At 73.1% G+C, this 115,343-nt stretch carries 65 protein-coding genes (2 of these 65 cut by a window edge); 28 read left to right on the top strand and 37 right to left on the bottom strand.

Annotated elements, in window-relative coordinates:
* The 7 genes from FHS38_RS05865 to FHS38_RS35985 all read right to left on the bottom strand — a co-directional run.
* Positions 1-304 carry the 5' end (the start) of a nucleotide sugar dehydrogenase gene (locus tag FHS38_RS05865; protein ID WP_184731476.1) on the bottom strand. It extends 1,001 nt beyond the left edge of the window, so only the first 304 of its 1,305 coding nucleotides appear in the window; its start codon is at positions 302-304; its stop codon lies beyond the left edge, outside the window.
* A 48-nt stretch (positions 305-352) separates the two neighbouring features.
* Complete coding sequence (locus FHS38_RS05860; protein WP_184731474.1) at positions 353-1,486, bottom strand: hypothetical protein; 1,134 nt, start codon at positions 1,484-1,486, stop codon at positions 353-355.
* Positions 1,487-1,538: 52 nt separating this feature from the next.
* The gene (locus tag FHS38_RS05855; RefSeq protein ID WP_229822521.1) at positions 1,539-2,327 is read right to left on the bottom strand and encodes a creatininase family protein; all 789 of its coding nucleotides are present in this window, start codon (positions 2,325-2,327) and stop codon (positions 1,539-1,541) included.
* Positions 2,324-3,238: a beta/alpha barrel domain-containing protein gene (locus FHS38_RS05850; RefSeq protein ID WP_184731472.1), complete on the bottom strand. Its 915-nt coding sequence runs from the start codon at positions 3,236-3,238 to the stop codon at positions 2,324-2,326. Before FHS38_RS05850 ends, FHS38_RS05855 begins: the two co-directional genes overlap by 4 nt.
* Complete coding sequence (locus FHS38_RS05845) at positions 3,235-3,780, bottom strand: nucleoside 2-deoxyribosyltransferase (protein WP_184731470.1); 546 nt, start codon at positions 3,778-3,780, stop codon at positions 3,235-3,237. Before FHS38_RS05845 ends, FHS38_RS05850 begins: the two co-directional genes overlap by 4 nt.
* Before the next feature lie 343 nt (positions 3,781-4,123).
* Positions 4,124-5,521, bottom strand: a complete 1,398-nt coding sequence (locus FHS38_RS05840; RefSeq protein ID WP_184731468.1) for a condensation domain-containing protein — start codon at positions 5,519-5,521, stop codon at positions 4,124-4,126.
* 374 nt (positions 5,522-5,895) lie between these two features.
* Entirely contained in the window at positions 5,896-6,570 is a 675-nt protein-coding gene (locus FHS38_RS35985) for a response regulator transcription factor (RefSeq protein ID WP_184731466.1), read from the bottom strand.
* Positions 6,571-7,143: 573 nt separating this feature from the next.
* Between FHS38_RS35985 and FHS38_RS05830 the strand changes: the two genes are divergently transcribed.
* From FHS38_RS05830 to FHS38_RS05820, 3 genes are read left to right on the top strand one after another with little or no spacing between them, the layout of a single operon-like run.
* Entirely contained in the window at positions 7,144-9,000 is a 1,857-nt protein-coding gene (locus FHS38_RS05830; RefSeq protein WP_184731464.1) for an ABC transporter ATP-binding protein, read from the top strand.
* 2 nt (positions 9,001-9,002) lie between these two features.
* Entirely contained in the window at positions 9,003-10,910 is a 1,908-nt protein-coding gene (locus FHS38_RS05825; protein ID WP_184731462.1) for an ABC transporter ATP-binding protein, read from the top strand.
* On the top strand, positions 10,894-12,492 hold the full coding sequence (locus FHS38_RS05820) for a class I adenylate-forming enzyme family protein (protein WP_184731461.1): 1,599 nt from the start codon (positions 10,894-10,896) through the stop codon (positions 12,490-12,492). The genes FHS38_RS05825 and FHS38_RS05820 overlap by 17 nt, the downstream gene beginning before the upstream one ends.
* A gap of 111 nt (positions 12,493-12,603) precedes the next feature.
* Here the strand turns inward: FHS38_RS05820 and FHS38_RS05815 are convergent, their stop codons facing one another.
* From FHS38_RS05815 to FHS38_RS05795, 5 genes are all read right to left on the bottom strand, one after another.
* A complete protein-coding gene (locus tag FHS38_RS05815; protein WP_184731459.1) occupies positions 12,604-17,049 on the bottom strand; it encodes an SDR family NAD(P)-dependent oxidoreductase in 4,446 nt (1,481 codons plus the stop codon).
* The gene (locus FHS38_RS05810; protein ID WP_184731457.1) at positions 17,046-36,416 is read right to left on the bottom strand and encodes an L-histidine N(alpha)-methyltransferase; all 19,371 of its coding nucleotides are present in this window, start codon (positions 36,414-36,416) and stop codon (positions 17,046-17,048) included. The genes FHS38_RS05815 and FHS38_RS05810 overlap by 4 nt, the downstream gene beginning before the upstream one ends.
* Positions 36,416-41,065, bottom strand: coding sequence for a non-ribosomal peptide synthetase (locus tag FHS38_RS05805; protein ID WP_184731456.1), 4,650 nt, complete (start codon positions 41,063-41,065; stop codon positions 36,416-36,418). The genes FHS38_RS05810 and FHS38_RS05805 overlap by 1 nt, the downstream gene beginning before the upstream one ends.
* On the bottom strand, positions 41,062-54,090 hold the full coding sequence (locus tag FHS38_RS05800) for an SDR family NAD(P)-dependent oxidoreductase (RefSeq protein ID WP_184731454.1): 13,029 nt from the start codon (positions 54,088-54,090) through the stop codon (positions 41,062-41,064). The genes FHS38_RS05805 and FHS38_RS05800 overlap by 4 nt, the downstream gene beginning before the upstream one ends.
* Before the next feature lie 81 nt (positions 54,091-54,171).
* The gene (locus FHS38_RS05795; protein WP_221494668.1) at positions 54,172-60,162 is read right to left on the bottom strand and encodes a beta-ketoacyl synthase N-terminal-like domain-containing protein; all 5,991 of its coding nucleotides are present in this window, start codon (positions 60,160-60,162) and stop codon (positions 54,172-54,174) included.
* Positions 60,163-60,676: 514 nt separating this feature from the next.
* On the opposite strand from FHS38_RS05795, the gene FHS38_RS05790 reads away from it, so the two are divergent.
* Complete coding sequence (locus FHS38_RS05790; RefSeq protein WP_311775266.1) at positions 60,677-61,282, top strand: 4'-phosphopantetheinyl transferase family protein; 606 nt, start codon at positions 60,677-60,679, stop codon at positions 61,280-61,282.
* Between the two features lie 78 nt (positions 61,283-61,360).
* Here the strand turns inward: FHS38_RS05790 and FHS38_RS05785 are convergent, their stop codons facing one another.
* From FHS38_RS05785 to FHS38_RS05770, 4 genes are all read right to left on the bottom strand, one after another.
* Complete coding sequence (locus FHS38_RS05785) at positions 61,361-62,698, bottom strand: acyltransferase domain-containing protein (RefSeq protein WP_184731448.1); 1,338 nt, start codon at positions 62,696-62,698, stop codon at positions 61,361-61,363.
* Positions 62,699-62,741: 43 nt separating this feature from the next.
* Positions 62,742-63,050: a hypothetical protein gene (locus tag FHS38_RS05780; protein ID WP_184731446.1), complete on the bottom strand. Its 309-nt coding sequence runs from the start codon at positions 63,048-63,050 to the stop codon at positions 62,742-62,744.
* Between the two features lie 184 nt (positions 63,051-63,234).
* A complete protein-coding gene (gene fabD / locus FHS38_RS05775) occupies positions 63,235-66,522 on the bottom strand; it encodes an ACP S-malonyltransferase (RefSeq protein WP_184731444.1) in 3,288 nt (1,095 codons plus the stop codon).
* Complete coding sequence (locus tag FHS38_RS05770) at positions 66,522-66,725, bottom strand: hypothetical protein (protein WP_184731442.1); 204 nt, start codon at positions 66,723-66,725, stop codon at positions 66,522-66,524. The genes fabD and FHS38_RS05770 overlap by 1 nt, the downstream gene beginning before the upstream one ends.
* 544 nt (positions 66,726-67,269) lie before the next feature.
* Here FHS38_RS05770 and FHS38_RS05765 point away from each other — a divergent pair.
* From FHS38_RS05765 to FHS38_RS05750, 4 genes are all read left to right on the top strand, one after another.
* Positions 67,270-68,076, top strand: coding sequence for a serine/threonine protein kinase (locus tag FHS38_RS05765; protein WP_184731440.1), 807 nt, complete (start codon positions 67,270-67,272; stop codon positions 68,074-68,076).
* Between the two features lie 72 nt (positions 68,077-68,148).
* A complete protein-coding gene (locus tag FHS38_RS05760) occupies positions 68,149-69,645 on the top strand; it encodes a serine/threonine-protein kinase (protein ID WP_229822518.1) in 1,497 nt (498 codons plus the stop codon).
* Between the two features lie 199 nt (positions 69,646-69,844).
* Positions 69,845-70,339: an RICIN domain-containing protein gene (locus FHS38_RS05755; RefSeq protein ID WP_184731437.1), complete on the top strand. Its 495-nt coding sequence runs from the start codon at positions 69,845-69,847 to the stop codon at positions 70,337-70,339.
* 133 nt (positions 70,340-70,472) lie between these two features.
* A complete protein-coding gene (locus FHS38_RS05750; protein ID WP_184731435.1) occupies positions 70,473-71,453 on the top strand; it encodes an alpha/beta hydrolase in 981 nt (326 codons plus the stop codon).
* A gap of 66 nt (positions 71,454-71,519) precedes the next feature.
* Here the strand turns inward: FHS38_RS05750 and FHS38_RS05745 are convergent, their stop codons facing one another.
* A complete protein-coding gene (locus FHS38_RS05745; protein ID WP_184731433.1) occupies positions 71,520-72,707 on the bottom strand; it encodes a Cmx/CmrA family chloramphenicol efflux MFS transporter in 1,188 nt (395 codons plus the stop codon).
* Between the two features lie 518 nt (positions 72,708-73,225).
* Between FHS38_RS05745 and FHS38_RS05740 the strand changes: the two genes are divergently transcribed.
* The 3 genes from FHS38_RS05740 (at position 73,226) to FHS38_RS05730 (ending at position 75,178) form a co-directional block, all read left to right on the top strand.
* Positions 73,226-73,648 (top strand): nuclear transport factor 2 family protein, encoded by a 423-nt coding sequence (locus FHS38_RS05740; RefSeq protein ID WP_184731431.1) that lies wholly within the window; start codon positions 73,226-73,228, stop codon positions 73,646-73,648.
* Complete coding sequence (locus FHS38_RS05735; protein ID WP_184731429.1) at positions 73,648-74,487, top strand: NmrA family NAD(P)-binding protein; 840 nt, start codon at positions 73,648-73,650, stop codon at positions 74,485-74,487. Before FHS38_RS05740 ends, FHS38_RS05735 begins: the two co-directional genes overlap by 1 nt.
* 115 nt (positions 74,488-74,602) lie before the next feature.
* A complete protein-coding gene (locus FHS38_RS05730; protein ID WP_184731427.1) occupies positions 74,603-75,178 on the top strand; it encodes a TetR/AcrR family transcriptional regulator in 576 nt (191 codons plus the stop codon).
* Positions 75,179-75,269: 91 nt separating this feature from the next.
* On the opposite strand, the gene FHS38_RS05725 is transcribed toward FHS38_RS05730, so the two are convergent.
* Positions 75,270-75,776, bottom strand: coding sequence for a DinB family protein (locus tag FHS38_RS05725; protein ID WP_184731426.1), 507 nt, complete (start codon positions 75,774-75,776; stop codon positions 75,270-75,272).
* 798 nt (positions 75,777-76,574) lie between these two features.
* Between FHS38_RS05725 and dhaK the strand changes: the two genes are divergently transcribed.
* A complete protein-coding gene (dhaK, locus tag FHS38_RS05720; protein ID WP_184731424.1) occupies positions 76,575-77,567 on the top strand; it encodes a dihydroxyacetone kinase subunit DhaK in 993 nt (330 codons plus the stop codon).
* Positions 77,568-77,672: 105 nt separating this feature from the next.
* Here dhaK and FHS38_RS05715 read toward each other — a convergent pair whose 3' ends face one another.
* Together FHS38_RS05715 and FHS38_RS05710 are read right to left on the bottom strand one after the other, a co-directional pair.
* Positions 77,673-79,406 carry an ABC-ATPase domain-containing protein gene (locus tag FHS38_RS05715; protein ID WP_184731422.1) on the bottom strand — a complete coding sequence of 578 codons (1,734 nt, stop codon included), beginning with the start codon at positions 79,404-79,406 and terminating at the stop codon, positions 77,673-77,675.
* A 102-nt stretch (positions 79,407-79,508) separates the two neighbouring features.
* Positions 79,509-80,924: an NADP-dependent succinic semialdehyde dehydrogenase gene (locus tag FHS38_RS05710; protein WP_184731420.1), complete on the bottom strand. Its 1,416-nt coding sequence runs from the start codon at positions 80,922-80,924 to the stop codon at positions 79,509-79,511.
* Positions 80,925-81,314: 390 nt separating this feature from the next.
* Here FHS38_RS05710 and FHS38_RS05705 point away from each other — a divergent pair, with 390 nt between their 5' ends.
* The 4 genes from FHS38_RS05705 (at position 81,315) to thpD (ending at position 84,980) form a co-directional block, all read left to right on the top strand.
* Positions 81,315-82,250: a glutamate ABC transporter substrate-binding protein gene (locus tag FHS38_RS05705; RefSeq protein ID WP_229822516.1), complete on the top strand. Its 936-nt coding sequence runs from the start codon at positions 81,315-81,317 to the stop codon at positions 82,248-82,250.
* A 52-nt stretch (positions 82,251-82,302) separates the two neighbouring features.
* Complete coding sequence (locus tag FHS38_RS05700) at positions 82,303-82,950, top strand: amino acid ABC transporter permease (protein WP_184731418.1); 648 nt, start codon at positions 82,303-82,305, stop codon at positions 82,948-82,950.
* Positions 82,947-83,891, top strand: a complete 945-nt coding sequence (locus tag FHS38_RS05695) for an amino acid ABC transporter permease (protein WP_184731416.1) — start codon at positions 82,947-82,949, stop codon at positions 83,889-83,891. Before FHS38_RS05700 ends, FHS38_RS05695 begins: the two co-directional genes overlap by 4 nt.
* 123 nt (positions 83,892-84,014) lie before the next feature.
* Positions 84,015-84,980, top strand: a complete 966-nt coding sequence (thpD, locus tag FHS38_RS05690; protein ID WP_184731414.1) for an ectoine hydroxylase — start codon at positions 84,015-84,017, stop codon at positions 84,978-84,980.
* Here the strand turns inward: thpD and FHS38_RS05685 are convergent.
* From FHS38_RS05685 to FHS38_RS05650, 8 genes are all read right to left on the bottom strand, one after another.
* The gene (locus FHS38_RS05685) at positions 84,940-86,052 is read right to left on the bottom strand and encodes a hypothetical protein (protein ID WP_184731412.1); all 1,113 of its coding nucleotides are present in this window, start codon (positions 86,050-86,052) and stop codon (positions 84,940-84,942) included. The two genes, thpD and FHS38_RS05685, sit on opposite strands and share 41 nt — an antisense overlap.
* 83 nt (positions 86,053-86,135) lie before the next feature.
* Positions 86,136-87,056: a methyltransferase domain-containing protein gene (locus FHS38_RS05680; protein WP_184731411.1), complete on the bottom strand. Its 921-nt coding sequence runs from the start codon at positions 87,054-87,056 to the stop codon at positions 86,136-86,138.
* 52 nt (positions 87,057-87,108) lie between these two features.
* Complete coding sequence (locus FHS38_RS05675; protein WP_184731409.1) at positions 87,109-88,068, bottom strand: ornithine carbamoyltransferase; 960 nt, start codon at positions 88,066-88,068, stop codon at positions 87,109-87,111.
* A 136-nt stretch (positions 88,069-88,204) separates the two neighbouring features.
* Entirely contained in the window at positions 88,205-89,242 is a 1,038-nt protein-coding gene (locus FHS38_RS05670) for an ornithine cyclodeaminase (protein ID WP_184731407.1), read from the bottom strand.
* 142 nt (positions 89,243-89,384) lie between these two features.
* Entirely contained in the window at positions 89,385-90,320 is a 936-nt protein-coding gene (locus FHS38_RS05665) for a diiron oxygenase (RefSeq protein ID WP_184731405.1), read from the bottom strand.
* Complete coding sequence (locus FHS38_RS05660) at positions 90,317-91,420, bottom strand: pyridoxal-phosphate dependent enzyme (protein ID WP_268246193.1); 1,104 nt, start codon at positions 91,418-91,420, stop codon at positions 90,317-90,319. The genes FHS38_RS05665 and FHS38_RS05660 overlap by 4 nt, the downstream gene beginning before the upstream one ends.
* Before the next feature lie 280 nt (positions 91,421-91,700).
* Positions 91,701-93,083, bottom strand: coding sequence for an MFS transporter (locus tag FHS38_RS05655; RefSeq protein WP_184731401.1), 1,383 nt, complete (start codon positions 93,081-93,083; stop codon positions 91,701-91,703).
* Positions 93,084-93,497: 414 nt separating this feature from the next.
* Positions 93,498-94,424, bottom strand: coding sequence for a polysaccharide deacetylase family protein (locus FHS38_RS05650; protein WP_184731399.1), 927 nt, complete (start codon positions 94,422-94,424; stop codon positions 93,498-93,500).
* Between the two features lie 667 nt (positions 94,425-95,091).
* Here FHS38_RS05650 and FHS38_RS05645 point away from each other — a divergent pair.
* A complete protein-coding gene (locus FHS38_RS05645) occupies positions 95,092-97,002 on the top strand; it encodes an NHL repeat-containing protein (protein ID WP_184731397.1) in 1,911 nt (636 codons plus the stop codon).
* A gap of 198 nt (positions 97,003-97,200) precedes the next feature.
* The gene (locus FHS38_RS05640) at positions 97,201-98,196 is read left to right on the top strand and encodes a hypothetical protein (protein WP_184731395.1); all 996 of its coding nucleotides are present in this window, start codon (positions 97,201-97,203) and stop codon (positions 98,194-98,196) included.
* Positions 98,197-98,249: 53 nt separating this feature from the next.
* On the opposite strand, the gene FHS38_RS05635 is transcribed toward FHS38_RS05640, so the two are convergent.
* From FHS38_RS05635 to FHS38_RS05625, 3 genes are all read right to left on the bottom strand, one after another.
* A complete protein-coding gene (locus FHS38_RS05635) occupies positions 98,250-99,563 on the bottom strand; it encodes a hypothetical protein (RefSeq protein WP_184731393.1) in 1,314 nt (437 codons plus the stop codon).
* Between the two features lie 238 nt (positions 99,564-99,801).
* Positions 99,802-100,746, bottom strand: a complete 945-nt coding sequence (locus FHS38_RS05630; RefSeq protein WP_184731392.1) for a hypothetical protein — start codon at positions 100,744-100,746, stop codon at positions 99,802-99,804.
* Positions 100,747-100,851: 105 nt separating this feature from the next.
* Positions 100,852-101,184 carry a hypothetical protein gene (locus tag FHS38_RS05625; RefSeq protein ID WP_184731390.1) on the bottom strand — a complete coding sequence of 111 codons (333 nt, stop codon included), beginning with the start codon at positions 101,182-101,184 and terminating at the stop codon, positions 100,852-100,854.
* Positions 101,185-101,496: 312 nt separating this feature from the next.
* On the opposite strand from FHS38_RS05625, the gene FHS38_RS05620 reads away from it, so the two are divergent.
* Both FHS38_RS05620 and FHS38_RS05615 read left to right on the top strand, forming a co-directional pair.
* On the top strand, positions 101,497-101,727 hold the full coding sequence (locus FHS38_RS05620) for a hypothetical protein (RefSeq protein ID WP_184731388.1): 231 nt from the start codon (positions 101,497-101,499) through the stop codon (positions 101,725-101,727).
* A 170-nt stretch (positions 101,728-101,897) separates the two neighbouring features.
* Positions 101,898-104,330 carry a SpoIIE family protein phosphatase gene (locus FHS38_RS05615; protein WP_184732191.1) on the top strand — a complete coding sequence of 811 codons (2,433 nt, stop codon included), beginning with the start codon at positions 101,898-101,900 and terminating at the stop codon, positions 104,328-104,330.
* An 18-nt stretch (positions 104,331-104,348) separates the two neighbouring features.
* Here FHS38_RS05615 and FHS38_RS35980 read toward each other — a convergent pair whose 3' ends face one another.
* Both FHS38_RS35980 and FHS38_RS05605 read right to left on the bottom strand, forming a co-directional pair.
* Entirely contained in the window at positions 104,349-104,993 is a 645-nt protein-coding gene (locus FHS38_RS35980; RefSeq protein ID WP_184731386.1) for a 3-oxoacyl-[acyl-carrier-protein] synthase III C-terminal domain-containing protein, read from the bottom strand.
* A 19-nt stretch (positions 104,994-105,012) separates the two neighbouring features.
* Positions 105,013-105,897, bottom strand: a complete 885-nt coding sequence (locus tag FHS38_RS05605) for a sigma-70 family RNA polymerase sigma factor (RefSeq protein ID WP_184731384.1) — start codon at positions 105,895-105,897, stop codon at positions 105,013-105,015.
* A 104-nt stretch (positions 105,898-106,001) separates the two neighbouring features.
* Between FHS38_RS05605 and FHS38_RS05600 the strand changes: the two genes are divergently transcribed.
* From FHS38_RS05600 to FHS38_RS05590, 3 genes are all read left to right on the top strand, one after another.
* Positions 106,002-106,763 (top strand): SDR family oxidoreductase, encoded by a 762-nt coding sequence (locus FHS38_RS05600; protein WP_184731382.1) that lies wholly within the window; start codon positions 106,002-106,004, stop codon positions 106,761-106,763.
* Positions 106,764-106,850: 87 nt separating this feature from the next.
* Positions 106,851-107,144 carry a hypothetical protein gene (locus FHS38_RS05595; protein WP_184731380.1) on the top strand — a complete coding sequence of 98 codons (294 nt, stop codon included), beginning with the start codon at positions 106,851-106,853 and terminating at the stop codon, positions 107,142-107,144.
* A gap of 338 nt (positions 107,145-107,482) precedes the next feature.
* Positions 107,483-107,872 carry an SH3 domain-containing protein gene (locus tag FHS38_RS05590; protein WP_221494667.1) on the top strand — a complete coding sequence of 130 codons (390 nt, stop codon included), beginning with the start codon at positions 107,483-107,485 and terminating at the stop codon, positions 107,870-107,872.
* Positions 107,873-107,961: 89 nt separating this feature from the next.
* Here the strand turns inward: FHS38_RS05590 and FHS38_RS05585 are convergent, their stop codons facing one another.
* From FHS38_RS05585 to FHS38_RS05575, 3 genes are all read right to left on the bottom strand, one after another.
* Positions 107,962-108,441 (bottom strand): NUDIX hydrolase, encoded by a 480-nt coding sequence (locus FHS38_RS05585; RefSeq protein WP_184731378.1) that lies wholly within the window; start codon positions 108,439-108,441, stop codon positions 107,962-107,964.
* 56 nt (positions 108,442-108,497) lie between these two features.
* Positions 108,498-109,124 (bottom strand): hypothetical protein, encoded by a 627-nt coding sequence (locus tag FHS38_RS05580; protein ID WP_221494666.1) that lies wholly within the window; start codon positions 109,122-109,124, stop codon positions 108,498-108,500.
* A 68-nt stretch (positions 109,125-109,192) separates the two neighbouring features.
* Positions 109,193-109,990 (bottom strand): glutamate racemase, encoded by a 798-nt coding sequence (locus FHS38_RS05575; RefSeq protein WP_184731376.1) that lies wholly within the window; start codon positions 109,988-109,990, stop codon positions 109,193-109,195.
* Positions 109,991-110,139: 149 nt separating this feature from the next.
* On the opposite strand from FHS38_RS05575, the gene FHS38_RS05570 reads away from it, so the two are divergent.
* Complete coding sequence (locus tag FHS38_RS05570; RefSeq protein WP_184731374.1) at positions 110,140-111,309, top strand: glycosyltransferase; 1,170 nt, start codon at positions 110,140-110,142, stop codon at positions 111,307-111,309.
* A 12-nt stretch (positions 111,310-111,321) separates the two neighbouring features.
* On the opposite strand, the gene FHS38_RS05565 is transcribed toward FHS38_RS05570, so the two are convergent.
* On the bottom strand, positions 111,322-112,599 hold the full coding sequence (locus tag FHS38_RS05565) for a TerD family protein (RefSeq protein WP_184731372.1): 1,278 nt from the start codon (positions 112,597-112,599) through the stop codon (positions 111,322-111,324).
* Positions 112,600-112,862: 263 nt separating this feature from the next.
* Between FHS38_RS05565 and FHS38_RS05560 the strand changes: the two genes are divergently transcribed.
* From FHS38_RS05560 to FHS38_RS05545, 4 genes are all read left to right on the top strand, one after another.
* Positions 112,863-113,351: a DUF6643 family protein gene (locus FHS38_RS05560; protein ID WP_184731370.1), complete on the top strand. Its 489-nt coding sequence runs from the start codon at positions 112,863-112,865 to the stop codon at positions 113,349-113,351.
* Between the two features lie 72 nt (positions 113,352-113,423).
* Positions 113,424-114,257: an MOSC domain-containing protein gene (locus tag FHS38_RS05555; RefSeq protein ID WP_184731368.1), complete on the top strand. Its 834-nt coding sequence runs from the start codon at positions 113,424-113,426 to the stop codon at positions 114,255-114,257.
* Positions 114,258-114,461: 204 nt separating this feature from the next.
* The gene (locus FHS38_RS05550) at positions 114,462-115,070 is read left to right on the top strand and encodes an Rv1733c family protein (protein ID WP_184731366.1); all 609 of its coding nucleotides are present in this window, start codon (positions 114,462-114,464) and stop codon (positions 115,068-115,070) included.
* A 135-nt stretch (positions 115,071-115,205) separates the two neighbouring features.
* On the top strand, positions 115,206-115,343 hold the 5' end (the start) of the coding sequence (locus FHS38_RS05545; protein WP_184731363.1) for a right-handed parallel beta-helix repeat-containing protein. 2,286 nt of this gene lie beyond the right edge of the window; the window shows 138 of its 2,424 coding nt (coding positions 1-138); its start codon is at positions 115,206-115,208; its stop codon lies beyond the right edge, outside the window.

Here is a 115,343-nt window from a genome sequence, read left to right as displayed (position 1 = left end):
TGGTCCCGCCGGCCTCGATCGGTGTTCCGACACAGATGATGACGACGGGCGGCAGTCGCAGCCCGCCGATGTCCGATGTGACCGCGAACGACCCGCTCGCGGAGCCGTCCTTGATCTGCTGCTCGACTCCGGGCTCCGACAGTTGCAGCCGACCGCGGGCGAGGTCGCCCGCCACGGCCGGGTTGGCCTCGTAGCCCAGTACCTGCTTGCCGGTGGACAGGAGTGCCGCGGTCAGCGTGACCCCGACGTATCCCAGCCCGACGACGCAGACGTCGAAGTCCTCGTACGACGTGCGCGATTCCATTGACGTACCCCCTGGATGCGACTTGGGAAGGTGCGGATCGCCGACGGGTCAGCCGACGACCCAGTGGGTCTTTTCGGGCCTGCCGCCCAACTGCCGCTTCTGGTCGTCGAGTCCCTTCACTTCGGAACCGCCCGCGTCGACTTCACGGATGCCTTGGTCCCACATTTTTTTGAAGACGTTCAGCCAGACGTACTGGGGGATCGCGGTGAATCCCGTCGGGTCCTTGAATATCCCGATCAGCCGCTCCGGGAAGCGCATGGACATGGTGCAGTAGAGCGATGCCCGGTGCGGCCCGGTGCGTTCTCCGGCGAAGAACATCACGGGTACCTCTTCGCCGTCCTCGATGGACAGGCTGCCGAGGTAGGCGAAGTAGTCACGTCCGTTCTCGCCGCCGGGACGCTGGGTGATGAGCGCCCGGTAGTCCTCGGGGGTGGAGCCGACCACCGTGCCCTGTTCGCTGCGGGCCTCGAAGTACCCTTCGACGATGCCCCGGGCCTTCCCCTGCTCCGTCTCGGTGTGGCCGTACGGAAGGATGCGGAAGTCCAGGTGGTCGTTGCGTCGCAGAAAGTTCTCGAACCTGCGGAACGCCAACCGGTTCTTGCTCTTGTACTTCCGGTTCTCCGCACCCACGAGGTTCTTCACCTGGAGGCCGCCGTCGGCCCCTTCCGCGAAGAGTTCGTCGAGGTGGTAGACCCGGTTGGGGTACGTCTCGTCCTCTTCGGGGGCCACCGGGTGCCAGGGGTCCTTCGTCACCGGGGCGAACCCCGCCCCGAGGAAGGCGGCGTGGTCCGCCGGGGACAGATGACGCACATAGATCGAGGTCCGGGTGAGACCGGCTTCGCGGACCGCGGCGATGAAGGACTTCACCACGGCGATCCTGTCGGGTCCCTTCGGCGCGACGATGTGGAGGTGCTTCGCGGGGTGCGCCTCCTTGCTGAAGTATCCGACTCCGAAGAGGTTTTCCCCGTCGTGGAAGACCAGACCGTTCGGATGCTGGGTGCTGGTGCCCCGGATGTTGTATCCGTTCGTGTAGAGCATCAATCCGAGATGCCCCATCGCGAACGACCCGTCCTTGAAGGTCTGGATGGTGTCGAAGGATTCCTCTACGGGGCGGAGCTTGTCTCCGAAGAGACTCTGCAGGCGCGCTTCGAACTCGTCGCGCTCGGTTGCCGGCAGGCGCATGGATTCACCTCTGCTTGGAAGATTTCACGCGACTCGACCACGCTCGGCGGCGTCAGGCCGGCGCCGGGTGGGCGGGACCGGCGGAAAGGGTCCGGGTGATGCCGTCCAGCACGTGCCAGAAGAGCTTTTCGCCCAGCTCGGCGCCGGCACCCGTGGTGGAGGAGAGCACCCCCTGGTTGGACATCACGTCCACGTCGACGGGGTGGCGGTACACCCCCGGTGGCGGCGGGGTGGCGTGGGTGGGCCTGGCCGCGCGGACCACCTCCGGGCGCAGGTACATCATCAGGCTCGTCTCCGTCAGCCCGGCGTGCTCGGCGTGCCATCCGGGGAATTCCGGCACGTGCTTGCCGAGCCATTCGTCCTCCACCAGGCTCCACCAGCTGAAGGCCACGATCTCGGTGTGCGGGAAGGTCGTGGCCGGCTCGCATCCGTCGATCGCCTCGAAGAGCAGGCCCTCGTTCTCGTAGTGGCCGTTGATGATGACCAGCCGGGCGGGCTCGAGCCGGGCGAGGGCCCTCAGGCAGTGCGTGAGGTAGTCGACGAAGGTGCCGCCGCCGATGTGGACGGTGCCCGGGAAGTGCAGTCCGCCGCCGCTCTGGGGCAGTGACCTGGCGGAGAACGGCTGGCCGGGGAGCAGCAGGCCGCCGACGTCCGCGACCACCTGCCGGGCCAGCGCGTCGGGGATGTCGAAGTCCACCGACAGCGGCAGGTGCGGGCCGTGCTGTTCCAGTCCTCCCACCGGCCAGACCAGGGTGGCGCCGTCCAGTGCGCCCGGCACCTCCGGGCTGGTCAGGTCGCCGTACGCGGTCACGTTCGTGGTGCGCTGCCGCATGTCCGTCATCCCCTCACCTCTTTGATGCTCCGCCCCACCAGGTCCGTCACCGTGCCGCCGTGGGCGCGCAGCCAGTCGTCGAAGCCCTCGCGGATGCCCGTCAGCGTGTCGAGCATGTTCGTGTGCAGGGCCGTGTAGACCTGCACGACGTCGGCGCCCACGCTCAGGTACTCCGCCACGTCGGTGGCGTCCCGGACCCCGCCGCCGCCCATCACGGGTACGTCGGCCCCGCGTCGGCGCAGCGCGAAGATCTCGGCGAGGACCAGGGGTTTGATGCCGGGCCCCGAGTAGCCGAAGGCGCCGCCGAGCTGTACCTCGCCGGTGTCGGGGTCGACGGCGAGCCCGGCGACGGTGTCGCTCAGGGTGATCGCGTCCGCGCCGGACGCCACGGCCGCGTCGAGGCGCTCGCGCAGCCCCTCCCCCGCCGCCAGCTTGACGCTGAACGGCACGGGGGTGACACGCCGTACGGCGGTCGTATACGCCGCCACCCGCTCCGGGGTGTCCTCCAGGCCGCCTTCTTCGTTGAGGCAGGAGATGCCCAGTTCGAGCGCCGGGCTGCCGGCGGCGGTCACGCGCTCGGCGAGCGCGGCGAGTTCGTCCGGTGAGTCCGCGTGCACGGAGGCGATCACCGGCAGTCGGTCGGCGGCGAAGCGGCGCAGCATCGCGCACCACTCCCCGACGTCGCGGCGGGAGTACGTGGTGCTGTTGAGCATGCCGGTGGGGAGCCGCAGCAGCCGTTCGTCCCCCGAGGGGGCGGGGTTCGGGTGGATGGTCTTGGTGACGACGGCGCCGGCTCCGGTGGCGAGCAGTCTGCGGATGTTGCGTTCCTGGTCGGTGAGCAGGCCCGAGCCGACGACGACGGGTGAGGCCAGGGGCAGGCCGAGGATCTCGGTGGCCGCCGGGTGCGTGCGGCCCGTCACTCCGACATCACGACCTCGCGGCCGACCTTGGACAGCAGCAACAGCAGCCCGGCGGGGTCCTCGTGCGCTTCGGCCAGGTCGAAGACGCTCACGTCGGCCACCGAGGGCAGTCCGCGCAGCAGGTGGCTGGCGTTGGCCGCCATGGGGGTGGGGGTCACGACGACGATGGGTTTGCCCAGTGCGGAGGCCCAGCCGAGTTCGATGTGGGTGCCGTCGGTGCGCATCAGATCGCCGTCGGCGTCGACGGGCAGGACGGGGACGAAGACGTCGCAGCGGCGCATCCAGCCGAAGTCCCGCGCGCTGACCTGGTCCGGTGAGAACAGTGGGGTGTCCACCCCGAACTTCTCGGCGACGTGGGCGGAGAACACCGTGCCGTTCACGTCCGTCACCGTCTCGATGACGTCGTGTATCGCATGCCGCAACGGCTCGTGGAAGCCGTCCTGTTGGATCGCGTGCTGGATGGGTCCGCCGACGAAGACGCTGACTCCCGACAGGTCGACAAGCCCCGTGCCGTCGACGCCGTTGGCAGTGGTGTCACTCATGACTTCTCCTGATCTCCTTCGCGGAGCGCGAGGTGGGAGGGGTGATCCGGGGGGCGTGAGGGCACCCGACGGTCGTGCTCGGTCCCGGTCGCGAACGGTCGGTGGCGACGGTGGGCGGGCAAAGGCTCGAGGACCCCGAGGACGACGTCACGGAAGGAGGTGGCCACGCGAAGGCGGCGGCTGCTCCAGGACACCGGCAGTCCGACGCAGTCCCCCGTCCGGTGACACGGTGCCGTGCCACCCGATCTGTTTTCGGTCCCGTTACGTGCTGGATATGACGTGGGAACAGTCTCCCCGTGCGGTGGGGGGACGGGCACCCCCACTTTGGGGTATGGCCATCCGGCTACCCCGAACGCCCGGCCATGCGCGTCTGCTGAGGTGCGTCCTCGACGAGTTCCACGAGCAGCCGCTCGACGTCGTGGAGGAAGGTGTGGACCTCGGGCGGCGGGAACGCCCTGGTGTCGGCGTTGAGCACGAGCCGTAGCCAGCCGGGCTCTTCGTCGTCGACGACCAGGAAGAAGTCCTCGCCCTCCGCGAAGGCGTGGCGGGCGACGACGGTGTCGGCCATGGCGGCGCGCACGGCGTGGGCCGCCTCCGGCCCCCCGTCGCCGCGTGTTTCGTGTGTGGCCCGGATGTCGTTGAAGCAACAGGACAGGCTGATGCCGGTGCCCCGGTCGCGCTCCGCGGCGCGGAGGAGTTCCTCGGCGTGGTCGGGGTCGTAGAGGCCGTTCGCGTAGGCGGTCGTGCAGGCGGCGAAGGCGCGCCGGGCGATGCCGGGCACGCTCCCGCCCGTCAGGTCGATCGTCACCGGGACCTCTTGGTGCAAGTTGGCCACGGCGCCCCGGAGTTCGGGGGTGAAGCGGTTGGCGGCCAGCAGTCGGAGGGTGCACACGGTCAGTCCGGCGCGGCGGCCGAGCAGCAGCGCGACGACGGCGAGCAGCGCCGCGGAGGTGCTCACGCGCCATCGGCCGGCCAGTACCGGCAGGGCGAGGGAAGCGGCTCGGGAGTCCATCACGGCGCTGTAGCGCTCCGGTGCGGCATCCCCGGTGGCACCGGGGGTGAGGGAGGGGAACATCGTGGCGGGTGCGGCCGCCAGTTGGTCCCGCCAGTACGCTCGGGAGCGGGCCAGCAGGGCCTGCCCCCGTGGGGACCGCTCGTACCACGCCTGCTCGACCGGTTGGCGGAAGGCCGCGGGGGGCGGCGCGGGCCGGCCGGCGGTCCGGGCCGCCAGCAGCCGGGTGAGTTCGGCGGCCAGGTGGCGCAGGGACATCAGGTCGGCGGCGAGGTGCGACACGCGGTAGGCGGCGAGTACCGGTGTCCCGTCGGCGACGACGACCACGGCCCTGAAGAGCGGGGCCGTGGTGAGGTCGAACGCGGTGTGCCGCATCCTCCGCCGCCATGCGCGCAGCACGTCCCGGGGGTCCTCGCCGGGTCCGGTCGTGGCGATCTCGGTCTCGAAGGATCCGGAGCACAGCACCCGCTGCGTCAGGGTTCCGTCGGGGCCGGGACCGAAGGCAGTGCGCAACGACTCGTAGCAGCCCACGAGTTCACTCAGAACGGTGAGCACGTCGCCCACGGCGGTGTGGGGCGGCAGGTCCACCCCATGGCTCACGTCGTAGAAGGCGGCGTCGGGTAATTGACGCTGGATCAGGTTCCACATGTGCCGTTGCGCACACGTCGCGGGGGCGGTGGCGGAACGCTGTCCGTTGAAGGGAGTTCGGCGCCGGACGATTTCTGCCACGGCTCGCTGCCTTTCCTTGCCCGATGGGATGAGGCGCGGCGATGCGCTGCGGGCAGGGAAATCCGGTGCGGCGGTCGTCGACGGGCCTCGGACGGATTCAACGTAGCGAAGGGGTTCTCGGATCGTCACCCGCACCTGTGGACCTAGCCCTTCGGCTAGCCCAACAGGGCGCCCACTGGAGGCTTTCCGGTCGGGTGGCGGGCACTCAGCATGGGGTTCCGGGCATCTTCAGCCGGGCTCGGCGAGGGTGCGGCGCGGGCCGTGGGTGTACGGTCCCGACCCGCGCCGACGTGAGAACGCGGAGGGGACCCGTGCGGGTCCCCTCGGGTGGTCCTCGTTCCGGAGGCCGTCCGGCACGCGACATCGATGACGGCCTAGTACGTGATCAGGCCCAGCTGGATGGCCGTGACCACGGCGGCCGTCCGGTTGGGCGCCCCGAGCTTGAGCAACAGGCTGGCCACGATCCGCTTGGCACCGTGACTGGATATCTTCAGGCGCCGGGCGATCTGCTTGTTGCTCAGGCCTTCGGCGAGCAGGAGCAGCACCTCGTTCTCCCGGCCGGTGAGGGCCGCGTCCCGCCGCCGGCGGATCCGGCCCGGTCCGCTCGCCCGCTCCAGGAGCACGCGGGCGAGCGAGGCGGGCATGGGCACCTCACCGCCGGCCATCCGCTGGAGGGCGTCCTCCACGGCGGTCGCGGTCAGCTCGCCCTGCACAAGAAAACCGTCCGGCGGGAAGGGACCGGCCAGAATGTTTTCGTCGATACCGGTATCGCTCAGCAGCAGCAGAACCTTCGGTCGCAGGCCACGGACGTCGTCGGGCACGCCGCAGTCGGAGCTGTAGTCGGACTCGTGCAGAAAAATAATGTCGACGGGACTGGAACGTAAGGCGACTTCGACCTCGTCCCAGTTTTCGCAGTGCGTCACTTCGCTGACGACGGACGCCGTCGCCAGAACCGCCCGCAGCCCGAGCTGGAGGACACCGTCACGAACGAGGGTCGTGACGACCAGCTGTCCTCCCAGGGCGGGGGTACCACACGCTATACGGTTCACAGCACTCCTCCGAGCTGTCAGCACATGCCATCGGCATGGCGGTAGTCGCGGTGCTCGCTGAACTTGCATCGGGGGCCGATCGGCCCAATTGGATCGTTACCCCCACTTCTTTCACTGCAACCCATGCGCAACAGCACACTCTCATCAGTGGGGTCCGGACATCGAGCATCGCCGCGTACCGCCCATGACACCCCTCATCGGACCTTGACCACCAATCGTGACGAACCGGTCATTTCTTCGATTTGTTTTTCACCCGCCGGTCCGCATTTCACCCGCCGACCTGCGGGCTTTCGTTTTCCCGGGAAAACCAGTAACTTCCGTGCCACGGCGCGCCCTACCGTGAATTCCAACCCCCGTGGACGGCTCGATGACGAAAAATAAAACAGCGACCACCGACGCCCCTGGCCTGCGTCCGGCACCGGCCGGAAAAAACTCCGGGAAATTACCCCGCTTATGCGTGGTGGGTGGCATCGCTCGACGCCGCACCGGCACGCCGGAAATTCTCGGAACGGGGCCTGTGTGCAGCGGGACGAAATTCCGGGCGCGGCCGGACATCATGAGTGAGGAGAGCCGATGACCACCGACACCGTCCCGGGCACGAAAGGCACGGCCGATCCGGCAGCGGCACCGCCCGCCGGTCCCACCGGTGCCACTCACGACAGCGTCGGTCGCTGGCTCCTGTCACAGATGCGGCGCTTCCGCTGGTACATCGCTGTCCACCTGCTCGGCAGTGTCATCTGGCAATCGCTGACGGCGGCCGTCCCGCTCGTCATCGGGCTGGCCTTCGACGCGATCCTCAAGGAGAACGGGGCCCCGGCCGACTTCGGCACCTTCCACGCCGTCGTCGCGGGCCTGCTGGCGCTGGTGCTGGTGCGCGGGATCTGCGGCATCGCGGCCACCTACTCCCTGGAGGCCTTCGCCAGCGGCCTGGAGCGCGACGCGCGCGCCGGGGTCTTCGCAAGTCTGCTGCGCAAGAGCCAGCGCTTCTTCAACCGGCACCGCACCGGAGACCTCTCCGCGCGGGCCACCGGCGACGCCGAATCACTGAACCTCATGGTGTCGCCCGGCTTCGACATGGCCGTCGACCTGGCGCTGAACATCGCGATCCCGGTCGTCTTCATCGGCCTGGTCGACCCACGGCTGCTGCTGTCCCCCGTCGTCTTCGTCCTGCTGTTCGCCCTGGCCATGGCCGAGCACGGACGGCGGCTCGAGCCGGTCTCCGACCTCACCCGCGAGCACTTCGGGTCGATGACGGCCCAGGCCACCGAGAGCATCGCCGGCATCGAAGTGGTCCAGTCGACCAGCGGCACCGGTCAGGAGCGCGAGCGCTTCGACCGCCTGGCCGCCGCCTACCGCGACGCGGCCGTGCGCCAGGCCCACACCCAGGCCCTCTCCTTCCCGCCGCTGCTGCTCGTCCTGGCCACAGCGGGTGCCCTGCTGCACTCCGTGTACCTGCTGCGCGCCGGTTCCCTCAGCATCGGCGAACTCGTCGCCGTGCTCGGGCTGATGGGGACCCTGCGCGCCCCCACCCAGCTGGCCTCGTTCAGCATCGGGCTCATCTACTTCGGCCTGTCCGGCGCGCAGCGCATCCTGGAGATCATCAACGACCGGGACGGCGACGTCGAGCGGGGCGGCGGACACGCGGCGCCCATCGCCGGGGAAGTCGTGATGGAGAACGTCGGCTTCGGATACGACAGCGACAAACCCGTACTGCGTGAGATCTCCTTCCGGGTCGCACCGGGGGCGACGGTGGCGCTGGTCGGGCCCACCGGCAGCGGCAAGTCCACCCTCCTGCACCTGCTCAACCACACCTACGCACCCGATCAGGGGCGGGTCCTCATCGACGGTGTGGACGCCGCCGAGTGGGACCAGGCCTCGCTGCGCTCGCAGATCGCGGTGATCGAGCAGGACGTGGTGCTCTTCTCCCGGACCATCGCCGAGAACCTGAGCTTCGGCGCGGGCCCGGACGTCGACCGCGCCAAGCTGGAGGAGGCGGCCCGCACGGCCCAGGCACACGACTTCATCATGGCGAGCGAGCACGGCTACGACACCGTCGTCGGCGAGCGGGGCGTCACCCTGTCCGGCGGGCAGCGCCAGCGGCTGGCCATCGGCCGTGCGCTGGTGACCGATCCGCGCATCCTCGCCGTCGACGACGCGACCAGCGCCGTCGACAGCGCCACCGAGCACGAACTGCAGCTGGCGATGCGGCGCGCCTCGGCGGGGCGCACCACCTTCCTGATCACGCCCAGGCTGTCCCGCATCCGCGCCGCCGACCACATCCTCGTGCTCGACAAGGGCCGGATCGTCAGCCAGGGCAGTCACGAACAACTCCTGCGCGACTGCGAGTTCTACCGCAGGATCTTCGCCCCGTACACGAGCGGACCGACGGCAACCGGCGACGCCGGGGCGCGGACAGAGGAGGGATCTTGACTATGGCGCACTTGCTGGATGGCATCGACCCGGACGGCTACGACCGCGCCTACGGCGACCGTGAGCTGACGCGCCGCATCGTCCCGTACTTCCGCGGGTGGGGCCGTGTCGTGGCGTTCGTGACCGCGGCGGTGATCGTGGCGGCGGTCGCGGGCAGTGCCGCTCCCGTTCTGGTGGCCCGTACCGTGGACTCGGCCGCGGGCGACGACGGCACGGGGACGGTGGCGCTGCTGGTGGCGGTCATCGTCCTCACCGGTTCCGTCGCCTGGCTGTTCACCTTCCTCCAACAGCGCCTCACCGGAACACTGGTCGGTGACGTGGTGCTGAAGCTGCGCGAGCACGCCTTCCACGCCGCCACGCGGCAGGACATGGCGTTCTACGACAGCCACCCCACCGGCGCACTCGTCAGCCGGGTCACCAACGACACCCAGTCGTTCGCCACCCTCATCACCATGGTCCTCGGCCTGCTCGGCCAGGTGCTGATGATCCTGCTGCTGATGGTGGCCCTGTTCGTGATCAACGTGCCGCTGGGTCTGCTGACCGCTGCCGTGGCCGGGGTCATCGTCGCCGTCAGCCTCGGCTTCCGGCGCGTGGCACGCAGTGCCTCACAACAACAACAGCGAGCCCTGGCCGAGGTCCACGGCTATGTGCAGGAGACCCTGCGGGGCATCGCCGTGGCGCGGAACTACCGGGGCGAGGAGGCCGCCGCGGCGGGACTGCGGGAGGTCAACGGACGGTGGTTCAGGGCGAGTGTGCGGTTGAACCGGCTCTTCAGCGGCGTCTTCCCCCTGCTGATCTCCCTGACCGGGCTGGGTACCGTCGCGGTGGTCCTGGTGGGCGGGCACGCCGTGGAGGCGGGCGGCGTCTCGGCCGGTGAATGGGTGCTGTTCCTGGAGGCGTTGGCTCTCTTCTGGTCCCCGCTGACCAGCATCGCCTCCTTCTGGAACCAGTTGCAGCAGGGCCTCGCGGCGGGAGAGCGCATCTTCGCGCTGATCGACCGCGACCCGGCGGTGCGGCAGCTCCAGCAGCTGCCCGTGCCCCGGCTGCGGGGCGACCTGGAACTGCGCGACGTCACCTTCGGCTACAGCGCGGACCGGCCCGTGCTGAAGGAAGTCAGCCTGAAGATCGCCGCGGGTGAGACCGTCGCCCTGGTCGGGCACACCGGCGCGGGCAAGTCCAGCGTCGTACGCCTGCTCATGCGCGCCTACGAATTCCAAGGGGGACGTGTGCTGGCCGACGGCCAGGACGTGCGGACCCTCGACCTCGCGCAGTACCGGCGGTGTCTCGGGGTCGTCACCCAGACACCGTTCCTCTTCTCCGGCACCGTCGCGGACAACATCGGCCTCGGCCGGCCGGGCGCGGACCGCGCGGAGATCGAAGCCGCGGCGCACGCGGTGGCGGGCGGCGACTGGCTGGAGCAACTGCCCGCGGGGCTGGACACCCCCACCGACGAAGGCGGCCGCAACCTCTCCACGGGACAGCGGCAGATCATCGCGCTGGCCCGGGTCTTCCTGCAGAACGCCTCGGTGCTCATCCTCGACGAGGCCACCGCCAGCATCGACCCGCTGACCGAGGCACAGATCCAGGAGGGTCTGGACGTGCTCGCCGCCGACCGCACCACCATCGTCGTCGCACACCGGCTGCCGACCGTCCGCAAGGCCGACCGGATCGTCGTCGTCGACGACGGGCGGGTGATCGAACAGGGCGACCACACCACCCTGCTGCGGCGGAACGGCGCCTACAGCCGCCTGTACGACCGGTACTTCCGCTACCAGCAACCGGACGTCGACCCGGCCGACACCCCGGTCGGCGGCAACCTGGATCCGGCGGAGGCGAAGGAGTCCCGGGCGGGGACGACACGGACGGCCGACGACGAAGAGACGGGTGCGGTCGATGCGTATCACCACTGAAGTCCCCGGCACCCTGGCCGACTTGGTGCGCGCCGCCGCCGATGCCCGCCCCGACGCCACGGCCCTGCGGTCCGGCGAGGAGGCGGTCACCTTCGGCGGACTGCGGGAGAGGGTCCAGGCCACCGCGCGGCGACTGCACCACCACGCCCCGCCCGCGGACGGCACGGCGGCACTGCTCTTCGAGAACACCCCGGAGTGCGCCGTGGCCTTCCTGGCCGCCGCCTGCACCGGGATGCGCCTGGTGCCGCTCGAACCCGACACGGGCGAGGCCCGCCTGCGGGCCCTGCGGCGGGAGCTGGGCCCGCTGACCGTCATCGGCCACCGGGCGAAGCTGCGCGCGTTGCGCCTGCCCGGCGCCGCGTCCGCCGACGGCCGGCAGGGGGACGGCCTCGTCCCCGTCGAGGAACCACCGGGCGGCACACCGGCGCGGCCCGACGACGCGCCACTGCCCGCGGCCGGGCCCGATGCGCCCTTCCTGTACCAGTACACCTCCGGTTCGACCGGTGAGCCCAAGGCGGCCGTGCACTCCCAGCGCGACCTGGTGCACGGCGGGGAGATCTACGCCCACACCTACGGCATCACCGCGGCCGACCGCATCCTCGCCGCCGTCCCCCTGCTGCACTCCTTCGGCATGGTCGCGGGCCTGGTCACCGCGCTGCGTACGGGGGCACAACTGGTGCTGCCCGGCCGCTTCGTGCCCGCCAAGCTGCTGCGGACCGTGCGCGAGCACGCCTGCACGGTGCTGGTGACGACCCCGCTCGCCTGCGATTTGCTGGCCCGCTCGGCCGCCGCCGACCGTGGACAGCCGCCGTTGCCGGGCTCGTTGCGGCTCTGCCTCTCCTCGGGTGCCGCGCTGCCCGCCCCGGTGGCCGCCCGTTTCAGGGAACACTGCGGGCTGGGCGTCCAGCAGGTCTACGGCAGCACCGAGGCCGGCATCATCGCCGCGCAGCGCCCTGAGGACGAGGGCGTGGACCGCGGGGTGGGGCGGCCGGTGCGCGGCGTGCGGATCCGGCTCGTCGACGAGCGGGGCCGGGCCCTGCCGCCGGGCGCCACGGGCAGCCTGCTGGTGCGCACCCCCGCGATGTTCACGCACTACCTCGACCGTCCCGGTCCCACCCGGCAGGCATTCCGCGACGGCTGGTACGCGACGGGGGACCTGGCCCGCACGGACCGCGAGGGGCGCCTGCACCTGGTCGGCCGCAAGGACTCGTTCATCAACGTGGGCGGCAAGAAGGTCAATCCCACCGAGGTCGAGGAGGTCCTCCTGGCCCACCCGGCCGTCGCCGAGGCGGTGGTGTGGGGGGACCGAGGAGAGCAGGGGGAACAGGGAGGGATCACCGACGGCGTGAGCGAGCGGGTACGGGCCACCGTGGTGGCCCGGGCGCCGTTGAGCGCGGCCGACCTCGCGGCCCACTGCCGCGGCCGGCTGCTGCCGCACCAGGTGCCGGGCGGGGTGGAGTTCGTCGCCTCCCTGCCGAAGAGCCCGCTGGGCAAGGTCCGGCGGGCCGCGGTGGTGGACGCCGCGGCCCGAAGGGAGGCGGCGTCCCGAAGGGAGGCGGCGGGCGAGAGCGCCGACGGCTGAAGGCGACGGCTCGCGCCGCGTGCACGGCCGCTTGTTGCTCCAGGGCAACCTGGGCTGACCTGGAGCAACAAGCGGCCCGCGTCTTCCGGGGCGTGACCCGGTGACGGCTCGCTACACCGGCGGCAACTCCGCCGGCGTCGCCCTCGGCTCGGAGTCCTGACTGCCCGGGCCCTCCCGGTCGGGTCCGGCCGGTGCGGGCAGGCTTCCCCGAGGGGCCGGGGCGGGCTCGATCCAGTGCCGGTCACGGGCGAAGGGGTAGCCGGGCAGGGAGAGCCGGCGCGGGCGGGCGGGTGACGGGACGGTGATGTCCGCTCCCTCGACCCAGGCCCGCGCCAGGGCCCGCAGGTCGTCCCCGGCGGCCGGTGCGGCGGAGCGCCGCCGCCGGCCGCGGTGGCAGCCCGTCCCGGTGCGCAGGGCCTCGGCGAACTCGGCCGTGGTGGTGGCGACGACGGCGAGCCGCTCGTCGAGGTGGTCGCGTCCGGCCCAGAGGGTGAAGGCGAGGGCCGCCGGGTCCACGGGCGGGGCCGCCGCGGCGAGCCCGGCCGCCAGAGCGGCGGGGGTGGTGCCCCCGTCGACGGGCAACCGGACGCCGAACACCTCCTCGACGCGATGGGCGAGCTCCGCCAGCCGCGGGTAGTCCAGGCCGAGTTCGGCCAGCGGTTCGCGGGGGTCGGCCGGGAAGCCCACGACCTCGGTCAGGATCTCCTCCAGGGCGACGGGAACGCCGGCGCCCTCGGCCCGCTCCAGGTGGGCGAGCAGGGCCGCGACCGTCTCGTCCAGCCGGGTGGCGTCCTTGGCCGAGAGCACGAACAGCCGGGGCCGTGCCGTCTCCGGTGCGGCGTCCGGGGCGGGTTGCTCGGTCAGCACCACGTGCGCGTTGGCGCCGCCGGCGCCGAAGGAGCTGATCGCCGCGGTCCGCGGCGCGCCGTCACGCGGTGTCCAGTGTTCGGTGACGCGCTGCACGCGGAATCGCGAACCGGCCCAGTACACACCGGGGTTGAGCGGCTCGGCGTGCAGGGACGGCACCAGTTCCCCGTGGCGCATCTGGAGTACGACCTTGGTGAGGGCGGCGATGCCCGCCGCCGATTCCAGGTGGCCGATGTTCGACTTGACGGAGCCGATGGGCCACGGGCCCCGGCCGGCCCCGGCACCGTCGAAGGCCCGCTCCAGGGCCGCGATCTCGATCGGGTCGCCCAGGCTGGTGCCGGTGCCGTGTGCCTCGAGGTAGCCGAGGTCGGCCGGGTCGACGCCCGCCCTCGCCAGCGATTTCCCGACGAGTGCGGCCTGCGACGCGGGGTCGGGCACGGAGAAGCCACCGGTGTGGCCGCCGTGGTTGAGCACCGTGCCACGGATGACGGCGTGTACGTGGTCGCCGTCGCGCAGCGCGTCGGCAAGCGGCCGCAGCAGCACCACGCCGACGCCCTCCCCGGGCACGTAGCCGTCCCCGCCCTCGCCGAAGGCCCGGCAGCGGCCGTCGGTGGACAGGAAGGACGACTGGCTGAGCAGCAGGTACTTGTTGGGGTGGACGTGCAGGTTGACGCCGCCCGCCAGCGCCGCCTCGCACTCTCCACGCCGGATCGCCTCGACGGCGAGGTGCAGCGCCGTCAGCGACGACGAGCACATGGTGTCGAGCGCGATGCTCGGCCCCTTCAGGTCGAGGAAGAACGACACGCGGTTGGCTGTCGACGCGCTGAACGACGAGGGCACGAAGCCGGGTTCCGCACGGACGCCGTGCAGTTGGTACTGGTTGTACATCACGCCCACGAACACCCCGACGGCGCGTCCGCGCCAGGCGGAGGGAGCATGCCCCGCCTCCTCGAACGCGTGCCACGCCTCCTGGAGGAACAGCCGCTCCTGGGGGTCCAGCACCGCGGCCTCGTTGGGCGAGATGTGGAAGAACGCGGCGTCGAACTCGTCGATGCCGTCCACGAATCCGCCCCACCGGCCGTACGAACGTCCGGGCACGCCCTTGGCGTCGGTGTGGATCGCGTCGTGGTCCCAGCGGTCGGCGGGCACCTCGGTGATGCAGTCGCGGCCGTCCCGCAGGTTCGCCCAGAACTCGTCGACGCTGCGGGCCATGGGGTAGCGCCCGCTGATCCCCACGATGGCGATCGCGTCGTCGGCGGAGTCCTCGACCACCGGGGCCATCGGGGCCGCGACGGAAACCGCTGCGGTATCGGGTTCGGCGGCCTCGACGGCGTCAGCGGCCACCGGGGCGAACCGGGCGGTGATCGTGGCCGCCGAGCCCACGAGGGCCACCAGGTGCGGCCGCCCGCTGCCCGCGGCCCGCAGCAGGATGTCGACCGCCGTCGAGGTTTCCATGGCCTTCAGGCCCGTCGTGCGCAGGGCGGCGCCGTCGAGCGGCATGCCGCCGTCCGCCCACCCGGGCCACCCGACCGACACGACCCCCGGCTTCCCCTCCGCGAAGCCGTCGAGGAAGGCGTTGGCACAGGCGTAGTCGGCCTGGCCCGGGTTGCCCCAGGCGGCGGCCGTGGACGAGCAGAGGACGAGGAAGTCCAGCCCGAGATGCCGGGTGGCCTCGTACAGGTGACGGGCACCGGCGACCTTGGGCGCCAGCACCGCGCGCACGTCCTCCGCGCTCTTGCCCGCGATCAGCCCGTCGCGCAGCACACCGGCGGCGTGCACCACCGCGTGCAGCGCGCCGAACGTGGACAGCGCGTGGCCGACGGCGCGGCGGACGTCCTCGGCGCGGGTGACGTCCGTCGCGACGACGGTGACCTCGGCCCCGAGGGCGGTCAGTTCGGAGGTCACCGACGACGGGGCGGCCGTCCGCCCGCAGAGCACCAGCCGGGCCCGTACGGTCCGCGCCAGGTGCCGGGCCAGGGCGAGGCCCACCCCGCCGAGCCCACCCGTGATCAGGTACACGCCGCGCTCACGCAGACGCGCCGGGGTGTCCGGGGCGGGCGTCGGCCGGACGTCGCGCACCCGGCGCTCCCCCGCCTCGTACCGGACGTCCACGTCGGGTGTGCCCGCCGCGAGCTCAGCCAGGGCGTCGGCGGCGTGCGGCGAGCACACCACGGTGGCCCGCACGCCCGGCTGTTCCCTGCGGAGCGTGCGGAAGAGGCCCACGACCGCCGCGGCCAGCGCGTCGGCCGGAAGGTGGTAGGCGATCCGGACCGGGCTCCTGCGGGTGCGCAGCAGGGCCGCCGCGAACCCGGTCAGGGCGACCGCCTCCCTCTCGACATCCTGCGGGTCGGCCGGGGTCCAGAGCACGTCCGAGGCGTCCGTCGCCGCGAGCAGGGCCGGCCAGTCGCGCGGGGTCGACGCGTCGACGGTCAGCACGGAGGCCGGTGCCGGTGCCGGGGGCAGCGGCACGGCCCGCCAGTGGGGCTCGAACCAGACGACCTCGGCGGGCAGTTCCTCCTGCGCGCCGCGCCCGGCCGGGGCCGCGGCCTCACCGGGCGGGGCCCCGGTCACGGCCTGCGCGGCGGCCCCCCGCCGCCCGTCGGCGGGCAGCCTGTACTCCCGGAGGTGTGCGACCAGGGACGCGAAGGTGTTGTGCTCGAACAGCAGCGTGGGCGAGAAGTCGGTGCCGTACGCCCGCTCCAGGTCGGCCGCGATGCCGAGCAGCCCCGTGGAGTCGAGGCCCAGCTCGTAGAACCCGGCCTCCTCGTCGAACTCCGGCTTCTCCAGGCGCTCGGCGAGCAGCGCGCGCACCACGATCTCCGCCGATTCCCGCGCGCACGGCGCACCGTCCAGCCGGGTGATGGCGCCCTCGTCCCGTACCCGCTTCGACGTGAGCCCCCGGAACCACAGCAGGACGCCGCCGTCGGTGCCGAGGAACCGGAGGTCACACGTGGTCAGGTCGCCGTCGGGGCCGGTCGGCCGGGGCGGGACGGCGTGCACCAGGGTGCGCGCCCCGATCGGCTGCCGGGCCCGGAACGACTCGATGAGCATCGGGATGTACGGTCGTGCGGCCGTGCCGACCCCGGCCGGGGCGAACTGCGTCGGCAACAGCGTCGAGGAGTCCAGCGCGGCCGGATGCAGAGGGAAGTAGTCGGCGTACGCCGCGGCCTGCGGGCCGAGCGAGAGGTCCGCCAGCAGTTCCCCGTCACCGACGTGCAAGGTGCCGCGGGCCCGCATGAAGTCCCCGTGCTCGATGCCGGTCCGCCGCACGAGCGCGTACAGGTCCGCCATGTCCGCGGTGTGCGGCGTCCGGCCGCGCAGGGCGGCCAGGTCGACGGACTCCGTGGGGAAGGGCACGTCCAGGAGCAGTCGGCAGTCCAGCACCGGCTCGGTCCCGCCCGACGGGCGGCGGGTGCCCGTGACGGACACCCGGTAGCCGTCGCCGTCCGCGGTGAAACCCACCCGCAACTCGGTGTCGAAGTCCGGTCCGGCCGCCACCGGGTTGCGGAACAGCACACGGCGCAACTCCACCCGGGAGGTGTCGACACCGCGGGCCCGCAGGATCCGGTAGATCATGTCGAGGAACGACACGCCGGGCAGGATGCGTGTGCCGTGCACCCTGTGGTCGCGCAGCACCGGGTCGGTCCCGCGCACCACCACGGTGCAGGTCAGGCCATCCAACGCGGTCATTTCTTTCCTTCCGGCACAGTCGGGAACTCGAGCTCGAAGAACGGCTCGGGCGGGTCCGCCACGGTGGAGCGTCCGGCTTCCGCGGACGTCGGTGCGGGTACGGACGTCGGCGTGGGCGCCGGTGTGTCGAACCAGAACCGCCGCCGCCGGTAGCGGGGCGCCTCCAGCGGCTCGCGGGACGGCACGTGGTCGTCGGGTGCCTGGCGCACCACCATGTGCGCGTTGGTGCCGCCGAACCCGAACGAGCTGACGGCGCCCCGGCGCGTGCCGTCGCGGCCGGTGAACGGCTGCGGCTCCCGCACGGGGAACAGCGGCGACTCCTCGAACCGGAAGCGCCGGTTGAGGGTCGCGCAGTGCAGTGTGGGCGGCAGTTGCGCGTGGTGGACCGACAGCACGACCTTGATCAGTCCGGCCATGCCGGCCGCGCTGAGGGTGTGCCCGATGTTGGTCTTCACGCTGCCGACGCCGCAGAACCCGATCTCGTCGGTGGAGCCGCGGAACGCGTCCGTGAGCGCCTTCAGCTCCATCGGGTCACCGATCATGGTGCCGGTGCCGTGCGCCTCCACGTAGCCGATCTGCGCCGGGGTGACTCCGGCGTCCGCCCAGGCGGCCTCGATCACCTGCCGCTGCGCGCTCGGCTTCGGCGTCGTGATGCCCATGGTGCGGCCGTCGTTGTTCACGGCGCTGCCCTCGATGACCGCGTAGACCCGGTCACCGTCGCGCACCGCGTCGGACAGGCGCTTGAGCATCAGCATGCCGGCGCCCTCGCCGAGGACGATGCCGTCGGCCCGCTCGTCGAAGGTGTGGCACCGGCCGGTCGGTGACAGCGCGCCCGCCCCGCTCATGCCGACGAACGGCACCTCGTCGAGGAGGATGTCGACGCCGGCGGCGAACGCCAGGTCGGACTCCCCGGTCCGCAGGCTGTGCGTCGCCAGGTGCACCGCGACGAGCGCGCTGGAGCAGGCCGTGTCGACGACGACGGCCGGTCCGCGCAGGTCGAGGTAGTGGGACAGCTGTGCGGCAATGAAGTTCTGCGCCATTCCGCTGATCGAGTGCGGGCCCGCGGTGCGGTGGCGCGCACCGAAGTTCGCCGCCCGGGAGCCCGCGAAGACGCCCACGCGCCGGCCCGCGACCTGCTCGGGGGTGAGCCCGGCGTCGGCCAGGCACTCCGCGCCGGTTTCGAGGACCTGCCGCACCAGGGGGTCGACGTAGGGGGCCCCGGCCGGGTCGAGCCGGAAGTGCTCCGGGTCGAAGTCCTCGATGCCGTCGAGGAAGCCACCCCACTTGCTGACGGTGGTGCCGGGCTGCGGGTCGGAACGCCAGAAGCGGTCCGGGTCCCACCGGGACGGCGGCACCTCGGTCACCGAGTCCGTCCCGGACACCAGGTTCCGCCAGAACGTCCGGTGGTCGGGCGCGCCGGGGAAGTGGGCGGCCATGCCGATGACGGCGATGCCGTCCTTCGGCTCGACCGCCGCCCCGGACGCTCCGGACACGGACGTCTTCGACACGGCGTCGGCGCCGGCCCGTGCGGCGGGTGCCGCGACCGTCACGGCCTGGGCGGACCGGCCGGGGGTGGACGGCACGGAGACCGGTTCGGGGGCGGGGAGTTCGGCTTCCGGCAGCTGGTCCCGCAGTGCCTTCGCGAGGAGCGTCACGGTCGGGTTCTCGAGGACGGCCGACGGTTCCGCGACGACGCCGAGCTCCCGCTCCAGCGTGGCGAGGATCTGGGCGACCATGATCGAGTCCACGCCCAGGTCGGCGAAGTCCTCGTCCGGTCCGACCTGCGCGGGGTCCAGCCGCAGCGTCGAGGCGATCACCTCGGTCACCCGCCGGACGAGGCCGTTCCCGGCCGGGACGGCACGCGGGGCCGGGACGGAGGCGGGGGCGGCCGGCGCGTCGTCCGGGCGGCCGGGCGCGGGGACGGCGAGCAGGGCGCCGGCGTCGAAGCGCCCGGCGTCCACGACGCACGGCAGCACCACCGGGTCGCTCCCGGTCATCGCCCGGTCCAGCAGGGCCAGCGCGGCCTCCGGGTCCAGGGTCCGCAGGCCCAGGTCCCGGTAGGCCGGGGTGTCGACCTCGGGCATGCCGGCCGACCGCCAGCTCGGCCACTGGAGCGACCTGACGACGGGTCCGCCGGTGGCGGCCCGGTACTCGGCGACCCGGTCCAGTACGGAGTTGGCCAGCGCGTAGTCGCTCATGCCCACCGCCAGTGCGGGCACCTGTCCGGCGACGGACGAGTACAGCACGACGAACCGCAAGGGGTCGTCCGCGCACCCGTCCAGGACGGCCTGGAGCCCTGCCGTCTTGGGCTCGAGAACCCGCTGGACGTCCTCGATCCGCTTGCCGATGAAGGCCGGGTCGCGCAGCACGCCGAGCCCGGCGCAGTGCACGATCCCGGCGATCGGGCCCAGCTCGCGCCGTGCGCGGCCCAGGACCTCGGAGATCCGGTCCAGGGGGGCGGTCTCGACCGCCACGCGCACGCCCGGGCGTTCGAGTGCCGCGAGGTCGCGCAGCCGCGCCGCGAGGGCCGGGTCGGTGCCGGGGGCCGCGAGGAGCGCTGCCCACTCGTCCCGGGCGGGCAGCGGCGAGCGGCCGAGCAGCACGAGCCGGTCGGCTCCCCGGTCGATGAGCCGGGCCGCGACCAGCCGGCCCAGCGCGCCCGTCCCGCCGGTGATGACGACCGTACGGCCGGCGAGGTCCGCCGACCAGTCGGCGGACGGCGTGACGGGGTCGGCCGGGCGCAGCACCGGCCGGTGCCGCACCCCGGCCCGCACGCAGGCCTCGGTCACCGGGTCGGTCGCGGCGAGTTCGGCGGCGACCGCCGCCCGCACCGCGGCCGGCTCCAGGGTGTCGAGGTCGAGGGTGCGGGCGAAGACGCTTCGGTACTCGGCCGTGAGCATCCTGACGAGACCGGCGAACGCCGCGCCGCGCAGCGTCGGCCGCTCGGCCCGGAACGTCGTGAGGCCGCGGGTCAGGTGCAGGTAGGCGAAGCCACGGGTCCGGTTCGCGGTGACCAGCTCGCGCAGCAGCGCGATCCGGGACCAGTCGGCCTCCGGCGTCGCGACCGGCGTGGCCGACGCGTCCACCATGTCGACGACGGCGGCCGTCCGACGTGCCGATTCCGCGATCCGCGCGACGGCGGCGTCGTCGGCGTTGCGGTCCAGCCGGACCACGGTGGCTCCGGTGCCGAAGGCCGCCACGGCGACGGGCTCGGTCTCGGCGCTGACGAGCACCATGACCCGGCCCGGCAGGTCTCCTTCAGGCAGCGGCGCGGCCTCCCAGTCCTTCACCAGCAGCAGGGAGGACCCCTGCGGCTCCCGCGGTTCGTGCCGTACGTCCGGAGCGGGACCGGCGGTGAGCCAGTGCCGCTCGCGGGCGAACGGATAGGTGGGCATGGACGTCAGCGGCGGCCGGTCGGGCCGCAGGGCGCTCCAGTCGATGTCGGCCCCGCCCTGCCAGAGCTGCGCGATCCGGTCGAGGCTTCCCTCCCGGACCAGGCGCGCCAGATAGCTCGCGCCTTCCGGCTCGGACAGCCACGCGTGGTCGCCGTCCGCACCGCTCCGGGCGGCGTCGCCGTCGCCGTCGCCGTCGAGGAAGGCGGTCAGCCGCGCGCGCAGTTCACCGGTCGAACCGGCGACCACCGCGAGCCGCGCCGCCATGGGGATCCGTCCGACCTGGGAGGTGTACGCGAGCGAGGACAGCGGCGGCGCCTCGCCGTCGAGGAACGCGACCGTCGCCGCGGCGTAGCGGCGCAGCGCGTCCTCGTCGCGGGCGGACAGCACGAAGACCTCGCGCGGCTCGCCCTCCGGCGGGGTCGGCGGCGGCGTGGCGGGCGCCTCTTCCAGGACGACGTGCGCGTTGACGCCGCCGAAGCCGAAGGAGCTGACGCCGGCGCGCAGCGGCAGGGGTGCTCCGCCGTGGTCCGTGGGAGCCCACCGGGTCGTCTCCCGTACGGGCCGGAACGGCGTGCCGTTGAGGTCGATCAGCGGGTTGAGCGTGTGCAGGTGCAGCGTCGGCGGCAGCGTCCGGTGGCGCATGGCCAGCACCACCTTGATCACGCCCGCGACGCCCGCCGCGGGTTCCAGGTGGCCGATGTTGCTCTTCACGGTTCCGATGCCGCACGCGGTGGCGGGCCCGGCGGCCAGGGTCCGGTGGGCCCGGACGAGGCCGTCGATCTCCACCGGGTCGCCCAGCGCGGTGCCGGTGCCGTGCAGTTCGGTGTAGGAGACCGTCTCGACCGGCACGCCCGCGTCCCGGTAGGCGTCGACCAGCAGGTCGGCCTGCGCCAGCGGGTTCGGGGCGGTCAGCGAGGACGCGTGTCCGCCGTGGTCGACGGCGGAGCCGCGGATCACGGCGTGCACCCGGTCGCCGTCGGCGAGGGCGCGGGACAGCGGCTTGAGGACGAGCACGCCCACGCCCTCCCCCTTGACGTACCCGTCGGCCCGGGCGTCGAGCGCCTTGCAGCGGCCGTCCGGGGCGAGCAGGCCGAGCTGGTTGCCGGCGACGACGGTCTGCGGCGACAGCACCAGGCTGACGCCGCCGGCGATGGCCAGCTCGCTCTCCCCGCTGCGCAGGGCGCGGACGGCGCGGTGCAGCGCCACCAGGGAGCTGGAGCAAGCGGTGTCGATGCTCTCGCTCGGGCCCCTGAGGTCCAGCAGGTACGAGATGCGGTTGGCCAGGACGGTCCGCGCCAGCCCGGTGCCGGCGTGGGGGTTGACCTGCTCCCCGCGCAGGACCATCGACTCGTAGTCGTTGAACTGCACGCCCGCGAACACGCAGACCCGGCGGCCGGCGAGCCGGTCCGGCCGGCAGCCGGCGTCCTCCAGGGCCGCCCACGTCTGCTCGAGGAACAGCCGGTGCTGCGGGTCCATGACCTCGGCCTCGGCGGGCGAGATCTTGAAGAACCGCGCGTCGAAGCGGTCGACGTCGGTCAGGAAGCCGCCCCATCGCGCGGTGCCGCCGAAGCGCCGGGACACCTCCTGCCAGTCCCACCGGTCGGCGGGGGTCTCGGTGATCAGGTCCCGGCCGTCGGCGAGGTTCCGCCAGAACGCCTCCACGTCCGGCGAGTCGGGGAACCGCCCGGCCATGCCGATGATGGCGACGGCGTCGTCCGGAGACGAGGGGGCCGGGGCGGCGGGGGCCGGGGCGGCCACCGCTTCCGTCCGGGTGACCGGGGGCAGCGGCGCGGCGACGACCGGCTCCTCGCTCCGGGTGACCGTCACGGCGGCCGGTGCCACGTCCCGCTCCAGCAGGGCGGGGTGCTCCGCCAGGAGGTGACGGGCGAGCTTCTCGATGGTGTTGGCGCCGAAGAGCGTCGTCGTCGGCACCGTCACGCCGTAGGCCTCCTCCAGGGCTACGGAGAGGGATTGAAGCCCGAAGGAGTCCAGGCCGTACTCGCCGAAGCCCGCGTCCGGGTCGAGCGCCGACGGCGACAGGCCGAGGAGCTCGGCGACCATCGTCCGCAGCCGACCGGCCAGTTCAAGGGCTGACGGCACGGTCCGCTGTACGACCGTCGGCGTCGGGGCAGCCAGGCGGTGCGGGCGCGCGTCCTGGCGGATCCGCATCGACTCGACCTGCTCGCGCATCCGCTCCGGCTCTCCCGGCAGCACGGCGACCTGGGGGCGTCCCAGGCGCAGTACGAGGTCGAGCATCCGCTCGCCCTCGTCGGCCTCCAGGTAGCGGAAGCCGGTGCCCGCGAGGTAGCCGCGCTCGTCCTCGGGGTCCACGTGCATGCCTCCGCCGCGCCACATGGGCCAGTCGATCGAGACCGTGCGCCCGCTGCGGCGGCCCGCCGAGCGCAGCGTCTCGCGCTCCTCGGCGAAACCGTCGAGGAAGCGGGCGCCGACGGCGTAGTCGACGAGGCCGTAGTCGCCGAGCTGGCCGGCCAGGGACGAGTACAGGACGAACAGGTCCAGCGGTTCGTCGCGGGTCACGTCGTCGAGCACACGGGTGCCCTCGAAGCGCGCCCGCAGGTGGCCGCGGAACTCGGCGACGTCCTTGCCGGGCAGCGGTGTGCGCGAGGCGGTCGCGGCGAGGTGGAAGACGCCGTGCAGCGCACCCCACCTGTCCTTGACGGCCGCCACGACCGCCGCCATGGCGGCGGGGTCGGTCACGGATGCCTGGAAGTACGCGACGTCACCGAGCGCGCGCAGCTCGGCCAACTCCCGGGCGCGGTCCTCGACGGGCGACCGGCCGGTGAGGGCCACGCGGGCACCGCGTGCCAGCAGCGTGCGGGCGAGCAGCAGTCCGAGCCCGCCGGCGCCGCCGGTCACCAGGTGCACGCCGTCCGGGCGCAGCGGCGAGGGGACGGCGGGAAGCGCTGCGACCTCCGAGAGGGCGCGCACGGTGCGGCCGGTGGCCGAGAGACGGACGGCGGCCGCGGAGAGCCGCTCGGCCGCCACCTCGGCGAGCAGGGCTGCCGTTCCGATCCGGCCCGTGACGCGCACGACGCCGAAGGCCGTGCCGGGCAGGGCGGCGCGCAGCGAGGTGCCGAACCCGCCCCAGGCCTCCGCCGTGGCGCCCTCGGGCACCAGGACCTGGATCCGGTGCGCGGCGCGGGAGGTCGTCATGGCCTGGACGAGCAGGTAGACCGACTCGATGCCGAGGTCCTCGCGGTCCGGTTCGAGCAGCGGCCACTGGTGCACGATCCGGTCCGCCGGTGTGGCGAGCAGCCGGGCGTAGTCCTCGGCCTCGCCGGGGCGGATCGTGACGGTGGAGCCGTCGTCCGCGTACGCGGAGCCGGGCCGCACGTGGACGGCGCCGGGCACCGGCAGGTCGCCGAACACCAGCACCCGGTCCGCGAACGGCGCGGCGGGCGGCACGGGTTCGGCCGTCCATGCGGCCGTGAAGAGGCTGACGGGTGCCGTGTCGGCCGTGTCACCGGAGGCGGGCGTAGAGGCGGGCTCGGTGGCTCCTGCGGGGGCGCCGTCGGTGAACCAGTGCCGCTCGGTGGCGAAGGGGTACGCCGGCAGGGAACGCCGCGTCGGTGCCGGTGTCCACCGGGCGGACCAGTCGATCGTCCTGCCCCGCACCCAGGCGGCGGCACATGCGTCGTCGTCGCCGCGGCCGTCGAACGGTGACCTGTCGGCGTGCCGGTCGACGTGGCCGCGGTGGATGCCGGTGGTGTCCCCGGCGAGGAAGCGCCGGAGGGTGGCCACCGCGTGCTCACCGGATTCCGCGGCGAACGCCAGGCGTTCGGCGTGCTCGGCGCGGCCGGCCTGGAGCGTGTGGGCGGTGCCCGCGAGGTCGTGCGCCCAGGTGTCCCGGGCACGGGCGAACGACTGCGCGAAGGCGCGCAGCCGCTCCGGGTCGCGGGCGGAGAGCGCGAACACGGCCGGGCCGTCGGCCGGAGCCGGCTCGTCGGCCACATATTCCTCCAGCACGACGTGGGCGTTGACCCCGCCGTAGCCGAACGAGCTGACCCCGGCGCGGCGCGGCACGCCGGGCGCCACGGGCGCCCAGTCGCGGCCGCCGACCGCGACCTCGAACGCCGTGCCCTCCAGTGCCAGACGGGGGTTCAGCTCCGGGCCGTGCGGATCGCCGGTGATCCGCCCGTGCCGCATCGACAGCAGCACGCGCAGCACCGCGGCGATGCCCGCGGCCGGCTCGAGGTGGCCGATGGTGTTCTTCAGCGCGCCGAGGGCGCAGTGCGGCACGGTCGGCGCCGGGTGACCCCACTCGCGGTAGAGCTCGGCGAACGCCTGGCGCAGGCCGTTGGTCTCGGCGGGGTCGCCGATGACCGTCCCGGTGCCGTGCGTCTCGAGGTAGCCGATGGTCGCCGGGTCGGCGCCCGCCTCGCGGTGGGCGCGCACGACGACCTCCGCCTGGGCGCGCGGGTTGGGGGCCGTCAGCGAGTTGGAGCGGCCGCCGTGGTTGACGGCGGTGCCGCGCAGGACGGCAAGGACGGGGTTGCCGTCGGCACGGGCGCGGCTGAGCCGCTTGAGCACGACGGCGCCGACGCCCTCGCCGCGCACGTAACCCGCGGCGTCCTTGTCGAAGGCCCGGCCCACGCCGTCCGGGCTGAGCATCCCCGCCCGTTCGAGGGAGGCGAAGGTCACGGGCGACAGCATGAGGCTGACGCCGCCCGCGATGACCGTGTCGCAGTGTCCGAGCCGCAGCGCCTCCGCCGCGCGGTGCAGGGCCACGAGCGAGCTGGAGCAGGCCGTGTCCACGGGTTCGCTGGGGCCGCGCAGGTCGAGGTGGTAGGAGACGCGGTTGGCCAGCATGGACGGGGTCAGACCGGTCGCGGAGTACGCGTCGGTGGCCGTGCCGGAGCGCTGCACCAGCTCGGCGTACTCCGACGCGCCGACGCCGACGAACAGTCCGGTGTCGGTGCCGGCGAGGTCGGCCGGGTCGATGCCCGCGTCCTCCAGCGCCGTCCAGACCGTGCGCAGCAGCAGCCGCTGGCGGGGGTCCATCCACCGGGCCTCGCGCGGCGAGATGCCGAAGAACAGCGGGTCGAAACGGTCGGCGTCCGGCATGAAACCGCCCCGGGTGATCCGGGTCCGGTCGGGGTGCCGCGCCGGGTCCCCGTAGTGCGCGCGACTGTCCCAGCGGTCCGCGGGGACCTCGGTGAACAGGTCTCCGCCCCGCTGGAGGCCGGCCCAGAACTCGTCCAGGTCCCGCGCGCCCGGCAGGGTGCCCGCCATGCCGACGATCACGACCGGGTCGTCGGCGGGCCGGTCCGGGCCCGGCTCGGGCTCGGCCTCTTGGACCCCGGCTCCGCCCACGGCGTTGGGGTGTTCACGGTCCAGCCACTCGGCGAGCGCCTTCGGGGTGGAGGTGGCGAGCAGTTGGCCGGGCCCGACGGGCACGCCGAAGGCGTTCGCGACGTCGTCGGCGAACCGGACGAGGCTCAGCGAGTCCAGACCGTGCTCGTGGAAGGAGCCGGCGGGGTCGAGGTCGGTCACCGGGTAGCCGCTGACCGCGCCCAGCAGTAGCAGCAGGGAGTCCAGCGAGCGGGCACCCTGCGGACGGGCCGGCCGGGGGGCCGGAGTGGCTGCCGTGGCCGGAGTGACCGAGGCCATCGGTGCGATCGGGGCGGCCGGGGTGACGGCGTCGATCCAGCAGCGGGTCCGTGCGAACGGGTACCCGGGCAGGGACAGCGGACGCACCGGGCCCCGGTGGGCGGCCGTCCAGTCGAAGTCCTCACCCGCGGCCCAGCGACGCGCCACGCCGTCCGGGTCGGCCGGCGAGGGGACAGTGGCCGTGCCGGGTTCCGCGGTCACGACGGCGGTGTGGCCGCAGGGGCGGCCGGCGAGGAAGGCTTCGAGGGCTTCGGTGAGCTCCCGCGCCGTTCGCGCCACGACGGCGAACCGGTGGGCCATGGGCTCCCGGCCGGTCTGCAGCGTGTACGCCAGCCGGCCGAGGTCGACGCCCGGGCCGCCGCCGGCCCGTCCGGCCGGCTCGCGCAGGGTCGTCCCGCCGTGCACGGTGCCCGGCCGCACGAGGTGGCCGAGGCCGATCAGCCGCACCGTCGTGGCCGGGTCCGGCCCCAGCTCGTCGAGCGGTTCGTCGACGGCCGTGACGGGGACGCCGACCACGGTGGCGATGTCCTTCGGGTCGGTGCCGGGACCGGCCGTCCGCAGCCAGTCCAGCATCCCTTCGACGACGCGGCGCAGTGCCTCCGCGTCGCGTGCGGAGAACGGGAAGACAGCAGGTCCCGCCGTACCGCCCGGCTGCGTGTCCTGCCGGTACTCCTCGACCACGAGGTGCGCGTTGGAGCCGCCGGCGCCGAAGGCGCTGATGCCCGCGCGCAGCGGCTCGGCGCCCGTCCACGGCGTGAGCTCCCGCTGCACGCGGAAGGGCACGGAGTTCCAGTCGACGGCCGGGTTGAGGGTCTCCGCGTGCAGCGACGGCGCCAGTTCGCGGGCCCTCATCTGCAGCAGGACCTTGGTGAGGGCGGCGACGCCCGCGGCCGACTCCAGGTGGCCGACGGAGGACTTCACCGAGCCGAGGGCGACCGATCCGGCGGGCAGGTCGCCGTAGGCCCGGACCAGCCCGGCCACCTCGGCCGGGTCGCCCAGCGCGGTACCGGTTCCGTGCGCCTCCACGTACGAGACGCTCGCCGGGTCGACGCCGGCGCCGTGCAGCGCCTGGGCGATGACCTCGCCCTGGGCACCCGGGCTCGGGACGGCGAATCCGCCCGTCCTGCCGCCGTGGTTGACGGCGCCGGCGAGGATCACGCCGAGGATCCGGTCGCCGTCGCGCTCCGCCGCCGCCAGCGGCTTGAGCAGGACGGCGCCGACGCCTTCGCCGGGCACCATCCCGTCGCCGTCGGCCGCGAAGCTGCGGCACCGCCCGCTCTCCCCGGTGAAGCCGCCGGCCGCGAGCTGGCGGTACTTGCGCGGGTGCGGTGCGAGGTTGACGCCACCGGCGAGCGCGTAGTCCGCCTGTCCGGCCGCCAGGGCCTCGACTGCGAGGTGGACGGCCGTGAGCGACGACGAGCACATGGTGTCGATCGCCAGGCTCGGCCCGTGGAAGTCGAAGAAGTACGAGACCCGGTTGGCGATGGAGGCGTACCCCATCCCTCCCGCGAGGCCCCGCTCGTCCTCGAGCAGCTGGTAGTGCCCGTACATGACGCCCGTGTACACGCCGACGCGGCTGCCGCGCAGACGGGCCCGGGTGTAGCCCGCGTCCTCCAGGGCGTGCCAGGAGGTCTGCAGGAACAGCCGCTCCTGCGGGTCGGTCAGCTCGGCCTCCCGCAGTGACATCCGGAAGAAGCGGGGGTCGAACTCGTCGATGCCGTCGAGGAAGCCGCCCCAGCGGCTGGTCTTCCGTCCGTCCGCCTCGGTCGGCGCGCCGTGGTCCCACCGGTCGGCCGGGACCTCGCGCACGCAGTCGCGGCCGGCTCGCAGGTTCGCCCAGAACGCGTCGGGGTCGTCGGCCAGGGGGTAGCGGCCGGCGACGCCGATGACCGCGATGCGGCGGTCCGTTCCCGGGCGGGGCTCCGACGGGCGCTCGGCCGCGTGCACGGCCGGGTGCGCCGTCACGGCGGGTCCGGGTACGGCGGGCTCCGCCGCGGCGGGCGCCTCGGGAAGCAGGGCGCGCACCTGGTCGGCATGCCGCTCGACCAGGTGGTCGGCGACCTCACGGACCGTCGGGTACTCGAACAGCAGTGTCGCGGGCAGCTCCCCCATGCGCTCGGACAGCAGGTCCACGATGCGGGCCACGGTCAGCGAGTCGACGCCGAAGTTCTCGTACGTCTCGTCCAGCCAGAGCCGGTCGCGCGGGACCTGGAGAATCTGCTCGAAGGCGTCCTTCACGTACTCCCGGGCGGCCTCGGCCAGCGCGTCGCCCTCCCCGCCGGACGGCAGGGACGGTCGCGCGGACGACCCGGACGACCCGGACGACACAGACGGCACAGACGGCACAGACGGCACAGACGGCACAGACGGCACAGACGGCACAGACGATCCGGCGGTCCGCGGTGCTGCCGCTGCCGCCGTGGGGAGGGCCGCCGGTGCGGCGTCCGGCGCCGTCTCCGCGACCACCACGTGCTGGCTCAGCCCCTCGTCGGCCGGGAGGGCATGGCTGCGGGCGAATCCGGCGAGCGCCAGGGCCTTGCGCCAGCCGGGCGCGGAGAGCAGCGGTGAGCCGGGCAGGCGCAGTTCGGCGTCCTGGTGCAGCCACCAGCCGTCGAGCAGGCCGAAGGTGAGCGTGGTGGTGAGGACGTTGCTGCTGGCCTCGTTGAGCACCAGCCGTCCGCCGGGCTTGAGCAGCCGGGCCACCGCGCGCAGGGTGCCGAGCAGGTCGGAGGTCGCGTGCAGGACGTTGGCCGCCACGACGAGGTCGGCGCTGCCGGGTTCGAAGCCCTGGGCCACCGGGTCGCCGGAGATGTCGAGCTGCTGGAACCGGACGGAGGGGTACGTGGCGGCGAACCGCTGCTTCCCGTGCTGCAGGAAGGCGCGGGAGATGTCGGTGTAGACGTAGGTCACGTCCGCGCCCGTGGCGGCCAGCGCCGGAAGCACGCTCGCGGTGGTGCCGCCGGTGCCCGCCCCGATCTCGACGATGGTGACGGGGCCGTCGTGGCGGGACAGGCCGTCCGTGACCGCGCCCACCACGAGTTCGTTGGCGCGGTCGACGACCGGGCTGCCCCGGTAGGCGCCCTCCACGAGCGCGGTAGAGCCGCCGGGGAACAGCACGTCGGTGGCGCGGACGCTGCCGCGCATCACCGGGAACAGGTTGCGCATGCACGGGAGCAGCAGCCGGTCGAAGCGGTTCAGCGCCGGCTTCCGCTCGCAGAGTGCGACCAGCTCGCCCTCCGGGTCCTCGGGGGCCGGGCGGCCGGCGGGGGTCAGGTGCCCGGCGGCGTCGTTCAGGAAGCCCGCCTCGGTCAGCTGCCGCAGGAGCTCGGCGAAGAGCCGGCCCTGCGCGGGGACGACGCGCAGTCGCTCCGCGAGCGCGGCGGAGGTCCACCGCTCGCCCTGGGCGAGGAACACCCCCTCCTGCCGGAAAAGTGTCCACAGCCGGCCGCACATGGCCTCGGTCAGACGGGCGTCGTCGGCCTCGGTGAGCAGCCGGGCCACCGGGGGAAGTGCCGTCGGCGACGGCACCAGTGACGTGTCGTCCGCCGGTACCTCGGTGGGCGTTTCCGTGCGCGTACGGTCCGCCGGTACGGCCGGGGCGGGTTCCACGCCGACGGCGGCGAGGGCGGAGGCGTCGGCCTTGACCACGATGACCTGCCGGTCGGGGCGGCCCAGCACGGAGTGCACGGCGGCCATGCCCTCCTGCGGGGTGATCGAGTGGATTCCGGTGGCCGCGAGCCGGCTGCGGTGGCGTGCGTCGGCGACGATGCCGACGGTCCCCCAGTAGCCCCAGTTGATCACGGCGACCTTGGCGCCCAGCACCCCGTCGAGGTGGTGGGCGAAGGCGTCCTCGAAGGTCGATCCGGCCGCGTAGTTGCCCTGTCCGGCGCTGCCGGAGAGCGCCACCGCCGAGGAGAAGAACAGCACGAAGTCCAGGTCGGCCGAGTCGCCGAGCGCGGCGTGCAGGGCGACCGAGGTGCGGGTCTTGGCCTCGAGGACGGAGCGGAAGGTCTTCTCCGTCATCGTGGCGACGGTCTGGTCCCGCAGGACGATCGTGGCGTGGAAGACGCCGTGCAGCGCGCCGTGGGTGGCGCGCGTCCACGCGACCGTGTCGCGCAGCGCCGCGGGGTCGCTCGCGTCGGCCCTGCGGTAGGAGACCAGGGTTCCGCTCGGGTCGACGGCGCGCAGCCGGTCGCGTCGGGCGGCGTCCAGCTCGCTGCGGCCGAGCAGCACGACCTTCGCCTGGTAGGTGCGCACGAGCCACTCGGTCAGTTCGAGGCCGATGCCGCCGGCGCCGCCGAGGATCAGGTAGGCGCCGCCGCGGCGGATCCGCTCCCGAGGGGGCGTGGCCGTGACCGGGACCAGACGGCGGTGGTGGAGCACGCCGCCGCGCAGTGCGTACGGGCCGCCGACGGGGACGTCGAGCACGTCCGCGGACGGCCGGTCGGCGGACGAGCGGTCGACGACGGCCACGCGCCAGCGCGGGTGTTCCCGGGCCAGCGACAGGGCGAGGCCGTGCAGGCTCGCCGCGTACGGGTTGCCGACCGGCTCGGCGGCCGTGGTGAGCGCGTCCTCGGTGACCACGGTGAGCCGGACCGAGGAGCCGAGTCGCTGCACGGCCTTGGCGAGCCGGAACAGGGCGAGGACGCCCCGCTCCTGCGTGGCTTCGAGCGCGTCGACGTCGTCGGTCCGCGCGCCGGTGCCGGGGCCGAGCAGGATGACGTGGTCGGGCCGGCCGGTCGCGGTGGCGATCCGGTCGTGGTCCAGTTCGACGACGGTGCCGCCCAGGCGGGCCGTCAGGACGGCCGCGAGCCCGGCGGACTCCGGGCCGCGGACCAGCCAGGTGGTCCCACCGGCCGGCGCGGTTTCCCGCGCGGGCAGCGCGGACCAGCGCGGAACGTACATCAGGTCGTCCGCCGACACCGCCGCCGCGGCTTCGGGGGCCGCCGTGCCGGGGGCGGGGCGCAGCGACAGGTCGCGCAGCCGCGCGCGGACACGGCCGGCGGAGTCGGTCAGGGTCAGTTCGTAGCGGTCGGCGCCGACGGTCCGGACGTGCGCGTATCCGAGGTCCGTCACCGGGGAGAGGACCTCGGCGGCGGTGAGGGCGAAGGGCACCATGGCGGGACCGGCGGTCCGGTCCCGCAGCACCGCGAACGCGTGCAGCGCGCCGTCGACCACCGAGGGGTGCAGGGCGCAGCCGGCGAAGCGGGCGGCCTCGGCGGGGACCCGCAGACGCGCCAGGGCTTCCCCGTCGCCTGCGGCGACCCACTCGACGGCCCGCAGGGCGGGGCCGTAGACCAGGCCCGCCGCCGCGAGGTCCGCGTAGATGTCGGCGCCTTCGTGACGACGGTTCAGCCGGGCCCGGACGGCGTCGATCGCGACGGTTTCCGGGGCCGGTGCGGGCAGGGTGTGGATCCGGCCTTCGGCGAGCAGTTCGCCGTCGCCGTCCCGCAGGTCGAACACCAGGCCGCTGTCACCGCGGCGCAGCCGCGTCCTGGCCGAGCGCTCGGTGCCGGCCACGACGAAGGGCCGCAGCCACCGGACGTCGGCGAGCGTGACGTGCTGCCCCGCCCCGGCCGCCTCGGCCGCTCCGCGGACCATTTCCAGGACGGCCGCGGCGGGCAGCAGACGCATGTCGCCGACCCGGTGTCCGTCGATGTAGGGGTGTTCGGGACCGAAGGCCGTCCGGTAGGTCAGTCCGTCGAGGCTGTCGACCGGGTCGACCTCGTCCAGCAGCGGGTGCACGGGGCGGGGCGCGGTCCGGACCGGGCCCGGAGCCGGCTGGGCGGGCGGCGACCAGATGGTGTCGGTGAGCCAGCAGCGCAGTTCCTCGAACGGGTAGCCCGGCAGCGGCACGCGCCGTCCTCGCTTCTCGGGCCAGTCGACCGCCGCACCGGCGGCCCAGGCGGCGGCGATGTCCGCCGGGGCGGTGCTCACGGGCGCCGCGGCCCGGGACGCCGCGCGGCCGCGCGCGCTGCCGGTCCAGACGCCCTCCGGGTCGCCGCCCCGCAGCCTGGCCACCAGCTCGGTGACGGTGGAGGCCGAGACGACCATCCGGTCCGCCCACTCCTCGCGCCCCCGCTGGAGCGTGAACGCCACGTCCGCGAGGCGGAGCCGCGGGGCGTTCTCGAGGGCGTCCGCCAGCTCGGCGGCGAGCACCGGCAGGCGCTCGGGCGCCTTGGCGGAGAGGGGGAACAGCCACGGCCCGCTCCCCTCTCCGGGCGAGAGCCGCACGGCGTGCTCCTGGTATTCCTCCACGACGAGGTGGGCGTTGGCGCCGCCCGCGCCGAAGGAACTGATGCCCGCCCGGCGGGGGGCGCCCGCGATCCGGGGCCACGGGGCCAGGTCGCGCTGCACCCGCAACGGGGTCGAGTCGAAGTCGATGTCCGGGTTCGGCGGGTCCGCGTGCAGCGACGGCACGAGCTCGCCGTGCCGCATCTGCAACAGCACCTTGCACAGCCCTGCCATGCCGGAGGCGGACTCCAGGTGGCCGACGTTGGACTTGACCGAGCCGATCGGCAGGCTGCGCGGCGGTACGGTCGTGCCCAGCGCCCGGGCGAGGCCCCGGATCTCCACCGGGTCGCCGAGGGCGGTGCCGGTGCCGTGCGCCTCCAGGTAGCCGAGCGACGCCGGGTCGACGCCGGCCTGCGCCAGCGCCTGTGCGACGAGGTCGCCCTGGGCGACGGGGTCGGGCACGGTGAAGCCGTTGGTCCGGCCGCCGTGGTTGACGCCGGACCCGAGGATGACGCCGTGGATGTGGTCGCCGTCGCGGACGGCGTCCGCCAGCGGCCGCAGCAGCACCGCGCCGACGCCCTCGCCGGGGACGTAGCCGTCGCCGTCCGCGCCGAAGCTGCGGCACCGGCCGTCGCCGGAGGTGAACCGGCCCTGCCCCAGGAAGCGGTACTTGTACGGGTGGGCGTGCAGATTGACCCCGCCGGCGACGGCCAGGTCGGTGTCACCGGCCCACAGGTCGCGCACGGCCAGGTGGATCGCGGTCAGCGAGGAGGAGCACATCGTGTCCACCCCCAGGCTGGGGCCGGTGAGGCCCAGGGTGTACGAGACGCGGTTGGCGATCGACGCGTGCGAAGAGGCGCCGATCCGGCCGTCCTCGGCCTCGTGCAGCTGGTACAGGCCGTACATGGCGCCCACGTAGACGCCGACGCGGTGGGAGCGCAGGTCGGCGCGGGTGCGCCCGGCGTTCTCCATGGCGTGCCAGGCCGTCTGCAGGAACAGCCGCTCCTGCGGATCGATGATCTCCGCCTCGCGGGGGGACACGCCGAAGAAGAGCGGATCGAACCTGTCGATGCCGCGCAGGAAGCTGCCCCACCGGCTGTACCGGGCGGCCCGGTCGGCGGGGGTGGCCCCGTCGTAGTCGCGCCAGTTCCAGCGGTCCGCCGGAATCTCGGTGACCAGGTCCCGGCCCGCCTTCAGGTTGGCCCAGAACTCCTCCAGGGTGTCCGATTCGGCGAACCGTGCGGCGACGCCCACGATGGCGATGGGCACGGGGCCGTCCGGGGCGGGGGCTGGTGCGGGGGCCGGGGCGGCGGGCGCGGGGACGGGAGTCGCCGCCGCGGGTGCGGGCATGGGTTCCGTGATCCGGGCGCCGTGGTGCTCGGTGAACCAGTCCGCGAGCGCGCGCAGGTTCCGGTACTCGAAGAACAGCGTCTTCGGCAGCGACCCGAAGTGCTCCTCCAGGCGTCGGGTCAAGTCCATGATCAGAAGCGAGTCGATGCCGTACTGCTCGAACGCCGTGTCGGCCTCGATCTCCTCCGGCGGGAGCTCGAACACCTCGGCGAGCACGTCGCGCAGGAGGTCCTCGGCCGCGGCCGACGGTTCCGCGCCCGCCGTCCCGGGCTGCCCGGACGAGGCCGACGGCACGGTCGGCCCGGGCGCCGGCGCGTCGAGCACCTCCCGCAGGCGTGCGAGGTTGCCGTGCGCCACGAGGACGTGGTCGCCGTCGTGGCCCAGCGCCCGGTCGAAGGCGGCCAGCGCCGCGCTCGTCGGCATCGCCACCAGTCCGACCTGACGGGCCGTCCGGGCGGCGGTGGCGTCGTCGGCGTCGACGCGTATCCCGCCGTCGGCCCACAGCGACCAGAGCACGGAGAGGCTGCGGCCGGGCCGGTCGCTCGCGCGCCGCCACGCAGCGAACGCGTCGAGGAAGCGGTTGGCGTAGGCGTAGTCGGTCTGTCCGGGGCTGCCGGCGGCGCCGGACAGGGAGGAGAAGGCGACGAAGAAGTCGAGCGGATCGTCCGCGGTGGCCCGGTCGAGGTCGAGGGTGCCGCGCACCTTGGGCGCCAGCACGGCCGCGGTGTCCTCGTCGGACTTGCGGATCAGCAGCGCGTCGCGGGTGGTCCCGGCGAGGTGCAGCACGCCGTGGATCGGTCCGAACGACGCGTGGACCCGCGCGACGAGGTCCGCCGCGGCACCGGGGACGCCCAGGTCCGCCGACAGGTAGTGCACGTCGGGACCGGCGGCGCGCAGGTCCGCGAGGTCGGCCGTCGCCGAACGCCCCGTCAGGACGTAGCGCGCGGCGCCCCCCAGGTGTGCGACGAGGTGGCGGCCGATGGCGCCGGCTCCGCCGGTGACCAGGACGGTGCCGCGCGGCGTGAGCGGGGCGGCGGCGGGCTCGATGCTCTCCCACCGGAGGGCCCGGCGGCCGTCGGCCGTGTACCGGACCCGGAATTCGTGCGTACCGCGTGCCTCGGTGTCGACGACCTCGGCGAGGGATGCCGTGCCCGCCTCGACCACCGCGACGCGGAACTCGGGGTGCTCGTGGGCGAGGGCGCGCGCGAACCCGTCCAGGGCGTACACCCGCGCGTCCTCGACCCCGCCGGTCGGGCGGAACACGTGCAGCACCCGCACCGGCTGCCGGGCCGGCTGCGCCGACCAGGCACGGAAGAGCCGCAGCAGTCCGGGCAGCGGGTCGCCGTCCACGGTGCGGACGCCGAGGAGCTCCTCGGTGCGGGGGAAGACGGTGTCCTCGGTGGCGCGTTCGGCGCCGGGGAGCGTTCCCTCGCCGAGCAGCACCACGCGCGCGGGCCGGCCGTCCGCCGCGGCCGGGGCGTGCCGCCAGCGCTGGGCGAGCAGGTTCGCGGCGACGGCGTTGTCCGGCCGGGCGGCACCGTCGACGGCCCGGGTGACGACGGCGCGCAGCGCCACGCACACACGGCCCCGCTCGTCCGCGAGGGTCACGTCGTGGCCCGCCGGGGTCGCGACGGCGTGCACGTGGCCCTGCTCGGGCAGCGGGCCGAAGATGTCGACGGCGTCCACGGAGAACGGCAGCTGCCGTGCACGGGGCGCCGAAGGGTCCTCGTCGGTCCACAGGCAGGCCTGGAGCATCGCGTCGAGCAGGGACGGGTGCAGGGTGAAGTCGCAGAAGGGGACGTCGGCGGCCGCGGGGACGGCGACGTGCGCGAGGGCCTCGCCCGGCGTGGACCGCACCGACCGCAGGCCCCGCAGGCTCGGGCCGTAGCCGCCGCCGAGGGCGGCGAAGACCGCGTAGCACTCGTCGGCCGACGCGGTGCGGGGCAGCCGGGCGCGGACGGCGTCCAGGTCGAGGAGCGGCGCGTCGGTCCGGGCGTCGAAACGGAGGGTGCCGGTGGAGCAGAGGGCGCCGTCGGCCGTGCCGTCGGCCCGTCGCACCTCGTAGGACACGCCGTCGGCGTCCTGTTCGAGGTGCAGGCGCACGCGCACGGGCTCGTCCTCGACGAGCACGGGACGCGCCCACAGGACGTTCACGACGCCGGTTGGGGAGCCGTGTCCCAGCGTCGCGGCGGCGGCCACGGCGAACTCCAGCGCCGCCACCGCGGGCAGGATCCGGACCGCGCCCAGGGCGTGGTCGCGCAGGTAGAACTCGTCGCCGGTCAGGAGCCGTTCGGCCGGGCCGTCCGCCGGGCCGGCGGGCGGGCTGATCCAGTAGCGGCGCATCGGCCGGGGCGGGTGGGGCAGGGAGAGCCGGGCCGGGCGGCCACCGGGCGGATCCGGCCGGACGACGGCCCGGCCCGTGACCCAACTCCGGGCGATCTCGGCCGCGTCGTCCGTGGCGAGAGGGCCTGCGGCGAGGGGACCTGTGGCGGCGTCCGCCCGCGCGGTGCCGGTCACGACGCCCTCGCCGTCGCGCAGCCGCGCCGCCAGCTCCCGGGTGTCCGTCACGACCACGGCGAGCCGCTCCCGCAGCTGTTCGCGGCCGACGTGCAGCGTGTGCGCGATGCCGTCGAGGGAAGCCGTGGGGTGGGTGTCCAGCCAGGCCGCCAGCTCGGCCCGGTACCGGTCGAGCTGTTCGGTGCCGTCGGCCGACAGGACGATCAGTCGAGCGGCCTTGTGTTCGGTGGTACCGCTCATCAACGCTTCCCCGCCTCTTCCACGACCACGTGCACGTTGCTGCCTCCCATCCCGAACGAGCTGACGCCGGCTCGGGCCGGCGCGCCGTCGGGTGTTTCCCATGTCTGTGTGCCGGTCTGGAGCCGGAACGGGCTGCCGGCGAGGTCGATCATCGGGTTCGGCACCCGCAGGTCCACCAGGCCGGGAAGCGTGCGGTGACGCATCGCCAGCAGGACCTTCACGATGCCGGCGACACCGGCGGCGGCCTCCAGATGACCGATGTTCGTCTTGACCGACCCGACGCCGGTCCGGCCCGGAACGACCGGGCTCCCCCAGTCCGTGTGCAGCCGGCCGAACGCCTCCTTGAGCGCGTCGATCTCGATCGGATCGCCGAGCGAGGTCCCGGTGCCGTGCGCCTCGATGTAGCCGATCGTGCCGGGCGCCACCGCGGCGGCCCGGTGCGCGGCGAGCACGACATCGCGCTGTGCCCGCGGGTTGGGCACCGTGAGCGAATGGGTGTGGCCGCCGTGGTTCTCCGCCGAACCGATCAGCACGCCGTGCACCGGGTCGCCGTCGGCCAGCGCGCGGTCCAGCAGCTTGAGCGCCAGGAGCACCACGCCCTCGCCCCTGCCGTAGCCGTCGGCACGCTCGTCGAACGTCTTGCAGCGGCCGTCCGGGCTGAGCATCCCGGCGCGGCGCAGCCCGGTGAACCCGTGCGGTGACAGCAGGAGGTTCGCCCCGCCGGCCAGGGCCAGTTCGCAGTCCCCGAGCTGCAGGGCGCGCGCCGCCCGGTGGACGGCGACGAGCGAGCTGGAGCACGCCGTGTCGAAGACGGCGCTGGGGCCGTGCAGGTCGAACACGTAGGAGATGCGGTTGGCCGCGATGGAGGCGACGTTGCCGATCAGGAAGTGGTCGCCCGTCTCCGGGGCGCCGGGGCCGAGCAGGCTCAGGTAGTCCGCGCCGCCGAGGCCGACGAAGACGCCGGTCCGGCTGCCCGCCAGCGCCGCCGGGACCTGGCCGGAGTCCAGCACGGCCTCGTACGCGGCGTGCAGCAGCAACCGCTGCTGCGGGTCCATCTGCGCCGCCTCCCGGGGCGAGATGCGGAACAGCGGCGCGTCGAACGCGTCCACGTCGTCGACGAAGGATCCCCGGAAGCGCTCGGGGAACACCCGCGCGGAGAAGCCGCGGTCCATCGGGTAGGGGCGGGTCAGGTCACGCCCGGCGGCCAGGTGGCCCCAGAACTCCTCCAGGGTGCCGGAGGAGGGCAGCCGTCCGCCGACCCCGATGACCGCGACCGGCGGGTAGCCGTCCACCGCGGCGGGCACGGCCGGTGCGGCGGCGGGCGCCCGCGCGGTCGTGGCGAACGCCTCGGGGTGCGTCTTGCTCAGGAAGGCGGCGAGCGAGGTGAGGTCGGGGTGGGCGTAGAAGACCGTCGGCCGCACCGTGATGCCGAACCGCTCCCGCAGCGCCACCGCCAGCCGGGTGAAGCCGATCGAGTCGAAGCCCGACTCGCCCAGCGGCCGGTCGACGGGGACCTGTTCCGCCGTCAGCCCGGCGACGTCGGCCGTCGCCTCCCGCAGCCGCGCCAGGAGGTCGCGGTCGGCCGCCGGGGGCCGCGGCGCCGCCACCGGTGCGGCGGGGCGGTCGCCGTGCCCGAAGCGGCGCAGCAGTTCGTCGACCGGGAGTGCCGTCAGCGGACCGGCGTCGACCTTCGCGTTGGGGGTCAGGGGGAACCGCGCCAGTGCCACGGTGCGGGAGGGGACCATGTACGCGGGCAGCCGGGCCGCGGCCTGCCGGACGGCGCCGGCCGCGGCATCCGCGTCGGCCGTCACGAACGCCACCAGCTGCGGGTGCCCCGGAAGGTCCTCGCGCACGACCACGCGGACGTCACCGACCTCGCCGGTGCGGCGGACGGCGGCCTCGATCTCCCCGAGCTCGATGCGGTGGCCGCGCAGCTTGACCTGGCGGTCGGCCCGACCGAGCAGCACCATGTCGCCGGTGGCCGACCAGCGGGCCAGATCGCCCGTGCGGTAGAGCCGTTCACCGGTCGACGGGTCGTGGACGAAGCGCTCGGCCGTCAGCTCCGGCCTGCCGCGGTAGCCCCGGGCGACGCCGTCGCCGCCGATCAGCAGTTCGCCGACCGCGCCGAACGGCACGGGGGCACCGTCGGGGCCGGCGGTGCGGAACGTGGTGTTGGCGATCGGGGTGCCCACACTGACGGGCCGGTTGCGGCGTACGCGCTGCGTGGAGGACCAGATGGTCGTCTCGGTCGGGCCGTACATGTTCCACAGTTCGTCGCACCGGTCCAGCAGCCGGTCCGCGAGCTCGGCGGTCATCGCCTCCCCGCCGCACAGCAGCTTGCGCACCCGTCCCGTCCACCCGGTGTGCAGCAGCATCTCCCAGGTGGCCGGCGTGGCCTGGACGATCGTCGCGCCCGACGCACCGAGCAGATCGGCCAGGGCGAACCCGTCCCGCACCATGTCCGCGGGCGCGATGTGGACGGCGGCGCCGCGGATCAGCGGGAGCAGAAGCTCCAGACCCGAGATGTCGAACCCGGCGGTGGTCACGGCCAGCAGCGTGTCGTCCTCGGCGCAGCCGGGACGCTCGGCCGTCGAGGTGAGCAGGTTGACCAGGTTGCCGTGACTGACCTCGACGCCCTTGGGCTCACCGGTCGACCCGGAGGTGTAGAGCACGTACGCGAGATCGGAGTCGCGGCAGGCGACCGGGCCGGACAGGGGGGCCGGGGCGGCCGGGTCCGTCGGCGCCGGGTCGGTCAGGGGGATGCGCACACCCGGCGTACCGTCGGGCAGCCGCCCGGCCAGGTCCGGGTCGAGGACCACGGCCGCCGGGCAGGCGTCGGTGGCGATGTGGGCGAGCCTCGCGGCCGGGAGGTCCGGGTCGAGGGGGACGTACGCGGCTCCCGCGGCCTGGACGGCGAGCAGTGCCACGATCAACGCGGCCCGGCGGCCCACGAGGACGCCGACCAGGTCGCCGGGGCGCACGCCCCGGGCGGCGAGGAGCCGGGCGAGGGCGTGCACCTGCCCGGCGAGCTCCGCGTAGGTCAGTGACCCCGTGGCGTCGACGACGGCGGTGCGTTCCGGGCCGCTCCGCGCGCGGGCGAGCACCAGGTCGGCGGCGGTGACGTCGCGTGGCCGGTCGGCCCGGGTGGCGTTGGCGCGTTCGACCGTCCGCCGTTCGGCCGCGGAGGTGGGTGCGAGGTCGCCGACGCGGCGGGCGGGGTCGGCCGTCACGGCGTCCAGCAGCAGCCGGTAGTGCTCGGCCAGCCGCTCGGCGGTGGAGCGGTCGAACAGCTCCGGGTCGTACTTGAGGTGCACGAGCGCACCGGAGCCGCGCACGACGACCTCGACGACGAGGTCGTTCTCGCCCTCCTGGGTCAGGTCGAGCGCGTCCCGGAAGACGGTCTGCCCGGCGGCCATGTCCTGGTCGCCGCCGACGCCCTGTTGCATGTGGAAGCCGATGGCGAAGCCCGTCCCGCCGTCCGAGGTCCGGCGGAGGTCGTCGACGACGGACGCGAAGGGGTACGCGCTGTGGTCCTCGGCCTCCGCCAGCCGCGTCCGGACGGCGTCCATGAGCTCGGCGAAGCTCCGGTCGGGGTCGCAGTCCACGCGCAGGACCACCGGGTTGACCAGGTAGCCCACGGTGCGGTCGAAGCGCTGCGAGGGGCGGCCGTCGGTCGGCACCAGCACGCTGATGTCGCGGTGCCCGGAGTGGCGGTGCAGCAGCGCGGCGAAGGCGCCGAGGACGACGCTGAACGGGGTCAGCCGGGCCGCGCGGGCGGTGTCCCGGACAGCCATCCAGGTGGCCTCCGGCAGCCGGAACTGCACCATCGCGCCTTCGGCGTGCGAGGCCGGTCCGGGCCGGCGGCGGTCGGCGAGCGCGCCGAGCACCGGTGCGGTCGAGGCACCGGCCAGGCGGTCGAGCCACCACCGCCGGTGCTCCTCGGCCTCGGGGCCGGCGAGCATCGTCCGCTGCCACCGCACGAACTCGGCGTAGGGGGCGGCGGGTTCGACGGACGGCAGCTCCCGCCCGTCGGCGAGCGCGTCGTGGCAGGCGACGATGTCGCGCAGCAGGAGGTGGCTGGAGACGCCGTCGGTGATCAGGTGGTGGAACACCAGCAACAGCAGCGTGGCACCGCCGGGCGCCGTGACGATCCACATCCGGTACAGCGGGTCGTGCTCGAGGTCGAACGGGAGACGCGCCAGGTTCCGGACGCGGGCGGCGAATTCCCCGTCGGTCACGTGGCCGAGGTCGAGCCGGGTCACCTCCGCGGGGCGGTCGGTGACTTCCTGCACCGGTCCGGTGGCGTCCAGCCGGACGGCGATGCGCAGCTCCGGGTGGCGCCGCACCACGGCGGCCAGCGCCTCGGCGAGCCGGTCCGGGTCGATGTCGTCGCCGAGCCACAGGCCCAGCGGGAGGTTGTACGACACGGCCTGGGGGTTGTTCGCGTGGATCGCCCACAGGGCGGCCTGTCCACGGCTGAGCGGGTACGGCCCGGGCTCGGGCGCCGGCTCGACCACGGGTGCGGAGGCGGGTGCGGAGGCGGGTGTGGAGGCCGGTTGCATCAGGCCCCGCAGCAGGAGCTCCGCCACGTCGTCGGACACCTCGCCGGTGGCGATCGCCGTCAGCAGTTCGCGCAGTTCGGTGCTCATCGTCCCGTTCCCCGCTTCAGTGCGGCCAGCGCGTCGTCCACGCTGACGGTTCCGTTCCGCAGACCGGCCAGGAGAGCCGCGACCCCGTCGGCGGCCGGCTCCACGGGCCGCGCGGAGGCCGGTGCCGGATCCGGCTCGCCCTCCTCGTGCCTCGGCAGCGGTCCGTACGCCTCGAACACGGCACGGGCCACCGCCCGCACCGTCTGCGCCACGCCGAACATCCGGGCCGGAATGTGCACGCCGTAGTCGGCGCCGAGGCGACGGCTCAACCGGCGCAGGCCGAGGGAGTCCACCCCCGCGTCGGACAGCACCCGGTCCACGGGCAACCGGTCGGGCCGCATCCCCATGTGCGCGGCCAGCAGTCCGCGCACGTGCTCACGGACGGCGGTCTCCGGATCACCGTCGACGGCTGCGGCCTCCACCACGGGCCGGGCGGCGGGCACCGGTGCGGCAGCAGGCGCGGCGGCGCGCGCGGGCGCGGCAGCCGCTGCCTCCTCCTCGGCCCGGTCCTCGGCGTCGGCCTCCGCACCGGCGCCGGCATCGGCGATCAGGCCCGCCTCGGCGGCCTGGACGGTGTCGAACCTCGCTCCGGGGGTGAGCCAGTAGCTCTCCCGGGCGAAGGGGTAGGTCGGTGCGGGCACCCGTCTGGGTGCCGCCCCCGGCCACAGCTCGCTCCAGTCGATCGGGGCGCCGCCGACCCACAGCCGGGCGACCTTGTCCAGCCGGCCGGCGTCCACCACGGCCCGCAGGTACTGGTGCCCCTCCGCCCCCTCCAGCAGGAGGGCCGTGGTGGCGTCCTGGCCGTCCCCGGCGAACACGCCGGGCGCGGCCGAGTCGGACAGCCAGGACTCCAGACCCGCCACCAGCGCGCGCGGCGAGTCGGCGACGACGGCCAGACGCTCGGAGAACGCCTCCCGGCCGGTCCGCAGCGTGTGGGCGAGGGCGGCCGGGTCGACCGCCTCGTTGTTCCCGGCCCAGCGGGCGAGACGTCGCGCGTAACTCCGCAGCCGCTCCGGGTCCTTCGCCGACAGCACGAACAGATGGGCCCCGGCCGGTCCGGCGGCCGGCTCCTCCCGGTACTCCTCCACCACCACGTGCGCGTTGACCCCGCCGAGGCCGAAGGAGCTCACCCCGGCCCGCAGCGGCGCCTCCGCTCCGTCGGGCGTGCGGACCCGCCGCCACGGCTCGCGCCCGTCCAGCACCCGCAGCGGGCTGCCGTCGAGGCGCAGCTGCGGGTTGGGCGTGTCCTGGTGCACGTTTCCGGGGATCTCCCGGTGCCGCATCGCGAGCAGCGCCTTGATCAGGCCGGTGACGCCCGCGGCCGCCTCCAGGTGCCCCGTGTTGGTCTTCACCGCGCCCAGCGCCACGTGCTGCTCCGCGCACACGGCACCGTGATCGGCGTACAGCTCGGCGAACGCCTTCTTCAGTCCCTCGACCTCGACCGGGTCGCCGAGTTCGGTACCGGTGCCGTGCGTCTCGACGTAGGTGACGGTCCGCGGGTCCACCCCTGCGCGGCGGTGCGCCTTGACGACGCAGGCGGCCTGCGCGTCCGGGTTCGGCGCGGTCAGCGAGTGGGTGCGGCCGCCGTGGTTCACGGCACTGCCCCGCAGGACGGCGTGGACGACGTCGCCGTCCGCGATCGCCGCGTCGAGGCGCTTGAGCACGACCACGCCGACGCCCTCGGCGCGGGCGAAGCCGTCGGCGCGCGCGTCGAAGGTGCGGCAGCGGCCGTCCGGGCTCAGCATGCCGGCCTGGCTCATGTCCACGAACAGCGTGGGCGAGGCCATGACGTTCACACCGCCCGCCAGCGCCACGTCGCAGTCGCCGTGCCGGATGGCCTCGGCCGCCCGGTGGACGGCGACGAGCGAGGACGAGCAGGCGGTGTCGAGGGTCTCGCTGGGGCCGTGCAGGTTCAGCAGGTAGGACACCCGGTTGGACATGATCGCGTGCGCCCTGCCCACCGTGCTGTACCCGTCGAGCGGGACGCCGAGGGCGTGCTGTAGTTCGAAGTAGTCGTAGGTGCTGCTGCCGATGAAGACGCCCGCGTCCGTGCCGGCGAGGGCGGACGGCCGGATGCCGGCGTCCTCGATCGCGGTCCAGGCGGTCTCCAGTACGAGGCGGTGCTGCGGGTCCATCGCCACGGCCTCGTGGGGCGGGATGCCGAAGAACTGCGGGTCGAACAGGTCGACCCGGCGCATGAACCCGCCCCACTTCGCCGTGGTGCGGAACTGCCCCGGCTCGGGCTCTCCGTGCAACCGCCGCCAGTCCCAGCGGTCCGCCGGGATCTCGCCGACCAGGTCGTCACCCGCGACAAGGTGCTCCCAGAACTCGTCCAGGTCGTCGGATTCCGGGAACACGCCCGCCATGCCGACGACGGCGACGGCGACGGGATCACCCGCGAAGGACGCCGGGGCGGGGGCCGGCTCCAGGACGACCGCCGGCGCCGGTGGCACGGTCGCGGCCAGGTGCGCCGCGAGGGCGGGGCCGTGGTTGTGGAGGATCTTGTCGATGAGGTCGTTCGCAGTGGCCACCCCGAAGAACGCGGCCGGCGTCAGGTCGAGGTCCCAGCGCGCGTTCACCTGGTGGCCCAGCCTCGTGTACATGATCGAGTCGAAGCCGAAGCGGCTGAGCAGGTCGTCCGGCGCGAGCTCGCCCGGGCGGATCCCGGCCACCTCGCGCAGGAGGGCCAGCAGTTCGTCGGCCGCGGCCGCGCGCCACGGTTCCCCGGCGGGGGCCGCGGCCTCGGCCGTGGCCGCGGGCACGACGGCGGGCACGACCGCGGCTGTGGGTCGCTGCTCGTCCGTGCCGGCCGCCGTCACACCGATGCGGGCGAGGAAGTCGTCCGTGCCCGAGACCACTGCCACCTGAACCTCCTGTCGGCCGAGCACCTGGCTCAGCGCTTCGAATCCCGTCTGCGGTGAGAGCGGGTGGACCCCTGCGGCGGTCAGCCGGTCGCGGTGGCGCTCGGTGAGCGCGGAACCGGCCCAGGCGCCCCAGTTCACGACCCGGACGGGGTAGGGCAGGTGCCCGGCGAGCGCACGCCCGACGGCGTCCTGGGCGGTGCATCCCGCCGCGTAGGCGGCCTGCCCGGGGTTCCCGAGGAAGGACTGGACCGACGAGAACACCGCGAGGAAGTCGAGCCGCCGGTCGCCCAGCGCCTCGACGAGCGCCGCGAGGGTCAGGGGCTTCGCGGCCAGGCCCCGGATGAACCAGCTCTCGTCCATGGCCGCCAGCGACCGGTCGCTCGGCACGGTCACCGAGTGCAGGACCCCGTGCACGACGCCCACGCGGTCGAACACGGCCCGCAGCTCGGCCGGTCGCGCGGCGTCCGCCCGGTGGACCTCCACCGAGGTGCCCGTCGGGTCGACGGCCCGGATCCGGGCGGCCTTGGCCGCGTCCGGCGCGGAGCGCCCGACGAGGACGACCTTGGCCCGGTGGAGCCGCACGAGCCGCTCCGCGACGTCGAGGCCCACGTCACCGGTCCCGCCGATGACCACGTACGTGCCGCCGTCGCGCAGCACGGGCGCGGCCGGCGCCGTGCCGTCGAGGGGCTCGAGCACCTCCTCGTACCACTGCCCGGCGCGCAGCGCGTAGTCACCGGGGACGGCGACCGTGACCGCGGCGGGGTCGTCCGCGCCGATGTCGACGGTGCTGACCCGCCAGCGCTCGCACTCGTGCCGCACCGACCTGGCCAGGCCCAGTGCGGCCGCGGCCATCGGGTCGGTGGGCGGGGAGCCCACCTCGGCGGCGTTGCGCGTCACGACCGTCAGCGAGAGTTCGCCGGCCGCGGCGGGACGCGACTGGAGGTGCCGGACGATCCGGAACAGGTCGAGGACTCCGGCCTCGCCGTGGACCACGGCGTGGACCGCGGCGGGTGTCGGCAGCGACGGGAGCGGCACACCGTCGACCCGGTGGACGGCGGCGGCCGGGAAGTCGTCGCAGCCGAGCACCCAGACGGGCCCGGTGACCGGGCCGCCGGCGGCCACGTCGGCGACGGGCCGCCGGCGCGGCGCGTACATCCCCGCCGGGGCGGCGGGGGCGGGCCCGGTGGACGGCTCCTGGGAGCCGACCCAGCACCGGCGGCGTTCGAACGGGTAGGTGGGCAGCGGAACCAGCACGCCGCCCTGCGGCCACTCGACCTGCTGCCCCGCGACCCAGCGGTCGGCGGGCGCGGTGCCGTCGTGGCGTGCCAGTGCGGGGTGGTCCGCGCCCTCGGCGGCGGCGGACAGCGCGGCGGCGAGCGTGTGCCGGTCGGCGGCGGTGACCGCCAGCCGTTCGGTCATGGCGTCCCGGCCGTGCTGGAGCGTGTACGCCATGTCGGCCAGGTCCGGTGTCCGGTCCAGGGCCGTGAGCAGTGCGGCCGCGTACCGGCGCAGGGCCTGTGGCGTACGGGCCGACAGGGGGAACACCCAGGGGCCGTGCGGGCGTTGCGGCGCCCGCGCGGGTTCGGCCTCCTCCAGGACGACGTGCGCGTTGACACCTCCGTAGCCGAAGGAGCTGATCCCCGCGCGCCGCGGCCGGCCGGGCGGGCGCGGCCACGCCTGCGCCGAGCGGACCAGGTGGAACGGGCTGCCGTCGAGGCGCAGATGCGGGTTCTGCTCGCCGAGGCCGGCGACGGGCGGCAGCACGCCGTGCTCCATCGCGAGGAGCACCTTGATCACCCCGGCGGCGCCCGCGGCGGATTCCAGGTGGCCGATGTTGGCCTTGACCGCTCCGACACCGCAGAAGGGCGCGGCCGGCATCGTCAGGCCCCGTCGGTTCAGCAGCTCGTCGAAGGCCAGCCGCAGGCCGTTGATCTCGACCGGGTCACCGAGCTCCGTGCCGGTGCCGTGCGTCTCCAGGTAGCCCACCGTGGTCGGGTCGCCTCCGGCGCGCTCGTGTGCCCGCACGATCATCGCCGCCTGGGCGGCGGGGTTGGGCGCGGTCAGCGACCGGGCCCGGCCGCCGTGGTTGACGGCGGTGCCGCGCAGCCAGGCCCGGACGCGGTGCCGGCGGGCCCGGCTCGCGCCGGTCAGCACCACGAGGCCGAAGCCCTCGCTGCGGACGAATCCGTCCGCCCGGGCGTCGAAGGTCCGGCACCGCCCGGTCGGGCTGAGCATTCCGGTGGTGCTGAGCAGGACGTGGTGGTGCGGCGACAGGACGAGGTTGATGCCGCCGGCCACCGCGATGGCGCACTCCCCCGAGCGGATCGCCTCGGCGGCCCGGTGGATCGCGACCAGGGAGCTGGAACAGCCCGTGTTGACCGGTTCGCTCGGTCCGTGCAGGTCGAGCAGGTAGGAGACCCGGTTGACCAGGATGGAGTGCGTGGTGGCGGTGGCCGCGTGGGCGTCGACCGGCACGTCCGCGGCCTTGCGGACCTCCTCGTAGTCGCTCGATCCGGCCCCGAGGAACAGACCGGCGTCGGAGCCGGCGAGCGAGCCGGGCGCCAGCCCGGCGTCCTCCAGCGCGGTCCACACGCCCTGGAGCACGAGCCGCTGCTGCGGGTCCATGCCCGCGGCCTCGTGCGGCGAGATGCCGAAGAACAGGGGGTCGAACATGTCGATGTCGTGGACGAAGCCGCCGCGGCGGGCGTGCACGCCGTCCGGCAGCGAGCTCCGGTCCCACCGGTCGGCGGGTACGTCGGTGACCAGGTCGTCGCCCGCCACGAGGTGCTGCCAGAACTCGTCCAGGTCGCGGCTCGCGGGCATGCGGCCGCTCATGCCGATGAGGGCGATCGCCTCCGGCTCGGCGGGGGGCGCGGCGGGACTCGTGGGGGCGGGGGCCGGGGCGGGGGCCGGCTCCGGCCGGTGTTCCGCCACGGTGGCAGCGGGCTCGACGGGCGCCGGAGCGGTGGCGTGCCGGTGGTGGAGTTCCGGGTGGTCGCGCACGAGGCGGTCGGCCAGGGCGCGCAAGGTGGGCGTCTCGTAGAACAGCGCGGGCGTCACCTCCAGACGGAACTCGTCGTTCAGCCGGCTCGCGAGGAGGCTGTAGCTGACCGAGTCGAACCCGTAGTCCCCGATGTCCCGGCCGAGGTCGAGGTCGTCGAGGGGGATGCCCGAGGCCTCCGACGTCAGGGCCAGGAGCGCGTCGGTGAAGGGGGCACCGGGAGTGCCGTCGGGCATGGCCGCGTCGTCCGCCCTGGCCACGATGATGTGCTGGAAGTTGCCGGTGGTCTCGGTGGATCCCGGCATCGCGGACACCGCGTCGTAGCCGGCCCCGGTGAGCAGCCCGGTCCAGCCGGGCACGTCCAGCAGCGGCGAGCCGGGCAGGCGCAGGGCGGTGTCGGTGTGGGCCCACCAGCCGTCGAACAGCCCGTAGGTGACCGTGGCGGCCAGGGTGACCGAGGTCAGTTCGTTGAGCAGCAGTTCGCCCCCGGCGCGCAGCACTCCGCGCAGGTGGCGCACGGCACGGCCCACGTCCGACGTGGCGTGCAGGACGTTCGCGCCGACCGCGAGGTCGAAGCCGTCCGCCGGGAAGCCCTGGGCGACGGGGTCGGTGTCCAGGTCGAGGCGCTTGAACCGCAGGAACGGGTACTGCTCGCCGAACTCCCGGCGGCCGTGGGCGAGGAAGGTGACCGACAGGTCGGTGTACCAGTACTCCACCCGCTCGCCGTACGGGCGGAGCGCGCGCAGCAGCCCCGCGGACGTGCCGCCGGTACCCGAGCCGACCTCCAGGATGCGGACCTTCGCGTCGGCGGGCAGCTCCGCCAGGCGGCGCTCGACGTGCGCGACGAGGTGCCTGGTGAGCAGGTCGTTGTAGAGGTCGCTGATGGGGTTGCCCCGGTAGACGCGTTCCATGAGCGAGGTGCCCGACGCGGGGAAGAGGAGCTCGGTGGCGAGGAGCTCGCCCCGCAGCAGTTGCGGGTAGTGCTCGAGGCACAGGGCCAGCAGCCGTACGAAGACCGCGGATCCGGGGTGTGCGTCGGCCAGCTTGCCGAGCCGGCGGAGGTGTCCGCCGGCGCGTGCCTCGGCGAGGGCGTCCGGGGTCGGGCGGTGGCGTCCGTCGCCGGCCTCGGTCAGGCCCGCGTCGGCGAGCATGTCCAGGACGGTGCGCAGCAGTCGTTCGTACCGGGGGGTGACCCCCACCCGGCGGGCGACCTCGTCGGCGTCCGGGGCCGGGCCCTGCCAGGCGCCCAGGCCGTCGAGCAGGGCGAGCAGGGTGCTGCCGGCGATCGTCGTCATCTGCCGGTCGAGCGCGTGGAAGTCGTCCACCACGCGGCGGTCCGTGGTGCTCGGCTGCCCGCCGGTCGGCGTCACGTCCGTGGTCCCCGTTCTCGTCGCTCCCATCCGTTCGCGTAATTCCTGGGTGCCGGGCACCACGACGGCCTGCGGTGCCGGCTGGCGGAGTGCTTCCACGAGCGCGGCGAATCCCGCCTCGGGGGTGATGGACCGGAAACCGGCCGCGGCCAGGCGGTCGCGGTGGGGGTCGTCGGCCACCGCGCCGACCGTGCCCCAAAAACCCCAGTCGACCGCGCGCACCGGGTAGGGCAGGCGGGCGTCGAGCGCATGGGCGTAGGCGTCCAGGAAGGTCGAGCCGGCCGCGTAGTTCGCGAGGCCGGGATCGCCCGTGAAGGACTGCGCGGAGGAGAAGAACACCAGGAAGTCCGGGCTCCGGCCGCGCAGGGCGTCGACCAGGGCCGCCGCGACACCGGACTTGGCCGCCAGACTCTCGGCGAGGTCCGCGTCCGAGAGGTTGCGCACCAGCCGGTCCCGCTGGACCAGTGCCGCGTGCACGACGCCGTGCACCGGGCCCGCCTCGTCGAGGACGGCGGCCAGCTGTCGGGCGTCGGTCGCGTCGGCCCGTACGTAGCGGATCCGGTCCCCGAGGTCGGTGCCGGGCAGCTCCCGGCGGCCGACCAGGACGACCCGCGCGCCGAAGGCCGCGACAAGCCGGCGGGCGATGGCCAGGCCGATGCCGCGGGCACCGCCGATGATCACGTACGTGGCGCCCCGGCGGAGCGGGACGGGGCCGTCGGTGGCCGGGGCGGGGCGCAGCACCTGGGTGTGCCGGACGGCTCCGGTGCAGGCGAGTCGGGTGCCGCGGGGCGCCGCCGTCACGAGGTCGGCGGACTCGTGGGCCGGGTCGAGGTCGACGGTGGCGACCGACCAGGCGGGGTGTTCGTTCTCCAGGACCCGGGCGAAGCCGACGATCCCGGCGGCGTAGGGATCGGTCACATGGCGGCCGGGTGCCGGGGCGGCACCGGTGGTGACGATCACCCAGTCGAGTGCGGTCAGGCGGGACCAGTCGCGTGCGTACCGGGCCAGCGCCTTGACGCCGGTGGCCTCGGCGCTCGCGACGCGGTCCGTCTCGTGCGCGGCGGCGTCCGTGGCGCCGGCCAGGACGTGGACCAGACGCGGCGTCACGGGCACCGGTGCCCCGAGCTCCACGAGGACCGCCCCCTCGTGACGGGCGGCCAGTTCACGGGCGAGGCCGGCGCGGTCGGGAGCGTGCAGCACCACGACCGGGCCGGTCGGCGTCGGGAGCGGGGCGGGTGCCGGGCAGGCCTCCCACACGGGGACGTCCAGCGGGGCGGGCTCGTACGGGGCGGCGGCTCGGGGCCGTTCGGTGGCCGGCGCGCCCACGGGCCGGGGAGTCTGCGCGGGGGGTGCGACGTCGACCCAGCACCGTACCCGGGCGAAGGGGTAGTGCGGCAGCGCCACCTTGCGCGCCTTCCGGTCGCGGTGCAGCGCGCGCCAGTCGGGGGCGGCGCCCGCCGCCCAGCCGCGTGCCAGCACGTGCGGGTCGGTGGAGTCCGGGGCGGTGGCGGTGCTCCGCCCGGTGACCGTGCCCCGGTAGCCGGCCGATTCCGAGCCGTCCAGGAAGGCGCGGAGCGCGGAGCGCAGTCCGGCCGTGTCCGAGGCGACCACGGCGAGCCGCTCCTCCATGGCTTCCCGGCCGATCTGCGTGGTGTAGGCGATGTCGGCGAGCTGGGCGTCCGACCCGGTGTCGTCCTGTACGGCCGCGGCGAGGCCGGCCAGCGTCGAGCGGGCGTCGACGTGCGGGGCCGGGCCGGGGAAGCTCTCCGCGAGCGCCCGCGCCAGCCTGCGCAGGTCGTCGATGTCCAGGCCGAGTTCGTCGAGCTCGGCCTCCGGGTCGGCACCGGTCAGGCCGGCCAGTTCGGCCACCTCCGGGAGCCGGTCGACGGCCGGCAGCCGCACGTACCGCTCCGCCAGCTCGCGCAGGGCCTGCGGGGTGCGTGCGGAGAGCAGCACGACCTGCGGTCCGACCGCGGCCGCGTCCGGAGCCCACGGCTGCGGGAACTCCTCGACGACGACGTGGGCGTTGGCCCCGCCGGCGCCGAACGCGCTGATGCCGGCGCGGCGCGGGGTGCCGGGCCCGGCGGGCCACAGCGTGGCCTCGCGCTGCACGCTCAGGCCCACGGCGTCCCAGTCGATGACCGTGTTGGCCGGGGCGGCGTGCAGGGACGGGACCAGGGTGCGGTGGCGCAGCTGGAGCAGCACCTTCGTCAGGGAGGCGATGCCCGCGGCCGGTTCGAGGTGGCCGACGCCGGACTTCACCGACCCCAGCCGGCACGGGGTGTCGCCGTAGACCTGGGACAGGGCCGCGATCTCGACGGGGTCACCGAGCGCCGTGCCCGTGCCGTGCGTTTCGATGTAGCCGATCGACGCGGGGTCCACGTCCGCCTTGTGCAGCGCCCGCCGCACCACGTCGGCCTGTGCGGTGGGGTTCGGTACGAAGAAGCCCCCGGCGCGTCCGCCGTGGTTGACGGCGCTGCCCTTGATCACGCCGAGTACGCGGTCGCCGTCCTCCAGCGCGCGGGCCAGGGGCTTGAGCACGACGACGCCGACGCCCTCGCCGGGCGCGTAGCCGTCCCCGCCGGCGCCGAAGGCGCGGCAGCGGCCGTCCGAGGAGACGAAGCCGACCTGGCTCAGGTGCAGGTACTTGTACGGGTGGACGATGAGGTTCACGCCACCGGCGAGCGCCAGCCCGCTGTCGCCGGACCGGAGGCTCTCGCAGGCCAGGTGCAGTGCGGTCAGGGACGACGAGCACATCGTGTCCAGCGCCAGGCTGGGGCCGCGCAGGTCGAGGAAGTGGGAGAGGCGGTTGGCCACCGCCGAGGAGAAGGACGTCGGCAGCACCGGCAGCCGGTCCTCGGCGCCAGGGCCGAGCATCTGGTACTGGGTGAACATCACTCCCGCGAAGACGCCCACCGGGCGCCCGGCCACGTCCGCGCGGGTCAGGCCGGCGTCCTCCAGGGCATGCCAGGAGGTCTGCATGAACAGGCGCTCCTGCGGGTCCATCCCCTCGGCCTCGCGCGGTGCGATGCGGAAGAAGGCGGGGTCGAACTCGTCGATGCCGTCGAGGAACCCGCCCCATTTGCTGTACGAACGCCCGGGGGCGCGCTCCGGCTCGTAGAAGCCGGCCGACGCCCAGCGCTCCGCCGGGATCTCGGTGACGCAGTCGCGTCCCGCCAGCAGGTTGGTCCAGAACTGGTCGAGGTCGTCGGCCATGGGGTACCGGCCGGCGACGCCGATCACCGCGATGTCCCGGTCGCCTTCCGGCTCCCGGTACGTCTCGCGGGGCGGAGCGCGGTGTTCGGCGTCCGGTGTGCCGTGGGGGGCCTCGGAAGCGCCCACGGGGTCAAGGCCCAGCGACCGGCGGGCCCGCTCCGGGTCGCCGTGGAGCACGACGACCTCGGTGCCGGTGAGCGTGAGTGCCTGCTCGAACACGTCCAGGCCGTCCGTCGTCGGCAGCGGGACCTGTCCCTGACGGCGGAACAGGGCCTCGGCCGCCGGGTCGGTGCGCATGCCGCCCTCGGCCCACAGGGGCCAGGCGAAGGAGGTCAGTCCGTGCTCGCGGGCGTAGGCGTCCATGAAGGCGTTCGCGGCGGCGTAGTCGCTCTGCCCCACGTTGCCCGCGACGCCGGTCACCGACGAGAACACGGCGAAGAAGTCGAGGTCCACGTGGCGGGTCGCCTCGTGGAGCAGCACCGTGCCGCGCACCTTGGGCGCGAGGACCGCCGACACGTCGGCGGCGGACTTGGCGGTGAAGAGGCCGTCCCGCAGCACGCCGGCCGCGTGGACGACGCCGTCCAGCCGGCCGTACCGGTCGAGGATGTCCGTGACCAGGGCGGACACCTCGGACGGCACCGTCACGTCGGCGCGGAGGTAGCGTCCGGCGGACGGCTCCGGCTGCGGCGTGCGCCCGGTCAGGACGGCCGTGGCTCCCCGCGCGGTGATCCGGGCGGCGAGTTCCCGGCCTATGCCGCCCGCCCCTCCGGTGATCAGGTAGACACCGCCGGGCCGGACCGGGGTCGCGCCGCCGAGGTCCGCCTCGCGGTAGCGGCGGACGTGGCGGCGCCCCGGGGTGTGCCGCACCCAGGCCTCGTCCGGGTCGCCGAACTCCGCGAGCAGCGCCTCCGGATCGGCGGGGCCGTCGCACTCGACGGCTGTGATCGCGAGGCGTGGCTGTTCCAGGCGTACGGTGCGGGCCAGCCCGGCCACGGCGGCGGCGACCGGTGCCGGTCCCACGTGCACGACCGGCACCGGGCAGTCCGCGAGGGCCTGGGCCAGGGCGAGTACCTCGCAGCAGGCCGAGCGCACGGCCTCGGGGAGGTCGGCGGCGGCGTGCTCCGCCACGTGCAGGACCGCCTCGGGCGGGGTGCCGAGGTCGGCGACGAGCAGCCGCAGGTCCGACGCCTCGCCGGGACGGACCTCGTACGCGTGGTGCGCGACGCGGCGGAAGGCCGTGCCGCGTCGCGCGGTGATCTGGCCGGGCCGGACCCGGAGTTCGCCGATCACCAGCAACGGTCCGGTGGCGGGCGCGGCGGGCCGGGGTGCCGACTGCCACACACCGGTCAGGCAACCGGTCCGTGCGGGGGTGTCCTCCGTCGGTGCGGCGGCGGTCGTCCGGGTGCGCCGGTCGTCGGGGAGCAGTCCCACGAGGTGGTCCGCGACCGCGTCGACCGTCGGGTACTCGAACAGCAGGGTCGGGTGGAGCGCGATGTCCCAGCGTTCCTCGAGGGTGCGGACCAGGGTGAGCAGGTGGGTCGACTCCAGTCCGAGGTCGTAGAAGCCGCGGTCGCCGTCCACCACGAGAGCGGGGTCGCCGACGGCACGGCGGACCAGTTCGGCGATCTCCGCCCGGATGTCGGCCGGTTCGCCGTCCGTGCTCGCGGGCGTCACGGAGGCGGCAGGACCGGCGGGGGGCGTGGCGAGAGCCGACGTGGCGGACGACGTGGCGGTGGTGAGCCGGGTGATGGCCGCCGTGGAGCGGACCCGCTTGAAGGTCAGGCCCGTGAACCGGGCGGCGGGCGCGCCCGAGCGGTCGTACAGCTCGATGTCGGCCTTCACCACGTCGTCACCGGCCCCGGCCGGGCCGAGACGCAGGTCGACCGTGCAGGCGTCGCCGAGGGTGCGGGCCGCGCGGAAGGAGGCGATGTGCAGGGGGACGAGCGGGCGCCCGTCGGCGTCCGCACCGTCGAACGCGAGCGCGTACGACTGCATGGTGGAACCGTCGAGCAGGGCGGGGTGGAGCAGGAAGTCGGCCGCCGTGGCGCGGGCCTCGTCGCCGAGTGCGAGCTCGGACCGCACGCGGTCCGCCGTCGCCCGCAGGGTGCCCGCGCACCGCATGAACGCCCGGTGCTCGATGCCGGCCGACCGCCCGGTCGCGTACACCTCGCCCACGTCGCGCGGGGTGCCGGGGGCCGCCGTTTCGAGGGCGCCGGTGAGCGGGGGCAGACCGGTGCGCAGGGTCGCCCGGAGGTGGGTGGTCACCGCGTCGTCGACGGGGGTGCCGTCCTGCGTGCGGCGGCTGGTCGCCGTCACCTGGAAGACGTCGCCGTCGGGTTCGAGTTCGACGACGATCTCGCGGTCGAAGGACTCGGTGGTCACGACCGGCTCGACGAACAGCACGTCGCACAGCTCGGTCCCGTCCAACGGGACGTCGCGCGCGGCGAGCAGCCGGCAGACGATGTCGAGGAAGGTGACACCCGGCAGGGTGCGTACCCCGTGCACCCGATGGTCGTCGACGATCGGGTTGTCCCGGTTCAGGTGCAAGACGCAGCGAACGGACCGTCGGTCCACGTGTTCTCTCCTGGTGATCGGCGATGCGGCGGAGCGTGATCCACGGCCCGGGCGCGCGGGTTGCGTGAAGGTCGGGCCGGGTCAGGTGAAGGTCAGATCGAGCCGGGCCGAGCGGACCGGCTTCGTGGCCGGGCGAGGCTCGGCGGGAAGGCGCCAGAACCGGCTGCGCCGGTAGACGGGCAGCGGCAGCGGGGGCCTGCCCGGTTCGCCGGGGGTGCCGGGCCCCAGCACGACATGGGCGTTGGTGCCGCCGAAGCCGAACGCGCTGACGCCGACCCGGCTGCCGGGCGGCAGGTCCATGGCCCGCGTCACCGGGAAGAACGGCGACTCGGCGAACGCGAAGCGCGGGTTCGGCCGGTCACAGTGCAGGGTGGGCACGAGGCGGCCGTGCCGCAGGATCTGTACGGCCTTGATGAACCCGGCGACGCCCGCCGCGCTGAGCAGGTGGCCCATCGTGCTCTTGATGCTGCCGATGCCGCAGTAGCCGCGGTCGTACGTGTGGGTCCGGTGGACGGTCGTCAGCGCCTGGAGCTCGATCGGGTCGCCGATCATCGTGCCGGTGCCGTGGGCCTCGACGTACCCGATCGTGCGCGCGTCGATCCCGCCGCGGGCGAGCACATCGGCGACCAGGGCGCGTTGGGCGCGTCCGTTGGGGGTGGTGTGCCCCATGGTCCTGCCGTCGTTGTTGACGCCCGACGACTCGATGACGGCGAGCACCCGGTCCCCGTCGCGCTGTGCGTCGGCGAGCCGCTTGAGCAGCACCATCCCGGCGCCCTCGCCGGGGACGAGGCCGTCGGCGGACTCGTCGAAGGTGCGGCACCGGCCGCTGGGCGACAGCGCCTTGCCGGCGCTGAGCATGAGGTAGGGCTCCTCGTCGTACAGCAGGTCCACTCCCCCGGCCAGGGCCATGGACGACTCGCCCGAGGCCAGGCTCTGCGCGGCCAGGTGAATGGTCACCAGCGACGACGAACAGGCGCTGTCGACCACGAGGTTCGGCCCGGTGAGGTCGAGGAAGTGCGAGATGTGCGCGGCCACGAAGTTCTGGTTGACCCCGGCCGTGTACTGCCGGGTCGGGGGTTGTAGGTGCGCGCGGTGGTTGCCCGTCCGCGTACCGACGAAGACCCCCAGCGGTCGGCCCCGCAGCTCGTCCTCGCGGTAGCCGGCGTCCCGCAGGCACTCCACGGACACCTCCAGCGCCTTGCGCGCGAGCGGGTCCAGCTGCCGGGCCGACTCGTCGTCGAAGCCGAAGAACTCCGGGTCGAACAGGGCGGCGTCGTCCAGGAATCCGCCCCACTTGCTCCGGCTGCGCCCCGGGCCGCCGAGCGGGCTGTAGAGCGAGCCTGTGTCCCAGCGGTCGGCCGGCACCTCGGTGACGAGGTCGCGTCCCGCCAGCAGCACGTCCCAGAGCTGTCCGGGGTCGGCGGCGCCCGGCAGGCGGCAGCCCATGCCGATCACGGCGATCGGGGTCGGTTTCCCGTCGGGGGCGGGGGCGGGGGCCGGTTCCTCGACGGGGGTACGCGCGGGCCGTCCGGCCGGGTCGGGGGCGCGGGCGGTGGTGGGTGCGCCGAGCGCGGCGGCGAGCCCGGCGGGCGTCGGGTGTTCCTGGAGCAGGCTCGGGTCGACCGCATGACCGAGCTCCGCTTCGAGGTCCCGCACCAGTTCGGCCATCAGCAGCGAGTCCACGCCGACGTCGCCGAGTACGGTGTCGGGTCCCAGCAGCGCCGGGTCGACCTTGGTCGTCCGGGCCACCAGGGCGATCAGCCACTCGAGGTCCGCCGCCGTACCCGGGGCGGTGCGGGCGGCGGCTCGTTCGGCGGCGTCCGTCGGAACGCCGGCACCGTCGGCGGTCGGGGCGGCGGGTACGGGACGCGAGGGGGCACGCTCCGCCGGGGCGGTGCGCGACGGCGCCAGGAACAGCTCGCCCGCGGCCGGCGACGCGCGCTCCACCCGGCAGGGCAGGACCACGGGTTCGCCGGGCACCCGCAGGGCGAGGTCGAGCAGTTCCAGGGCGTCGCTTCCGTCCAGGTCGGGGATGCCGAGCGCACCGCCGGCGCTCGTCCGCCCGAGTCCCATTCCCACGCCGCGCCAGAGCGGCCAGCGCAGGGCTCGCACCGCACAACCGGACTCGCCGTCGTGGGCGGCGGCGAAGTCGTCGAGCACGGTGTTGGCCGCCGCGTAGTCCAAGTGGCCCGCGGCCAGCCGCGGCACCGCTCCGGCCACCGAGGAGAACAGCACCATGAGCCGCGGTGGCGTCGGCCCGAAGGCCGACCACAGCACCCGCAGACCGTCGGCCTTCGGCCGCAGCACGTGGGAGATCTCCTCGGCCGTCCGGGAGAGGAAGGACGCGGGCGGGTCCATGACGCCCGCGCAGTGGAAGACGGCGTCGATCCCGCCGGCCTGCTTCCTGACGCGGCCGATCAGCCGCCGGAGCGAGGTGACGTCGTCCAGCGCGTCGGTCCGCACGGTCAGCGTCACCCCGCGCTCGACCAGGGCGAGCAGCGCCGTGAGCCGGCCCCGCAGGACCGGGTCGGTGGACGGCGCGGCGGCGAGGGCGGCCCACTGGTTGCGGACCGGCATCCGGGAGCGGCCGACCAGCACGATGTGCCGGGCACCGCGGTCGGCGAGATGGGCCGCCAGTCGCAGCCCGATGCCGCCCAGGCCGCCCGTGATGAGCACCGCGCCGCGGCCGAGGCCGGCGAGCGGGTCGTCACCGGCCGGCGCCGGGGCGAAGGCGGCCACCGGGCGGCGGCGCCGGGGCCCCTCGTAGCGGATCTCGGTCTCCCGGTCGGCCGCCGACGTCTCGGCCCTGACGGCCGCCACGAGTTCGGCGGGGCCGCCGTCCACCCGGACCGTGCGCCCGTGGACGCCGGGGAACTCGCCGGACAGCGAACGGTAGAAGCCCGCGAGGGCGGACCGTTCGGCGCCGCTGACGTGCACGCAGCGCAGCCCGATGCGGGGGTTCGCGGTGAGCACCCGCTGCAGCAGGGCGATCCGCTCGGTGACCCGGGTGCCGGGCGCGGACCAGTCGACCAGGTCGACGACGCCGGTCAGCCCGCTCACCTCGGGCAGCGGGTCCCCGGGGACGTGCACGACGCCGCGGTCCGCGAGCACCGTGCGGGCGAACTCCGGGTCGGTGGTGACCACCAGGAGCCGGCCGTCGTGGACGGCGTCGGGTGCGGGCGCGTCCTCCCAGGTGGTGGTGAGGAACTCGGCACCCGCGACGGGCACCGCCCAGTGCCGGTCGCGGCTGAAGGGGTAGGTCGGCAGCGACACCGGCGGGGCGGCCGGGGTCGTGAACTCCGGGTCCGGGGCGGTGTCCCGGTCCCCGGCCGGTGCCTCGCCGTCGGCCGGCGCGGCCGTGAGGACCTCGGCGAGTTTCACGGCCAGTTCGCCTAGGTCGGCCGCCTCGACGGCGACGCGGCAGGGCAGGGCAGCGCGCCCGGTCTGCAGGGTCCGCGCGATCGATGCCAGGGGCGGGGCGTCCGCGGAGCGGACGACGTCCAGCAGCGCGGCCACGGCCTGGCGCAGGGCCCGCGGCGTACGGGCCGAGACGGGGACGACCACCGGGAGCGGGCCGGTCGTGGCCGGGACGGCCGTTTCGGGCGCGTCCTCCAGCACGACGTGCGCGTTGGTGCCGCCCATCCCGAAGGAGCTGACGCCGGCCCGGCGCGGGCCGCCGCCGGCGGGCGCTTCCCAGGCCGTCCGGCGGAGTTGGAGCCGCAGCGGTGTGCCCTCGATCTTGATCATCCGGTTCGGCCGGGTCACGTTGCGGCTGGCCGGCAGCGTCCGGTGACGCATGGCCAGGATCACCTTGATCATTCCGGCGATCCCGGCGGCCGCCTCCAGGTGGCCGATGCTGGTCTTGACCGAGCCCACGCCGCAGTGCGGCCGCGACGGCTGCGGATGACCCCACTGGTCGTAGAGGCGCTCGAACGCCGCGATCACGGCGGAGATCTCGATGGGGTCGCCCAAGCGCGTGCCGGTGCCGTGCGCCTCGATGTAGCCGACGGTCGCCGGGTCGACTCCCGCCGCGTTGTACGCGGTCACGAGCAGCTCCGCCTGGGCGTCCGGGTCGGGCGCGGTGAAGGACTGTGCCTGCCCGCCGTGGTTGACGGCCACGCCGCGGATCACGGCGTGCACGCGGTCGCCGTCGGCCAGTGCCCGGTCCAGCGGCTTGAGCAGCAGGGCACCGACGCCCTCGCCCCGGACGTATCCGTCGGCGTCGTCGTCGAAGGTGTGACAGCGGCCGCGCGGGCTCAGCACGCCGGTGCGCTGGTAGGCGTGGTGCCGGGCGGGATCGCACAGCACGTTCACACCGCCGGCGAACGCCTGGTCGCACTCACCGGCGCGCAGTGCCGCGACGGCCTGCGCGACGGCCACCAGGGACGAGGAGCAGAGGGTGTCGACGGCGACGCTCGGCCCGCGCAGCCCGAGGGCGTAGGACACCCGGTTGGCCACCAGGGAAGGGGAGACCGCGACGCTCAGGTGCGGCTCGTCGCGGCCGGCGTGCTCGGCGAGGACCGCGGCGTAGTCGGAGTGGCAGACGCCCGCGTAGACGCCCGTGCGGCTGCCGGCCAGCGAGGTGGGGTCCCACCCGGCGTCCTCGGCCGTCGCCCACGCCACCTCCAGCAGCAGCCGCTGCTGGGGGTCCATCAGCGCGGCCTCGCGCGGGCTGATGGAGAAGAACTCGTGGTCGAAGCGGCGGATGTCGTCGAGCAGGGCCGCCTTGTCGACCGGTCCGGGGCGGGCGGCCGTGTCCCAGCGGTCGACCGGGACGGCACGGACGGCGTCCTCGTCGCGGCCCAGCAGGTCCCACAGCTCGGGCACGCTCGGCGCGCCGGGGAACCGGCCGGCCATACCGACCACGGCGATCGGCGCCCCCGCGTCGGAGCGGGGCATGGCAGGCGGCACGGCCGGGGCCGGGCGCTCACCGCGCAGCACGCGCGCCATGGCGGCGACGGTGAACGCCTGGAACATGGTGCTGGGGTCGATCTCCAGCCCGCTCTCGTCCCGGGCCCGGGCAGCGGCCTCCGACAGCGCCAGGCTGTCCAGTCCGCGCCGGCGCAGGTCGTCGTCCGCGGTCAGCGACCCGGCGGGCTCGTCGAGCACGCTTTCCATCAGCGCCAGGAGTCGGGCTTCGACGTCGTCGGGTGCGGGCGGGCCGCTCTCGAAGTCGGCGGGCGCGAGGGCCGTCCGCGGTGCCCGGGGGGCCGCGACCGGGGCTCCCGCGGCGTCCCACAGGGCCGCGCAGGCGCCGGGCCGCACGAGCCGCTTGACGCTCTCCAGGCGGGCGAGCGGCCTTCCGTCGCGTTCCCGCAGCAGGGACGACGTCAGGACCACACGGTGGTCCGCCTCCAGTCGGCAGTCGTCCAGGCGGTAGCGCACCGCGTCGTCGATGCCGCAGTTGCCGAGGTAGACGATGTCGCGGCTGAGGGTGACGGCCTCGACGGCCCACTCGCCGTCCGGCACGAGCGACTGGACGTAGTTGCGCTCGCAGCGGTCGTTGATGTGCGGGTACGAGGCGAAGTACAGCAGGCCGGCGGCGTTCATGTCCGCGAACGGGTTGAGTTCGTACGTGTCGCTGAACAGGCCGGCGGCGTCGGGGGCCGGAGCGGTCCGTGCGCGTAACTCGCGGTGGAAGTCCAGGTGTTCCGCCGTCGGCCGGGCCACCGGGGCGCGGCCTTCGGGCCGCGGGGTGCCGGGGACGAGCCAGTTGCCGGCGCCGCGGTGGACGAAGGCCGTGAGCAGCCGGACGTCGACGTGCGCCGTCGCCGTGGCGAAACGGATGTCGCTGACGAACGTCTGCTCGTCGATCTTGGTCAGTGCGCCGCTCAGCTCTCCCTCGTCGTGCTCGGTGAAGGACCGCAGCGAGTCGGCCGCGATGAGCCTGGCGCGGGTGAAGGCGGGCAGCAGCCGATTGCCTTCGGTGTCGGCGAGTTCGGCGACGGGAACGCCGAAGTGCTCCCCGATGAGGGACCAGTGGAGATCACCGGTCTCACGTAACAGCCAGTTCTCGGACAGACCATTGACGGAGAGTGCGGGAAGCCCCAGAACAGCCGGCCGGGTCAGCATGCGGGCACGCACGTGAACCGGACGAGTGGGGCGGAACCGCGAGCGCCATGGCCTGAACGCGACCATGACGAACGGCAGCGCTGCCTCGTCACCTTCCCCACCCTGCGATGTGTTGCCATGAAGTCCCCCCAGCGGCACGGCGATCCGCCGACGCTAGCGGGCCCTCGGACGTACCGTCGTGCACAGGAAACCCAACCTTGGTCATTGAGGCCGGAAATCGCGCTTCGACGGAACGCATCTTGGTCGATCGTGCTCACTTCTGCGAGGTTAGGCTTCGTTCATGACAGGCATTCAGGAACCGCGTTTCCGTCCGAACGATGCGATACGGACACCCGGTTCAACAGGGTGGAACACCGCAGATCCCCCCTCTGAGGCCGGTGGCGCGAACCGCCCGCACCCGGCCGTCACCGGCACCGGAACCGCCCTGCTGGCGGGGCTGTTCCCGGACGTGTCCGTCGTGGAACTGTTCACGGACCCCCCAGGCGTCCAGTTGTACCCGCAGGAGGCCGACCTCGTGGCACGCGCGGTTGACAAACGCCGACGCGAGTTCACCACCGTCCGGCTGTGCGCGCGCACGGCGTTGGCCGGGCTCGGCATCGCTCCCGGGCCGATTCTGCGCGGCACCCGTGGCGCCCCGATCTGGCCCGAGGGGATCGTGGGCAGCATGACCCACTGCGACGGCTACCGCGCGGCGGCGGTCGCCCGGAACACGGCGGTCGCCTCGGTCGGGATCGACGCCGAACCCCACGCCCCCCTGCCCACGGGCGTCGAGAAGCTGGTGGCACTGCCCGAGGAGCGGCGCACGCTGGACCGGCTCAGCACCTCGCACCCGGCCGTGGCCTGGGACCGGCTGCTCTTCAGCGCCAAGGAGAGCACGTACAAGACGTGGTTCCCGCTGACCGGCCGGTGGTTGGATTTCAGCGACGCCGTCATCACCCCCGACCCGGAGGACGGCACCTTCACCTGCGCGCTGAACGTCCCCGGCCCGGTGGTCGGCGGGCGCCGGATCGACCGTTTCACCGGACACTGGCGGACCCTCACCCACGACGGCGCCGCGTACGTGGCCACCGCGATCGTGGTGCCGGGGACCGGACGCCCCCACCTCACCGACGGCGGGTGATCGGCACCCGGCCGCGGCGATCAAGACCTGCGCGACCGGCTCGCTCGGCCAGGACCACCTGCTCCGCTCTTCCCGCCCCTACCCCGCCGCCTCGGCCGGCACCGGCCTGGGCAGCCGCACGGCGTCCAGCACGGCGGCCTGGTACGGGGTCAGGGCCGTCGCGGACCCGCCCGGGGACAGCGCCGCCCAGTTCGGCTCGCGTCCGCAGGCGTACAGCGCGCCGAGTGAGGAGAGCACCGAACGGCGCTCCTCCCGCCGTCTTCCGGAGGGCAGCAGCCAGCCCTGCCGTTCACCGCTCTCCAGCGTCTGCCGGACGGGGCCGATCAGCACGGGGTGGGCGCTGACCTCGACGAACACCTCGTGCCCCGCGGCGAACAGGTTCTCCACCGCGGCGGCGAACCGCACGGGCTCACGGAGGTTGCGCACCCAGTACGCGGCGCCGAGGTCGGTTCCGGGCACCGGCTCGGACGTCACGGTCGAGTACATCGGCACCCGGGTGGGGGTCGGTACCAGCGAGCGCAGGGCGGTGTGGAGGTCCTCGCGCAACTCGTCGACGTAATGGCTGTGCGAGGCGGCCGTTGCCTTGATCACGCGGCAGTAGACGTCCCGTCGGGCCAGCTCGTCGACGAGCGCGGCGAGCGAGGGGGCGTCACCGGCCAGGACGGTCGACCGGGGGCTGTTCTCCCCGGCGACGCCGATCCCGCCACCGCCGGCCTCGGCCAGCGCGTGCGCCTCGGCGGGCGAGAGTTCCGTCGTGACCAGTGCCCCCTTGCCGGCGATCCGGCGCAGCAGCGCGCTGCGCCGACAGGCGATCATGACGGCATCGCGCAGGGTCAGCGCACCGGCGGTGTGCGCGGCGGCGACCTCCCCCATGCTGTGCCCGACGACCGCGTCGGGCACCACGCCCCAGCTGCGCCACAGCGCCGTCAGGGCGATCTGCAGGGACACCGTCGTCGGCTGCAGGACGTCCAGTTCGTCCATGCGGGCCGTCTCGGGGGGCAGTCCCAGCTGCTCGACGACGGAGAATCCCGCGAACTCGCGCACGAGCCGGTCGCAGCGGTGCAGCGTCTCCCGGAACACCGGCTCGGTGGCGATCAGTTCGCGGCCCATGCCGTCCCACTGGGCGCCCTGTCCGGCGAAGACGAACACCAGCGGGGGACGCCGGGTGGCGAGCTCCGCCGGGATGCGCTCCACCTCGCCCGCGCGCACCGCTTCGAGCTGCTTCTCCAGTTCGGTGTACGACTCGACGGCGAACGCGACGCGGTACGGGCCGGCCGTGCCCGTCGCGGCGTCGTGGCAGTACCGGGCCAGCGGTCGAAGGGTTCCGCCGGCGCGGATCCGCTCCAGATGCGTGTGAAGGAGCGCCTGCAGGAGGTCCTCGGTACCGGCGGCGACGGCGAACAGCCGTACGCTCACGTCTCCCCCTTTCGGCCCGAACGGCGTGACGCCGGAGGGCGGTTCATCGGCGGACGGCGATCTGGTGACGGTAGCTCTCCATCGGCAGTCCGCTCATCCACGGCACGATGCCCAGCTTGCCGCGTCGCCGTGGACGAAGCGCAGCGCGTCGCCCCGGGACAGCGTGGCCGTCCCGCGCGCGACGGCCTTGGCCGCCCTTGCCGGACAGGGTGGCGGCCATGTCGTGGCCGGTGGCGCCGGCCGACTTCACGGTGGCGGCCTTTTCGCCGCTGTGCGGGGCGCCGGACCCGTCGAGGTCGATGTCCGCGAGACCGCTGGTGAAGGCGGTCATGGCGTCAGGGGTGGCGCTCATGGGCGGTCTCCGATGGGCGGGGCGGGGTCGGTCACGCGTGTCGCCGCGCACCAGGGCCGAAGCCGTCGGGCGCCTCGGCGGGGGCCGGGCCCGTCGTGACGGGCCGGCGGTGTCGTGTCGTGCTCGGTGTCGCTTCGTGCCCGTGTCGTGCTCGGTGTCGCTTCGTGCCCGTGCCGGGCACGGGTCAGAGCGCCGGGCGGACGACCGCGGCGGCCTCGGCCATCAGGAGGTCGGCCAGCTCGTCGGCGTGCCGGTCCCGCCAGGCGTGCAGTGGCGAGTCGGCCAGCCACCGGTTGCAGGCGCCCAGCGCCGGTCCGCAGGGGATCTGGTAGTCGGCGACGCGGCCTTGCGCCCCGTCGATCGCCCAGGTGCTCGCCTGTACGCAGTACCAGCGGAAGACCAGCGCCATGCGCCGCTTGGGGTCGAGCGCCGGCTCGGCGGAGCGGCCGAGGCGGGCGTGGACGTCCTCGAACGAGGCGCCCAGGTAGTCGCGCTCCACCTTGGACCGCACCGCGGCGGGTACCGCGTCCCAGGAGTCGTAGTTGCGCCACAGGTCGTAGAGCTTTCCCGCGCGGGCGTGGAAGAGCACGCCCTTGCGCAGCACGCGTGCCCGGCCGCCCAGTTCGAACAGGTCACCGTAGGGCGCGAACGCGGTGTCGTGCACGTCGGCGTCCTGGAGCAGGTCCTTGGCCGCGGCGCTCATCCCGCTCTCGGCCGTGCACAGGTTGACCGAGCCGGTCAGGACGAAGTCGGCGCCCAGCACGAACGAGGCCGCGGCCGACTCGGGTGCGCCGATTCCGCCTCCGGCCCCGATGCGCACCCCCTCGGCGACGCCCCCGAGCTCCGTGCGCAGCCGGCGCAGCGCCGGCAGCAGCGCCCACAGGGTCGCCAGGTCGGAGTGGTCGCCCGCGTCGCCCACCGCGCAGACGTCGTCCGCCAGCGCGACGCGCTCCCCGGCGGCCGCCTCCTCGGCGGTGAGCAGGCCCTCGGCCACCAGCCGCCGCGCCGACGCGGCGGGCGGCGGGGACAGGAACAGGCGGGCGGCGTCCGGCCGGGTCACCTTCGCCAGCAGCTTGCGGGGCACGTGCACCGTGCCGTCCGCAAGCACCCGGGCTCCGGTCAGACGGTGCCGCACGAGCGCGGGTGTCACCTCGACGTGGGTGGCGGCCTCCACGAACCGGACGTCGTGGCGGACCAGCACGTCCACCAGGTCGGCCTCGGCGCGCGGGTCGAAGGGGTCGTGCGTGACGTTGACCCCGAACGGCGCGCCGGCCGGGACGCGCTCGCGGATCCGGGCCACCGCCGTGGCCACGTCGGCGGCGGCGAGACCCGAGGCGCCGAAGTAGGACAGCAGACCGGCCCGCGCCATCCGGGCGACCATGTCGACCGAGCTGACGCCGCGGCGCATACCGCCCGCGGCATAGGCGAGACGGACGCCGTAGTCGCGCCGGAAGGCGTCCGACCCCAGCGGCTCGGGGCGCGCGGGTTCGGTTCGGGCCGGCGCCGGCCGCCGCGGGGCGGCGGGCGCGGATACGTCCGCGGCCGGGAGCGCGGTCGCCTCGGTGCGGACCCGGGCGACGAGCTTGGTCAGCACCTGCCCGGGGCCGAGCTCCCGCACCCGGAAGTCGCCCCGCCCCATCAGGAGCCGGATACTGTCCGTCCAGCGCACCGGTGAGGCGATCTGGCGGCGCAGGGTGGCGGCCACCTCGCCCGCCTCGTACGGCTCGGCGTCGACGTTGCTGATCACCGGGATCTTCGGCGCCGCGAACCCGGTGGCGTCGAGCAGCCGTCCGAACTCCTCGGCGGCGGCCGCCATGTACCGGCTGTGGAACGGCGCGCTGACGTTGAGCGGCGCGCAGCGGGCGCCGGCTCCCTTCAGCAGGGGCAGTGCCCGGTCGACCGCCTCCACCGGGCCGGCGATCACCGTCTGGGTCGGCGCGTTGTAGTTGGCGATGTCGAGCTCGGTGAGGCCGTTGTCCCGCAGGACCCGCTCGACGAGCGCGGCGTCGACCGCCGACACGGCGGCCATCGTGCCGCCCGTGACCTGTCCCATGAGCCGGCCGCGCTCGGCGACCAGGCGCAGCCCGGTCTCGAAGTCGAAGGCACCGGCGGCGAACAGGGCGGCGAACTCGCCGAGGCTGTGCCCGAGGACGTAGTCCGGCAGCCGTCCTCCCTCGCCGACGGCCGCCAGCCAGGTGAGGGAGTTGACGACGTACAGCGCAGGCTGGGTGTACCGCGTGTCGCGCAGGTTGCGGCCCGGGTCCTCCAGGCACAGCTCCCGGAGGGAGTAGCCGAGTACGGCGTCGGCGCGGGCCACCAGGTCGGGGAAGCGGTCGAAGACCTCCAGGCCCATCCCCTTGGCCTGCGCGCCCTGTCCGGGGAAGACGTAGACGTCGAGCGTCCGCCCGCCGGGGGCGGGCGGGCCGGGCGTCACCGCGGGAGCGCTCACGGGGTTCACCTCGGTTCGTCGTGCGGGGGTGGCAGGGGCCGCGAGGCGTGCGGGGGTGGCAGGGGCCGCGAGGAGAGGCCGCGTGTCGAGGACGGCCCGGTAGAGCACCTCGTCACGGGCGTACGGGGACAGCAGCGGCAGGACCTTGGACCGGCTGCCGTCCGGCAGGGCCGCGCGCACCAGGTTGGCCAGGGACCCGGACGGCCCCAGGTCGAGGAAGAGCAAGTCGTCCCGGGCGAGGAGCGGGCCGAGGGCCCGGGTCAGGTCGAACGGCTCCCGCAGCACCTGCCACAGGTGGGCCGGGTCGGGCAGGTGCACGGCCGCGCCGGTGGTGCCGGAGATCAGCGGAAGCGTGGCGGGCCTCATGGCCAGTCGGCCGATGAGGTCCTTGAACGGGCCCTCCACCGGGTCGATCAAGGGCGAGTGGAAGGGGAACAGCACGGGCAGCCGCTGGCAGAGGACGCCCGTGGCGGTGAGGTGCCGCTCGATGCGGTCCAGGTCGTCGGCCGTCCCCGCCAGGACGAAGTGGTCCGGCGAGTTGACCGCGGCCACGTGCGCGGTCGCCAGGACGGGATCGCGCCGGGCGAGACCGACGTCGGCCAGGACCGCGAGCATGCCACCGCGGGGGCACTCCGTCTCGAACAGGTCGACCTGGCGCAGCAGGGAGCGCAGGCACTCCCGGGGGTCGACCACGCCCGCGACGGCGGCGGCCGCGACCTCGCCCAGGCTGGCACCGAGCACCGCACCGGGTTCAAAGCCGTGCGACCTCAGCATCTCCGCCAGGGCGTACTCGACCATGAAGATCGCCGGCTGGGTGAGCGCGAAGCGCGTCATCGGCAGCTCGGGGCCGTGTCCGCCGCCGTGGATCGCCTCGATCACCGAGTCGCCGCGGACGTCACGGACGACCGCGTCGAGGGAGTCGAGGGCCTCGCGGAACACGGGGTCGGCTCCGTGGAGCCACTGGCCCATGCCGTGGTACTGCGAGCCCTGACCCGCGAACAGGAAGACCGGCGTGAGGGTCATCAGGCACGCGGGGAGGACGCGAGGACCTGGTGTCCCGTCGGCAACTGCGTCACGGACTCCACGGTCGTGGTGGCGCCGGTGCGCAGGATGCCGACGCCGTTGTCGTATCCCCAGTCGTGCAGGACGTTCTTCAGCAGGTAGCGGTCGGCGCCCGCCAGGGCCCGGGCGAACCAGCCGCTGACGGCGAGCTTGAGGATGTCCATGGGATGTCTCCCTTTCACGGGTCCCGTCGGGCGAGCCGGCGCAGCCGGTCGACCAGCGCGGCAGGGGTCGGGGTCGGCTGATTCCTCGACCGTCTCCGATCAGGCCAGGCTGGATCCTAGGGGCACACAATCCGCCCTGTCCAAGTAAACGATCATGGATCGCACCAGCCCGAACTGCCCGGAACTCTCCGGTGAATTCGAGCCATGGCCAATAAATTTCAGACACACAGCGATGGGGCTTCATGCACCCGGCCATGACATTTCAGCCGCACCGACCAGCGGGTTCACCGGGAAACACCTGCCCGGCCACACACACCGGAACTTCACTGCGAACGGCCGTCGACACCCGCCGGAAACTCCTGGATGTCAGTTTTTGCGGCGTGACGGACCCCATACGCACAGTTGACGCCCCCACACACTCGGTTGTTACCGGCCACCCGGCCTCCGACGCTGCCGGGTCGGCAAACAGTCGGACCGGGCCCTGGGGCGCATGTGTAACGTTCGGCGTGCGTGAAGCCGTTGACGGGGGTGTGAGGAGGGGGCAGTGAGCGGGATAGTGGTCTATCTGCCGCAGAAGAGCGGCGTCGCCGGCGGGGGGCCGTGCGGTGATGCGGTGACGTTACGGCTGGGTCCGGGGGAAGTGGCGCGCTTCGGACGGGGATCGGCGACGACCTTCGTCGAACTCCGCCTCGCCGATGAGGCGATCTCCCGGCTGGCGGGGGAGATCCGGGTGACCGACGATCATTGGCAGCTCAGCAACCACAGTGCGACCCAGAGCTATGTGGTGGAGAACCCGGAAGGGGCCGGGGAGTACCTGAGGGTGCCGCCACGACGGGCCGGAGCACCCATCCCCTTCGAGTTCTCCAGGGTCGTACTGCCCACCCGCCACGGCACCACGGTCGCCTTCCAGGTGTTCGCGCCCGACCACGTCTATATGGACCCGCACGAGATCGGCGGGCCGTGGGGAAGCCGCACCGTCACCGCGTACTCCCTGGACGAGAGCGCCACCTACTTCCTGGTACTGGTCGCGCTGTGCGAACCGCGGCTGCGTGACGAGTCGGCGGTCGCGGTGCCCACCACCCCCCAGATCGTCGAGCGGCTCAGACCTCACGCCGCCTGCGGTCGGCTCACGGCTCGGGCCGTCAGCTCGCACATCGACTACCTGGCCGGGGAGAAGATGCGCATCAGCGCTCCGGCCGGGGGCGAACCGGGCAGGGAAGGGCGCCGCAACGGCAAGCGGGAGGCGATCGTCGGACTCGCCCTGCGGTTCGGGCTCGTTCGGGAGGAACATCTCGCGCTGCTGCCGCCCCGGGCCGGAGCGGGCCCGCGGGGGCGGGAGACGGTGGGATGAGACCGGTGGGACGCAGACCCACGGGAAGCGGCAGCGCACACCGATACGCCCGGCGGACCGGAGGGGGAAACGGTGCACGGTCCGGAAGGCCCATCGGGCAGTGAGCGCACACAACCGCTGCCGCGCGGCTACCGCGTCGGCAGTTGGGAGGTCACCGAGCCCATCGCGTCCGGCGGCTGGGGAACGGTCTACGCGGGACGGCCGGTCGGCGACGGCACGGGCCCGACCGCGGATCGGGAAGACGTCGCGCTCAAGTTCCTACCGACCGACGGGCTCGCCCCCCGGCAGGCCCGCAAGGTCGCGGAAACCGCCCGGCGCGAGGTGGAATTCGGCCTCCGGGCCTGCCACCCCAGGCTGATCCGCCTGCTGGGCTCCCTCGTGCTCAGCGATCCGGGCCGTCCTTTCCTGGACGGAACGATCGTCCTGGTCATGGAGCGGGCCGCACGCAGTCTGCGGGACCTGCTCGGTACGGACGTGGACGAAGCCGAAGGCGCCCGGCTGATCGTCGAGATCTGTGAGGGGCTGGCGCATCTGCACCGCGGCGGCTGGGTGCACGGCGACCTCAAGCCGGACAACGTCCTGATCATGGCCGACGGCTCGGCCAAGCTCTCGGACTTCGGGCTCGTCACGGAACTGACCGACACCCGCGGTACGCACGGGTACGGGCCCCCGATGGGCACGTTCGACTACCTCCCGCCAGAGCGGTGGAAGGCGCCGCTCGGCGAGCACGGTGTGCAGGTCCGGCCGAGCGTCGACATCTGGGCCCTGGGCATCGTGATCCACGAGATGTTCACGTCGGGCGCCTCGCCGTTCCCCGGTGCCACGCCGGTCTCGCGCGCGGCCGCGGCACAGGAGTACGCCGACGGGCGTGCACCGTTGCGCATGGACAACGCGGTACCACCGTTCTGGCGGGCGCTGGCCGCCGACTGCCTGGCCCCGACCCACGACGCGCGTGCCGCGCACACCGCCGAGAGTCTGCTGGCGCGCATCGCCGCCCGGCAGGACCCGGAAGCGGAGCCGGCCGACGGGGCAGGGCAGCCCCCTTCCGGCCGGAAGGCCCCGCGCCCCTGGGCCGTTCTGCGTGGAAGGGCCCGCGCCGCTCTCGTGGCCCTCGCGGTGTGCGGGGCGCTCGCGGCGGGCTGGGCGTACGCCGTGCGCGACGGCGGGTCCGCCTCGCCGACCGGATCCCGCGGGCCCGCCGCCACGGCATCGGCCGGCGCAACGGCCGGTGCCGCGGGCCGCATCCGGGTCTTCAACACCGAACCGTCCTGCGGTGACCGCGGGGACCGGGCCCCGGAGTGCAGTCTCGGCCTGGCGATCGATCCCCTGCGGCCCTACACCATCGACAACGTCGTACCGACACGGGTGTGGCACGGTGACGTCCTCGCCGTCGACTGCCAGTTCCCCCACGGGGTGCCCATCGTCGACGAGGTGGGCACGTGGTCCGCCCAGTGGTTCCGCGTCCGTCTCCCGCCCGGCTCCGCCCGGTCCACCGCATGGCTGCCCGCTGTGCGGACGAAGGACCGCCCCGCGATCCCCCAGTGCCCGCGTCCCACGCCCGTGCGGTGACACACCTCTCCCTCGGCTCGGTGGCGGTTGCCGGGATTCACGACACACCAAGCTCTATCGCGGATCGTCGAGCGCTGTCACCCCGGAAGGTTCCGGGTGCCGTATCGCGGTGTCCCCCGACTACCTTGCGGCCCGTCGGTCCCCCGGACCGCGCCCATACGTGACACGACTCGCACAGGGAGGGAACGAGACAGTGCCCATGCGCAGCATGAGAACACTCCTGCTCGGCGGGGCCCTTGCCGTCACCGCCCTCGCCCCGGCGCCCGGCGCCCTGGCCACCGGACACAGCACCGCACCCGTACCGACCGTCGCCCCGGCTCCCGCGCGCGCCGACGACGTCGTCCAGTCCTTCAGGAATCAGGCCACGGGCCGCTGCATGGACGACACCAACAACGGTTTCCGCACCTGGAGCTGCAACGGCTCCACTCCCCAGAAGTGGTCCGTACACGTCTGGGGTGACGGAACGCGCCAACTGAGGAGCCTCAACACGGGCCGTTGTGTCGAGGACACCGACAACGGTTTCCGGACCGTCGCCACCTGCAACTCCAACCCGGAGCAGAGCTGGTGGGTCAAGGCATGGGGTGACGGCACCGTCCGCTTCCAGAACCAGGCCACGATGCGTTGCATCGACGACAGCAGCCTGGGCTTCCGCACCTGGGCGTGCAACGACACCCCGTACCAGAGCTGGTCCTGACAGCGGCCGCTCCGCTTCAGCGGCCCGGCGCGTCCGGCCGCGAGGCGGCTTCGCCCTTCCCGCCCTCCTTCAAGGGCGCCTGGATCACCGACAACTGACGCGTTACCACTCCCTTCCCGACCAGGAGGTCACGATGAGCGAGCACCACCCCTCCCGTAGAGGTGTCTTGAAGACCGTCGGCGGATTGTCCGCGGCGATGGCGCTGGGCGGCGGGAGCGTCCTCGCGGCGGCGTCGTCCGCCTCCGCGGCCGGCGACGGTCACGGACTGCACATCGTGGAAGCGGGCGAGAGTGACCCCCGCATGTGGTACTACCGGTTCGAGACCGCGGCGATCGGCTGGAAGCCCGCCGTCAACGTTCTGCTTCCCGACGACTACCACCACAGCGGACGCCGCTATCCCGTCCTGTACCTGCTCCACGGCGGCGGGGGCGACTTCATCGAATTCGACCGTCTGCCCGAAGGGGGCATCCGGGCCTTCACCGCTGGCATGCCCATGATTGTCGTCATGCCCGACGGCGGGCGCACGGGCTGGTACTCCAACCCGGTCAGCTCCTTCGTGGGCCCCCGGAACTGGGAGCACTTCCACATCGAGCAACTGATTCCGTGGATCGACGACAACTTCCGGACGTACGCCGAGTACGACGGCCGCGCCGTCTCCGGGTTCTCGATGGGCGGCTTCGGCGCACTGAAGTACGCCGCCAAGTACTGGGGCCACTTCGCCTCGGTGAGCGCCCACTCCGGCCCGGCCAGCCTGCGCGGCCGCGGCGACATCATCGTCCATTGGGCCAACGCGACCTCCGCCCTCGATCTGGGCGGCGGCACCGTCTACGGCGTGCCCTGGGACCAGAACCGGGTCAGCGCCGACAACCCGTGCCAGCGCATCGAGAGTTACCGGAACAAGCGGGTCTTCATGGTCGCCGGTACCAGTCCCGAACGCATCTGGGACCGGCTCAACGAGACCAACGTGCTCGACACCCAGCGGGAGTTCCGCGGCCTTCTCGACCGCGCCGGCATCCCGCACGAGTCGCACGAGCGGGGCGGCGGCCACTGGGTCGACATCGGGCTGTTCCGACACGACCTCAATGGCATCGTCGACCGTCTCCGCAAGGCGTAGGCCCGGCCGTGCACCAGGCGCGGGGACACCACCCCCGCGCCTGGTGGCGGAGCCGACCTCGAGAAGTCAGCGGCGTATCACGACGGGCCGATGGACTTCCTCCACGTCTTCGTGGGCGGCGCGGGTCCGCGAGGCGACGGCGAAGGCAATCGCCGTGCCGGCCAGGGCGGAGCTGACCCACACGGCAGCTCGGTAGTCGTCCGTGGCCCCGGTCGCGATGCCGGCCAGCAGGGGGCCCAGGAACGCGCCGACGTTCAAGGCGACGGTGGCGAACGCCCCGCCCAGTGAGGGGGCGTTGGACGCGACGTGCAGGACGCGGCTGACGAGCGTCGATCCGATACCGAAGGACAGCCCGCCTTGGACGACCGCCAAGGTGAACAGCGGGACCGCTCGCTCACTGGTCAAGGCCAGCGCCGCCCATCCGGCAGGCAGAGCGCACACCGCGAGGAGCAGGCCCCGCCGGAGCCGCCCGTCACCCATGCGGCCGGCTGCGGTCACTCCGACGAAGGCGCCCGCGCCGAACGCGGCGAGCAGCCCGGGGATCGCACCGTCGGGCAGGTAAGTAACGTCCGTGGCGATGACCGCGAGGTAGGCGAAGGTCGCGAAGGTGGCCCCGTTGACCACGGTCGCGAGCACCAACGCCAACCGCACCGGCCGCGACCGCAACGCATGTGCTTCCCGCCTGATCGACACGACGTGCCGACGCGCCGCGTCGGCGGGCGCGGACCGGAACACGAGCGCCAGCGCGGGCAGACACAGGGCGGCGACCGCCCAGAAGGCCGATCGCCAACCGGCCCATTCGCCGAGCAGAGCACCCGCGGGCACACCGGCGACGCACGACAGTGACACCCCCGACAGCAGGACGGCGGTGGCTCTGGTGTGCTTCGCCGGGACGACCAGGGTCGTCGCGACGGACATCGCGACCGCGAGGAAACCGGCGTTGGCGATCGCGGCGACGATCCGGGTTCCGAACAACACGGGGAAGTTGGTGGTGACCGCGCCGACGACATGCACGACGACGAACGCGGTCAGGAAGCTCGCCAGCGCGCGACGGCGTGGCCATCGCGCACTCAGGGCGGCCATCACCGGCGCCCCGACGATCATCCCGACGGCGTACGCGGACGTCAGGCTCGCGGCGGCTCCCACCGGCACGGACAGGTCACGGGCGATGCCCGGTACAAGACCGGACAGCATGAACTCGGAAGTGCCTTGCGCGAAAACGGCAAGGCCCAGGACGTAGAGGAAAACGGGCAAGGGATCGACTCCAGCGTCGGCTTACGCGGTCAGGAACATCCGCGTGCCGACCGACGGGCCACGTCACCTGTGTCGAAGGCGAGAGCCAGAACGGGACCGGACACACGGAGCGCGCATTCGGCCGCCGGAAGGCGAGATCGATCAGAAGACCGGTCGGTTACCGGTCAGACAACCCGCCGCCGGGCGACCGGCGGCTCCGCTCTGTCTGATTCAGGGCTCATCACCCGAGGAACAGTACCCACGGCCTCACCGGCCATCAACCGGATAGCGGCCCATCGCCGCGCTCCCGGCCCACCGGGGGTCAACGGTGTCCGGTCGCGGTGCCGGCCACCTCCAGGCTTGCGAAGCGGACCGGTAGTCCGTATTTTTCTTCCATGCGGACCGACGGTCCGCTTTCATCCCGGGTGCCCCGTCATGAGGAACCGCCATGACGGGCCACGTCGCGCTTCTCGTGACGACGGGCCGTGACCCGACGGGCCGGAATCGCCGTGTCTTCGAGCAGAACGGAAACCTTGATCATGACAGTGCCGATGACGGCCGCGGAGCTGTACCGCCACGGTCTGCGACTGCTGCTGGAAAAGGACATCCCCGGCTGGGTGGACCTGTGGGACGAGGACGGCGTCCTGGAATTCCCCTTCGCGCCCCAGGGCTGGCCCGAGCGGCTGGAGGGCCGACAGGCCATCGCGGACTACATGCGCCACTACCCCGACCACGTCGACCTGCACGACTTCCCCGACGTGCACATCCACCGGACCACCGTCCCCGGGACGATCGTGGTGGAGATGCGCGGGGTCGGCCGCCTGGTGAAGACGGACAGCCCCTTCGACATGACCTACATCGCCGTGGTCACGGTCGAGGGCGGGCGCATCACCTCCTACCGCGACTACTGGAACCCTCTCGCCGTTCAGCAGCCCGGCGCCGACTTCGTAGGAGCGAACTGATGAACACCCCCGGCACCACCCTGGTCATCGGGGCCACCGGCACCACCGGCCGCCGAGTCTCCGCCGGCCTGATCGCCGAGGGCCACCGCGTCAAGGCCGCCGGGCGGAACGCCACCCCGGTGGAGGGCGCGCAGGCAGTCCGCTTCGACTGGGACGAGCCCGCGACCTGGGACGAGGCCGTCGACGGCGCCGACCGCGTCTACCTCGTCCCGCCCATCGGCTCTTCGGACCCGGCCGCGGTCATGCTGCCCTTCCTCCACCAGGCCCGCGCGGCAGGCGTGCACCGCGCGGTGCTGCTCAGCTCATCCGCGATCCCCGCCGGCGGTCCGGCGGTGGGCCAGGTCCACCAGGCCCTGCCCGGCCTCTTCGAGGAGTGGGCGGTGCTGCGGCCCTCCTGGTTCATGCAGAACTTCACCGGCTCCGCCCCGCACGCGCGCAGCATCCGCGAGGACGGTGCCGTCCTCACGGCCTCCGGAGAGGGCCGCGTCGGGTTCATCGACGCCGAGGACATCGCCGCCGTCGCCGTACGCGCCCTGACCGACGAACAGGCCCCCAACACCGACCTCGTCCTCACCGGACCGCAGACGCTGAGCTACGACGACGTCGCCGCGATCGTCACCGAGGTCACCGGCCGGCCCGTCGTGCACCGGCACCTGACCTTCGAGCAGCTGCGCGACCGCTGGGCGGCCGAGATACCGCTGGAGTTCGCCACCATGCTGGCCGGCATGGACCGCGCCATCGCCGAGGGCGCCGAGGACCGCACCTCGGACACCGTCCTGCGCCTCACCGGCCGCCCACCGGGCACCTTCCGCGCCTTCGTCGAACGGAACGTGTCGTGAGCAGCTGATGCGCTGCTCCGCGTCGGTCGGGCGCGAGCGACGGCTCACGCGAACCCACCGAATACCATGAACCGTTCCGGGGGTCCGGAACGCCGAGGACGAAGGAGGAGGACCCGTGGCCCAGCGCACAGAGCGCGCGGACGCCCTGCGCAACCGAGAAGCCGTGCTGGCTGCCGCCGACGCCCTCTTCGCCCGGAGCAGCAGCCCCCACAGCGTGTCGATGGACGACATCGCCGAGGCCGCCGGTGTGGGCAAGGGCACCCTCTTCCGCCGCTTCGGCGACCGTGCCGGCTTGATCAGCGCCGTGATCGCCTCCCGCCTCGAACCCCTGCAACAAGCCGCGCAGGAAGCTCAGGACGCAGGCCGGTCCTCACCGAGGCAGCGGGTGATGGACCTCCTCGACGCCTCACTGCGCTTCAAGGTCGAGAACCGGCACCTGATGTCGGCCGCAGAGCACGCCGGGCTCAGCAGCCCGTACCAGGCCGGGCACTACGGCTGGTGGCACGAAACCCTTCGCCTGGCGCTGGATCACGTGCCCGGCGTCCACGACGCGGATTTCACCGCGCATGCGCTGCTGGCCGCCATCCGCGCCGACCTCGTGGCGCACCTGATCGACGACCAGGAGATGGCGCCCGAAGACCTGCGGGCCTCGCTCGCGGCCTACATCGACAACGTCCTCGGCACCGGGTGAGCGGCCCGCCGTCCGGCAGTCCTGCGCTGAGGCCGGTGACCCACGGGACCGCCGGCGGCCCGGTCCCCTCCGCCCGTGACCTCCGCCGGACCTAGTCGCCGGTCGTGCCGTCGAGCATCTCGCGCAGGATGTCCAGGTGACCGTTGTGGCGGGCTGTCTCCTCGGTGAGGTGAAGGAGGATCCAGCGCAGGTCGACGTGGAGGCCGTTGCGGACGGCTCGCTCGGCCTGGTCGTCCAGGCCGCTCCCGGCGACCAGTTCGCGGTAGCGGGCGCTCTGTTCGGCGTATTCGCCGAGCAACTGCGCGAGCGGGAAGTCGACGGCGATACGCATCTCGCGGTCGGGGTCCTCCTCGGTCCAGGGGCCCAGGTCCTCCTCGCCGAGGAAGACCACCTGGAACCAGTAGTACTCGACCCAGCGGAGGTGGTTGATCAGTCCGCTCATGGTCATCAGCGGTGAGCCCGGCAGGAGCGCCTTGCGAGCGTTCTCCGCGGAGACACCGGCGCACTTGGCGCGGGCGGTGTCACGCGTGTAGTCGAGAAACGTGGTGAGCTGGGTGCGCTCGTCCCACGCGGGAGGCGTGTCGTCGATTCTGGTCATCGCGCGAAGCCTCCCCGATTACCGCGACCGATGTCGAGGCATTTATCGACGGGCCCAACCTGCTCCACCTGGCTCCTTGTCCGGCGGGGCCGCCCGGCACGATCCGCGGGGCAGGCGAGGAGCTTCGTGCGGGCGAACAGGCCCACTGGACCGGAACGACCGGGTCCTGCGCCGAGGCCGATGGCGTGAGGAAGAGACCACCGATCACGAACCCCATGGCTCCCAAGAGCCCCACCCATCGGTTGGACTTTCGCAAGGCCTACTCCTCGCTGGAAGGAAGCGGGCAGGGAACACCCCGACGTGTTGCCCGCCTGAGGATCCCGAGCGGGGTGGGAGCGGCTAGGGGATGTCAGGCCATGCACGTGGGGCGTGGACCCGGTACGGGGATGCGCTACGGCAGCGGAGCCTGCCGGGTGTCCGGCCCCGAATCCTTCAGCCCGTGGGGCAGATGGCGAACGGTACGTGCTGGGCCACGCGGACGACGCGCATGCCGTGGGCACGTTCGCGGCACGGAAATTCGCGCGCCTGCACGCCCTTCGCCGGTGGCACGTCGCCGCCCAGATCGCGGCGTCGGGCAGTCCCAGCAGTGACACCCCACGACGCCCCGGCGATGCGCAGCGAGCCTTGCCGGTGCTCCTTCAGCCACCACCCGCCTCGATCGGCATTTAGTTAGCATCGGTACCGCCGGAGCCCGCCCGGGACCGTCAGAGACCGCCAGGATCCATTACTCGTGACACCACCGCTGGTCTGCACAAACGCAAGTCAGCGGCCCGTCTTTCCTACACCCGTGGAGCCCACATGAAGATGCTCATCAACGTGGCGGAGACCGTCGTCGCCGATGCCCTGCGCGGGATGGCCGCGGCTCATCCCGAGCTGGCGGTCGACGTGGAACGGCGTGTCGTCGCCCGGCGCGACGCGCCCGTGGCGGGCAAGGTGGCGCTGGTGTCCGGCGGCGGTTCGGGGCACGAGCCGTTGCACGGGGGGTTCGTGGGGCACGGGATGCTCGACGCGGCCTGCCCCGGGGAGGTGTTCACCTCGCCCGTGCCCGATCAGATGGTGCGGGCGGCAGCGGCCGTGGACAGCGGCAAGGGCGTGCTGTTCGTCGTGAAGAACTACACGGGCGACGTCCTCAACTTCAACATGGCCGCCGAACTCGCCGAGGACGAGGGCATCCAGGTCGCGAGCGTGCTCGTCAACGACGACGTCGCGGTGACCGACAGTCTCTACACGGCGGGCCGGCGCGGCACCGGTGCCACGCTGTTCGTGGAGAAGATCGCGGGGGCGGCGGCCGAGGAGGGCGCGCCGTTGGAGCGGGTGGAGGCGATCGCCCGCCGGGTGAACGAGTCGTCCCGCAGCTTCGGTGTCGCCCTGGCCTCCTGTACGACGCCCGCCAAGGGCGGTCCCACCTTCGATCTTCCGGCCGGTGAGCTGGAGTTGGGCGTCGGCATCCACGGTGAGCCGGGGCGCGAGCGTCGCGCGATGATGACGTCGGGCGAGATCGCGGACTTCGCGGTCGACGCGGTGCTGTCCGACCTGCGGCCGAGCGGTCCGGTGCTGGCGCTGGTCAACGGCATGGGCGGGACGCCGCTGCTGGAGCTGTACGGCTTCAACGCGGAGGTGCACCGGGTGCTGCGGGAGCGGGGTGTGCCGGTCGCGCGGACGCTGGTCGGCAACTACGTCACCTCCCTCGACATGGCCGGGGCCTCGGTGACGCTGTGTCAGGTCGATGACGAGCTGCTGCGGCTGTGGGACGCGCCGGTCCAGACGGCCGGGCTCCGCTGGGGCCGCTGACCGGCTCCCGGCCGACCCTCCGACCGGCCACCGCCCGGCCCACCGGCTGACCCACCGGCCGGCCCGTCGAGCGGCCCGCTGACCGGCGCCCACGGAGTGCGTCGGTCAGCGGGCCACCGACAGCGTGCGCAGCCGGTTCAGCGCCGCCGCGACCTCGAAGCGACGCGGCAGCGCGAAGTCCTCGTCCCGTACGGCCAGGAGGCACTCGGCGCCGTCCGCGAGGTCGCGGTCGAGCAGGTCGAGCGCCTCGGTGAGGGTGCGCCTGCCGTCGAGGTGCCCCCGTCGGACCATGGCCTCCAACGCCAGGCCCACACCGACCACGTGCGGCGCGTCGGCGAGCTGCGCCACGGCGCGCAGGTCCACGGTCTCCTCGCCGAAGACCAGCCCGTCCCTCCCCCGGGCCTGGATGCGGGGCCGGCCGCGCGCGGAGCCGTCGACGGAGGCGGGGTCGGGACGGCGGTGGACGGTCCCGGGGTAGGTGTCGGCCTCCGCCCGGCGTCCGGTGGGTACCGCGGCGAGTTCCTTCGCGCGGGCCGTGACGTCGGACGGCTGGTAGGCGTCCATCATGACCACCCGGTCGGCCACCTCCATGTAGTCGCCGGAGCCGCCCATGACGAGCACCGTCGAGACCCCCTGGTCCCGGTGGAGGGAGCGGACGAGGTCCACGAACGGGGTGAGGGGCTCGCGGTCCTTGGCGACGAGGGCCTGCATGCGCGCGTCGCGGATCATCAGGTTGGTGGCCGCGGTGTCCTCGTCGATGAGCAGCACCTTGGCACCGGCCTCGACGGACTCGACGATCGCCGCGGCCTGGGAGGTGGAACCGGAGGCGTTGTCGGTGCGGAAGTCCGCCGTGTCGTCCCCGCTCGGCAGGTGGTCGACGAAGGCGTGGAGGTCCACGCGTTCGATGCGGCGGCCGTCCTCGGCGCGGACCTTGACGGTGTCGGGGCGGGAGACCACCCGTTCCCGGCCGTCGCCCGGGACGTTGTCCCAGATGCCGGTCTCCAGCGCGCGCAGCAGCGTCGACTTGCCGTGGAAGCCGCCCCCGACGATCAGCGTGACGCCCTCGGGCACGCCCATGCCGGTCACCCGGCCCGCGTGCGGGAGGTCGACGGCCACCCGCAGTTGTTCCGGGGAGCGGAACGGGAGCGCGGCGGGCCCGGTCAGCGGGCGGTCGTCCACGCCGCTGCGCCGGGGCAGGACCGCGCCGTCGGCGACGAACGCGACGAGGCCGAGCCGTGGCAGTGCCTGGCGGAGCGCGTGGGAGTCCTCGGCCGTGTCGGCGAAGCGGGTGAGCGCCTCGGCGTCGACCGCCGCGTGCCGCAGGGCACGGTCGACCAGCCGGGGCAGCCGTCGGCACAGGACGTGCTCGGCGGCGCGCGCGTCGATCCGGCGGCCGCGGCCGGGGAGCGGGACGTTCAGCCGGAGGACGACGGACCCGGGTTCGCCGTCCAGGGTCGTCGGACCGGGCGGCACCACCTGGCAGGAGCCGCGGTCGAGGATCTCCTGGCCGCCCGCGTCCACCCGGATCCCGTCCCCGGTCTCCTCGGCCGCCCGCCGGGCGAGGAAGCTCCCCAGGGCCCGGCGGCGTACGGGCGTCCGCCACAGGTCGGCGGGGAATCCGGCGACGGTCGCGGGGACGTGCAGGACGACCCGCGCGGGAGGCGCGTACGGGTCGGCCTGGCCCCGGACGATCTCCAGGTCGAACCCGTCCATGGCCCAGCGGCCGACGAGGGACTTGTAGCGGCCGTACGACGCCCCGTCCAGCGCCCACAGGGCGTCGGCGAACCCGCCCCGGGCCCGGCGCGGCGCCGGCGGACGGCGGTCGGTGGAGCGAGGCATGGTGCGGTGTCCTTCCCGGTGGCGTCGAGCGCACGTACCCTACGCGGTCGCCGCGAAGGGGGCGAGAACGGGCGGGAAGGGGAAGCGCGCCGAGGCCGGTGGCTACCGGGCGTCGGGCTCCTTGCCGTGCCACACCGTCGTGACGTTGCAGAATTCGCGGATGCCGTGCCCCGACAGCTCCCGGCCGTACCCGGAGCGCTTCACTCCGCCGAAGGGGAGCGCCGGGTGGGACGCCGTCATCCCGTTGAAGAAGACGCCACCGGCCTCCATGTCGCGGACGAAGCGGAGCTGTTCCTCCTCGTCACGGGTCCACACGTTCGAACTCAGGCCGAACGGGGTGTCATTGGCGAGGTGCACCGCCTCGTCCAGGTCCCGCACCCGGTACAGCGTGGCCACCGGTCCGAAGGCCTCCTCCCGGTGGATGCGCATCTCGGGGGTGACGTCGGCGAGGATCGTCGGCTCGTAGAACCAGCCGCCCGCCAGTGGTCCGGGTGTCTTCGGCCGGGCCGCGCCGCACAGCGCGGTGGCGCCCCGGCGCACGGCGTCGTCGACCAGTTCCTCCAGGTCGGCGCGGCCCTGCTCGCTGGCGAGCGGACCGACGTCGGTCGACTCCGCCATCGGGTCGCCGACGGTCAGTTCCGCCATGCGGGCCGTGAAGCGAGTGGCGAACGCGTCGTAGACGTCCGTGTGGACGATGAAGCGTTTGGCGGCGATGCAGGACTGGCCGTTGTTCTGCACGCGGGCGGTGACGGCGGTGCGGGCCGCCCGGTCGATGTCGGCCGAGGGCATCACCACGAACGGGTCGCTGCCGCCCAGTTCCAGCACGGTCTTCTTGATCTCGTCGCCGGCGACGGCCGCGACCGCGCGGCCCGCCGGCTCGCTGCCGGTGAGTGTCGCGGCGGCGACCCTGGGGTCGCGCAGGAGACCCTCGACGGCACCGGACCCCACGAGCAGCGTCTGGAAACAGCCCTCGGGGAATCCTGCGCGGCGGAAGAGGTCCTCCAGGTAGAGCGCGGTCTGCGGCACGTTGGAGGCGTGTTTGAGCAGGCCCACGTTGCCCGCCATCAGGGCGGGGGCCGCGAAGCGCACGACCTGCCACAGCGGGAAGTTCCACGGCATGACGGCGAGGATCGCGCCCAGCGGCCGGTAGTGGACGCGGGCGTGCGAGGCGCCGGAGTCCTTCACCTCGGCGTCGGCGGGGTGCTCGTCGGCCAGCAGCTCCTCGGCGTTCCCGGCGTACCAGCGCATCGCCTTCGCGCACTTGGCGGCCTCCGCTCGGGCGGCGGCGAGCGGCTTGCCCATCTCGGTCGTCATGGTGCGGGCGATGTCGTCCTGGTCCCGCTCCAGGAGGTCCGCCGCGTGGTTCAGCAGCCGCGCCCGTTCGGCGAAGTCCGTCGTGCGGTACGTCCGGAACGTCGCGGCCGCGGTGGCCAGCCTTCGCTCGATCTCCTCGGCCCCCAGCGGGTCGAACGTCTTGAGCGTCTCGCCGTTGGCGGGGTTCACCGTTGCGATGGGCATGGATGTCCTTCCTCATGCTCGATGCCTCGACCTTGCGGTGCCCCGCCCGGCCGCGCAACGCGTACCGGGCCGGGAACCGCGACAGGGCCCTACCCCGTCCGTGCCCGACCACGCCGGCACGCGTCAATTCCGGCCCCGGAGCGATCACCCGAATCGGTGCCCCCGTATGCACTGCGGGTAGCGGAACACCGCCCCGCCGGTATGCTTTATTTCGTCTTGAGTGATCCACTGATCATCGCTTTTCCCGCTCATCCTCTTGTTGCGCCACCCCGTGTTGTCACGTCGGCGCCGGCACGTCGACGACCGTTGCCGCGCCACTGATCGGTCCTCGCGCAGGCCCCTTGCACCGCTCTCGCACCGGCCGCGCGCAGGTCCCTTGAGGAGCAGCCCTTGAGGAGCGGAACGCGATCGAGGAGCGGCCTCGCCCTGGCCACCGTGCTGCTCGCGCTCGTCTCCCTGGTGTCCTGCGGCCGGGGCGGTGTGCCGCCGGGCAGCGTCGCCGCCCTGATGGGCGCCCGGGAGAACGGGATCGCCCCTTCGGCCTATCCGGTGAACCGGAGCGTCACGGTCGAAGGCTCCCCGACCCTCGCACGCGCCGAGGCCGCCCACCGGATCGTCGTCGGGGTGAAGTCGGACCACCCCTTCCTGGGGTTCGAGGACCCCGTCACCGGGCGGCGCTTCGGATTCGACGTCGAGATCGCGCGGATGGTCGCCGCGGACCTGGGGTTCGGGCCCGGCCGGATCTCCTGGAAGACCGTCCCGCCGCAGGGCCGGGAAACGGCCATCTCCAAGGGGGACGTCGATTTCTACGTCGCCGCGTACACCATCAACGACGAGCGGAAGAAGCACGTCTCCTTCGCCGGGCCGTACTACGTCGCGGGACAGGACCTGCTGGTCAAGCGGGAGAACCGGGACATCCACGGCCCGGGCGACCTCAAGGGCAAGCGGGTCTGCTCGGTCACCGGCTCCACGCCCTTCCAGCGCATCGAGAAGCCGGAGTACGGCGCCGAGGTGAGCTCCCACGACAGCTACGCCCAGTGCGTCCAGGACCTGATCAGCGGCGAGGCCGACGCCGTGACCGCCGACGACACGATCCTGAAGGGCTACGCGGCGCAGAACGGCGGACGGCTGCGGGTCGTCGGCCGGCCCTTCTCGCGGGAGCCCTACGGCGTCGGGCTCGCCAAGGGGGACAAGGCCCTGCGCGACGCCATCGACGACGCGCTGGAACGCCACCGGGACAACGGCGACTGGCAGCGGGCCTACGACGCCACCCTCGGCCTCTCCGGAGCGCGGGCCCCGAGGCCGCCGGAGGTGATCCGGTACTGACGACACCCACCAGCCGGCCCGCTGCCCCGCCCACGAGGCCACGGAGGCGAACGTGCACGTACTGCTGGACAACCTCGACCTCTTCCGCAGAGGGTTCGTCGGCACCGTGGCGCTCACCGGCCTGAGCACCGTGCTCGCCCTGGCCCTGGGCACCGTTCTGACCGTCTTCCGGGTCTGTCCCGTCCCACCGCTGCGCGTCATCGGCGCCGCCGGGGTGACCGTCCTGTGCAACACCCCGCTCACCCTGCTGTTCTTCGGCGTCACCCTCGGCCTGCCGATGCTCGGCCTGTCCGGGCTCAGCTACTTCACGCTCGCCGTGCTGACCCTGGGCGGCTACACCTCCGCGTTCGTCTGCGAGGCCCTCAGATCGGGCATCAACACCGTCGACACGGGCCAGGCGGAGGCGGCCCGCAGCCTCGGCATGTCCTTCGCCCAGACCACGCTGCTGATCGTGCTGCCCCAGGCCGGGCGGGCCGTGGTCCCGCCGGTCGGCAGCCTGCTGATCACCCTGACCAAGAACTCGGCGCTGGCGGGCGGCTTCAGCGTGTACGAGCTGTTCAGCGTGGAGAAGACCCTCGCCGAGGAGGGGTACGCCATCCTCACCGTCTTCCTGTGGGTCGCCCTCGCCTATCTCGCACTGATCATGATGATCAGCGGGGTCTTCCGGCTGCTCGAACACCGGCTGGCGGTGGTCCGGTGACCTCCGGTGGGTCGATCCTCTTCGAGGCCCCGGGGCCGCGCGGCCGCCGTCGCAACCGGATATGCAGCGTGCTGGCGGTCGTGGGCATCGCCGCCGTGGTCGGCTATGTGATCGTGCGGCTGCACGACGCGGGCCAGTTCACCTGGGCCATGTGGGAGGCGTTCACCTACCAGGGCGTGCAGCGGCGGATCCTGATCGGGGCCCTGGACACCCTCAAGGCGTTCGCGCTGGCGGTGGTGTTCTCGCTGCTGCTCGGCGTGCTGCTGGCCACCGGCCGGCTCTCCCGGCACCGCGTGCTGCGCTGGCCTGCCACCGCGCTGGTGGAGTTCTTCCGCGCGATGCCGCTGCTCATCATGATCTTCGCGCTGTACAACATGGGGTGGCTGCGTTCGTGGGTCGCGGCCGTCGCACGCTTCCTGCGGGAACACCTGGGCCAGGCCGGCGTCTGGCTCGCGGACAACTTCGCGAGCCCCACGCTCTGGGCGCTGGTCATCGGGATCGCCCTGTACAACGGTTCGGTGCAGGCGGAGATCCTGCGCGCCGGGGCCCGCGCGGTCCCCCGCGGGCAGACCGAGGCGGCGTACGCCCTGGGCATGCGCAAGGCACAGGTCACCACGACGGTCGTGCTGCCGCAGGCGGTACGGTCCATGCTGCCCAGCATCGTCGGCCAGATCGTCGTGACGCTGAAGGACACCTCGCTCGGTTTCATCATCACGTACGAGGAACTCCTTTACGCGGGGAAGCTCCTGGCGCAGAACACGGCGACCCCCGCGGGTTATCCCTACATACCCGTCCTGCTCGTGGTCGGCCCGATGTACATCGGCATGTGCCTGGCCCTCAGTACCTTCGCCACCTGGCTCGCGCACCGGGGCCGACAGCAGCGTCGGCCCGGGCTCCGCTTCCGTTCCCCCGCGGACCATGACCGAAAACCCTCCGGGTAGAGCGCGCCGGCGCAGTGGCGAGGTTTTCGGTTTCCCGGCCACGGGCAACCATCCAGCGGAATTCGACCCGAGGCCGTGGCAAGGGTCCGTCCCGGTATCCCCGAGGCCCAAGGAGATGCGGCGATGTCCTCATCCGTACCCCCATCCGGTTCTTCCGGTTCTGCCTCCGGTTACGCGCACGACCCGTATCCCACCCGCTATGTGACCGAGTCGGTGCCCGTCGGCAGGAGCCACCCCGTCGTCTGGAGCGGCGCACCGGGTGCGGGCGGTCCGTTGGACGCGGACGAGCTGGCTTCGTACGACCGTGACGGCTTCCTCGCCTTCCAAGACCTGTTGACGCCCCATCAAGTCGCCGCGTGCGATGCGGAGATACGTCGCATAGGCGGCGACAGAGCGCTGCGCGGCACCGAGCGGGTGGTGCTGGAGCCGGACTCCGAGGAGATCCGGTCGGTCTTCGAGGTCCACGCGCTGTCCGAGGTGTTCGCCGACGTCGTCCACTCGGACGCCCTGGCGGGCATCGCCCGGCAGATCCTCGGCTCCGAGGTGTACATCCACCAGAGCCGGGTGAACTACAAGGCAGCCTTCGAGGGTTCGCGGTTCGGCTGGCACTCCGACTTCGAGACCTGGCACTCGGAGGACGGGATGCCCGCGCCCCGGGCCCTCAGCATGTCGATCGCCCTCACCGAGAACATGCCGTTCAACGGGCCACTGATGATCATCCCCGGCTCGCACCGGACCTTCGTGCCGTCCGTCGGCGAGACCCCCGACGATTACCACAAGCTCTCGCTCCTGGGGAAGAACCTGCCGGCCGGGTCCGCGGACCGGGCCGGGGTGACCGCACTGGCCGAGCGGCACGGCATCCGGCAGTTCACCGGCGCCCCGGGCTCGGCCGTCATGTTCGACTGCAACTGTCTGCACGCCTCCAGCGGCAACACCTCCCCCTTCCCGCGCACCAACCTCTTCGTGGTCTACAACAGCGTCGAGAATCCCCTCGGCGTCCCCTACGCGGCGCCCAGGCCCCGCCCCGGGTACCTGGCCAACCGCGAGGTCACGCCGGTCCCGCGGCAGGGCCGAAGCCCTGGGCGATGAGCCGGGCCACCTCCCGCGTGGTGTAGCCGCGCTCGAAGTGCCGGGGCTCGGACAGCATGAGGGCGCCGAGCCCGAGGAGCGTGTGCGCGTACTCCGCCATCGTGCCCGTCCAGGCGGTGGCGTCGAGCATCCACGGCTCGGTCTCCGCCGACAGATCGGCCGTGCCCTCGCGCAGGAGCGTCTTGGACAGCTTCGCCCCGGAGTCGGAGAGCACCACCGGGGTGAAGAGGCGCGGCGGCGGGACGGCACCGGGGTAGCACAGGAACGCCTCGTCCAGGAGCCGGCAGCCCGGCGCCCAGTCCGCTCCCTTCACGATCACCGGAAGGGCGTCGCCCTCGCGGGCGGCGACGCGCTCCTTGACCAGGTTGCGGTGCAAGGTCGTCAGGCCTATGTAGGTGTCCGTGTCGGGGGTGACGTCGACCAGGTACTTCCCGTGGTCGAGGCAGACCGCCGCGAACCGGGCCTCCCCCGCGTCGGCCGACAGCAGTTCCGTGTCCTCGCCGTACTTCTGCGACCAGCCGCACCGCGGGCAGGGAAAGCTCACCGGCACCATGCCGGTGGAGGGGGCGAGTATCCACCGCAGGGTGTCCATCATGCCCAGCGAGGCCAGGAACTCCTCCCGGAACGCGACCCTTGACTGCTGGTGCGTATAGGTCTCGACCTCGTACGGAACACCCGTGGCGGCGGACAGTTCGTCGAAGAGGGCACCGTAGTAGAGCCGTACCAGCTCCCGGACGCGGGACTCCCCGAGCGCGTGCCGGAAGGAGCGTTCGTAGAGGGAGCCCGTATCGGGGCACGCGCGGGTCTCGCACGGGGAGTTGTCCAGGGCGCCGAACCGCAGACCCGGCTCGACGCCGAAACGTTCCCGCGCCGCCGCGGCGAGCTGGAACGCGGCGGTCTGCATGACATTGGTTCCCAGGTGGGGGGCGCCGTTGATCTGCACTCCGGCGTGCAGGACCACGCGGTCACGGCGGGTGGCTCTCAGCTGGGCGTGGAGGAAGTCGGCGCTGTGCAGCACCGCGTGGGCGGTGACGCTGACCGGTGAGACGGGTACGGGACGTGGTGCGTTCACGACGGGCTCTCCGCCTTTCTCTCGTGCTCGCTGCCTCGTGTGCTCGCGCTGTACTCGTCGCCCGCGTCGGGCCCGTGCCCACCTCACCAGTGGTGGCGTACGGCGGCCGGCGGGAGGTCCAGGACCCGTAGCTGCCCCCGCCACCCCTCCGGGCGCCGCCCGTCCAGGGTCTCCAGCCGGGAGGTGCGCGAGCGGGCCGCGGTCCGCAGCAGTTCCAGCAGGCCGTCCGCGGTGAGCCGGCCGGGCGCCCGGGTCGCGTCGGCCCCCGCCCACCGGCAGGCCAGGCCGACGATGAAGTAGGCGGGCGGCTCGTGCTCGGTCCGCCACAGCACGGCCTCGCCCTGCTCCTCCAGGGCCAGCACCTGTTCCATGTGGCTCAGGGTGAACTCCCCCAGGGGCAGCGGGCACAGCGTGACGGATTCGACGCGGTATCCGGCCGATTCCAGCAGCCGGACAGCCTTGCGCGGGGTGGAGTAACTGCCGATGGTGAAGCCCAGGTCGGAGCGGAGCACCCGCCCGTGCCCGATGATCGCCGGGGCCCATTTGAGCCCGTCCGTGCCGCCGCCGATGGACCGGCGCCGGTCGTCGGCGTGCGCGGTGAGCGGAACGTAGGGCGGGTTGCTGGTGACGACCAGCGGCCGGGGCAGCGGGGCGGGCGCGGTGGCCAGCAGTTCGTGGGTGGACAGCACGGAGAAGTCGCCCCGGGCGATGGTGACCCGGCCGCCGTCGCGCGAGGCGTAGTGGTCGGTCGCCCACGTGACCGTCTCCGCTCCCGCGTCGACGCCGTGCACCCGCGCCGCCCCGGCGCGGGCCATCGCGGCCGCGGCCGCCCCGCTGCCCGAGCCCAGGTCCAGCACGGAACAGCCCTCGGTGATGAGGTCGTGGGCCACCCACACGCCGATCTCGGTGTCGGCGGGCTCGAAGAACACCTGCGGGGAGGTGGGCGGGACGAAGTCGTCGGCCAAGAGGTGCTTGTAGGCAAGGACGCGGGAGACGTTCGGCATGGGACCTCGATCCGGGAGTCTGCGGGCGGGAGCGGGGGCGAGTGGCGGACGGTCAGCCGTGCGGCCCCGCCACCCATTCGAGGATCGCCATCGCACCGGACAGCTTCATCGCCGCCTGCGTCCAGGCCAGGGACCGCGGGCCGTCGAGGACGTCGCCCGCGACCTCGTCGCCCCGGTGGGCGGGCAGGTCGTGCATGAACGACGCCTGGGGCCAGCGGCCCAGCAGTGTCTCGTCGACGTGGAAGGGGCGGAACGTCTCGCGCCAGGACGCGTCGGGCTTGGCGGTGCCCGTGGTCTGCCAGCGGGTGGTGTAGACGACGTCCACCTCGTCGGGGGCCAGGGCGAGGTCGTGGATCTGCCGCACCCGGGCACCCGCGCCGTCGGCCCGTCGTACCGCCGCCGCCAGCTCGTCCTTCGGCAGGCCGTACCCGGCGGGGGTGGCGAGGGTGAGCCGGGCACCGGGCACGGCCGCGAGCCCGTGGGCGAGCGCGACCGCCGTGTTGTTGCCCTCGCCGACGTAGAGGACCCGTATCCCCGCGAGGTCGCCGAAGGTCAGCGCGAGCGTCGCGAGGTCGGTGACGCCCTGGCTCGGGTGCTCCTGGGCCGCCATGGCGTTGACGACCGGCAGCCGGCCCTCCCGTGACAGCTCGCGCAGCTCGTCGAGTGGCCCGGCGGTGCGGGCCACCAGGGAGTCGAGCATCGACCCCAGCACCCGGCCGGTGTCCCCCACCGATTCACCGGTGTTCAGCTGAAGATCGCCCGGCCCGAAGGTGACCGGGGTGGCGCCCAGCCGGATGGCACCGACGGTGAAGGCGGTACGGGTGCGGGTCGAGGTCTTGGTGAAGAGCACGCCCACCGCCTGGCCGTCCAGCGGGTGGTCGTGGGCGTGGCGGTCGCGGAACAGCTCGACCGATCGTTCGATCAGACTCGTGATCAGCTCTGGTGGCAGCTCGGCCAGCGAGAACAGGCCCCGCGCGTGCCCTGGGCCCTGCCGGTCGTGGGTGTCGCCCATGAAACCTCGCTCGTCGGAGACGGACTCAACGGATGAAGAAGGGACGGAGAAGGGAAGAGAAGGGACGGGGAGGGGACGGGGGAAGAGAAGGGAAAGGAGTCGGGGAAGACGGATGCGGCTGAGGCCGTGCGGGGTGTCAGTAGAGGGTCAGTACGTGTCCGTAGCCCCGTTCCACGGCCACGCGGTGGACCTCCCCCAGCAGGCCGACGTCCAGCACCGACATGCCGAACGGGTTGCTGATCACATGGCCCGTGGTCGGACGGATCGCGGGCCGCTCGCCGATGAGCACCTGACCGAGCGTGCCGTCCAGGGCCCGTGCCCCGCCCCGCACGTCGGCGTCGGCCCGCGCGACGACGTGGCCGTCGCGCAGCATCCTGCCGAGGATCCGCCGCGGGTTGTCCGCCACGAGGTCCACGTCGTCCACGAACAGGCCCTGTGCCGTCAGGAAGACGTCAGGCAGGAGGTCGTCCAGGGAGACGTGGGCGACGAACGTACCCGGGACGAGCCACCCCGCGGGCAGGTAGCCGTGGTCGGTGGTGGTCGTGGTCACGACGACGGGCGCCGCGCCCACGGCCGCCCGCGCACGCTCCTGGACGTGCACCTTCAACCGCGGATGGTGCTCGCGCGTCCACTGCGCCAGGGCTTCGGCACGCGACACCGCCGTGTCGTGCAGATGGACGGATCCGACGTGCGGGAACGTACGGGCGAGGAGGTCGATGTGCGCGCGGGCCAGGGTGCCGCAGCCGATGAGGGTCATCGCGTCCCATCGGCTGGGCCCGAGGTGCGTGAGGCTCACCATGGTGTAGGCGGCGGTGCGGGCGGCGCTGAGCCATCCCGCCTCGGCCAGCATCAGGGGGCGTGCGGTCTCGGGGTCGAAGACCATGCCCACCCCACCGGCCCGCTCCCGGCCGTGCCCCGGGTTGCTGGTGGCCGCGTTGATCAGCTTCACCCCCAGCACGGGCGGCCCGTCGTCCCGCTCCACCGCGCCCAGCATGGCGAGGGAGCGGCAGTACGCCCCTTCGCCGTTGGTCCACGGGAGGTAGCCCTCGGGCGGCAGCGTGGTGCGCCCCTCGGCCTGGCGCCGCAGCACCCGTTCGACGACCGCGCAGGGATCGACGTCCGTCATGCAGGCCAGCACCGCGCTCCGGTCCAGAAAGAGCAGGTCTTCCGTCATCCGTCGCCTCTCGACAGGGCACGGCCCGACCTGTGCGGTCGCCGCCGTGCTGTTTCCGTCAACTTCTGTGCGCCTCGGTCGTTCTCGATCGGTTTCCGTCGGATGGGTGGGCAGGGGTCGGTGTGGTCCGTGGGGGGACGGTTCAGCTCCGGTCGTGGAGCAGCTCCGCCGCCTCGAAGGCCTCCCGGCCGCCGGGCACGCTCAGCGCGCCCACTTCCTCGAACAGCCGTACCGCGTGCCGGGCGGCGGACCTGATGCCCGCGTTGACCCGGTCCGCCGGATAGGCGTCGCGGACGACCTCCTCCACGGCCGCCGGCGGAAGTCCGGCGGCGCCCAGTGAGGCCCGCACCGGACGCAGGTCCGGCAGCAGGCTGGAGCGGATCAGCTCGGGCAGGCAACGCGCGACCCGCCCCCGTAACCCGGCGGGCTGCTGGGCCCACAGCTCACGGAAGAACCGGGAGAAGAAGACGTGGTGCCAGCCCTCGTCCCGCGCGTGGTCGCGGACGACGTCCCGGACGACGGTGAGGACCCGGGGGTCCTTCGGCACGTCGTTGAGGATCGCCGTGATCAGCATTTCGAATACGACGACCTGGAGCAATTGGGCGAGCACGGGTTCGTCCGGCAGGGCCTGTTCGCCGACATGGTCGAGTCGGCTGAGGAAAGGCTCGAAGTCATAGGGGGCCGGGGCAATTCGGGACGCGGCGGAAATCTGGTCGATGATGTCGAGGCTGTAGAGGGAGTGATAGCCCTCGTCCACATAGATGCGGTAGGCATCGAGCCGGACCGGGGTATCCGCGTCCACTCCGCTGCGGCCTCCCGCGATGCGTTCCGTGGCCCGGTTGACCACCCGTGTCTCGAACTGGGCGGTGAAGCCGAGGTATTGGAAGAGATGGCGGGCGAGCAGCTCCGCGCGGCGTTTCTCGGGCAGGGCCCGGACCCGTGGGTGGTCCCAGTAGGGGACCAGGCCCGGCGGGAAGAAGAGCCGGCCGGTCGCCAGTTCGCCGCCCAGCCGGCGGCGCGGCCCGGAGCGCACCCCGGCCCGGTCGTACCATTCGCGTTTGGGATCCGCCGCGCTCACGGTGTCGACTCCTCTCGTGGGGACCGCGGTGGCCGGGCGGCGGGCGGGGCGTGGTCGCGCCTGGCCACGATCTCTATCCCCCGGGCGACGTCCACCGGCTCCAGTCCCTTGCGCTCCCGCCAGAGGGCCGAGTAGACGGTGTCGAAGTAGCGGTCGGCACCGTCCGGGCACAGACAGGCCACGCTGTCGCGCCGGGGCGAGGAGCGCAGCACCTTCAGCGCCGCCGCGATCAGCGCCCCCGAACTCCCGCCCACTCCCATGCCGGTCTTCTCCGACAGCCACAGGCACGCGCTCACCGCCTCCTGCGGGGTGATCCACAGGGCGGGGCGGTAGCCGTTGGGCAGGAAGGTGGACGGCCGGCTCGCGCCGATGCCCGACAGCACCCGCCGCCCGGAGACACCGCCGAGGGCGGCCGAGCCGACCACGTCCACGCCGATCAGCTCCCATTCGGGCCGGAAGGCGACCACGTAGTCGCGGAAGCCCGCCAGGGTGCCCCCGGTGGACACCGCCACCAGGACGGTCGTGGGCCGGCCGCCTGTCTGCGCCCACAGCTCGGGGGCCGTCCCGTGGGTGTGGGCCCGTGGGTTGGCCGGATTGACGTACTGATTGGGCCAGACCAGGCGGGGCTGGACCCGCAGCCGCTCGCGTATGTAGGCGATCCGGCTGAGCAGATAGCCTCCCGCGCCGTCCGGCTTGTCGATGGTGACCACGCGCCCCTCGAGCGCGCGCACGGCGTCCACGACGGACGCGCTGCTGCGGGGGTCCACCACGGCCGTGAAGGGCACGCCGTGCGCCGCCGCGACGGCCGCGAGGGCGAGGCCGAGATTGCCCGAGGTGGACTCCACGATGCCGATTTCGGGGTCCACCCGGCTCTCGACGTCCTGCCACAGGGCGAGCGCGGTACGCCCTTTGACGGAACCGTGCGGATTGTGCGACTCCAATTTCAGCCACAACGTTCCGGGAATGCCGTCCACGGAAAGCTGTAAATCGACAACCGGGGTGATGGGCGCCAGAGATCCACTGTCCCTCGGCGGATTCGCGCGACCGTCCGCCAAGCCCGCCAAAACTCCTCCTCGATACTGCCGGATCCGACGGTCCACAATCCGGGAAACGATACCCCCGGATCATCGAATCTATTTCCGGGTGACGCGCGCTGCAAGATGGTGAACACGCCACCTTCATTAGGGGGCGGGCCATGACAGCCGCATAATTCCCTGGCCTTGATGTGCCGTCAGGGCGTTCTGACGGCACATCGGACCCGCGGGGGCCGCGCAGGCCGCCATTCCTCCCGTGGCCGAAATCCCCGCCTGCCGGTCCGGCGCCCGTCGGTCATCTGCCCGTCATCCGTCCGGCACGTGTCCCGCCATGGGTGAATCGCGCTCACCGGGGGCTCTGGTCCGCCGTGTCGTCGAAGGGCCGGGCCGGGCCCCGCAGCCGGCTCGCGGCCGAGGGTCCGACGCCGTCGCCCACCGCTGCCCCGGGGACCGCCGATTCGGTCGCTCCGACGGGGAGGGCCGGCTGGCCGGGCACGGGACGGACGGGCAACGCCCGGGTGCGGTACAGCCACACCGCCGCCGACGCGGAGATCATCCCGTAGCCCAGGCAGCACATCCAGGGCAGCCACGTGTGCCCGGTGGCCCCGGCCACGTCCATGGCCCAGCCGACCGCGGCGTTGCCGCCGGTCGCCACCAACCCGGAGAACACATAGAACAGCCCGTAGTAGGTGCCCGTCAGGCGCTCGCGGCCGAATCTCGGGATGAGGTCCATGACCGCAGGCTGGGCGATCATGAGCCCCAGATAGAGCAGCAACGAACCCGTGGTCATGACGACTATCCGGGAAGCCGACTCGGCGAAGCCGTGCGGTGGCGCCGCACCGCAGATCAGCAGCGGTGGTGTGAAGCCGAGCCCTATCACGGCGAGCCCGCAGCCCACCCAGCGCGCACCGCCGCCGCGCCGCGCCAGCAGCCGGGTGATCCGGAGTTGGAAGAGCATGTTGGCCACCGCGCCGGTGGCGAGCAGCATGCCCGCCGCGCCCTGCCAGCCGGACGCCTGCCGCGCGCCCTCGGGGAGCAGCAGATAGAGCTGGTTCTCCATCGCGAACATGCCGGTCATGGCGAACGCGAACACCACGAACCGGCGGTCGCCGAAGACCTCGCGCCAGTCCGCCAGCACCGTGCCCCGGTTGCTCGGCACCCTGTACGTCGGCAGCAGGAACACCTGGGCGCCCGTGAGCAGGGCGAAGACCACGGCCGCCGACAGCGCGCAGAGCCGGAAGTCGATGGTGACCAGCAGGCTGCCCAGGAGCAGCCCGACCAGCGAGGCGGCCGTCGAGGAGATGGTCAGCAGCGAGAACGCCTCGGCCTTGCGTTCCCCCGCCTCGAGCGCGACGTAGGCGCGCATCGCCGGGTAGAACATCGCCCCGGCGAGACCGCTGAGCGCGGACGCCCCGAGCAGCAGCGTCAGCGAATCGCCGACGGCGAAGAGGGCGAAACCCACGGTCCGCAGGGCACAGCCGCAGATGATCACCGCGCGGGGGCCGATGCGGTCGGCCGCCGAACCGCCGAGGAGGAACAGCCCCTCCTGGCTGAGGTTCCGCGTGCCGAGCACCAGCCCGACCAGGGCGGCCGACATTCCGAGCCCCCGCCCCAGATATTCCGCCAGAAAGGGAATCAGGAGGTAGAAGCCGACGTCCACCCCAAACTGGTTGAGCAATAGCAATCGCAATGCGAGCGGAAACTCGCGGACCGCCTGTAGAGTCCTCATAAATATTCCCTATTCGACCCGAACGGGAGAGAAGAACACCCGGGCCGAGTGGGCGGAGCTGCGCCCAGCGGGTGTGACGGTGCGTGAAGCGGCAAGGACGGCGGCCGGGGCGGCCGCAGATACCGACCTTTCAAGGGTCGGAGCGCCCCGGCGTCTGGCTCGTCAGCTCGCTTTCCCGTTCAGGGGAACGGTCGCACTCGTGGCCTGAGTCGGCGGTGGATCATATGCTTTTGCAGTGCATTCAACGTCTCCCCGCTGCGCTCGGAAGAATACCCGTCGGACACTTTAGCAAAGCAACCGCTTGCTCGATAGAGCACGTTCCGGGGTTACTTCACCACGTACGTCATCGATCTGTTTTTTCGGGGCCGCCGAATTCGATCCCGGACTTTCCTTCGAGCACGGGAACCCGCGTACCTACGAACTGGCCTCCGACTGGCTCTTCACGTACGCGGCGACTTCCGCGTGCGTCGCGTACCAGATGCCCTCGTGACCGGCGATGTGCTCCAGCAACTCCTCCAGCACCACCATGCGGGACCGGTGGCCGATCACATGCGGGTGCATGGTCATCTGGAACAGCCCGCCCTCGGCGTACGCGGCGTCGAACTCGTCCCGCCAGATGCCGACCACGTGACGCGGCATCGCGTACGGCCGCAGAGCGGTGTACCGGTCCATCGGGAAGTAGATCGCGTCGTCCCGGATCCACTCCGGCGGGAGTTCCACCATGCCCGTGGGCTCCCCGTCGGCGACGATCTCGTACGGGTCGTCGTCGGCCATCAGCGAGGAGTCGTACAACAGGCCGAGTTCACGGCTGATCGCCAAGGTCGCGTCGCTGAAGTCCCACGACGGGGTACGGATCCCGACCGGGCGCTGTCCGCTGAGCCGCTCCAGGGTGTCGGCACAGCGGAACATCAGGTCGCGTTCGTTCTTGGGGTCCAGTTCCATGTTGCGTTCGTGGATCCAGCCGTGGATGCCCACCTCGTGCCCCCGGTCGGTGTAGCCCCGCGCCTCGTCGGGGCGGAGCAGGGCGCACACCGCGGGCATGAAGAACGTGGCGGGAATGGAACGCCTCTCCAGCAGCGCCAGGATCCTCGGGACGCCCACGCGGGCACCGAACTCGCCCTGCGACAGCTTGCCCGGCTGGGTCTGGCCGTCCCGCAGCGGTATCGACTCGTGGTCGGGGTCGAACGACATGGCGACGGCGGCCTTCGCGCCCTGCGGCCAGGTGGCGGGCTTCAGGCTCCGCCCCGCACGGACCCGTTCGACGTGCCCCCGCCACTCCTGCTCCTCCCACTGCCAGGGAAGCTTCTCCGTCAGAGGATCGCGCTTGTCGGATGCGGCCATGGTCAGCTCCTCGTCCTCGGATGCGGTCTCGGATGCGCGCTGCGGCTGCGATGCGGGTGCGGATCCCCCCACGGCTCCGTGTCCCGGGCCGGTGCCGGCCGGCTGAGCCGGGTGGATCGGTCGGGTCGGGTCGACGCGGGCGGATCGGGCGGGACGGCCGCAACCGAAGGCCGCTGCCGGCGGTTTCCCGCGTTCACCGCCCGCGGCAGCCGTGTGGTTTTCGGGCGTACGGCCCGGCGGGCCGCGGAGTCGACGATGACCCGCGGCCCGCGGGCCGGCGGGAGCCGTGTTGCCGTGCGGTGCGGTGCGGTCGGACGTGCACGGCGCCGGGCCTCCGCCGACATGGTGACAGGGCGTCAGAGACCGGGTCAGGAGCGCGAATGCGCCACGTTACTGGGGTGGTTCCGAAGGGTTCCCGGCCGCTCGGCCGCGGCGCCGCGGCACGCGGGTCCCCCGTCGGAGCCATCGGGGGCGCGGGCGGGGGCGCGCCCTCTGCGGTGGCCGAATGCGGCACGGGCCGGGCCGACGGTCTGTCGGCGCCCGCCGAGGGTGCCTACCGTGAGTCCGCGGCCGGATCCGGACGCGCGGAGCGCCGTGAGGGCGTGTTCGCCGCCCCCCGACAGCCTCGTGAGACAGCACCCGTCCCCAGGGGAGAGGAGAGTCGATCATGATGGCCCTCAACGGTTCGGGCAAGGACGCCGCCCCCGCTGCGGAACGCGTCATCACCACCCTCGCGGGTACGGGCGTGGCCGGCTCCGGCGGCGACGGCGGACCCGCGGCACACGCGGGCCTCGACCAGCCCCGGGCCGTGGCGACGGACCGCACGGGTGCCGTGTACGTGGCGGAGTGGAAGGGCCACCGGATCCGTCGGATCTCCCCGGACGGTCTCGTCACCACGATCGCCGGCACCGGGAAGCCCGGCTTCGGCGGCGACGGCGGCCCGGCCGTGGAGGCCCAGCTCAACGAGCCGGGCGGCCTCGTGCTCGACGACGACGGAAACCTCTATCTCGCGGACTACTGGAATCACCGAATCCGTAAGGTCTCCCCCGACGGGATCATCACGACCGTCGCCGGTACCGGCGAGCCCGGCCACGGCGGCGACGGCGGCCCGGCCGAACGGGCACTGTTCAACGAGCCCCGCGGACTGGCCCTCGACGGCCGGGGAAACCTGTACGTCGCGGAGTGGAAGGGCCACCGGGTCCGGCGCATCGGCCCCGACGGCGTCATCACCACCGTGGCGGGCACCGGCGAGCCCGGATTCGGCGCCGACGGCGTCCCGGCCACCACCGGCGCGCTGCGCAACCCCATCGACGTCGCGGTCGACGGCACGGGCCATCTCTACATCGCCGACTGCTGGACCCACCGGGTCCGCAAGGTCGCCCCGGACGGCGTCATCACCACCGTCGCCGGCACCGGCCGGCCCGGCTACGACGGCGACGGCGGGCCCGCGACCGCGACCCGCCTCCACCAGCCGCGCGGCGTCGACCTGGACAACTCCGGGAACCTGTACATCGCCGACTCCTTGAACCAGCGCGTCCGGCTCCTCACCCCCACCGGCGGCATCACGACCGTGGCGGGCGGCGCCGACCCCGACCACGACGAGGACGGCGCCCCGGCCCTGGGCGCCGAGCTGTACTTCCCGCGCGCGCTGGCCGTGGACGCCCGGGGCGATCTCATCGTCGCCGAATGCGACAGCCACCGGCTCCGCAAGGTCACCACCGTCACCGGGGCGGCGGGGGCCGCCGTGCCCTCCTCGCCCCTCGGGGGCCCGGGCGGGGTGTCCGTGGAACCGGTCGCCCCGGCCACGGTCCAACGCGGTCACGAGTTCGGGCTGGGGGCCAGGATCAGGGCCCACGCCCCGTCGCCCCTCGACGGGGCGGACGTCACGGTGGAGCTCGTCCTCCCGGAAGGGCTCGTCACCGCGGCGGACGCGATCCGGGGCCCGGTCCGGCGCACCTACCCGGGCGGGCACCCGACGTCGGCGACGGGCGGTTCCCTGGACGGCGTCTTCCAGGTCAGGGCGGTCGAGGACACCCCGCCCGGCCGCTACGAGGCCGCCCTGACCATCCGCCACGGCAGTGGACCGACGACACGCGAGAGTGTCCACGCCCTGTCCGTGGTGGTGGCCGCGCCGCTCCCCGTCACCGACGAGCACGCGTTCACCGTCCTTCAGGAGAACGTGCCACAGGTGGCACCCGACGCGTCCGCGGCGCTCAATGTGCTGTACACCGCTCCTGCCGGCCGGCCGGTGAACCCCGGGCGGATTCCCCAGCGCTTCACCGCTCCCACCGGATTCGTCTTCGAGGGGCGCCCGCTCTTCCGTTACCCCCACGCCCCGCACGGCGCACGGCCCAAGCGGGTGGCGTACCGCCTGGAGAACAGCGGCAGGACACTCGTGGTGCTCGCCAACCCGCACATCAACACCGTCAGCGCCGACTGCGGGGGCCTGGTGTGCACCCTCCCGCTCCGGGCGCTGCCGTCCGCCGTGCCCGGGCATTACGCCGACGGCGCCGCGGCGGTCGGCGGTCTCGCCCCCGTGCCGCTTCTGGCGACGGTCCTCGCACCCGACGCTCCCTGACGGGGTGCTGGCCTTTGCTGTCGGGTTGTCACCTAATGGCGGAGGTTTCCCCGGCCCCGTTCGCCTGTTGTCCCCGCCCGGAAGATGATGAAAAGGGGATTCGGAGACGGTGTGCGACAGGCCGACAGGAGTGTTCCCTTGCCCCACCACCCACGTGCGCGCGCGTCGTCGCCCCGCAGAGCACGGACACGGCGCGCCGTGCTGATTCCCGTGGTCTCGGCCGCGGCCCTCACCGCCGTCGCTCCCCCGGCCGGTGCCGATCCGGACACCGGGGTGCCTCCCATGCCCGTGGCGCGGGCCTATCAGGGGACGACACCGCTGGAGTCCCCTCGCGAAGTCACCCGGGCCTGTGCGCTGGCCGGCTGCAGATTCCAGCTCCAGCAGGAGGACAACCGCGAGTACCTCACCGCCGTGTCCTCGGTGGGCAACGCGGTCATCAACTGCACGAACTCCGACATCCTCATCGACCGGACGCTCGCATTCGAGACGAGCAGCACGGACAACGTCGGCGGTGAGATCTCGGGGTCCACCACCGCCGAGGGCACCATCAGCACGACCGGGCAGATCACCTTCGACGCCACCAAGGAAGTGAGCACCGACTCCACCAAGGACCAGACCTCCGACCAGAGCCACTCCCAATGGGGCGCGAACAAGAACGAGGGCCCGACGACGGAGGACGTCACCAAGACCGGCACGAAGGACAGCAACCACATCGGCACGAAGGACACCGCCAAGATCGGCACGATGAACAATGTCGCCCTCGGCGCCAAAGCCGCCTTCCAGCTGGCGTTCAAGGCGACGTTCAGCCACAGCTGGACCGCGAAGCAGACCGAGACCACCCGCCACCAGATGACCGTCAAGTCCGGTGACATCGTGGTCTTCGGCGTGCAGAACGCGATGGTCCGGGTGCAGGGCGTCCTCAGCGCGGACAAGAAGAAAATGAACGTCAAGGACGTCACCGTCGACAGCCCCTCGACCGTCAACTCCAGCCTCCTCAACGCACAGTCCTTCACCATGCCCAACAAATGCCTGACCCTGCGCCCGAAGGGCCGGGCAGCGGCACACGCCGGGCCGGTGGGCGCGAAGCCCACGGAGACCGCGGGACTGTACGAGATCGCCGCGCCGCCTCCCTGGGTGAAGCCCACGTCCACGGTGGTGGTACCGGCGATCAGCAGGAAGGTGACCGCACACTGAACGACCCTGCCCCGCCGCCCGGGTACGGGCGGCCGGGTGGTCGTGCCGCCTGATCAGCGGTTGTCGGGCGTGATCGCCGTAGGACGCGTCTTGTCGCACTTCAGCAGCTCGACGGGGTTCAACGGCCCGGAGCGCTGGTACAGCCGGTCGGGCCGGCCCGTCGACGGGCCGTCGAAGGTGGCGAACAGACGCTTCCGGTCCCGCTCCACGTTGCTGTTCGACGTGGTGTCGACGATTTCCGTGAACGCGCCCTCGAATCTCTCCCGGGCGGCCTGTAGTTCGAGCCAGGTCACCTCACCGGGCTGGATGGACAGGGTGATCTGCCGCTTCCGCTCCTCGTTGCCCCAGGAATACGGGTACGTGGAGTACTCCTCGAACCCCGTCGCGACCAGGGGCAGCATGTCTTTGTAGTCCTTCACGAGGTGGTAGCCCACCGGCTTGTTCTGCCCGAGGCTGTTGTACTCGCTCGCCTTGAGCACGATGTCCCGGCGGTCCGTGATCGCGTTCCTCGTGCAGTTGACGGCCGCCTCGTCGATGGTCCGTGCCACGTCGAAGTAGGGATGCGCGGACCACGGGTACACCTCGAAGGTGCACTTCCTGGCGCCCTCCGTACAGGTCGACACCGCGCTGGCGAGGTCCCTCTCCCGGTTGTTGCCCTTGTACGCCTTGGCCGGCGGCAGCGCGGTCTTGGACACGCCGGCGTCGTAGGAGGCGGGATCCTGTGAGGCGCGCACATTGGCCAGCATGGGCCCGCAGAAGTAATTGTCCGAGTCCTCGGTGGTGGAGGTGAACGTGATGCGCTGCTGGTCCTCCGTGGCCGTGAACGTCCTGGAGCGCTTTCCGGAATCCCAGTTCGCCTCCCCCAATCCCGGCAATTCCTTGGTGCTGAACGTCTGTTTCTGATCGCTCCGCGCACCCCAGGAGAATTCATAGGTCTGCTCCCTGCCGGCCTGGTTCTCGGCACATCTCTCGCTGGACCATCCGTCCCTCTTGTAGTAGGTACTGGGACTGTCCTCCCATGCGATCTGCACCTGCGCCCCCTTGCGGACGTCCCACAGGCGCGTCGAGATACTTCGTACCTCACGCCCTCGGTGCAGATTGGCGGCCTGACGCCCGTCCTGCCGGCCGGCGGCCGCCGGGGAGACCGTCCCTCCCCCGTCGACGCCGGAACCTCCGGTCTCCTTCGGTTCCCCGCCGTCCCAGCCGAACGGCGTCTCGCCGTCCCATTTCATCTCACCCGGCCGGTCATCGACCTTCGGTCGCGCGAAGGTCCCGTTCAGCACGTCCACCGGCACTTCGAGGTCCGCGTACGCCGGCTGCGCCGCCAGCGGAAGGGTGAGCGCCAACGTCCCGCCGAGGAGGGTCATCACACGGTTCCTTGCACACCGTCCGGTCACGGCGTCTCCTTTCCGAAAAGCACGGACGCGTACCGGAATCCGGTACGCGTCGGGCTATTTGAGGTGCTGGGCACCGACTTTCATGACCCGTCCATCATGATCCGCACGCACGGAACCGAAGGAAGGACACGACGGAAAGTAAGATCTTCATACCCAGGAGACTCCGGTCGGATGATGTGTTCCTCCGGCTTCCCGGGCCCGGTGAGGCCTACGGGCTCGGCTCGCATCCCGTCGGAAGAAAGACGTAGTGGTCCTTCTTGAACGGCGGCAGACCGGACAGCGGCGTGGAGCAGGCATCGTCGACCGCCCGGGCCGGGTCGGATTCCCGTTTCCGGTCGTTGAATTTCCCGATCTTGGTCTCCTGGCCGTTGATGAGGTCCTTCTCGCGCCTTCCGTCGGTCGCCACCTCGTCGAGGCAGGAATTGTCCGTGGTGATCTTGGGCTTGCAACGCTGCATCTCGGACTGGTTGTCCGTGACACCACCGCACGCCTGTGGCTTCTCCGATCCCTCGGACGTCTTACAGGGGTCCTTCTCCCGCGCCCCGCCGCACGCGGTGCCGGGCTTGTCGCCCGCACAGGGGTCGGCGTCCCCCGGCGGATCGTCCCGGTACGCACGGACGTTGGCCAGCATCGGGCCGCAGGCGGCGTCGCCCTTCCCGGCGAAAGTGACGGTCGGGGCGTTCTCCTTCGCGGTGAAAGGGAAGCTCTGTTCCTTCCAGTTCGGCTTCCGGTCACCGGGCGCCCGCTCCGTGGTGCGGTCCGCCTTCAGGCTGCCCACACCGATGGTGAATTCCCGGGCGTCGGCTGAACAGCCGGGGCGGGTCGTCGGGCTGACCTCGTACAGAACGGTCATCCTGGCGCCCGCCTTCACGTCCCGCAGGGTGGTGGAGAGCGCTCCGAGCGTGGCGGCCTGGATCTCGCCGGGGTGCTGGGCCGCCTCCCGCGACACCGTACGCCCGTCCCCCTCCCAATGGGCGGGTGTGGCACCGTCCCAGCGCGCTCCGTCGAGTTCCGGCTGGGTGAAGTAGCCGTTGGCCACCGTGACGAGCACTTTCTGGTCCGCGTGGGCCATCTGCGCCGCGAGCGGAAGTGTGAGCGTCAGCGCCCCTCCGAGGATCGCCGCGACCCGGCCCTTCCTCTGCCGTTCCGACACGAGATCTCCTTTCCCTAGATGACCTTCATCATCAACTGGGGGTCCGGAACCGGCGAACGGACACCTTGGGCATTTCCGCCGTTCGGGAAGGGCGTCTGCTCACACCTATTCACGGCTGAAGAGCACGCTGCTGAATTCGTAGTCGCTCTTCCCCAGGGTCTCTCCCGGTGCGACCTTCTCCACCTCGTCCCCTTGACAGGCCCGGCCGTTCAGGAGGCGGGCGTGGCTGCCGGTCTTGTTCGCCACGGGGACCCGGGAGCGGAACACCGTGAAGCAGACGCCGTCCTTCGGGTTCTCGATCGTCTTCAGGGTGTCGTTCGTGCCGTCGAACCGGTGATAGGTGAATTGACCGGTAGCGGCCCGGGAGCCGAGCGGAAGGGAAACGGTGAGCACCCCGGCGGCGATCAGCGTGCCGAGGGCGCGGATCATCAGGCGCACAGGCTTTTCTCCTTTGCGGAGCGAGAGGGCGATACGGGCACCGATCGCGCACCCGCGTCCACGACGGTCCTGATCAGTTACTCGTCGTTCCACGCGCCCTGGCGTTTGAAACGCCGAGCGCTTTCGCCGAGCCCACCCGTGAGCAGATATATGCGTCCAGGGGTGGTCGCACGGCCCGCCGGGCGGCCTCGAACGGCGGTTGGGGGGCGCCTCCGGCGCACAGGGTGGTGGGAGCTGGTGGGTTTCCGGCGGGCGTGCGCGGTAAGGCGCACAGAAGGCTCATCCTCCGAGAACTCTCAGAAGGAGCCCCACATGGTCGCGGTCGCCCTCCTCCTTCCCCCGCTCCTGCTCTGCGGGGTCATCGCCCTCGGGCGCTACGAGGAGCGCCTGCTGCGCGGGCCCGCGCCGCCGCCCCACGCGGCGCCCGGGCGCCATCTGCGGGCCGTGCCCGACGTCCCCGCCCACGTGCCGCCCGCGCCGCTGCCCGAAGGTGCACGAAATGACCGCCGCACCGGGGAGGGCCGGGGCCGGCACGCCGCCTGAGCCACTCCCCGGCGGACCCGGCGGCACGTCCGCCTGGTTCCCGGGCGGGTCGGGCTTCTCGCCGGGCGGTACGTGAGAAGCGCCGAGCTCGGACACCCGTCACTGTGGAAGAGAAGCACAACCGGCTGGAGCCGGGGCCACGGAAGGAGGGCGGTGTGACGGGCGAACCGATGAGGCTGTTCAGGGAGAGCCCGGAGGACCCGTTCTCGATCGACCACGCGGCCTCCGCGGTGGTGGACCACCGGGGAACGCTCGTGGGCTGGGGACAGCGTGCCGAGGTGCTGCTGGGCCACCGGGCCGAGGAGGTGCTGGGCCGCCCCGCGATCGAGGCGCTGGTGGATCCCGGCGACCGGGGCCGGGTCACGGAGGCGGCCGCGGCGTGTCTGCGGACCCGTGGCTGGTTCGGCGTCGTGCCCGTGGTCCACCGCGACGGTCACCGGGTGCGGATGGGGGTCCGGGCCCGCTGTGTCACCCGGGAGGAGCCGTTCGCCGAGTGGTTCCTGGTCGGCGCGCCCGCCGAGGACGTGGCCCAGTGGGAAACCGACCGTTCGGTCCTGGAGGCGCTCTTCCGGCGGTCCCCCATCGGGCTCGCCGTCCACGCCCCGGACCTGCGGGTCCTGCGGGTCAACCGGGCCATAGCCGGTATCGGCGGCATCGCGCCCGAGGAGGCCCGGGGACACCGCATCGGCGACTTCCTGGTGGACGAGGACGCGGAGACGATCGACTCCCGGCTACGGCAGGTCCTGGAGACCGGCCACCCGATGATCTTCACCGAGCAGTCCTGCCGACTGCGCACCGACCCGCGCCGGGAGCGGTTCGTCTCCGTTTCGGCGTTCCGGCTGGAGGATTCCACGGGAGAGGTCCTCGGCGTCACCCAACTGGTGGAAGACGTCACCGAACGCCACCGCGCCAGGCTCCGGCTCGCCCTGATCAACGAAGCCGGCGCCCGTATCGGCACCACCTTGGACGTGGGCACGACCGCCCGCGAGCTGGTCGAGGTCCTCGTCCCCGAACTGGCCGACTGCGCCACCGTCGATCTCCTCGAACCCGTCAGCCGCGGCGAGGAACCGTCCCAGGACGGCTTCGGGCCGGTCCGCAGGGAAGCCGCCAAGTCCGTCGTCGCCGGCGCGAAGGGCGTCCTGCATCCGGTGGGCGATCTCATCCACTTCGCACCGGACACGCCACAGGGCACGTGTCTGGCCGAGAAACGCCCCGTCCTGGTGGCCCACGTGGAGGGCTCCCTCGGCATGTCCGCCGTGGCCCAGGAACGCGCCGCGCGCGCCGCGGCCCTCGGCGTCCACTCGGTCATGATGGTGCCCTTGGCCGCCCGGGGCCTCGTCCTCGGGTTCGTGACCCTGTGGCGGGCCCGCACCCCCGAGCCGTTCGAGAGCGACGACCTCACCCTCGCCGACGAGTTCGCCGCCCGCGCCGCCGTCTGCATCGACAACGCCCGCCGCTACACCCAGCAGCACCAGGCCGCACTGTCCCTGCAATGCCGCCTGCTCCCGGGAGAACTGCCCGAACTGTCGGCCGTCGACGTGGCGCACCAGTACATCCCCGCGGGCGCCGTGGAAGGCGTCGGCGGGGACTGGTTCGATGTCATCCCGCTCTCCGGGGCCCGTGTCGCCCTCGTCGTCGGGGACGTCATCGGGCACGGCCTCGACGCGGCGGCCACCATGGGCCGCCTGCGCACCGCCGTCCACACCCTGGCCGAACTCGACCTCGACCCCGAGGAGGTCCTCTCCCACCTGGACGACCTCGTGCACCGACTGGCCGCCGAACAGGAGGTCAACAGCCGGGACTTCCCCAACGACCAGGCGACCGGGGCCAGCTGTCTGTACGCCGTGTACGACCCGGTGTCCGGGCGCTGCTCCCTGGCGCGGGCCGGTCACCCGCCACCCGCACTCGTCACTCCGGAGGGGCGGGTGAGCTTCCCCGACCTCCCCGCCGGGCCGCCCCTCGGGCTGGGCGGCCTGCCGTTCGAGGGCACGGAACTCGAACTGCCGGAGGACAGCGTCCTCGCCCTCTACACCAACGGGCTCATCCACACGCGTGGATCCGACATCGACGCCGCGCTCGCCCGCCTGGCCCAGGAACTGTCCGGCCCCGCCCGGCCCCTGGAGGAGATGTCCAAGGCCGTCGTGAAAGCGCTGCTGCCCGCCCAGCCCACCGACGACGTGGCCCTGCTCCTCGCCCGTACGCGCGTACTGCCGCCGGACCGGGTCGCCACGTGGACACTGCCCGCCGAGGCGCAGGCCGCCGGACAGGCCCGCGCCCTGATGACCGAGCAGTTGAGCGCCTGGCAGCTGGACGAGATGGTCTTCGCGACCGAGCTGATCGTCAGTGAACTGGTCACCAACGCCTACCGCTACGGCGGCGGACCGGTGACGCTGAGGCTGATCCTCGGCCCCTGCCTCATCTGCGAGGTCTCCGACACCAGCAGCACCGCCCCGCATCTGCGCCGCGCCCGGAGCACCGACGAGGGTGGCCGGGGCCTGTTCCTGGTCGCCCAGCTCACCGAGCGGTGGGGCACCCGCTACGGACGCGAGGGAAAGACCGTCTGGACCGAACAGTCCCTGCCCCCCACCCCGTCGCCTGGCTGACGGACACGGGCGGCCGGGCTAGCGAGCGCAGGCTTGACGCGAGCCGGGGTCGGGGGCTTCCACGGGGCGTGGCGGGAGGGTGGGGATGCGGATCGGGGCGATGAAGGTGCCGCGCTCGGGCCCCGATCCGACGACGGAGAAGCAGGCCCGGTCGTCGAAGGCGAGGGTGCCGTTGATGTGGTCGGCGTGCAGGAGGGCCAGGGTGGAAGGGGTGACGGTGTTGCCGAGCTGTCGTACGTTGCTGGGCGCCTTCCGCTCCGACAGGCCCGTCTCCCGGATGAAGGCGTCGACCAGGGTGGGGTTGGCCTGATGGGTGTAGAGACGGGCCACCTCGTCCAGATAGCCGGGGCGGGCGTCGTTCAGTGCCTGGTGGTTGAGCGTCATGCCCCGGCTGTAGTAGCGGGTGATCTCGGGGGCGTTCATCCCGTAGCAGGCCAGTTCCGCGGAGCCGGGACGGGCGGCGGGGTGGTCGTTGCCGCCGCCCAGGAAGTGGATCAGTGGGTCGCTCACGCCGGGGCCGCCGTCGAAGGACTGGCTGTCACGTGAGTACAGCAGGAGGCCGTCGACGTCCTCGTCCCGTTCGAGGACCACGGCGGCCGCGGCGTCGGAGAACAGGGCCGGGCTGGCCCAGACGCTCTTGCCGAAGGGGGGCGCGTGGTCCACCGCCGCTTCCCGTGGTGTGTCAGGCGTCGAGAACGGCGATCTCGAGTCGGCGGAGCCGCTCCGGCTCCGCGATCACGTCGATTTCGGTGATCTTGTCATCCGCGATCGTGAAGCAGAGCACCAGCGACAGCCGTCCGAGCGGGGCCATCGCGAGGGCGACCGCGCCGTCGACCAGCGCCGTGCCGGTGAACCGGGCCCGGCCCATGGCGGCCATCGCGCCCTTGGCCACCGTGCGGCCGCCTTCGATGACGATGGGTTCGGGGGTGGGAACGACCGCCTTGTCGGCACGGAGCACCACACCGGGGTGGAGCAGGCCGACCAGAGCGTCGAAGTCCCCGCCGCGGGTGGCGGCCAGGAAGGCGTCGACGACGAGACGCTGACGGGCCAGGTCCGCGTCGGGCGCCGGGGTGCTCCCCTTGACCCGGCGACGTGCGCGGCTCGCGAGTTGCCTCGTCGCGGCCGATGTCTTTTCGATCATCGGGGCGATCTCGTCGAACGGCACGGCGAACATGTCGTGCAGCACGAAGGCGAGGCGCTCGGCCGGCGTCAGCGTATCGAGCACCACCAGCAGTGCCAGCCCGACCGAGTCGGCCATCAGCGCTTCCCGCTCGGGGTCGCCCCCGTCCTCGGGGCCGACGACCGGGTCCGACAGCGGTATGTCGAGAGGGTCCTCGCGCCGATGCTCGCGCGAGCGCAGCATGTTCAGGCACACGCGCGCCACCACCGTGGTCAGCCACCCACCGAGGTTCTCGACCTTGCCGGTGTCGGCGCGAGTGGCCCGCAGCCAGGCGTCCTGGACGGCGTCATCGGCCTCGCTGAGCGAGCCGAGCATGCGGTAGGCCACCGCTCTCAGACGAGGCCGGTGCTCCTCGAAACGGTCGGTCAGCCAATCGCGTTCGTCCACCGTGTCACATTCCTTCGTCGCCGGGGGTCATAGCAGCAGATACACAAAACCCCGCTGAAGGTACCGGGACACCGACTCCCGGACCGAACGAGTTTGGAGCAGTCATGACGACATCGATCCTGGTCACCGGTGGTACGGGCACGCTGGGCGGCCACGTCGTCCCCCTCCTGCGGGACGCCGGCCGCACGGTGCGGGTACTCAGCCGGCACAGCCGGGAGCCGGAGGACGGCGTCGAGTACGTGACCGGCGACCTGCTCAAGGACGAGGGCATCGAGGCCGCGGTGGACGGGGCCGAGATCGTCCTGCACCTCGCGGGTGGCCCCAAGGGCGACGACGAGGCGACCTCGAACCTGGTGCGGGCAGCATCGCGAGCCGGTGTGCAGCACATGGTGTACATCTCCGTGATCGGCGCGGACACGATGCCGCTGGGCTATTTCAGGGCCAAGCTGGGCGCCGAGCGGGCCGTTGCCGACTCCGGCATCCCCTGGACGACGCTGCGTGCCGCGCAGTTCCACGACCTCGTTCTGACCGTGGTGCGGAAGATGGGGAAGATGCCGGTGGTGCCCTGCCCGGGCGGGCTGCGCTTCCAGCCGGTCGACTCGCGTGAAGTGGCGGCCCGGCTCGTGGAGCTGACGCTCGGCGAGCCGTCCGGTCCGGTGCCTGATCTGGCCGGCCCGACGGTGTACGGCATGGCCGAGCTGGCCCGCGGATACCTGCGGGCCCGCGGCAGGAGCCGGCTGATGATGCCGATGCGGATGCCCGGCAAGGTCGGCCGCGCGTACCGGGCCGGTGAGAACCTGTCGTTCGAGGGCGCCACGGTGGGCAAGCGGACCTGGGAGGACTTCCTGGCCGAGCGGCTGGGCTAGGGCCTGTCCGGCGGATCTTCGTGGAACGGCGAGCGTCAGCGACTGCCTACGATGGGATTGCTGTCCGTTTCACAGAGGGGCCGAGCCATGGAGCGCTACGACAGCGAGTTCCACAGCGGTTTCACCCGCTGGATCGAACAGCGCACCGCCCCCGAGGACCGGGACGACAGCATCGAGGTCTTCGGCGTCCTCGCCCGTGCGTACGGCCTCACCGCAGACGTGGCCGATGTCGTCGCGGCCATGACCGGCACCACCGTCGGCGAGGTCGTCGCGGCCTACAAGGCCGACAACACCGAGTGGGCCCGGACGCAGGCGGTGTTCGACCGCCCCGACCTGGTCGCGCTCGAGGCACACCTCGGCACGATCGCCCGCCGGCACTGACGCCGCCGGCGGTCGTTCAGCACGTGCCTCTCAGAGTGCCGTCCGGGCCCCCGGCCGCGCACAGCTTCCGGGGGGGGTCGTCGACCGTCGCACCGCAGGAATCCGGCCGATGCACACACTGTTCGCAGCAGCGGTCCCACATGGTCGCGAAGGCGCAGGCCGAAGCAGCTGAGACCGCCCCGACTCGCCTGATACGCAGGGTGATTGCCCCTGGTGAGTGCCAGTGGCCCCTTTCGGTCAGATGTGTCGTGCATCCGTTCTTCTCGCGCCTTCGTGTCGCATCCTCGGAGCAATCGCGGCAGCCGCACCGGCTGCCCGTCGAGCAAAGGGGGCGACCCATGGGCACGATCAGAACGAAGGCACGGCTTCTCACGGCGGCCGTGGTCCCGCTGCTGGCCGCGTCGGCGGCGCTCGTCGTCACAGCGCCACCGGCCGGGGCCGCGCCCGCCGGGGCCGACGCGTGCACCCACCCCGCCTGGTCCAACAAGTCCGGCGGCAAGGGCACCGCCGCCGGTGGCAGCGCCCTGATACGCACCGGGCCCAGCGAGGACTGTGGTGTGACCGCCGAGGTCGGCACCGCCGTGACGCTGTACTACCACTGCTGGGTGACCAACTCGGCCGGCAACAAGTGGACCCACGTCCGCATCGGGGGGACGGAAGTCAACGGCTGGGTCTACAACGCCCGCCTGGACGACGGCGGCTCCAAGGACCCCAGTAACAGGTGCTGACCGGGTCACCGTGACGCACGCGAGTGGGCCGGCGGTGACCGCCGGTCCCGCTCGCTCTCCGGGTCACGGGCATCGGCCCGCCGCCCACCTCACCCCTGCCCGATCCCCTCGAACCAGGTGGGACCGGCCTCCGTGGCCTGCTTGATCCGCGTCACCGCGAAGTCCTCCATGGGCGGCAGGGCGTCCAGCTCGAACCACCCCACCTCCAGCGACTCGTCGTCGTTGACCCGCGCTTCGCCACCCACATAACGGCAGAGGAAGCAGATGTCCATGAACTGGCAGACGTCGCCGTTCGGGTAGGTGATCCGCTCCAGCGCCTGTACGAGCAGGACCCGCTCCGGTACGACGTGGACCGCCGTCTCCTCGTACACCTCGCGGACCACCGCGGCGGCGGGCTGCTCGCCGGGCTCGGGGATGCCACCGATGATCGACCACTCACCGCTGTCGGAACGCCGGCCCAGCAGGACGCGGCCCTCGTCGTCGAAGACGATGGTGCTCACACCGGGCATCCAGAGCAGCTGGTGGCCTGCCGTGGCACGGATTTCGCGGATGAAGTCGGGGGTCGCCATGCGTCGAGGGTAGTGGGCGGGGTGAGCACCACAGCACGTACGCCCATCGGAGTGACTCAGGCGGAGGCCTTGCGGCCGGCGGCGAGGGCCAGCCGGGCGCGGATCACCCGCACCGCGGACTCGGCGTCGTCCACCGTGACGGTGAACGTATGGCCGTCACCGAGGCGGAGCACGAAGCCCTCCCCTCGCCGCACGACGACGGCGGTGCCCTTCTCCGGACGCCAGCGGTAGCCCCAGCCGCCCCACTGGCGGGGAGTGACACGGGGAGCGAAGTCCGCGTCGACGACCTGGGAGAGAAGGATGCGTGTGCGCGGGACGCCGATGTGGCCGCAGCGCACTTCCAGGGATTCCGTGTCGACCCGTACGGCCACATGGACGAACGCGATGGTGCCGTAGAGCATCAGCAGCCCGGCGGCGACGCAGCCGACCACCGCCATCACCAGGGGGGCGAGACCGGACGTCCACGCGCTGTCGACGGCCAGCTCGATGCCCAGCGCCAGACAGGCGGCGCCGGCGCCGGCCATCAGCCATTGGACGCGGTTGGTCGCCCGCCCGGTCCAGATGGCGACATCGGTGCCGCCCTCGGTCTCCGGGATGACGGGCGGGATCCCGCCCGGCTGCTTGTCGTCCTCGGGGCTCGATGAGCTCCCCTGACCCTGTGGGCCCTCGGAGTGGTCCCTCATAGGTGGCAGCCTACTCACGTTCCGCCACCACGGCAGGGGTCATGCGCGGACGGGACCTGATCGGGTATTCAGGGACGTACGGGACGGGCCGCCGTCAGCGAACGCCCCTCCGGATACGTCAGCGACGCGGGCTCCAGGGCCCCCTCGCGACCGCTGAGCAGCACGGTCAGGTCACCCGTCGGCTCGGCGTCGGGGGCGGGCGAGGCTCCGATGCGGCGCAGCGCCTGGGTGGCGACGGCCAGGGCGGAACCGTGCAGGGTGACGGGGGGCCCGGTGAGCGCCGACGGGGGCCGGACGGCCGCGCGAATACGCTCGGCGACGAGTTCGTAATGGGTGCAGCCCAGGACGACGGCGCCTACCTCGCGGGGCGTGCGGGCGGCGGCCGCCGCGATCGCGGCGTCGACGGCATCCGCGTCGGCCCGCTGCACGGCGTCGGCGAGCCCCGGGCAGGGCACCTCGGTCACCTCGACGCCGGACGCGAAATCGCGGATCAGGCCGCGCTGGTAGGGGCTGCCCGTGGTGGCCGGGGTGGCCCAGATGGCGATCGGGCCTCCGCCCGCCGCCGCGGGCTTGATCGCGGGCACGGTCCCGATGACCGGAAGCTCGGGTTCCAGTTCGGCCCGTATCGCGACGAGGGCGTGCACGGACGCGGTGTTGCAGGCGACGATGAGCGCGTCGGGACGGTGTGCGGCGGCGGCGCGGGCGCAGGCCAGGGCGTGCTCGATGACGTCCTCGGGGGTCCGCGGTCCCCACGGCATGCCGTCGGGGTCGGAGGACAGGACGAGATCGGCGTCGGGCCGCAGCCGGTGCACGGCGGCGGCCGCCGCGAGTAGGCCGTTACCGGAGTCCATGAGCGCGATCTTCACCCGGTCACTTTAATCGATGCGGTCGAGCGCCCTTGCGGGACCGTACGGCCCGGGCCGCCGGGGCCGGTCGTCCCGTGCCCGGGACACGGCCCGCCCGGGATTCGCCGGGGTACCCGCGCGGGCGCCGTCGGTGCGGCAGACTGCGGCGGATGAGCGCGCTGACTTGGATCTCCGTCGGTTCCCTGGCCGCGTGGGTGTGGCTGCTGCTGGGGCGGGGCTTCTTCTGGCGCACGGACGTCAGGCTGCCGGAACGCACACCGCCCGCGCGGTGGCCGTCGGTCGCGATCGTGGTGCCGGCCCGGGACGAGGCCGAGGTGCTCCCGGCGAGTCTGCCGTCGCTGCTCGCGCAGGACTATCCGGGGCGGGCCGAGATCTTCCTCGTCGACGACGGCAGTACGGACGGCACGGGCGAGCTGGCCCGCGCCCTGGCGGCCGCGCGCGGCGGGCTGCCGCTGACGGTGGACTCTCCCGGGGAGCCCGGGCCGGGCTGGACCGGCAAGCTGTGGGCGGTACGGCACGGCATGGCGCTCGCGCGCTCCCGCACCGACGCCGAGTATCTGCTGCTGACGGACGCGGACATCGCGCACGCGCCGGACAGTCTTCGGGAGTTGGTCGCGGCGGCGCACTCGGGCGGGCTGGACCTGGTGTCGCAGATGGCGAGACTGCGGGTGGCGGCCTTCTGGGAGCGGCTGATCGTTCCGGCGTTCGTGTACTTCTTCGCGCAGCTCTTCCCGTTCCGCTGGGTCAACCGCCCGCGGGCACGGACGGCGGCGGCCGCGGGCGGGTGCGTGCTCCTGCGGACCGAGGCGGCACGGCGGGCGGGCGTGCCGGACGCCATCCGGCAGGCGGTGATCGACGACGTGTCCCTGGCACGGGCGGTCCAGCGGTCGGGGGGCCGGATCTGGCTGGGGCTCGCGGACCGGGTGGACAGCGTCCGCCCGTACGAGGGCCTCGGCGGGCTGTGGCGGATGGTCTCGCGCAGCGCCTACGCCCAGCTGCGACACCATCCCCTGGTGCTGGCGGGCACGGTCGTCGGGCTGGCGGTCGTGTACCTCGCCCCGCCGGTGGCGGTGGTCGCGGGCGCGCTGACCGGCGAGACCGTGCCGCTGGTGGTCGGTGCGGCCGCGTGGGCGGTGATGACGGGGACGTACGTACCGATGCTGCGCTACTACCGTCGGCCGTTGTGGTCGGCGCCGCTGCTGCCGTTCACCGCGGCGTTGTACACGCTGATGACCCTGGACTCGGCGGTGCAGCACTACCGGGGCCGGGGCGCGGCCTGGAAGGGGCGGACGTACGCCCGCCCGGAGGCCGCGCCCTGAGCCCCTGGTGGATCACTTACGGCCCGGCGTCCAGTTCATGCCCCAGCCGTACGCGCGGTCGAGGGTGCGCTGCGGGCTGACGCCGCGGTCCGGGACCAGATAGCGGGCCTCGCGCTGGACGACGAGGTCGCCGCCGTTGTTGGTGATGAGGGCGAGCGCGCAGACGGGGGACGGCACGGTGCACTCGTCGAGGGAGAAGTCGATGGGCGCGCCGTGCTGCGGCTGGAGGGTGACGGTGGCGTTGAGGTTGGCGAAGCTGCGGGCGCCCTCGTAGATCGTCACGAAGACCAGGATGCGCCGGAAGTCGGCGATGTGGTCGAGGTTGACGGTCAGGTTCTCACCGGCCGCCGACGCACCGGTCCGGTCGTCCCCGTCGAGGTGGATGAAGGGCGGCTGGTGCAGCGAGCCGAAGGAGTTGCCGAGGGCCTGCACCACGCCCTTGCTGCCGTCTCTCAGCTCGAACAGCGCGCCGAGGTCGAGGTCCAGGTCGGAGTGGAGGGCCATGGCTTTGCCGAGCTTCTGGCCCCAGCTCTTGAACTGCTTGTGGACCTGCCAGTTGAGGTTGACCCGCAGCGCGCCGGAGGTGCCGCCCTGCTTGGTGAGGGAGACGGCCGGGGCGTCCTTGGTGAGCGTGACCTTGGTCAGCCGCACGGGCTGGGGCGGAGGCGGCGGGGCGGCCTGCGGGGCGGGGGCGGCGGGCTGCTGCCGCACGGGCTGCGCGGGCGGGGCCGGGGTGACGGGCGCGGGCCGCTCGGACACGGGCTGCGGCTCGTCGACGCTGATGCCGAAGTCGGTGGCCAGGCCCGCGAGGCCGCTGCCGTAGCCCTGGCCCACGGCCCGGAACTTCCATTCGCCCTGCCGGCGGTACAGCTCCCCCAGCACGAAGGCGGTCTCGACCGTGGCGTCCGTGCTGTCGAAGCGGGCCAGTTCCGCGCCGCCCGCGGCGTCGAAGACCCGGATGTGCAGCCCCGGCACCTGTCCGAACGAGCCGCCGTCGGCGGAGGCCGCGAGGACCACCGTCTCGATCGCGGGCTCGACGGCCGCGAGATCGACGGTGAGGGTGTCGGTCACCGCGTCACCGGCGGGGCGCTTGCCTTCGTGCCGCACCGCGCCGGAGGAGTGCACCGCTTGGTTGTAGAAGACGAAGTCCGCGTCCGAGCGGACCTTGCCGGCCGCCAGCAGCAGGGCGGACGCGTCGACGTCCGGCACGCCGGGGCCCGATCGCCAGCCCAGCTCGACCCGCACCGCGGGTGCCGGAATCCGGACGTTGGTGCCTTTGAGCATCCCCATGCTCCACCCCTCTGAACGAGCTGAGTCTCTGGATCGTTCCAACGTACCCTGAGGTCCTTTTTCGCCGACAGCGGCTGACATCTCGTCAGCAGCGTCCGTATCGCGGCGATATGGGCGTGCGCATGGGCGGCCACAGGTGACCAATGGTTCACTTCTGCCCCACCCTGCCGCTTGTGCCCCGATCTGCGTCTTTGCAGGTCAGAGGCGCACCGCGGGTACCTTGCCGTAGACCGGGGTCAGGTCGTGGGCTTAACTTATGGGCTATGACCTCCCCCCGCAGCACCTACGGCGGCGGCTACTACGCCGCGTCGTCGTTCCCGGACACCCCCATCTACGACAGCCTCGTCGCCGAGCGGGGCACCCCGCAGATCGCGCCGATCCGGGTGTCCGCCCCGTACGACATGGGCAGCCAGCAGCCGGCGCTGCCCGCCCTGCCGGCACTGCCCTCCGGGCCCTCCGCGCAGCAGGTGCCGCAGGGCCAGCAGGGCGGTTACGCCACGCAGGCACCGCAGTACGGCCAGCAGATGTCCGCGCCGCAGCCGACGGGGCTGCAGCAGGCTCCCGCGCCGTACATCCCCCAGCAGGCATCGGCGCCGCGCGGCTACCCGGGTCCGCAAGCCCAGCAGCAGCGCCCGGGGGGCGTCGCGGGTCCCGCGGGGTACGAGGCGATGCGCCCGGTCACGCCCCGCCCGGCGCCCGCGCCGTACGAGGACCCGTACAACCGTCCGTACCCGAACCAGGGCGGATACTGACCGACCCGCACCGATCGGTCCGGCCGCCGGGCCGATCACCCAACTGTCCGACCCGGATGGCAAAATGACCGTATGTCCAAGCCCGTACTGAATGCGGTTCACTGCTATCCGGTCAAGTCGATGGCGGGGTACGGCCCCGGCGAAGCGGCCGTGGAGCCGTGGGGGCTCGCCGGGGACCGGAGGTGGATGCTGGCCTACCCCGACGGTCGGATGATCACCCAGCGGCAGCAGCCGCGGCTCGCGCTGGCCGCCGCGCGCCCGTTGCCGGGCGACGGGATCCGGCTCACCGCAGCCGGGGCCGAGCCGCTCGACGTGGCCGTGCCCGCCGTGGGCATGCCCGGCGAGCTGTTCACCGTCGAGCTGTTCGGGGACAAGGTCGAGACGGTGCCCGCGGGGGCCGCCGCCGACGCGTGGGTCAGCGCGCACCTCGGGTGCGAGGCCCGGCTCGTGCACATGGACGAGCCGGCGGTCCGCCGCCCCCTCGATCCCCGCTTCTCCCGGTCGGGCGAGACCGTGAGCTTCGCCGACGGCTATCCGCTGCTGCTCACCACCAGCGCCTCGCTCGACGCCCTCAATTCCCTGATCGCCCAGGGCGGCCACGCGGCCGAGGGCCCGCTGCCCATGAACCGCTTCCGGCCCAATGTCGTGGTCGACCACACCGCGCCCTGGGCCGAGGACGAGTGGCGGCGGGTGCGGATCGGGGACGTGACCTTCCGGGTCGCCAAGCCCTGCGGCCGGTGCGTCATCACGACGACCGACCAGAGCACCGCCGAGCGCGGCAAGGAGCCCCTGCGCACACTCGCCCGGCACCGCCGGACAGGCGACAAGCTCGTGTTCGGGCAGAACCTCGTCCCGGAGCACACCGGGGTGCTGCGGGTCGGTGACAGCGTCGAGGTCCTCGACTGAGCGTCTCCGGCCGAAGCCGCCCGGGCCCCCGCCGGGCCGGATCGTCCCCGCCCCCGTTTCGCGACTGAGCCGCCCTTCACCCCCGCCGCACGTCAACGCGCCGCCCCGATCGTGGTCCACCGGGGGTGATTTTGCGCCCCGCGCCGCCTTCCTCCGCATGCGATGCCCTGCGTGAGGTATCTACGGACGGGTGAGGGGGTGAGCATGGTGCGTGCGACGACCTGTCCGTGGCACTGGCGGCGCAGCCCGCTGCGCCGCCGGAGCGATGTCTTCGAGGCCTGGGTGGGGGTGGTCGCGGTGCTGCTGACGCTGCTCGCGGGGCCGGCCGTCGGCTGGAGCGCGGGCACACTGGCCCACGAGGCACTGCGGCAGACCGTCCGCGAACAGCACCGGCACCGGCATCCGGTGAGCGCGACCGCCGTGCGGTCCGTGCCGGGCGGGCGGTCCACGGAGAGCGATCACGACGCGGCCGCCGACCGTGAGGGGTACCACCGGATCGTCGCCCACTGGCGGGGCCCGGACGGCACGGCGCGCTCCGGCACGGTCTCCGTCCGTCAGGGCACCGGCCCCGGCGACCGCTTCCCGCTGTGGACCGACGACCGCGGGCGGGTCTCGGCCCGGCCCATGGCCCCCCGGACCGCCGCCGTCCACGCGGTGCTCGCCGGCTTCGGCGCCGCCCTCGGCACCGGTGGCCTGGTGGAGATCGCCCGTCGGCTGGTCGTATGGCGGCTCCTGCAGCGGAGGTACGCCCAATGGGACCGCGCGTGGGAGCGGGCCGGCCACACCTGGGGGCGGGCGGACGCGGGGAGCTGACGAGGGGGGACGTGGGGCGGACGTAGAGCGGAGGGGCCAACTCCCTTGGCCCACGCACGCTACGGTGGGAGCGGCCGGTACGCATCCGTCCCGGGGGAACGCACGCGACGTACGAGGTGGGGGCACGGCAGCGCCATGGCACAGGGGTCGGTCCAGGTCACGCACACCGGCACGGCGCGGTGGCGGCGGCGTGCGGGAGAGTACGACTGTCTCGCCTCGGCACTGGAGGCCGCCGCCGACGGGGACGTGCTGTTCATCGCGCCGGGCACCTAT

The organism is Streptomyces netropsis (assembly GCF_014203545.1).
Classification (GTDB): Bacteria; Actinomycetota; Actinomycetes; order Streptomycetales; family Streptomycetaceae; genus Streptomyces; species Streptomyces netropsis.
This window is presented reverse-complemented; position numbering and strand designations above follow the sequence as displayed.

What these genes read in the sequence shown, in the direction of transcription:
- FHS38_RS05860 (WP_184731474.1), bottom strand. Translation starts at nt 1,486, where the DNA reads ATGCGCCTGCCGGCAACCGAGCGCGACGAGTTCGAAGCGCGCCTGCAG.
- FHS38_RS05855 (WP_229822521.1), bottom strand. Translation starts at nt 2,327, where the DNA reads ATGACGGACATGCGGCAGCGCACCACGAACGTGACCGCGTACGGCGAC.
- FHS38_RS05845 (WP_184731470.1), bottom strand. Translation starts at nt 3,780, where the DNA reads ATGAGTGACACCACTGCCAACGGCGTCGACGGCACGGGGCTTGTCGAC.
- FHS38_RS05830 (WP_184731464.1), top strand. Translation starts at nt 7,144, where the DNA reads ATGACCACCGACACCGTCCCGGGCACGAAAGGCACGGCCGATCCGGCA.
- FHS38_RS05825 (WP_184731462.1), top strand. Translation starts at nt 9,003, where the DNA reads ATGGCGCACTTGCTGGATGGCATCGACCCGGACGGCTACGACCGCGCC.
- FHS38_RS05820 (WP_184731461.1), top strand. Translation starts at nt 10,894, where the DNA reads ATGCGTATCACCACTGAAGTCCCCGGCACCCTGGCCGACTTGGTGCGC.
- FHS38_RS05815 (WP_184731459.1), bottom strand. Translation starts at nt 17,049, where the DNA reads ATGACCGCGTTGGATGGCCTGACCTGCACCGTGGTGGTGCGCGGGACC.
- FHS38_RS05810 (WP_184731457.1), bottom strand. Translation starts at nt 36,416, where the DNA reads ATGAGCGGTACCACCGAACACAAGGCCGCTCGACTGATCGTCCTGTCG.
- FHS38_RS05805 (WP_184731456.1), bottom strand. Translation starts at nt 41,065, where the DNA reads ATGAGCACCGAACTGCGCGAACTGCTGACGGCGATCGCCACCGGCGAG.
- FHS38_RS05795 (WP_221494668.1), bottom strand. Translation starts at nt 60,162, where the DNA reads ATGCTGACCCGGCCGGCTGTTCTGGGGCTTCCCGCACTCTCCGTCAAT.
- FHS38_RS05780 (WP_184731446.1), bottom strand. Translation starts at nt 63,050, where the DNA reads ATGAGCGCCACCCCTGACGCCATGACCGCCTTCACCAGCGGTCTCGCG.
- fabD (WP_184731444.1), bottom strand. Translation starts at nt 66,522, where the DNA reads ATGACCCTCACGCCGGTCTTCCTGTTCGCGGGTCAGGGCTCGCAGTAC.
- FHS38_RS05770 (WP_184731442.1), bottom strand. Translation starts at nt 66,725, where the DNA reads ATGGACATCCTCAAGCTCGCCGTCAGCGGCTGGTTCGCCCGGGCCCTG.
- FHS38_RS05755 (WP_184731437.1), top strand. Translation starts at nt 69,845, where the DNA reads ATGCGCAGCATGAGAACACTCCTGCTCGGCGGGGCCCTTGCCGTCACC.
- FHS38_RS05750 (WP_184731435.1), top strand. Translation starts at nt 70,473, where the DNA reads ATGAGCGAGCACCACCCCTCCCGTAGAGGTGTCTTGAAGACCGTCGGC.
- FHS38_RS05740 (WP_184731431.1), top strand. Translation starts at nt 73,226, where the DNA reads ATGACAGTGCCGATGACGGCCGCGGAGCTGTACCGCCACGGTCTGCGA.
- FHS38_RS05735 (WP_184731429.1), top strand. Translation starts at nt 73,648, where the DNA reads ATGAACACCCCCGGCACCACCCTGGTCATCGGGGCCACCGGCACCACC.
- FHS38_RS05725 (WP_184731426.1), bottom strand. Translation starts at nt 75,776, where the DNA reads ATGACCAGAATCGACGACACGCCTCCCGCGTGGGACGAGCGCACCCAG.
- dhaK (WP_184731424.1), top strand. Translation starts at nt 76,575, where the DNA reads ATGAAGATGCTCATCAACGTGGCGGAGACCGTCGTCGCCGATGCCCTG.
- FHS38_RS05715 (WP_184731422.1), bottom strand. Translation starts at nt 79,406, where the DNA reads ATGCCTCGCTCCACCGACCGCCGTCCGCCGGCGCCGCGCCGGGCCCGG.
- FHS38_RS05710 (WP_184731420.1), bottom strand. Translation starts at nt 80,924, where the DNA reads ATGCCCATCGCAACGGTGAACCCCGCCAACGGCGAGACGCTCAAGACG.
- thpD (WP_184731414.1), top strand. Translation starts at nt 84,015, where the DNA reads ATGTCCTCATCCGTACCCCCATCCGGTTCTTCCGGTTCTGCCTCCGGT.
- FHS38_RS05680 (WP_184731411.1), bottom strand. Translation starts at nt 87,056, where the DNA reads ATGCCGAACGTCTCCCGCGTCCTTGCCTACAAGCACCTCTTGGCCGAC.
- FHS38_RS05675 (WP_184731409.1), bottom strand. Translation starts at nt 88,068, where the DNA reads ATGGGCGACACCCACGACCGGCAGGGCCCAGGGCACGCGCGGGGCCTG.
- FHS38_RS05670 (WP_184731407.1), bottom strand. Translation starts at nt 89,242, where the DNA reads ATGACGGAAGACCTGCTCTTTCTGGACCGGAGCGCGGTGCTGGCCTGC.
- FHS38_RS05655 (WP_184731401.1), bottom strand. Translation starts at nt 93,083, where the DNA reads ATGAGGACTCTACAGGCGGTCCGCGAGTTTCCGCTCGCATTGCGATTG.
- FHS38_RS05650 (WP_184731399.1), bottom strand. Translation starts at nt 94,424, where the DNA reads ATGGCCGCATCCGACAAGCGCGATCCTCTGACGGAGAAGCTTCCCTGG.
- FHS38_RS05645 (WP_184731397.1), top strand. Translation starts at nt 95,092, where the DNA reads ATGATGGCCCTCAACGGTTCGGGCAAGGACGCCGCCCCCGCTGCGGAA.
- FHS38_RS05635 (WP_184731393.1), bottom strand. Translation starts at nt 99,563, where the DNA reads ATGACCCTCCTCGGCGGGACGTTGGCGCTCACCCTTCCGCTGGCGGCG.
- FHS38_RS05620 (WP_184731388.1), top strand. Translation starts at nt 101,497, where the DNA reads ATGGTCGCGGTCGCCCTCCTCCTTCCCCCGCTCCTGCTCTGCGGGGTC.
- FHS38_RS05615 (WP_184732191.1), top strand. Translation starts at nt 101,898, where the DNA reads ATGAGGCTGTTCAGGGAGAGCCCGGAGGACCCGTTCTCGATCGACCAC.
- FHS38_RS05600 (WP_184731382.1), top strand. Translation starts at nt 106,002, where the DNA reads ATGACGACATCGATCCTGGTCACCGGTGGTACGGGCACGCTGGGCGGC.
- FHS38_RS05595 (WP_184731380.1), top strand. Translation starts at nt 106,851, where the DNA reads ATGGAGCGCTACGACAGCGAGTTCCACAGCGGTTTCACCCGCTGGATC.
- FHS38_RS05590 (WP_221494667.1), top strand. Translation starts at nt 107,483, where the DNA reads ATGGGCACGATCAGAACGAAGGCACGGCTTCTCACGGCGGCCGTGGTC.
- FHS38_RS05585 (WP_184731378.1), bottom strand. Translation starts at nt 108,441, where the DNA reads ATGGCGACCCCCGACTTCATCCGCGAAATCCGTGCCACGGCAGGCCAC.
- FHS38_RS05580 (WP_221494666.1), bottom strand. Translation starts at nt 109,124, where the DNA reads ATGAGGGACCACTCCGAGGGCCCACAGGGTCAGGGGAGCTCATCGAGC.
- FHS38_RS05570 (WP_184731374.1), top strand. Translation starts at nt 110,140, where the DNA reads ATGAGCGCGCTGACTTGGATCTCCGTCGGTTCCCTGGCCGCGTGGGTG.
- FHS38_RS05565 (WP_184731372.1), bottom strand. Translation starts at nt 112,599, where the DNA reads ATGGGGATGCTCAAAGGCACCAACGTCCGGATTCCGGCACCCGCGGTG.
- FHS38_RS05560 (WP_184731370.1), top strand. Translation starts at nt 112,863, where the DNA reads ATGACCTCCCCCCGCAGCACCTACGGCGGCGGCTACTACGCCGCGTCG.
- FHS38_RS05555 (WP_184731368.1), top strand. Translation starts at nt 113,424, where the DNA reads ATGTCCAAGCCCGTACTGAATGCGGTTCACTGCTATCCGGTCAAGTCG.
- FHS38_RS05550 (WP_184731366.1), top strand. Translation starts at nt 114,462, where the DNA reads ATGGTGCGTGCGACGACCTGTCCGTGGCACTGGCGGCGCAGCCCGCTG.